Source organism: Myxosarcina sp. GI1(2024) (assembly GCF_053543375.1).
The window spans coordinates 1,537,197-1,652,539 of the sequence record NZ_JBKGTY010000001.1; the positions used below are offsets into that span (position 1 = coordinate 1,537,197).

Annotated in this window: 105 protein-coding genes, 1 tRNA gene and 12 pseudogenes (2 of these 118 cut by a window edge); 61 read left to right on the forward strand and 57 right to left on the reverse strand. The window is 42.6% G+C overall.

Translation table 11 applies throughout. The features are described 5' to 3' along the window. Together tnpC (ACLFKQ_RS07350) and ACLFKQ_RS07355 are read right to left on the reverse strand one after the other, a co-directional pair. Positions 1-488 (reverse strand): annotated as a pseudogene (gene tnpC / locus ACLFKQ_RS07350) (IS66 family transposase) (it extends 971 nt beyond the left edge of the window). Between the two features lie 126 nt (positions 489-614). Beyond that, positions 615-824, reverse strand: a complete 210-nt coding sequence (locus ACLFKQ_RS07355) for a hypothetical protein (protein ID WP_448999161.1) — start codon at positions 822-824, stop codon at positions 615-617. Positions 825-846: 22 nt separating this feature from the next. Between ACLFKQ_RS07355 and ACLFKQ_RS07360 the strand changes: the two genes are divergently transcribed. Then, positions 847-1,553, forward strand: a protein-coding gene (locus tag ACLFKQ_RS07360) for an IS1 family transposase (RefSeq protein WP_448999162.1) whose coding sequence is annotated in 2 segments (ribosomal slippage) — positions 847-1,120 and positions 1,120-1,553 — 708 coding nt in all. Because the reading frame shifts where the segments join, the coding sequence is not laid out codon by codon here. Positions 1,554-2,311: 758 nt separating this feature from the next. Here the strand turns inward: ACLFKQ_RS07360 and ACLFKQ_RS07365 are convergent. The 3 genes and pseudogenes from ACLFKQ_RS07365 to ACLFKQ_RS07375 form a co-directional block, all read right to left on the reverse strand. Further along, positions 2,312-2,560, reverse strand: a complete 249-nt coding sequence (locus ACLFKQ_RS07365; protein WP_448999163.1) for a DUF4926 domain-containing protein — start codon at positions 2,558-2,560, stop codon at positions 2,312-2,314. 20 nt (positions 2,561-2,580) lie between these two features. Further along, positions 2,581-2,954: pseudogene (locus ACLFKQ_RS07370) on the reverse strand (DUF6883 domain-containing protein). Between the two features lie 18 nt (positions 2,955-2,972). Next, the gene (locus ACLFKQ_RS07375) at positions 2,973-3,680 is read right to left on the reverse strand and encodes a tyrosine-type recombinase/integrase (protein WP_448999164.1); all 708 of its coding nucleotides are present in this window, start codon (positions 3,678-3,680) and stop codon (positions 2,973-2,975) included. A 26-nt stretch (positions 3,681-3,706) separates the two neighbouring features. Here ACLFKQ_RS07375 and ACLFKQ_RS07380 point away from each other — a divergent pair, with 26 nt between their 5' ends. Beyond that, positions 3,707-3,802: a transposase gene (locus ACLFKQ_RS07380; protein WP_448999165.1), complete on the forward strand. Its 96-nt coding sequence runs from the start codon at positions 3,707-3,709 to the stop codon at positions 3,800-3,802. A 42-nt stretch (positions 3,803-3,844) separates the two neighbouring features. After that, complete coding sequence (locus tag ACLFKQ_RS07385; RefSeq protein ID WP_448999166.1) at positions 3,845-3,973, forward strand: hypothetical protein; 129 nt, start codon at positions 3,845-3,847, stop codon at positions 3,971-3,973. A 57-nt stretch (positions 3,974-4,030) separates the two neighbouring features. Here the strand turns inward: ACLFKQ_RS07385 and ACLFKQ_RS07390 are convergent, their stop codons facing one another. Further along, the gene (locus ACLFKQ_RS07390) at positions 4,031-5,002 is read right to left on the reverse strand and encodes a DMT family transporter (RefSeq protein WP_448999167.1); all 972 of its coding nucleotides are present in this window, start codon (positions 5,000-5,002) and stop codon (positions 4,031-4,033) included. A gap of 215 nt (positions 5,003-5,217) precedes the next feature. Here ACLFKQ_RS07390 and ACLFKQ_RS07395 point away from each other — a divergent pair, with 215 nt between their 5' ends. Beyond that, on the forward strand, positions 5,218-6,216 hold the full coding sequence (locus ACLFKQ_RS07395) for an adenosine kinase (protein WP_448999168.1): 999 nt from the start codon (positions 5,218-5,220) through the stop codon (positions 6,214-6,216). Positions 6,217-6,259: 43 nt separating this feature from the next. Here the strand turns inward: ACLFKQ_RS07395 and ACLFKQ_RS07400 are convergent, their stop codons facing one another. Together ACLFKQ_RS07400 and ACLFKQ_RS07405 are read right to left on the reverse strand one after the other, a co-directional pair. Further along, on the reverse strand, positions 6,260-7,117 hold the full coding sequence (locus ACLFKQ_RS07400) for a universal stress protein (RefSeq protein ID WP_448999169.1): 858 nt from the start codon (positions 7,115-7,117) through the stop codon (positions 6,260-6,262). 14 nt (positions 7,118-7,131) lie between these two features. Next, on the reverse strand, positions 7,132-8,625 hold the full coding sequence (locus ACLFKQ_RS07405) for a SulP family inorganic anion transporter (protein ID WP_448999170.1): 1,494 nt from the start codon (positions 8,623-8,625) through the stop codon (positions 7,132-7,134). A gap of 125 nt (positions 8,626-8,750) precedes the next feature. Here ACLFKQ_RS07405 and ACLFKQ_RS07410 point away from each other — a divergent pair, with 125 nt between their 5' ends. After that, the gene (locus ACLFKQ_RS07410; protein WP_448999171.1) at positions 8,751-9,611 is read left to right on the forward strand and encodes a sugar kinase; all 861 of its coding nucleotides are present in this window, start codon (positions 8,751-8,753) and stop codon (positions 9,609-9,611) included. Between the two features lie 36 nt (positions 9,612-9,647). Here ACLFKQ_RS07410 and ACLFKQ_RS07415 read toward each other — a convergent pair whose 3' ends face one another. Further along, on the reverse strand, positions 9,648-10,541 hold the full coding sequence (locus tag ACLFKQ_RS07415) for a mechanosensitive ion channel family protein (protein WP_448999172.1): 894 nt from the start codon (positions 10,539-10,541) through the stop codon (positions 9,648-9,650). Positions 10,542-10,777: 236 nt separating this feature from the next. Next, a complete protein-coding gene (locus ACLFKQ_RS07420; protein WP_448999173.1) occupies positions 10,778-11,728 on the reverse strand; it encodes an AEC family transporter in 951 nt (316 codons plus the stop codon). 166 nt (positions 11,729-11,894) lie between these two features. On the opposite strand from ACLFKQ_RS07420, the gene gcvH reads away from it, so the two are divergent. The 3 genes from gcvH to ACLFKQ_RS07435 all read left to right on the forward strand — a co-directional run bounded on the left by gcvH (position 11,895) and on the right by ACLFKQ_RS07435 (position 17,512). Next, positions 11,895-12,293, forward strand: a complete 399-nt coding sequence (gcvH, locus tag ACLFKQ_RS07425; RefSeq protein WP_448999174.1) for a glycine cleavage system protein GcvH — start codon at positions 11,895-11,897, stop codon at positions 12,291-12,293. 126 nt (positions 12,294-12,419) lie between these two features. Further along, complete coding sequence (gene gcvP, locus ACLFKQ_RS07430) at positions 12,420-15,350, forward strand: aminomethyl-transferring glycine dehydrogenase (protein WP_448999175.1); 2,931 nt, start codon at positions 12,420-12,422, stop codon at positions 15,348-15,350. A 776-nt stretch (positions 15,351-16,126) separates the two neighbouring features. Beyond that, complete coding sequence (locus ACLFKQ_RS07435) at positions 16,127-17,512, forward strand: hypothetical protein (protein WP_448999176.1); 1,386 nt, start codon at positions 16,127-16,129, stop codon at positions 17,510-17,512. A 166-nt stretch (positions 17,513-17,678) separates the two neighbouring features. Here the strand turns inward: ACLFKQ_RS07435 and ACLFKQ_RS07440 are convergent, their stop codons facing one another. The 7 genes from ACLFKQ_RS07440 to ACLFKQ_RS07470 all read right to left on the reverse strand — a co-directional run bounded on the left by ACLFKQ_RS07440 (position 17,679) and on the right by ACLFKQ_RS07470 (position 25,234). Beyond that, on the reverse strand, positions 17,679-19,148 hold the full coding sequence (locus ACLFKQ_RS07440; RefSeq protein WP_448999177.1) for a sulfotransferase: 1,470 nt from the start codon (positions 19,146-19,148) through the stop codon (positions 17,679-17,681). Continuing rightward, positions 19,145-19,387, reverse strand: coding sequence for a hypothetical protein (locus tag ACLFKQ_RS07445; protein ID WP_448999178.1), 243 nt, complete (start codon positions 19,385-19,387; stop codon positions 19,145-19,147). Before ACLFKQ_RS07445 ends, ACLFKQ_RS07440 begins: the two co-directional genes overlap by 4 nt. Next, positions 19,384-20,760, reverse strand: a complete 1,377-nt coding sequence (locus ACLFKQ_RS07450; protein WP_448999179.1) for an arylsulfotransferase family protein — start codon at positions 20,758-20,760, stop codon at positions 19,384-19,386. The genes ACLFKQ_RS07445 and ACLFKQ_RS07450 overlap by 4 nt, the downstream gene beginning before the upstream one ends. A 252-nt stretch (positions 20,761-21,012) precedes the next feature. Continuing rightward, entirely contained in the window at positions 21,013-21,792 is a 780-nt protein-coding gene (locus ACLFKQ_RS07455) for an MOSC domain-containing protein (RefSeq protein WP_448999180.1), read from the reverse strand. A gap of 254 nt (positions 21,793-22,046) precedes the next feature. Next, complete coding sequence (aroH, locus tag ACLFKQ_RS07460; RefSeq protein WP_448999477.1) at positions 22,047-22,439, reverse strand: chorismate mutase; 393 nt, start codon at positions 22,437-22,439, stop codon at positions 22,047-22,049. Positions 22,440-22,517: 78 nt separating this feature from the next. Then, positions 22,518-23,429, reverse strand: coding sequence for a branched-chain amino acid transaminase (locus ACLFKQ_RS07465; protein WP_448999181.1), 912 nt, complete (start codon positions 23,427-23,429; stop codon positions 22,518-22,520). Positions 23,430-23,464: 35 nt separating this feature from the next. Beyond that, positions 23,465-25,234 carry a M61 family metallopeptidase gene (locus ACLFKQ_RS07470; RefSeq protein ID WP_448999182.1) on the reverse strand — a complete coding sequence of 590 codons (1,770 nt, stop codon included), beginning with the start codon at positions 25,232-25,234 and terminating at the stop codon, positions 23,465-23,467. A 290-nt stretch (positions 25,235-25,524) separates the two neighbouring features. Between ACLFKQ_RS07470 and ACLFKQ_RS07475 the strand changes: the two genes are divergently transcribed. The 6 genes and pseudogenes from ACLFKQ_RS07475 to ACLFKQ_RS07500 all read left to right on the forward strand — a co-directional run bounded on the left by ACLFKQ_RS07475 (position 25,525) and on the right by ACLFKQ_RS07500 (position 30,035). Next, entirely contained in the window at positions 25,525-25,812 is a 288-nt protein-coding gene (locus ACLFKQ_RS07475; protein WP_448999183.1) for a type II toxin-antitoxin system HigB family toxin, read from the forward strand. Positions 25,813-25,815: 3 nt separating this feature from the next. Continuing rightward, positions 25,816-26,040 (forward strand): hypothetical protein, encoded by a 225-nt coding sequence (locus ACLFKQ_RS07480; RefSeq protein WP_448999184.1) that lies wholly within the window; start codon positions 25,816-25,818, stop codon positions 26,038-26,040. Positions 26,041-26,087: 47 nt separating this feature from the next. Next, entirely contained in the window at positions 26,088-26,807 is a 720-nt protein-coding gene (locus tag ACLFKQ_RS07485) for a 2-phosphosulfolactate phosphatase (RefSeq protein WP_448999185.1), read from the forward strand. Positions 26,808-27,093: 286 nt separating this feature from the next. Next, positions 27,094-27,534, forward strand: a complete 441-nt coding sequence (locus ACLFKQ_RS07490) for a GNAT family N-acetyltransferase (protein ID WP_448999186.1) — start codon at positions 27,094-27,096, stop codon at positions 27,532-27,534. Between the two features lie 61 nt (positions 27,535-27,595). Then, a pseudogene (gene tnpC / locus ACLFKQ_RS07495) lies at positions 27,596-29,054 on the forward strand (IS66 family transposase). 24 nt (positions 29,055-29,078) lie between these two features. Next, positions 29,079-30,035, forward strand: coding sequence for an ABC transporter permease (locus ACLFKQ_RS07500; RefSeq protein WP_448999187.1), 957 nt, complete (start codon positions 29,079-29,081; stop codon positions 30,033-30,035). Between the two features lie 17 nt (positions 30,036-30,052). Here the strand turns inward: ACLFKQ_RS07500 and ACLFKQ_RS07505 are convergent, their stop codons facing one another. The 4 genes from ACLFKQ_RS07505 to ACLFKQ_RS07520 form a co-directional block, all read right to left on the reverse strand. Next, entirely contained in the window at positions 30,053-30,766 is a 714-nt protein-coding gene (locus ACLFKQ_RS07505) for a DevA family ABC transporter ATP-binding protein (RefSeq protein ID WP_448999188.1), read from the reverse strand. Between the two features lie 264 nt (positions 30,767-31,030). Beyond that, the gene (locus ACLFKQ_RS07510; RefSeq protein ID WP_448999189.1) at positions 31,031-32,602 is read right to left on the reverse strand and encodes an FAD-dependent monooxygenase; all 1,572 of its coding nucleotides are present in this window, start codon (positions 32,600-32,602) and stop codon (positions 31,031-31,033) included. Positions 32,603-32,627: 25 nt separating this feature from the next. Next, entirely contained in the window at positions 32,628-33,794 is a 1,167-nt protein-coding gene (gene devC / locus ACLFKQ_RS07515) for an ABC transporter permease DevC (RefSeq protein ID WP_448999190.1), read from the reverse strand. An 86-nt stretch (positions 33,795-33,880) separates the two neighbouring features. After that, on the reverse strand, positions 33,881-35,080 hold the full coding sequence (locus tag ACLFKQ_RS07520; protein WP_448999191.1) for an ABC exporter membrane fusion protein: 1,200 nt from the start codon (positions 35,078-35,080) through the stop codon (positions 33,881-33,883). Positions 35,081-35,194: 114 nt separating this feature from the next. Between ACLFKQ_RS07520 and ACLFKQ_RS07525 the strand changes: the two genes are divergently transcribed. Beyond that, positions 35,195-35,818 carry a TetR/AcrR family transcriptional regulator gene (locus ACLFKQ_RS07525; RefSeq protein ID WP_448999192.1) on the forward strand — a complete coding sequence of 208 codons (624 nt, stop codon included), beginning with the start codon at positions 35,195-35,197 and terminating at the stop codon, positions 35,816-35,818. Here ACLFKQ_RS07525 and ACLFKQ_RS07530 read toward each other — a convergent pair whose 3' ends face one another. From ACLFKQ_RS07530 to ACLFKQ_RS07545, 4 genes are all read right to left on the reverse strand, one after another. Then, positions 35,819-36,907 carry a TIGR03032 family protein gene (locus ACLFKQ_RS07530; protein ID WP_448999193.1) on the reverse strand — a complete coding sequence of 363 codons (1,089 nt, stop codon included), beginning with the start codon at positions 36,905-36,907 and terminating at the stop codon, positions 35,819-35,821. It lies immediately after the preceding gene. A 268-nt stretch (positions 36,908-37,175) separates the two neighbouring features. Next, positions 37,176-37,352 (reverse strand): 30S ribosomal protein S21, encoded by a 177-nt coding sequence (rpsU, locus tag ACLFKQ_RS07535; RefSeq protein ID WP_006507325.1) that lies wholly within the window; start codon positions 37,350-37,352, stop codon positions 37,176-37,178. A gap of 151 nt (positions 37,353-37,503) precedes the next feature. Further along, positions 37,504-39,045: a bifunctional phosphoribosylaminoimidazolecarboxamide formyltransferase/IMP cyclohydrolase gene (gene purH, locus ACLFKQ_RS07540; RefSeq protein ID WP_448999194.1), complete on the reverse strand. Its 1,542-nt coding sequence runs from the start codon at positions 39,043-39,045 to the stop codon at positions 37,504-37,506. 136 nt (positions 39,046-39,181) lie between these two features. Beyond that, positions 39,182-39,391 carry an NblA/ycf18 family protein gene (locus ACLFKQ_RS07545; protein ID WP_448999195.1) on the reverse strand — a complete coding sequence of 70 codons (210 nt, stop codon included), beginning with the start codon at positions 39,389-39,391 and terminating at the stop codon, positions 39,182-39,184. Between the two features lie 284 nt (positions 39,392-39,675). Between ACLFKQ_RS07545 and ACLFKQ_RS07550 the strand changes: the two are divergent. From ACLFKQ_RS07550 to ACLFKQ_RS07570, 5 genes and pseudogenes are all read left to right on the forward strand, one after another. Beyond that, positions 39,676-39,978 (forward strand): annotated as a pseudogene (locus ACLFKQ_RS07550) (hypothetical protein); the annotation flags it as partial. A gap of 155 nt (positions 39,979-40,133) precedes the next feature. Beyond that, positions 40,134-40,325: a hypothetical protein gene (locus ACLFKQ_RS07555; protein WP_448999196.1), complete on the forward strand. Its 192-nt coding sequence runs from the start codon at positions 40,134-40,136 to the stop codon at positions 40,323-40,325. A gap of 154 nt (positions 40,326-40,479) precedes the next feature. Then, on the forward strand, positions 40,480-41,751 hold the full coding sequence (locus ACLFKQ_RS07560; protein WP_448999197.1) for a flippase: 1,272 nt from the start codon (positions 40,480-40,482) through the stop codon (positions 41,749-41,751). Positions 41,752-41,881: 130 nt separating this feature from the next. Next, a pseudogene (locus ACLFKQ_RS07565) lies at positions 41,882-42,844 on the forward strand (IS701 family transposase). An 8-nt stretch (positions 42,845-42,852) separates the two neighbouring features. After that, a pseudogene (locus ACLFKQ_RS07570) lies at positions 42,853-43,041 on the forward strand (transposase); the annotation flags it as partial. A 6-nt stretch (positions 43,042-43,047) separates the two neighbouring features. Here the strand turns inward: ACLFKQ_RS07570 and ACLFKQ_RS07575 are convergent. From ACLFKQ_RS07575 to ACLFKQ_RS07585, 3 genes and pseudogenes are all read right to left on the reverse strand, one after another. Beyond that, positions 43,048-43,781, reverse strand: a pseudogene (locus ACLFKQ_RS07575) (IS1 family transposase). A 91-nt stretch (positions 43,782-43,872) separates the two neighbouring features. Next, positions 43,873-44,480 (reverse strand): annotated as a pseudogene (locus tag ACLFKQ_RS07580) (ISAs1 family transposase); the annotation flags it as partial. A gap of 227 nt (positions 44,481-44,707) precedes the next feature. Beyond that, entirely contained in the window at positions 44,708-45,919 is a 1,212-nt protein-coding gene (locus tag ACLFKQ_RS07585; protein ID WP_448998010.1) for an IS256 family transposase, read from the reverse strand. A 48-nt stretch (positions 45,920-45,967) separates the two neighbouring features. On the opposite strand from ACLFKQ_RS07585, the gene ACLFKQ_RS07590 reads away from it, so the two are divergent. The 6 genes and pseudogenes from ACLFKQ_RS07590 to ACLFKQ_RS07615 all read left to right on the forward strand — a co-directional run bounded on the left by ACLFKQ_RS07590 (position 45,968) and on the right by ACLFKQ_RS07615 (position 48,491). Beyond that, positions 45,968-46,417, forward strand: a complete 450-nt coding sequence (locus ACLFKQ_RS07590; protein WP_448999198.1) for a winged helix-turn-helix domain-containing protein — start codon at positions 45,968-45,970, stop codon at positions 46,415-46,417. Next, positions 46,387-46,782, forward strand: coding sequence for a transposase (locus tag ACLFKQ_RS07595; protein ID WP_448999478.1), 396 nt, complete (start codon positions 46,387-46,389; stop codon positions 46,780-46,782). The genes ACLFKQ_RS07590 and ACLFKQ_RS07595 overlap by 31 nt, the downstream gene beginning before the upstream one ends. A gap of 625 nt (positions 46,783-47,407) precedes the next feature. Next, positions 47,408-47,542 (forward strand): hypothetical protein, encoded by a 135-nt coding sequence (locus ACLFKQ_RS07600; protein WP_448999199.1) that lies wholly within the window; start codon positions 47,408-47,410, stop codon positions 47,540-47,542. A gap of 114 nt (positions 47,543-47,656) precedes the next feature. Continuing rightward, positions 47,657-47,839: pseudogene (locus tag ACLFKQ_RS07605) on the forward strand (hypothetical protein); the annotation flags it as partial. A gap of 5 nt (positions 47,840-47,844) precedes the next feature. Continuing rightward, the gene (locus ACLFKQ_RS07610; RefSeq protein ID WP_448999200.1) at positions 47,845-48,159 is read left to right on the forward strand and encodes a hypothetical protein; all 315 of its coding nucleotides are present in this window, start codon (positions 47,845-47,847) and stop codon (positions 48,157-48,159) included. A 140-nt stretch (positions 48,160-48,299) separates the two neighbouring features. Further along, positions 48,300-48,491, forward strand: a complete 192-nt coding sequence (locus tag ACLFKQ_RS07615; protein ID WP_448999201.1) for a hypothetical protein — start codon at positions 48,300-48,302, stop codon at positions 48,489-48,491. Positions 48,492-48,782: 291 nt separating this feature from the next. Here ACLFKQ_RS07615 and ACLFKQ_RS07620 read toward each other — a convergent pair. Continuing rightward, positions 48,783-48,890 (reverse strand): annotated as a pseudogene (locus ACLFKQ_RS07620) (transposase); the annotation flags it as partial. Positions 48,891-48,950: 60 nt separating this feature from the next. Here ACLFKQ_RS07620 and ACLFKQ_RS07625 point away from each other — a divergent pair. From ACLFKQ_RS07625 to ACLFKQ_RS07640, 4 genes are all read left to right on the forward strand, one after another. Then, entirely contained in the window at positions 48,951-49,853 is a 903-nt protein-coding gene (locus ACLFKQ_RS07625) for an alpha/beta fold hydrolase (RefSeq protein WP_448999202.1), read from the forward strand. Between the two features lie 72 nt (positions 49,854-49,925). Further along, positions 49,926-50,159 carry a peroxide stress protein YaaA gene (gene yaaA / locus ACLFKQ_RS07630; protein ID WP_448999203.1) on the forward strand — a complete coding sequence of 78 codons (234 nt, stop codon included), beginning with the start codon at positions 49,926-49,928 and terminating at the stop codon, positions 50,157-50,159. Next, on the forward strand, positions 50,159-50,287 hold the full coding sequence (locus ACLFKQ_RS07635) for a hypothetical protein (RefSeq protein ID WP_448999479.1): 129 nt from the start codon (positions 50,159-50,161) through the stop codon (positions 50,285-50,287). Before yaaA ends, ACLFKQ_RS07635 begins: the two co-directional genes overlap by 1 nt. Before the next feature lie 17 nt (positions 50,288-50,304). Further along, positions 50,305-50,865, forward strand: coding sequence for a 5-formyltetrahydrofolate cyclo-ligase (locus ACLFKQ_RS07640; protein ID WP_448999204.1), 561 nt, complete (start codon positions 50,305-50,307; stop codon positions 50,863-50,865). Here the strand turns inward: ACLFKQ_RS07640 and ACLFKQ_RS07645 are convergent. From ACLFKQ_RS07645 to ACLFKQ_RS07655, 3 genes are all read right to left on the reverse strand, one after another. Next, entirely contained in the window at positions 50,846-52,147 is a 1,302-nt protein-coding gene (locus ACLFKQ_RS07645; RefSeq protein WP_448999205.1) for an O-antigen ligase family protein, read from the reverse strand. The two genes, ACLFKQ_RS07640 and ACLFKQ_RS07645, sit on opposite strands and share 20 nt — an antisense overlap. Before the next feature lie 147 nt (positions 52,148-52,294). Further along, on the reverse strand, positions 52,295-53,137 hold the full coding sequence (locus tag ACLFKQ_RS07650; protein WP_448999206.1) for a YaaW family protein: 843 nt from the start codon (positions 53,135-53,137) through the stop codon (positions 52,295-52,297). A 113-nt stretch (positions 53,138-53,250) separates the two neighbouring features. Next, a complete protein-coding gene (locus ACLFKQ_RS07655; RefSeq protein WP_448999207.1) occupies positions 53,251-54,582 on the reverse strand; it encodes a serine/threonine protein kinase in 1,332 nt (443 codons plus the stop codon). Positions 54,583-54,853: 271 nt separating this feature from the next. On the opposite strand from ACLFKQ_RS07655, the gene ACLFKQ_RS07660 reads away from it, so the two are divergent. The 7 genes from ACLFKQ_RS07660 to gltD all read left to right on the forward strand — a co-directional run bounded on the left by ACLFKQ_RS07660 (position 54,854) and on the right by gltD (position 66,026). Beyond that, positions 54,854-55,933, forward strand: coding sequence for an amino acid ABC transporter substrate-binding protein (locus ACLFKQ_RS07660; protein ID WP_448999208.1), 1,080 nt, complete (start codon positions 54,854-54,856; stop codon positions 55,931-55,933). Positions 55,934-55,945: 12 nt separating this feature from the next. Beyond that, positions 55,946-57,097, forward strand: a complete 1,152-nt coding sequence (locus ACLFKQ_RS07665) for an amino acid ABC transporter permease (protein WP_448999209.1) — start codon at positions 55,946-55,948, stop codon at positions 57,095-57,097. Further along, positions 57,094-57,813 (forward strand): Type 1 glutamine amidotransferase-like domain-containing protein, encoded by a 720-nt coding sequence (locus tag ACLFKQ_RS07670; RefSeq protein ID WP_448999210.1) that lies wholly within the window; start codon positions 57,094-57,096, stop codon positions 57,811-57,813. Before ACLFKQ_RS07665 ends, ACLFKQ_RS07670 begins: the two co-directional genes overlap by 4 nt. Before the next feature lie 130 nt (positions 57,814-57,943). Beyond that, positions 57,944-59,128, forward strand: coding sequence for an amino acid ABC transporter permease (locus ACLFKQ_RS07675; RefSeq protein ID WP_448999211.1), 1,185 nt, complete (start codon positions 57,944-57,946; stop codon positions 59,126-59,128). 150 nt (positions 59,129-59,278) lie between these two features. Further along, positions 59,279-59,533 carry a hypothetical protein gene (locus tag ACLFKQ_RS07680; protein ID WP_448999212.1) on the forward strand — a complete coding sequence of 85 codons (255 nt, stop codon included), beginning with the start codon at positions 59,279-59,281 and terminating at the stop codon, positions 59,531-59,533. A gap of 279 nt (positions 59,534-59,812) precedes the next feature. Continuing rightward, entirely contained in the window at positions 59,813-64,411 is a 4,599-nt protein-coding gene (gene gltB / locus ACLFKQ_RS07685) for a glutamate synthase large subunit (RefSeq protein WP_448999213.1), read from the forward strand. A gap of 136 nt (positions 64,412-64,547) precedes the next feature. Continuing rightward, a complete protein-coding gene (gltD, locus tag ACLFKQ_RS07690) occupies positions 64,548-66,026 on the forward strand; it encodes a glutamate synthase small subunit (RefSeq protein WP_448999214.1) in 1,479 nt (492 codons plus the stop codon). A gap of 35 nt (positions 66,027-66,061) precedes the next feature. Here the strand turns inward: gltD and ACLFKQ_RS07695 are convergent, their stop codons facing one another. After that, on the reverse strand, positions 66,062-66,943 hold the full coding sequence (locus ACLFKQ_RS07695) for a 4-hydroxybenzoate solanesyltransferase (protein WP_448999215.1): 882 nt from the start codon (positions 66,941-66,943) through the stop codon (positions 66,062-66,064). Between the two features lie 147 nt (positions 66,944-67,090). Between ACLFKQ_RS07695 and ACLFKQ_RS07700 the strand changes: the two genes are divergently transcribed. Beyond that, positions 67,091-68,719, forward strand: coding sequence for a Ppx/GppA phosphatase family protein (locus tag ACLFKQ_RS07700; protein WP_448999216.1), 1,629 nt, complete (start codon positions 67,091-67,093; stop codon positions 68,717-68,719). 32 nt (positions 68,720-68,751) lie between these two features. On the opposite strand, the gene ACLFKQ_RS07705 is transcribed toward ACLFKQ_RS07700, so the two are convergent. Next, positions 68,752-70,482, reverse strand: coding sequence for a ShlB/FhaC/HecB family hemolysin secretion/activation protein (locus tag ACLFKQ_RS07705; RefSeq protein ID WP_448999217.1), 1,731 nt, complete (start codon positions 70,480-70,482; stop codon positions 68,752-68,754). A 242-nt stretch (positions 70,483-70,724) separates the two neighbouring features. Between ACLFKQ_RS07705 and ACLFKQ_RS07710 the strand changes: the two genes are divergently transcribed. The 4 genes and pseudogenes from ACLFKQ_RS07710 to ACLFKQ_RS07725 all read left to right on the forward strand — a co-directional run. Further along, complete coding sequence (locus ACLFKQ_RS07710) at positions 70,725-71,201, forward strand: YbjN domain-containing protein (RefSeq protein WP_448999218.1); 477 nt, start codon at positions 70,725-70,727, stop codon at positions 71,199-71,201. Between the two features lie 29 nt (positions 71,202-71,230). Beyond that, positions 71,231-72,001, forward strand: a complete 771-nt coding sequence (locus ACLFKQ_RS07715; protein WP_448999219.1) for a lipoate--protein ligase family protein — start codon at positions 71,231-71,233, stop codon at positions 71,999-72,001. Positions 72,002-72,108: 107 nt separating this feature from the next. Then, a tRNA-Ser gene (locus ACLFKQ_RS07720) sits at positions 72,109-72,193 on the forward strand. Positions 72,194-72,738: 545 nt separating this feature from the next. Beyond that, positions 72,739-72,947 (forward strand): annotated as a pseudogene (locus tag ACLFKQ_RS07725) (SAM-dependent DNA methyltransferase); the annotation flags it as partial. A gap of 118 nt (positions 72,948-73,065) precedes the next feature. On the opposite strand, the gene ftsH3 reads toward ACLFKQ_RS07725, so the two are convergent. The 3 genes from ftsH3 to ACLFKQ_RS07740 all read right to left on the reverse strand — a co-directional run bounded on the left by ftsH3 (position 73,066) and on the right by ACLFKQ_RS07740 (position 76,243). Next, complete coding sequence (gene ftsH3, locus ACLFKQ_RS07730) at positions 73,066-74,919, reverse strand: ATP-dependent zinc metalloprotease FtsH3 (RefSeq protein WP_448999220.1); 1,854 nt, start codon at positions 74,917-74,919, stop codon at positions 73,066-73,068. Positions 74,920-75,283: 364 nt separating this feature from the next. After that, a complete protein-coding gene (locus tag ACLFKQ_RS07735) occupies positions 75,284-75,733 on the reverse strand; it encodes a VOC family protein (RefSeq protein ID WP_448999221.1) in 450 nt (149 codons plus the stop codon). A gap of 3 nt (positions 75,734-75,736) precedes the next feature. Then, complete coding sequence (locus ACLFKQ_RS07740; RefSeq protein WP_448999222.1) at positions 75,737-76,243, reverse strand: TIGR02652 family protein; 507 nt, start codon at positions 76,241-76,243, stop codon at positions 75,737-75,739. Between the two features lie 108 nt (positions 76,244-76,351). Between ACLFKQ_RS07740 and ACLFKQ_RS07745 the strand changes: the two genes are divergently transcribed. From ACLFKQ_RS07745 to ACLFKQ_RS07765, 5 genes are all read left to right on the forward strand, one after another. Continuing rightward, complete coding sequence (locus ACLFKQ_RS07745) at positions 76,352-76,882, forward strand: gamma carbonic anhydrase family protein (protein ID WP_448999223.1); 531 nt, start codon at positions 76,352-76,354, stop codon at positions 76,880-76,882. 146 nt (positions 76,883-77,028) lie between these two features. Beyond that, entirely contained in the window at positions 77,029-77,148 is a 120-nt protein-coding gene (locus ACLFKQ_RS07750; RefSeq protein ID WP_448999224.1) for a photosystem II protein Y, read from the forward strand. A 217-nt stretch (positions 77,149-77,365) separates the two neighbouring features. Then, positions 77,366-78,280: an aspartoacylase gene (locus ACLFKQ_RS07755; RefSeq protein WP_448999225.1), complete on the forward strand. Its 915-nt coding sequence runs from the start codon at positions 77,366-77,368 to the stop codon at positions 78,278-78,280. Positions 78,281-78,466: 186 nt separating this feature from the next. Next, positions 78,467-79,345 carry a glycosyltransferase family 2 protein gene (locus ACLFKQ_RS07760; protein WP_448999226.1) on the forward strand — a complete coding sequence of 293 codons (879 nt, stop codon included), beginning with the start codon at positions 78,467-78,469 and terminating at the stop codon, positions 79,343-79,345. A gap of 263 nt (positions 79,346-79,608) precedes the next feature. Then, positions 79,609-80,703 (forward strand): sensor histidine kinase, encoded by a 1,095-nt coding sequence (locus tag ACLFKQ_RS07765; protein ID WP_448999227.1) that lies wholly within the window; start codon positions 79,609-79,611, stop codon positions 80,701-80,703. Between the two features lie 40 nt (positions 80,704-80,743). Here the strand turns inward: ACLFKQ_RS07765 and trmD are convergent, their stop codons facing one another. Continuing rightward, on the reverse strand, positions 80,744-81,466 hold the full coding sequence (gene trmD / locus ACLFKQ_RS07770) for a tRNA (guanosine(37)-N1)-methyltransferase TrmD (RefSeq protein WP_448999228.1): 723 nt from the start codon (positions 81,464-81,466) through the stop codon (positions 80,744-80,746). Positions 81,467-81,785: 319 nt separating this feature from the next. On the opposite strand from trmD, the gene ACLFKQ_RS07775 reads away from it, so the two are divergent. Together ACLFKQ_RS07775 and cphA are read left to right on the forward strand one after the other, a co-directional pair. After that, positions 81,786-82,634, forward strand: a complete 849-nt coding sequence (locus ACLFKQ_RS07775) for a cyanophycinase (RefSeq protein WP_448999229.1) — start codon at positions 81,786-81,788, stop codon at positions 82,632-82,634. A gap of 151 nt (positions 82,635-82,785) precedes the next feature. After that, the gene (gene cphA, locus ACLFKQ_RS07780; RefSeq protein WP_448999230.1) at positions 82,786-85,401 is read left to right on the forward strand and encodes a cyanophycin synthetase; all 2,616 of its coding nucleotides are present in this window, start codon (positions 82,786-82,788) and stop codon (positions 85,399-85,401) included. A 10-nt stretch (positions 85,402-85,411) separates the two neighbouring features. Here cphA and ACLFKQ_RS07785 read toward each other — a convergent pair whose 3' ends face one another. From ACLFKQ_RS07785 to ACLFKQ_RS07835, 11 genes are all read right to left on the reverse strand, one after another. After that, complete coding sequence (locus tag ACLFKQ_RS07785) at positions 85,412-86,281, reverse strand: phosphodiester glycosidase family protein (RefSeq protein ID WP_448999231.1); 870 nt, start codon at positions 86,279-86,281, stop codon at positions 85,412-85,414. Further along, entirely contained in the window at positions 86,278-86,556 is a 279-nt protein-coding gene (locus ACLFKQ_RS07790; RefSeq protein ID WP_448999232.1) for a winged helix-turn-helix domain-containing protein, read from the reverse strand. The genes ACLFKQ_RS07785 and ACLFKQ_RS07790 overlap by 4 nt, the downstream gene beginning before the upstream one ends. Continuing rightward, positions 86,543-86,731 (reverse strand): hypothetical protein, encoded by a 189-nt coding sequence (locus ACLFKQ_RS07795; RefSeq protein ID WP_448999233.1) that lies wholly within the window; start codon positions 86,729-86,731, stop codon positions 86,543-86,545. The genes ACLFKQ_RS07790 and ACLFKQ_RS07795 overlap by 14 nt, the downstream gene beginning before the upstream one ends. A 67-nt stretch (positions 86,732-86,798) precedes the next feature. Further along, positions 86,799-87,446, reverse strand: coding sequence for a tRNA (guanosine(18)-2'-O)-methyltransferase TrmH (gene trmH, locus ACLFKQ_RS07800; RefSeq protein WP_448999480.1), 648 nt, complete (start codon positions 87,444-87,446; stop codon positions 86,799-86,801). A 108-nt stretch (positions 87,447-87,554) separates the two neighbouring features. After that, entirely contained in the window at positions 87,555-88,511 is a 957-nt protein-coding gene (locus ACLFKQ_RS07805; protein WP_448999234.1) for a DnaJ C-terminal domain-containing protein, read from the reverse strand. Positions 88,512-88,565: 54 nt separating this feature from the next. After that, entirely contained in the window at positions 88,566-90,896 is a 2,331-nt protein-coding gene (gene dnaK, locus ACLFKQ_RS07810) for a molecular chaperone DnaK (RefSeq protein ID WP_448999235.1), read from the reverse strand. 239 nt (positions 90,897-91,135) lie between these two features. Then, a complete protein-coding gene (locus ACLFKQ_RS07815) occupies positions 91,136-91,735 on the reverse strand; it encodes a TerD family protein (RefSeq protein ID WP_448999236.1) in 600 nt (199 codons plus the stop codon). Positions 91,736-91,758: 23 nt separating this feature from the next. Further along, positions 91,759-92,337, reverse strand: coding sequence for a TerD family protein (locus ACLFKQ_RS07820; protein ID WP_448999237.1), 579 nt, complete (start codon positions 92,335-92,337; stop codon positions 91,759-91,761). Between the two features lie 205 nt (positions 92,338-92,542). After that, on the reverse strand, positions 92,543-93,046 hold the full coding sequence (locus ACLFKQ_RS07825) for a hypothetical protein (protein WP_448999238.1): 504 nt from the start codon (positions 93,044-93,046) through the stop codon (positions 92,543-92,545). A gap of 168 nt (positions 93,047-93,214) precedes the next feature. Next, the gene (locus ACLFKQ_RS07830) at positions 93,215-93,436 is read right to left on the reverse strand and encodes a hypothetical protein (protein WP_448999239.1); all 222 of its coding nucleotides are present in this window, start codon (positions 93,434-93,436) and stop codon (positions 93,215-93,217) included. A gap of 63 nt (positions 93,437-93,499) precedes the next feature. Further along, positions 93,500-93,709 carry a hypothetical protein gene (locus ACLFKQ_RS07835; RefSeq protein WP_448999240.1) on the reverse strand — a complete coding sequence of 70 codons (210 nt, stop codon included), beginning with the start codon at positions 93,707-93,709 and terminating at the stop codon, positions 93,500-93,502. A gap of 129 nt (positions 93,710-93,838) precedes the next feature. Here ACLFKQ_RS07835 and ldpA point away from each other — a divergent pair, with 129 nt between their 5' ends. The 3 genes from ldpA (at position 93,839) to ACLFKQ_RS07850 (ending at position 98,110) form a co-directional block, all read left to right on the forward strand. Next, complete coding sequence (gene ldpA / locus ACLFKQ_RS07840) at positions 93,839-94,972, forward strand: circadian clock protein LdpA (protein WP_448999241.1); 1,134 nt, start codon at positions 93,839-93,841, stop codon at positions 94,970-94,972. A 77-nt stretch (positions 94,973-95,049) separates the two neighbouring features. Beyond that, a complete protein-coding gene (locus tag ACLFKQ_RS07845) occupies positions 95,050-96,804 on the forward strand; it encodes a R3H domain-containing nucleic acid-binding protein (RefSeq protein WP_448999242.1) in 1,755 nt (584 codons plus the stop codon). A 142-nt stretch (positions 96,805-96,946) separates the two neighbouring features. After that, on the forward strand, positions 96,947-98,110 hold the full coding sequence (locus ACLFKQ_RS07850) for a GuaB3 family IMP dehydrogenase-related protein (RefSeq protein ID WP_448999243.1): 1,164 nt from the start codon (positions 96,947-96,949) through the stop codon (positions 98,108-98,110). Between the two features lie 248 nt (positions 98,111-98,358). On the opposite strand, the gene ACLFKQ_RS07855 is transcribed toward ACLFKQ_RS07850, so the two are convergent. Continuing rightward, entirely contained in the window at positions 98,359-99,780 is a 1,422-nt protein-coding gene (locus tag ACLFKQ_RS07855) for a protein adenylyltransferase SelO (RefSeq protein ID WP_448999244.1), read from the reverse strand. A gap of 166 nt (positions 99,781-99,946) precedes the next feature. Here ACLFKQ_RS07855 and infC point away from each other — a divergent pair, with 166 nt between their 5' ends. Then, the gene (infC, locus tag ACLFKQ_RS07860) at positions 99,947-100,507 is read left to right on the forward strand and encodes a translation initiation factor IF-3 (protein WP_448999245.1); all 561 of its coding nucleotides are present in this window, start codon (positions 99,947-99,949) and stop codon (positions 100,505-100,507) included. A gap of 226 nt (positions 100,508-100,733) precedes the next feature. Continuing rightward, positions 100,734-101,057, forward strand: a complete 324-nt coding sequence (locus ACLFKQ_RS07865; protein ID WP_448999246.1) for a hypothetical protein — start codon at positions 100,734-100,736, stop codon at positions 101,055-101,057. Between the two features lie 192 nt (positions 101,058-101,249). On the opposite strand, the gene ACLFKQ_RS07870 is transcribed toward ACLFKQ_RS07865, so the two are convergent. Both ACLFKQ_RS07870 and sppA read right to left on the reverse strand, forming a co-directional pair. Next, positions 101,250-102,152, reverse strand: a complete 903-nt coding sequence (locus ACLFKQ_RS07870; protein ID WP_448999247.1) for an FkbM family methyltransferase — start codon at positions 102,150-102,152, stop codon at positions 101,250-101,252. A 656-nt stretch (positions 102,153-102,808) separates the two neighbouring features. After that, a complete protein-coding gene (sppA, locus tag ACLFKQ_RS07875; RefSeq protein ID WP_448999248.1) occupies positions 102,809-104,605 on the reverse strand; it encodes a signal peptide peptidase SppA in 1,797 nt (598 codons plus the stop codon). A 489-nt stretch (positions 104,606-105,094) separates the two neighbouring features. On the opposite strand from sppA, the gene ACLFKQ_RS07880 reads away from it, so the two are divergent. After that, positions 105,095-106,390, forward strand: coding sequence for an HhoA/HhoB/HtrA family serine endopeptidase (locus ACLFKQ_RS07880; RefSeq protein ID WP_448999249.1), 1,296 nt, complete (start codon positions 105,095-105,097; stop codon positions 106,388-106,390). Between the two features lie 103 nt (positions 106,391-106,493). Here the strand turns inward: ACLFKQ_RS07880 and ACLFKQ_RS07885 are convergent, their stop codons facing one another. After that, positions 106,494-106,994 carry a MogA/MoaB family molybdenum cofactor biosynthesis protein gene (locus ACLFKQ_RS07885; protein WP_448999250.1) on the reverse strand — a complete coding sequence of 167 codons (501 nt, stop codon included), beginning with the start codon at positions 106,992-106,994 and terminating at the stop codon, positions 106,494-106,496. A gap of 47 nt (positions 106,995-107,041) precedes the next feature. Next, positions 107,042-107,377 (reverse strand): photosystem II reaction center protein Psb28, encoded by a 336-nt coding sequence (psb28, locus tag ACLFKQ_RS07890; protein WP_448999251.1) that lies wholly within the window; start codon positions 107,375-107,377, stop codon positions 107,042-107,044. Positions 107,378-107,535: 158 nt separating this feature from the next. Here psb28 and ACLFKQ_RS07895 point away from each other — a divergent pair, with 158 nt between their 5' ends. After that, a complete protein-coding gene (locus tag ACLFKQ_RS07895; RefSeq protein WP_448999252.1) occupies positions 107,536-108,684 on the forward strand; it encodes a D-alanine--D-alanine ligase family protein in 1,149 nt (382 codons plus the stop codon). A gap of 19 nt (positions 108,685-108,703) precedes the next feature. Here ACLFKQ_RS07895 and ACLFKQ_RS07900 read toward each other — a convergent pair whose 3' ends face one another. Beyond that, positions 108,704-109,582: a universal stress protein gene (locus tag ACLFKQ_RS07900; protein ID WP_448999253.1), complete on the reverse strand. Its 879-nt coding sequence runs from the start codon at positions 109,580-109,582 to the stop codon at positions 108,704-108,706. A gap of 853 nt (positions 109,583-110,435) precedes the next feature. Here ACLFKQ_RS07900 and ACLFKQ_RS07905 point away from each other — a divergent pair. Together ACLFKQ_RS07905 and rpiA are read left to right on the forward strand one after the other, a co-directional pair. Next, the gene (locus tag ACLFKQ_RS07905; RefSeq protein WP_448999254.1) at positions 110,436-110,888 is read left to right on the forward strand and encodes an RNA recognition motif domain-containing protein; all 453 of its coding nucleotides are present in this window, start codon (positions 110,436-110,438) and stop codon (positions 110,886-110,888) included. A gap of 159 nt (positions 110,889-111,047) precedes the next feature. Continuing rightward, positions 111,048-111,758, forward strand: a complete 711-nt coding sequence (rpiA, locus tag ACLFKQ_RS07910; RefSeq protein WP_448999255.1) for a ribose-5-phosphate isomerase RpiA — start codon at positions 111,048-111,050, stop codon at positions 111,756-111,758. A 40-nt stretch (positions 111,759-111,798) separates the two neighbouring features. Here the strand turns inward: rpiA and ACLFKQ_RS07915 are convergent, their stop codons facing one another. Then, the gene (locus tag ACLFKQ_RS07915; RefSeq protein WP_448999256.1) at positions 111,799-112,551 is read right to left on the reverse strand and encodes an RNA-guided endonuclease InsQ/TnpB family protein; all 753 of its coding nucleotides are present in this window, start codon (positions 112,549-112,551) and stop codon (positions 111,799-111,801) included. 8 nt (positions 112,552-112,559) lie between these two features. On the opposite strand from ACLFKQ_RS07915, the pseudogene tnpA reads away from it, so the two are divergent. From tnpA to ACLFKQ_RS07930, 3 genes and pseudogenes are all read left to right on the forward strand, one after another. After that, positions 112,560-112,805, forward strand: a pseudogene (gene tnpA, locus ACLFKQ_RS07920) (IS200/IS605 family transposase); the annotation flags it as partial. A 404-nt stretch (positions 112,806-113,209) separates the two neighbouring features. Further along, a complete protein-coding gene (locus tag ACLFKQ_RS07925; protein ID WP_448999257.1) occupies positions 113,210-114,163 on the forward strand; it encodes a glycosyltransferase family 2 protein in 954 nt (317 codons plus the stop codon). Positions 114,164-114,195: 32 nt separating this feature from the next. Then, entirely contained in the window at positions 114,196-114,465 is a 270-nt protein-coding gene (locus ACLFKQ_RS07930; protein ID WP_448999258.1) for a YciI family protein, read from the forward strand. A 4-nt stretch (positions 114,466-114,469) separates the two neighbouring features. Here ACLFKQ_RS07930 and ACLFKQ_RS07935 read toward each other — a convergent pair whose 3' ends face one another. Then, positions 114,470-115,343 carry the 3' portion of an ABC transporter ATP-binding protein gene (locus ACLFKQ_RS07935; RefSeq protein ID WP_448999259.1) on the reverse strand. The gene runs 782 nt beyond the window's last position, so the window shows 874 of its 1,656 coding nt (coding positions 783-1,656); its start codon lies beyond the right edge, outside the window — the gene reads right to left on this strand; it ends in the stop codon at positions 114,470-114,472.

A 115,343-nucleotide genomic window follows, 5' to 3' on the forward strand; every position in this document is an offset into this window, starting at 1 on the left:
CGTCGAGCTGCCTCTATTGCTCCACACTTGCCGCATTGACAGTGATGACGTTGGTACTCTACGACTTGTATCGGTTTTGCCACCAACTGGGCTACCTGTTGAGTATCTACTCGTACCCCCTTAGTCTTCCATTGTTGATTTCCACAGTTGGAGCAGATGGTCGGTTTCAATACTTCGTAGCGGTCTACACGCCCAAATCCTTTTCTCGTCTTCCCTTGATGTCCTGGTTGTCCTCCTGGTTTTCTTTTTGTCTCTTTTTTGGCTTCTTCCAACCCTACTTCTGGTTTTCTCTCGCTTTTTTTCAGCAAGTCAGTTGAAGGGGGTTTCGATGAGGTTTGGCTGTCGAGGTTGAGGCTCTGTTCCAGTTGTTCTATTCTTTTTTCTAGCTTCTCAATCAGCTTTTGTTGGGTAGTCACGATTTCTGCCAGTTTCTCATTGGACAACTGGCGCAGTTCTTCGGCTTTGAAGGGGTGATTAGCTTCGCTCATTATTGGCTACTTTAATCTCTTTTTCCTTTTTGTCAACCCTGATACCTGAATCCTTACCTTGACACCAACAACGAACTGTTTCATATTTGTTTAATAGTTCTCGATTCTGTTCTACAAGACTTTCAATTAGTTCTGGCAGTTTTTTTTAAAGTTTTCTACTGCTCCTGGTTCTTGTTTAAGATTAATTGGACGAGGTACTTTTAATTTCGACTTAAGTTGATAACGAACTGTTTTATGTACTGTCCAATAAGACGCTTCAACATCATGGACGCTCCAGAGCCATTGTTGAATTTCTGGTAGTAATGCATTGTAATGGTAATCTAAAAGTCGAAACATTTTAGGAATTATAGCCGAGCTAATGAACTGCCCCAAATGCCAATCAGCTCGAATCATCAAATACGGTTCTACCCATTACGGTAAACCAAGATTCCGCGGTCAAGAATGTGGACGACAATTTGTCGAGAATGCTAGCCGTCAACCGATTGAGGAGGCAACTCGCCAGTTGATTGACAAGCTGCTACTCGAACGCCTATCGTTGGCAGCGATCGCCAGAGTCTCAGGTGTTGCTCAACGTTGGTTACAAATGTACGTCAATCAGAAATTTTATCAAATCCCTAGGACTGTTAACGTTACCCAAAAAAAAGAGGTAGGCTGACGATTCAATTAGACGAGATGTGGTCATTTCTGGGTTCCAAGAAGAACAAGCAATGGATCTGGTTGGCTATTGATGCCGAGAGCCGCGAAATTGTCGGGGTATTTGTTGGCGAGCGCTCTCGGCAGTCAGCGCCGCCGCTTTGGCAATCTTTGGGGGTGATTTATCCTCAGTGTGCGGTCTGTTACACCGACTTTTGGGAGGCTTACGAACAGGTGCTACCAAGTAAGCCTCATCGGGCTGTTGGTAAAAACACAGGTAAAACCAATTACGTTGAGCGATTTAACAATACCTTGCGGCAACGAGTGGGTCCCTTAGTTCGCAAGACCTTATCCTTCTCGAAAAAGTTGAGCAATCACATCGGCGCAATCTGGTACTTCGTTCATCATTACAATAGTCTTCTTCGAGCTTAACCATTACTATTCACCACTACCCAAAAATAAAGTCGCCTGCTGCCAGTCATCAAAATATTCTGGTATACAGGATTGGCAGTCAATATAAGTTACTGCCCAAAGTCTATCACTTCTCTGTTCGATACGTCCCAGGAAATGAAATTCACTATCTTTACTCGGCGACGATAGATCGTAAATATGGCTGGCAATTCGAGTAAAAATAATTACCCCAAGCTCAAGACTGAGACGATGTGGAGGGTTTGCTGTTGTGGGAACTGCACGGTCAATTGCAACTCTGAGTAAATCTGGTCGTGCTTGTCGTTACACTGAAGTAAATGAGGGGAATTTCTCTTCATTACAACAACACCCAAGCTAGACTCACTGAGAGCTTTCCTCTGTTAATCAATTTAATTTAGAGTTTTACTGTTTAATATTATTCAGTAAATTAACTCCCTGTTTTCTACTTGAGGCAAAGATCGGCTTTTTAGATGGGTGTTAGCGTTGTTATTTAACGAGACAGCTCTTCGATAAAACAGATTTTTTAACCTCCTCAATCGAATGTGAACTAAACTGTAATCTCTGTCAGGGAAGCTTTTTAAACTTCAATTATTGATTTATCACTTTCTCTTTTAAGGATTTAAAAAAGATACATAAGTTTACTTGTCATCTCAATAATTGAATCTCAATTTTTAAGCCAAAAAATCTCTGTAATTGTCTGTTAATAGACTTTGATGAAGGTTGCTTATTAGTCATTCAAATAACTAACTCTATAACTAGCTTTATGCTGTAATCATCTCAGGTTGAGAATCAGGACTAGCTGGCTCGAAACGTAATACCATAAACTGTTCGGGTCGTAAGCCGAGAGATTCATAGGTGCGTCCTTGCCCATCGCTAAACTCGACTTCAAACGCCGCACCGTCAGCTAAAATTTCTACTACAGTTCCTACTTGACCCCGCCAGAGATTTTCTTCGGGGAGATCGACTGTTAAAGCAACTACATCGAGAAGTTTAATATTATTGGTTGTCATTTTAGGTTGACCTCCAAAGCTCATCTGAGAGGATAGCAACTGGTCAATCGGGGAATTTCCCAACCAGTCTCAATAATCCAGCCACTACGAATGACCGCACTTCTATTTTGCCATTTCAAGGTAAAATTTAGAGTTTAACGTTGTCCAAAGGAGTCTTTCCGCCCTAACTTAGCTGGATGACTAACTTAGCTGGATGAGTTTTAATTACCTCCAGCAATATTTGTCGTAAATCATCTGCATCCACTGCCGTCATCCCCAGTAGAGAGCAAAACAGTCGTGCTTTATGTTTTCCTGTCTTATGTTCTGAATTAAGACAGTAATCACGTAATTTGCGAAGCTCGACAACTGCATTTTCGGCGTTGGGGATGAGCTTGGTTGAATTAGATTCTTCCATGTAATTAAATTCTCCATACTACTCCAAATCGATAAACTTACTGGTACACTCACTCGGCTGAACGTGCAGGTATCTCGAAGTAACCGCCAGGGAACTATGCCCCAGAGACTTCATCAACAAATCTATCCCTGCACCATTATTTAATAAACTATGGCAAGCATGAGCATGACGCAGCCAGTGAGCCCAAGTGTGGGGATTAATCCCTGCTTTCTCTACCGCTTTCTTAATCAACCGATGAATGGCATGACGGTCTAAGCGATTGCCAAAGCGAGATAAAAATACCGCTTCGGTTTTATCACTCCTGGGAAGCCGCTTTAATTCTGACCATAGCTGATGAGTTATTAATAATGTCCTGGTTTTATGATCCTTGCCGAATATAGTTACAGTCACGCTTTCCTCTGTTGACTGAAAGTCCGACCAGTTCAAACCGACTAATTCAGATATCCTCAAACCCAGGATATATAGAAGAATGAGGATCGAGCGATTACGCTCCGCGTACCTGCAAGGCAGATCGCGTTGGTTGTCAGCCGCATTAATTAACTCTTTAATCTCTTCCCCTTGCAGTATCCTTTCATTGAGAGTATCTCTAGCTTTAATCGTCTTAATCATCGAGGCGGGATTAGTCGCTAGATAACCCGTCTTTACCCCAAAGCTAAACAGAGACTTAATTGCTGCTAGTTTATTATTATGACTCTTCCCCCGCAGTTGAAACGATTCTAGCCACAACAGAATATCTTAAAGCCATTGAATCTGTGGGAGCTAGGGTCGTATTTTTGTCTCCCTATTCTCCTGATTTTAATCCGATTGAGAACTGTTGGCGCGGAATGCGCCGCTCCGCAAGCACTTGAATTGAATTTAAGTGAACGGAGCGGTCAAAACTGAAACAATATTTGAGAAGTGTAGAATTTTGCACCTATGAAGAACTCGATCGCGCTATATCCTTCGCGATCGATTTAGTGAGCGACCGAGACATCATTGGTTGGTTTACTCACTGCTGCTACTATGTTCCATCCAACTGAAAACCGCTATTACGCCGCCACCCCAACCAACTGCACCAAAGATACTAGTTCTTTCTTTTATTCCAGTTTTTCCTTGGCAGAAGCAAATAAACTGGCAACATTTTCGCGCTGGTTGATTAAAAAGATACTAATTAAAGTCAGACAAACCCCAACAGTCTGAATTGAGCTTAAGACTTCTCCTAATAAGAGATTGCCAAACAACAAAGCGAATACGGGAGTCAGAAAAGTTAGAGCACTCAGACTAGTTAAATTTCCCTTAGATGCCAAGTAAAAGAAAACTCCATAGGAAATCGCGCTACCGAAAACCGTAGCGTAAACCAAAGCCAGCCAGCCAGAAAGGTCGAGATTTTGCCATTGTTCGGTTTCTTGCCAAAAAGACCAAATAAATAGGGGAATACCGCCAATAATCATGTGCCAACCAGTAGCTACCACGGGATCGCTAGCTCGGCTGACATAGGGAACTAATACCGTACCCACTGCCATCGACAAAGCAGCTAATAGCATCAGCCATTCACCGTTATCGAACAAGCCTAGAAAATCGAAGTTAACTACCGTAAAATTCCCTTGAAAGACACTGTAGATCAGGCGATCGCTAAATCCGATTAAACTAATGCCTGAAATGCCGATAGCTAATCCCAACCAGCCCCACAGCCCAATTATTTCCCCAAAAAGCCATCTGGATAATAGAGTTACCGCCAATGGTTGTGAGTCGATAGTCACAGAACCCAAGCCCGCTCCAGTTCTCATCAATCCCTCAGCTAAGAACCCTTGAAACATTGCCCCATCAACTAAAGCAAACAGCGCGATCCACAGCCAGGCTTTAGCGGTTTTAGGTTGGGGAAGTTTTAAAATTGCCGCTGCAATCAACACTAAAATTCCGGCAGGTAACAAGCGCACTCCAGCTAAGAAGAAAGGAGTGGTGTTGGGAATAACACCTTTCATCGCGACCATTGCCGTACCCCAGAAGAAAAAAGGAGAAATTATTAGTAGGGATTTGAAAATAGAAGTGTTATTTCGCTCGAGTTGCATTAAGTTGGATCGGTTCAGTGTAATATAAGTTTACATAATTTGAGTTAAAAAAGATGGGCACCATACCTAACTTCTGAGGCGATCGCCCTATTCGGTTCGTCTTTGGCTGTTTTTTGTAGAGGCAAGCTAATAATGATATCTTGCTTAAGGCTCGACATTTTTGAAGCAAACTAGTTTTAAAAAACTAATGTAAATTACTTTATGGGATGAGTTTTATGAAATACGACGTATATGGGATGGGCAATGCTTTATTGGACATTGAATTTGAAGTTTCTCCAGAGGTTCTCCAAGACTTAAGTATAGATAAAGGTGTCATGACTTTACTGGATGAACCCAGTCAAAATAAGATTTTAAGTCACCTAAATGGCTCTTCTACCAAACGCTCCTGTGGTGGTTCTGCAGCTAATACTTTAATTGCCATCAGTCAGTTTGGCGGTAAGGCTTTTTACTCTTGTAAGGTTGCCGATGACGAACCAGGGCAGTTCTATACTCAGGATCTCTTAGATTGTGGCGTAGCTACCAATCTAGCCCATCGCCCTGCCAAACCAGGAATAACTGGTAAATGTTTGGTGTTTGTCACTCCCGATGCCGATCGCACTATGAATACTTTTTTGGGAATTTCTAGCACCTTTTCTGATGCAGAACTAGTTCCAGAAGCGATCGCCGATGCTAAATATACTTATATTGAAGGTTATCTCGTCAGTGGCGAAAACAGCAAACAGGCTGCAATTCAAGCCAGGAAAATCGCTCGGGAGACTGGGAATAAAGTAGCCTTTAGCCTTGCCGATCTTAATATGGTGAAATTTTTTAAACCAGGATTATTAGAAATAATTGGTTCCGGTGTAGATTTTCTCTTTGCCAATGAAAGTGAAGCCTTGCTAATGGCGGATACCGATAATCTCGATGTCGCTCTCAACCATCTCAAAACTCTAGCTAAAGGATTTGCCGTTACCCGTGGTGCAAAAGGCTCGATTGTCTTCGATGGAGAAAATCTAATTAACATCGATCCGGTTCCCGTCAAAGCGATCGATACACTAGGAGCTGGAGATATGTATGCCGGAGCTTTTCTCTATGGTATTACCAACGATCTGACTTTTGCCGAGGCAGGACGTTTGGGTTCGCTGGCTTCGGCAACCTTAATAACTAGCTTGGGGGCACGTTTACCAACTTCAGAAACTCGCGCGCTTCTAGAACGATTTGCCACTTTAAATTAAGCTTATCCCTGGTATTAATGAGTGGGATAAGCTTAGTATTTATCTATCTAAACATGAGAATGGGCAGATGAGAGCGACGTAACATCTGGGCAGTAGTGCTGCCGATAATTAGATGGCGGATACGATTGTGTCCGTATGCACCCATGATCAAAAAATCGATCTTGTTAGCAGCAATATATTTTTCTATTTCTGGTTCTGGTTCGCCATGTAATAGTTGGCATATAGGCTCGAAACTATTTTTTACTACTGCTTCGGCTGAAGTGAGATGTTCGAGCGCTTTTTCATCGTTGCGAGTGGCAACGGTAACGATATGTAATTCTAAATCTTGGAATGCTGTTAACTCGGCTAAATATTTAACTGCTTTTTGACAGCTTTTACCACCATCGTATGCTAGTAAAACGCACTTTATCGGTCGAAATTCTCGAGGAGTAACCAAACAAGGTTTATGACTCGATCGCACGATTCGTTCCATATTTGCCCCTAGGTGTTCGCTAGCAAAGTCGGCAGTTTCGCCCCGTTTGCCCAAGACTACTAAATCACAGTCAGCTTCAAATTCATGAAACAGATCGACTAAAAATCCAGTTTCATGAGTTAGTTTTACTGAGTCGATGGCGCGATCGCCAAAAAACTGTTCTGCTGTCTCTAAGATAATTTTGGCGCGTTGGTGATTGATTTTGGCTCTTTCTGCCTCTACTTCTACCAGTTGTGCTAAAAGATTCTGATAGGAATCGATACCGATACTACCGCTAAAATCGGGATGTTGTATCGCTTGCTTTTTGCGAATATCGGTAACGTAGAGTACTTCAATTTCTACATCCATTTTGGTAGCCCACCAAGCTACATATTCATAGCTTACTCGTGCATATGCAGAACCATCGGTACATAAAAGAATTTTTCTCATTGATAATTCGTTACTTAATGGCTGGTTAAATCTTGCAGTGCTTCTGGTTTGTCGTGTACCGCTAGTTTATCGACTAAGGTGGCACTGGCTTCATTTAAGCCGACGATATCGACTTCTACTCCATGACGGCGGAAGTTAATTACTACTTTATCGAGAGCGGCGATCGCCGATTGATCCCAGAGATGAGCGTGAGTCAGATCGATTTTGACCAGTTCCAAATCTTCCTTGGAATCGAAAGCGGCAAGAAAATCATTGACCGAAACAAAGAAAATTTGACCCGCAACGTTGTAAACACGCTTACTGCCATCCGGACTGAGGGTAGTATCGACAAATACCAGTTGGGCAATTTTACGAGAGAAAAGCAGTGAATTGAGAGCTACCCCACTGAGAACTCCCACCGCCAAGTTATGAGTGATTACGGTGATGACTACAGTAGTGACCATAACGGCAGTTTCGCTGCGGGGTATTTTGCGAATGTTGCGCAGCGAAGACCAATTAAAGGTACCGATAGAAACCATGATCATTACCGCGACCAAAGCCGCCATGGGTATTCTCTCTACCCAAGCACCGACCACCAGCATAAAGAATAGTAAAAAAACTCCCGCACTCAAAGTGGAGAGGCGAGTCCGTCCTCCAGACTTGATATTGATTACCGACTGTCCGATCATGGCACAGCCAGCCATGCCGCCAAAAAAACCGGTGACAAAATTAGCAATTCCCTGACCTAGTGCTTCTTGGTTTTTATTGCTGGGAGTATCGGTTAATTCGTCTACTACATTGGCAGTCAGGAAAGACTCTAACAAACCCACCAGAGCGATAGCGATCGCATAGGGAAAGATAATATTCAAAGTTTCCAGATTTGGAGGAACTTGGGGCAGACTAAAAATGGGTAAAGTTGCAGGTAATTCTCCCTTATCCCCAACCGTAGGCACGTCAGTTTCGAATGCTAGGGATATAACCGTAATGACGATAATTGCTACCAACGGAGAAGGAACAGCGCTCGTCAACCGAGGCAAGAGATAAATAATTGCCAGTGCCCCAATGGTCATGGCGTATACTATCCAGGAAGCACCGGTTAATTCTGGTAGCTGCGCGGTAAAAATTAAAATCGCTAAAGCGTTAACAAATCCAATCATCACCGCTCGCGAGACATATTTAAGCTGGTTGGCAATTTTAATTACGCCAAACAACAGTTGCAAAATGCCCGCTAAAATCGTGGCAGCAAATAGATACTGCAAACCGTTGTCATAATTGGCAATCAGACCGGTCATCAACAAAGCAGTAGCAGCAGTCGCCGCCGAAATCATCCCGGGACGACCGCCAAAAATAGCAGTAAGTATAGCAATAATAAACGATGCGTATAGCCCTACTTTGGGATCGACCCCTGCAATCAAAGAAAAAGCGATAGCCTCGGGAATCAATGCCAGAGCAACTACCACACCAGCTAATAAATCTGGCTTAACGTTACTAAACCATTCATGTTGTTTAAATATTTGCTGCAATATCATTCTCCTTTCGAAATAGAAATAGCTCGGGCGTAAAAATTTTAATATTTGCTTTTAGTTTATAGTGATTCTCAGTTCGCTAAAGTAAATGTCTTCTTAATGAATTGACTTAAGTTAAATAACTGACGATGGAATATCGAGGATTATTTATCGGTTTAACCACTCTAGATTTTATTTATGCGATCGAGCATTATCCCCAGGCAGATCGAAAAGTAGTAGCTGAGAATTATCTTACTGCAGCAGGAGGACCAGCTACTAATGCGGGAGTTGCCTTTAGTTATTTTGGCAACCGAGGACTGTTGTTAACTGTCTTGGGGCAACATCCGATCGGTCAGTTAATCAGAGACGATCTCCAGGATTATCCCCTAGAAATAGTAGATTTAATCCCAGAAAAAACCGATAGTCCCCCGGTTTCATCGATTATCGTAACTACTACTACGGGAGAGCGATCGGTCATTTCTATTAATGCGGTTAAATCTCAGGCTAGCAAAGCTCAAATACCCGAAGCTATATTGTCTGAGATCGATATTATTCTCATCGACGGACATCAAATGGAATTAAGCTGGGTTCTAGCTGAAGCAGCAAAAAGCCAACAGATCCCCGTAGTAATTGATGGTGGTAGCTGGAAACCGAATTTCGAACGAGTACTTCCCTTTGTCGATTATGCTATTTGTTCGGCTAATTTTTATCCCCCTCAGTGCCGTAACTCTCGAGATGTGTTCGAATTTCTACACGATTTGGGGATTCCTCACGTGGCAATTACCCAAGGAGGACGAGCAATTCAGTATAGCGATCGCGGAAAAATTGCTACTATACCCATACCTGCGATTCAAGCAGTAGATACCCTAGGCGCAGGAGATATTTTTCACGGTGCTTTTTGCAACTATATCCTCCAAGAAAATTTTGCCACTGCTCTAGCTCGCTCGGCTCAAATAGCGAGTAAATCCTGTCAATTTTTCGGTACTAGAAGCTGGTATCACAATTCCTAACGGGCGACTTACAGCAGTTTTTGTTTGAGCAAAAATTTAAACTTCAGAGGTAGATGACGAGTCTTCTTGGGGCAGATAGTCATTATATTTTTCCTGGTCGTAATAGTAAAGAGTGCGAATGGGGTAGGGAATATTAATATCTGCTTCATCAAACGCCTTTTTAATCGCCACAATTGCCCTAGTTTGGACGTGGCGCACCAGTTTTTGTTGGGGATGAGTCCAATAGCGCACCACAAAATCAATCGAGCTATCGTTAAAGTTCACCAGATCGATTTCTGGAGGGGGATCGTTTAGTACTCCTTCTACTCGAACGATTAGATTGGCTAAAAGCTGACTGGCTTCTGTCAGAGGAGTATTATAATCTACTCCCACTGCCAAGTCGGTTCTTCTAGCCGGATAAGCGGTTACAACTTGTACTGCGTCGGCAAATACAGTCGAGTTGGGTAATAAAACTTTTTGACCTTGATAAGTGCGGATTTGAGTGGTGCGAATGCTAATATTTTCGACCTTGCCTTGATAGTCTCCTATTTCTATTTCGTCACCAATACTAAAAGGCTCTTCGACTAACAAAATGATTCCCGCGAGAAAATTTTTAAAAATATCTTGGAAAGCAAAACCAACTGCCACAGAACCCAAGCCTAGAGTAGCAATAACATCTCCTAACTTGAAACCAGGAAAAGCAACTACGCAAGCCAAGACAATGCCTATTACCCATATTGCCACTCTGGTGGTTTTTTTGAGCAGCAGTTGTAAAGATAAACTGCGTATAGCCCGACTGCCTGCTTTCTCGACTAAATTTTGAACTAGTTGAACTGCATATTTAGTCAAAAATAGAATAATAATACCGGCAAGCAAATTAGGTATAGCTTTGACTGCTACGCCCAATAAATCTCGTAAGCTACTAACTATAGTTTCAATTATGATACTCACCTTTTAACTCCAAAACTTATTATAAATAAATAACTGTTCTAACATTTTTGGAAAAGCTGATTGAATTTAAATTTAGGCAGAAGAGTAAAAAGGTACTCCCCAAAATCGAGGAAGATGAGTAAGAAGATGAGATAGGAGTCGCTACAACCCATCCATGAGAACTTTGTTTCTCTCATGGCAATGCCCTTTTTCCAGTCTCCTCAGCCATACATAGCAGATTTAAGCTCGATCTTTAGTTAGGATAAAGATAATACCATCGCCAGAGCAACCGCCGAACACAAAGTACTCAAAACGATCGCGCTGCTAGTTAAAGCTTCGTCTCCTCCTAGTTGTCCCGCCATGATATAAGAAGCGATCGCTGTAGGACAAGCTAAATATAATAGAGCGATAGTGCGTTCGGGTGAGGAGAGATTTAACCAATTCGCTAAAAATACGCCTAGTAGAGGTGCGGCAATAACTTTAAGTACCGTTGCTAACGCCGAAAGTCCAATGCTACCCTGAATTTTGGTATTGGCGAGAGAAACACCAATACCTAATAAGGCTAGAGGTAACGACATTTGCCCGATGGTTTGAGAGGTTTTATCCAACCACAGCGGCAGAGAAATGCCCAGAATTGCCAAGATTAAACCCAAACCACAGGCAATTAATAAGGGATTGGTGATGGTCGAACGCAAGATCGTACGCCAAGAATCATTTCCCCTACTGTTACCTTCGATCAATACGAAAACAGCCGTAGCGTTGTAGAGAGGAACTAATGGAGCAAAAGAGAGTACCGCCAGAGATTGAAGCTGTTCGCCATTCATTGCAGCTACTGCCGAATTCCCACCAAAGCGATCGAGTGCATAACTAACTACCGGTAAACCGATATATGCTAAGTTCCCCCGAAAAGCAGCCTGAATAAAAGCTCCTTTTGTCCTCTTAGAAATACGCAACAACCAAGTCAATAAATACGCCAGAAGTACGCATCCGACTCCCCCTCCGGTAATTACCAGGGCAATTTTTAACGCCGAATCTCCAGCTATGGTTGCGGTTGCAGTTTTGTTAAACAACAAACAGGGTAAGCCTATCCAATAAACTAAACGATTATTTTCACGGGCTAATTGAAAATTGAGAAATTTAGTTTTTGCTAAAACCGTACCGAGAAAAATTACCAGAAATACTGGAGCTAGGGTATTAAGAACATACATACCAAGTTAATACTCGTATTGTAGCAATTGCCGATTACTTTTATGACTATACAAACTAAAATTAACGACTCGTTCGAATTAAAGCTTTTCAAAATTGCCAAACTCCTATAGTAATAAAACAATTGATAATTAATAATCGATCTATACGAAAACTAGAGAGTATGAAATGGAACTAACCTATCCTGAAGATTTGCAGTATCTAGACAGCCACGAATATGTCCGTGTCGAAGGAGAAATTGCCACCATTGGCGTAAGTGCCTTTGCTATCGACCAATTAGGAGACATAGTATTTCTCGAATTACCTGAAATTGGCGATGCGGTGGAAGTCGGAGACAGCTTTGGCACTATCGAATCCGTTAAAGCCGTAGAAGATCTTTATCCCCCCGTTTCTGGTAAGGTAATCGAACGTAATGAAGCGTTAATCGAATCTCCTGAAGTGATCGCCGAAGATCCCTACGGTGAAGGGTGGTTACTCAAAGTAAGAATCGATAATCCCGATGAAGAATTAATCGATGTGCTTTCGGCTGCTGAGTATCGCGCTCGAGTTGAAGGAGAAGAAGATTAGAGCCAAAAAGTGTTTATCTCCAACTAGAGAAATTTGCTAAGGTTTGTTACAACAAAGTTAATAAGTACGTGGTAAGGTCGTCATACTCATGCGATCTGCCACTATCTTTCTAGTTAGTAACATCATATGGTAAATTTAGATATTAACTACGAGCGCCAAACTACGAAGCCTCAAAGCAACAAGTCCTCAGAAGAAGTTATTTTCGCTACTACCGATACTTTTGCCGCCAGACACATCGGCTTGGAGCGACAGCAAATACAGCAAATGCTTGGCGTTCTCGGTCTAGATTCCATAGATGAATTAATTGCTAAAACCGTACCGCCAGCGATTCGCCTCAATAAGTCCTTACAGCTACCAGAAGCTCTCAGTGAGTCGGATGCTTTAGCTAAAATTAGAGCGATAGCTCAGCAAAATCGGGTATTCCGCTCTTTTATCGGTATGGGCTACCATAACTGCATTACTCCGGCGGTAATTCTACGCAACGTTCTAGAAAATCCCGGTTGGTATACGGCTTATACCCCCTATCAAGCTGAAATCGCTCAAGGCAGACTAGAAGCGATGCTCAATTTTCAGACGATGGTTATCGAACTAACTGGTTTGGAAATTGCTAACTCTTCATTATTAGACGAAGGCACGGCTGCTGCTGAAGCTATGAGTATGAGCTACGGTGTATGTAAAACCAAAGCCAATGCTTTTTTTGTCGATGCTGGCTGTCATCCCCAAACCATAGAAGTAATTAAAACTCGCGCTACTCCTTTGGATATTGAAATAATTATTGGCGTAACCCGCGATTTTGACTTCTCTACACCGATTTTTGGTGCCTTATTACAATATCCAACTACAGAAGGAACTATTAACGATTATCGAGAATTTATCGCTCGCGTCCACGAAGCTAAAGCTCTAGCTACCGTCGCTGCCGATATTCTCAGTTTGGCTATCTTAACTCCCCCCGGAGAATTGGGAGCAGATATTGCCGTGGGCAGCACTCAGAGATTTGGGGTACCTTTAGGCTATGGCGGACCTCATGCAGCTTATTTTGCCACCAAAGAACAGTACAAGCGACAAGTACCTGGAAGAATTGTCGGCGTATCTAAAGATGCCAGCGGTAAACCTGCTTTACGTCTGGCACTGCAAACTAGAGAACAACACATCCGCAGGGAAAAAGCTACCAGTAATATCTGTACGGCTCAGGTTTTACTCGCGGTAGTCGCTTCGATGTACGGAGTCTATCACGGTGCGGCAGGAATTAAGCGCATTGCCCAACGAGTGCATCAATTGACTTTATTTCTGGCAGCAGGATTGAAACAGTTAGGATACGAGCTGGCTTCCGAATCTTTCTTCGATACTGTCAAAGTAAATACAGAGAATGCTGTAGAGCTAGTTAACGCGGCAGAGGATAGAGAGATTAATTTTCGTTTGTTTGACGATGGTGCCATCGGAATTTCTCTAGATGAAACCACTACAGAAGCAGATTTAATAGACATCTGGTGTATTTTTGCCAAAACTGATGAATTGCCTTTTAGGTTGGCATCTTTGACAGAACCAGCAGAAAACATTCCCCCATCCCTACAGCGTACTAGTAAATATCTCACCGAACCAGTTTTTAATCGCTATCATTCCGAAACCGAACTACTGCGCTACCTCCATCAGTTGGAAACCAAAGATTTGTCCCTGACTACCTCGATGATTCCCTTGGGTTCGTGTACGATGAAGCTCAACGCCACAGCCGAGATGCTGCCCCTAACCTGGGCGGAGTTTGGTAACATTCATCCTTTCGTACCTCAATCTCAAACTCAAGGCTATCAGCAATTATTTCGGGATTTAGAAACCTGGTTGGCAGAAATTACTGGCTTTGCAGGAATCTCTTTACAGCCCAACGCTGGTTCCCAAGGGGAGTACGCCGGACTGCAGGTAATCCGCAAGTATCATCAAGAGCGGGGAGAAGGACATCGTCGTATTTGTCTAATTCCCGAGTCGGCACACGGTACTAACCCTGCCAGTGCGGTAATGTGCGGGATGAAGGTAGTAGTAGTTAAATGCGATCGCGATGGTAATATCGATCTCAAAGACCTACAAACTAAAGCCGAGAAGCACCAAGATAATCTAGCCGCCTTGATGGTAACTTATCCTTCGACTCACGGCGTATTTGAAACCGAAATCAAAGATATTTGCGCGATCGTCCATCGCTTTGGCGGACAGGTATACATGGACGGAGCCAATATGAACGCTCAGCTAGGCTTGTGTCGTCCCGGAGATTATGGTGCGGATGTGTGTCACCTCAACCTACACAAAACTTTCTGTATTCCCCACGGTGGTGGGGGACCTGGTGTAGGTCCTATCGGCGTGATGTCCCATCTGGTACCCTTTTTACCCGCTACACCTGCAAATAATAATTCCCAATCCATTGGAGCGATTTCTGCCGCACCCTGGGGTAGTGCGAGTATTTTAACTATTTCTTGGATGTATATCGCCATGATGGGGGCAGAGGGTTTAACCCAGGCGAGTAAAGTAGCAATTCTCAACGCCAACTACATGGCAAAACGTCTCGCTCCTTATTATCCAGTTCTGTATAAAGGCAAGTCTGGTTTAGTCGCCCATGAATGTATTATCGATCTGCGTCCCTTAAAAAAACGAGCCGGAGTAGAAGTAGATGATATTGCCAAACGCTTAATGGACTTTGGTTTCCACGCTCCTACCATTTCTTGGCCTGTAGTTGGTACGATGATGATCGAACCGACTGAAAGCGAATCTCAAGAGGAACTAGATCGCTACTGTGATGCTGCGATCGCCATCTATCACGAAGCAGAAGCGATCGCCAACGGACAAATCGACCCCGATAACAATCCCCTTAAAAATGCGCCTCACACCGCAGAATCTCTAATTTGTGGCGAATGGGATCGCCCCTATACTCGCGAACAGGCAGCTTATCCCGCTCCCTGGACGAGAGAACAAAAGTTCTGGACTCCTGTAGGCAGAATCGATAACGTCTATGGCGATCGCAATTTAGTTTGTTCCTGTGAAGGGATGGAGGCTTATAAGAGTAGCGGTCGGGCGTAGTGTATTTGCTGTCCCAGATAACCGAGCAACAAAAATTTAGATTGAGCTAGGTAGGCGCGCGGTGCGTTTCTATCTTGCTTTCCCTTGATTCCCCCTCTCGCCAACTGCGTAATTTCTGAAGGGGTTGAGGTGCAAATAAATTAGTAATTAGCGATTGCCTAGGTTAGCCAGATTATTTGACTAATCTAATCGAAGAAATTGAAAACCACGGCAGCAATGAGAAAAAAACGGAAACTGTTTGATTTTGAAAAACTTTGCAGAAACGCTCTCTTTTTATGCCTAAAGAAACATTAAATTCAGACTGTATTATAGATTAAATAATAAAAAGTTAATTTAATTATTCTAAAGATATCTACTTGCGGTAGATCCTTGAAAGATAAAATTAAAATTAAATAAAGATGATAAGAATTCAGGTGCTAACTTGAGGAAAAAGAAAGGATTAGCTTCGCTCATTATTGGCTACTCTACTCTCTTCTGCCTTTTTGTCAACCCCTTCGCCTGAATCTTTACATAAAGATAAATACAATAAATACAAGTTTAGGGTTTATTTGCAAAGCCAATCTTGTGATACTTAAATAAATAATTAATATTTATTTTGGGAGATAGAAAGAGATCCTACTAAGACAACAAGTTGCGGCTCAAGTTTATCGTTTTTGTAGTTCGTAGTTTAATGAAGTTAATCATTGCAGACAAATAAGTTTATAGGCACTTCGATTAATTCAAACGTGTCAAGAGCAGTCTAAATACTTGCAGGAATCCTTGTAGGAGGTGTAACTATGGCAGATTGTGGTCTTCTTCTTCCTTGCGAAAGCACAGTTTCGAGTGATAGCGATGCGCTAACAATTACTAACAGTGGCGGGGGTGCTGCCATCGCAGCCATTGCTACTGGGAGCTTCGCTACTGCCTTAAAAGCTGAGGGAACCAGCGGTCCTGGTATGGTAGCCACCAGCGAAGACGATAGCGGCATTACTGCTGTGAGTAACAGTAACCATGGAGTAAGAGCTCTAAGCACTAGTGGCTATGCTGTCTTTGCTTCCGTCATGGGTACAAGCGGATTTTCTCCCCCACCTTCGGGGGTGTTTGGAGATTCCAACACTAGCTACGGGGTGGTTGGCAGTAGTGCCAACAGCATCGGCGTGTTGGGAAAGAGCGACACTGATGATGGAGTGGTTGGTATAAGCACAACAGACGTTGGCGTAATTGGAAGCTCCGACGGCGGCGACAACAGCTTTGCACCATTTGGTGTGGTTGGTAACTGTGGTCCAGGCACTGGCGTCTGGGGATTTAGTAACAGCGTAAGAGGTGTGACTGGGGTAGTAGACTCAGGTACTGGCGTGCTTGGTACAGCATTAGCAGAAGGCACTGGCGTAGCTGGTAGAAGCCCTTCTGGTACTGGTGTAAATGGCACTAGTAGCGGTGGGATTGTAAGCGCTGGTGTATTTGGTACTAGCAGCGGTGGTTTTATTAGCATCGGTACGGCTGGTATAAGCGACTCTTCTACAGGAATCGGTATATATGGCAGAGGAGGTGAAGATGGATTAGCTGGACTTTTCGATGGATCTGTTACTGTTAATGGTTTTTTAACCAAGTCTGGTGGTGGCTTCAAGATTGATCATCCCCTCGATCCAGAAAACAAATATCTCTACCATTCCTTTGTCGAGCCGCCTGAGATGAAGAATGTTTATGACGGGGTTGTGGTTCTTGATAATAATGGAGAGTATTCTGTAGAGCTTTCTGAATGGTTTGAACCTCTTAATTGCAACTTCCGCTATCAGCTCACCTCAATTGGCGAGCCTGCTCCCAATCTTCATGTCGCGCAAGAGATTGCCAACAATCGCTTCAGAATTGCCGGAGGAAAGCCAGGATTAAAGGTTTCCTGGCAAGTGACAGGAATCCGTAAAGATCTTTGGGCACAAGCACATCCTTTGACCGTAGAGGAGGAAAAGCTGGTAGAAGAGCGGGGCTACTATCAATCCCCCGAATTTTACAATCAGCCCGCAGAGAATAGCACATTTTGGAAGGGAAACTCCGAATTGTTACGCTTCCTGGAACAACAAGACTTATCCGATACACAGATAAGCCAGGTTAGAGAGCAAAGGCACTATCTTGAGGCAAAGATTCGCAGGCATAATGAAGAGCAGCAAGACTCATCGAGTACTTGACCATCTCAAGAATTCCGGCTCGAAACCACAGCTTTCTTAGATAATATTTTCCAGGTTATTTCGGTAAGAACGTAAGCAATAAGCATATTAACGACGGCGATCGCAATTTGGTTTGTTCGTGTGAAGGGATGGAAGCCTATCAAGATTGATAATTGCCTTAGACGATTTAATGATTGGTTGCTGTTTCTCTCAACCGGTCGTAAACCGAGTTTGCTTCCCTCTTAAGCCAGGTAGGCAAAGCATCGGTATCGATCTTCTTCGCTCGCGGCTGGCGTATTCTAGTCGCCCTTGATATTAATGCCTCGGGGTTACAACTTTGCACTACCTCTGCCAAAGTTCTGAGTCCTCGTTCGGGAGCTTCACAGAGCGTATCATAGTCAATAAAGTTAAGATGGGCACTTTCTGATAATAGGTGTTGGTAACTGGCTAGCCAATATTCGAGCCAGAACCCTAGTTCACTAGGGTTCTCTGACTTTCTGCGATCGAGCCAGCTATTAAAATCTAGAGGACGGAGATTCTGTCCGAAATCGTAATGACCGATCGCTTCCATATATTCTGAGGCAAACGCATCCGTTTGATGAAGTTGTAAAAAGTTGCAGTGCTGCTGGAGTAGAGAGGCAGCATGGTCTAGGGGATGACGAAAGGGAACGATAATAATCGAATCTGGAAAGAGTTTGTTTAATATTTGGATACGGGCGATATTGGCGTTGTTCTTGGAGACATAGCGAGGACAGCCTGTAGAATCCTGTTGGCGCAAGAAAATAATCTTACGCAGATGAGAGCGGAAAAACTCCTCAAATTCCTCATTCACTTCATAGTCCCAGGGAATGATGCGATCGCGATGGTAGTGGCGTTGCCAAAAAGTTTTCCAGACTACTTCTTCTAAAGCTTCGGGACTATCGGGGCTAATTTTCATCCCGTCGCCGTGAGCGCGTTCGCGATCTTCAACCTGCTGCTGAAAGACTTTAGAAAAACGCTGCCAGAAACAGGGAATCAGCACAAACGGCAGATCGCGGTAGCAATGAGAGGCAAATTCGGGCGAACTAGCGCAACATTCTAATAATAATGTGGTTCCCGCTCGCGGTAAGGCGGTAATAAACACGGGGCGATCGATTTTTAACTTAGCAAGCTGTTTGGCAAAAATTGCGTCTTCAGCATCGGCAAGTCCGATCTGAGCGGTATAGGTTTTAAACGCCACTTGATGCAGAGTGCGATCTAATGGGGAATAGCTACTGGCTGGCGATGTATTTGAAGAACGCTGCTTACTTGGTTTTAGGCATAGGGCAGCAATAACTACAATGCTGCTGGCGATAAGAAACCAAGGAGAAAAGGTAGTATCGATAGTTGCAGCCAGCGATAGCCAGCCTAAAAGCTCCCCGATCCAAATTACTCCTAAAGGCAAACCAACAGCGATCGCGCCACCGCCAGCAAGGATAAAAAATGCTCCAAACAATTTTAGTGAATTTTGCTGAAGCTCCGACTCTTTTTGCTCGTCGCTCAGACTGGGAGAACCAATGATATTCAAAGAATCAGTGGCAATACTGACGACATCCTTGCTTTTTTCTACTAATCCTAAAAGCTGAAATAAACAGACAAAGCCTATAACCAGGATTGCCGCACCGAGCCACTGGCTCATGCCTTCTCTCCTTCTTGGCTTCTATCGCTTTTGGCTTTTTTGCGCTTCCCTAAAATTCGCTTGATGGGAAACCATAAAAAGCCAAAAATGGCGGCAACTACAGCCGCGACTATAGCCAGAAACGCACCCAGAGCGGCGATTCCCGCTCCAGGTCCTACATATGCCATCGCAGGCTGCTGGATAAAGACAACTAATAAAAAGGTGAAAATCAAGGTGCCGATGAACGATAGCTGCTTCATGGATTTTGCCTCACAGAACTAGATTTTGACGATTTTTTATTGCTAGCGGTTATGTCTTCTTCGTCGAGAAATAGGGAAGTATACTCTGGTGACAGACGCTGAAATTCAGCAACTGCACCGACAATGCCGTGATCGACATAGTTGTAGTATTCCCAGACGATCTTTCCCTGGCGATCGACTTCGAACCCTCTTCCTGACTTGGATTCGGTAATTAGTAAATTGCCATTAGGCAGCCACTGATGTTTACCCATGACGTTTGTAAAGAAAGGCTGTTCGGGAGTGCCTTCAAAATAAGTCTCGACCGTATTGTCTGTTGCCGAGACGATCGCAATTCTACTTTTATGCTCTTCTACCGTAACGGCATTATTATTATTGTTGTCAAAAACTGAGATCGTATTGCCGTCGATAAAATCTGGGTCGTGCTGGCGTACAAATTTACCAATAGAAATAAACTTAATTTCTTCGCTCTCGGTGTTAAACACGAACACGGTGTTAATATTACGCAAGGAAACCATCACATCACCAGGCTCAAACAACCCCGACTCCATTTGAGCGGAGAAAGGTTCGACATCATTTAAATGTAGGATGTCATCGGCACCCAATAATTTACCCTCTCCCCTGATTCTGGTAGATTCGTTGTTAAGAGTACCGAGATAGAGAAGTCCAGTGTAGCCATTCTTGCGTAAGATATCCGCCACGGAATACTCTCTGAGAATTTTACCTTCGGGGGAAACTTCCAAAAGCGTATCTTCATAATATGGCGGTAAAAGATTGGGCAAACGAGAGTTTCTTTCAGTTTGAAACTTCTTGCCACCTACCCAAAGATTACCGTTGTCGTCTTTGTGAACTGAATGATGAGTTTGATAGGGCAAACGCCAGACAACTTCCCCACTGCGATCGAGCCGAATTAAACCCTGACTTTCAAAGTTAAAGATCAAGTCGCCGTCGTCCATAATCACAGCCCCGTGAATATTAGTCCCTGGCTTCTCCTTGGGAATATCATTTTCGGGAATATGCTGGGGATTGGGCCACATTTCAAACCAGTCGATATACCATTTGTGGACTGTGTTACCTTCTAGATCGACAATTTCTGCTGCTAGATTGCGCTCTGCTGCGATTTTGGTAACTAGGGTCAAACCTTGGTATGGCTCACCAGTTTTACTAACCTCCTTGGGATATGGTTGCTTCAAGCGTACATAATACCAAGGCAGCTGTTTGGAATTGCGGGGGCGAATTTTTTCCCAACCTTTAGCCGCCTCAGCATAAAATTGATAGGGAAAAAACTGAAGTTCTCTGACGAAATAGCCTAAATTAAAACTAATAAACACGCCAGAAATCAAAAACCAGATCAAGCTGAATCTTTGTGAAGTCATCTAAGCTAAAGCGTGGGATTTTTGTTTGGGACACTCAGGTTTTGCTTTGTATATTTAAGTAGGAAATTGCAAAAAAAAAGATAAGGTAAACCAATTTTGTCGATCGAAAGCGAGCAGATAATTTCTGAGCGAGGGTGCAAGGGTGCAGGGGGACAAGAGAAAGTAGGTGACTGAATAACTGTTGAGGTGGGGACTAGAAGAGTTTGATACTAAGCAAACTTCTTTCCAATCCCTAAAGCCAAATTTCTATAATTATATGGTGAAAATGCGATCGCCAATAGCGATTGCTTTTCCCGCTTCGGTTGGCAGCACTTTAGTATTGACGCTGAGACGATAAAAATGATTGAAGCGATCGCGCCTCGTCCAACTGGGTAGGGTTTCGCGACGTTTGGCGATAAATCTCTTGGTAAATTTAGGATCTCCTTTTCCGGTTAAGGTATCTCTGGTAGGAACTACACAACGCTGACAGGGATTGATACCAGAAAATAAGACATTGCCAATTTGAAAGGGTACACTATTATCTTCTCGGTCGAATAGACGATCTTCCCAAAAAGCAGGTACGCCGCCAACTTCCAAATTAGCCCGCAGGCGCGATCGCATTTCTGCTACGCTAACATCGGGAAACCATGATGCCACCGTTTCGATAGTGGCAGTGCTAATTAGGGTAGGACCATTGGCGTTAAGATCGTCGGGATAACCGGTTTGAGTATTTTGATATAAATTAACGGGAAAGCCAAAGTAATCCTGAAACCAAGCTTCTATTGCCCCTCGTTCTTCATCTAGATCGAAAACGTCTGTCTGTCCCTTAGGATAAACTTGCAGCGAGACAGTTTTAAAGTCTGTATCGAACCCCGTCCTAATCAAATGTACTTTAGGGTTATTTTTACCGTTAACATACTTGCCTTGTTCGTCGAACAAAGCCCACTGGCGATCGTGTTGTAAGGCACCGCTAGACAACAAAGTTGCATTGGAACGAGCAACTCCGTCCAAAGCTTTGATTGGATAAATATAAATACCAGCAAGATAAGCCATAGGCTATTATATCTATATATATCTGAAGAATGAGCATGGTAAACAGAGACTAGTCAAAAGTTACAGCAGTTTTCTATGGAGTAGACCATATCTTGGTATTAGCCAGGAGTCAGGAGGCAGTCAGGAGTCAGAAGAAAAAAGTCGATCGGTGGTTTTCTATTCAACTTAAAAGTGCAGTAAAAGTCAAAAGCTTTTTTATTAGGTAATGAGGTTAATTACTCGTTACTTTTTACTTTCTACTTGCTACTTATTCTCTAATGATTAATCGTTACGGCTAGATCCCAGTCGGGGCGTAAACTTCTAGCCTGACGTAAATAACAGTGGACGATCTCCGATTGCGGCACGATAGTATTTACCTGAATTAAAATTCTAATGCAGCGTGGTAAGTCGTTCTTTGCCTTCATTTGTTGCAAATCTAATAGGGGAACGTTGTTCCAACCTGGACGCTCTCTAGTAGCGGCAGCGGGAAACATAGCGTCGAGGTCTGGTGTGGCGGTAAAGAAAACGCAGACTATATCTTTGGGATTGAAACTATTGTATGCTTCAATTTCGTCTAGTAATTCTGCTACGGCTTCGGTAATTGCTTTCGCCGTATTTTCCTCGACCGTAATCGCCCCACGAATTCCTCGCACTCTTGAGTCCACTATTCATTCCTCCTTAGCTTAGTTTCAGTCCATTGCCTATTTTTCATTTTCTGCTATTTTTTAATTATCTCCGATCGGTCGCTAACAATTAACAATATGTACCCAATCTTGATATTTAGGATCGCGATTTTCAGTAATTGCAGTTAATTTTTCCCTGAGTTTGTCGGTTATCGGTCTTGTTGTCGGCAAATGATAGCTTTCAACTCTTTTAACTGGGGTAATTTTAGCTGCAGTACCGCTTAAGAAAACTTCATCGGCAATTAACAGTTCGGTTTTGTCTACGGGTCTTTCTACGGTGTCGATGCCTAAATCTCTAGCTATGGTCAAGATACTATCTCTGGTGATTCCTTCCAAAATATCCTGCTCGAATCCAGGGGTAATTAACTTACCGTTCCTGACCACAAAAATATTCATTCCCGAAGCCTCGCATACCTTACCTTGGGAGTTCATCAAGATCGCTTCGTCAAAACCAGATTCAACGGCTTCGGTTTTAGCTAGAGAAGAAGTGATATAGGCACCGCTAATTTTACCTCTTAAGGGCAAACTGCGATCTTCCTGACGATGCCACGAACTAATTCGACAGCTAATTCCTTCGGGAGGCAAATAATCTCCTAACTCGATGCCGTAGATAAAAAAGTCTTTTTCAATCTTATGGAGACGCGGTGCGATCCCAAGATCGGATGTATAGACGAAAGGACGAATGTAAAACGGCTTGATAGGCTGATTCTTTTTGACAAAATCAATGACGATTTGCTGGATTTTATCGGTGGGCAAATCGTAATTTAAAAACTTGGCACTATTGCTCAGCCTTTGGCAATGGCGATCTAACCTAAATAGTAAGATTCGTTGGTGATGTTGGGGATCGGGCAACCCTCTCATGCCACCAAAGGCACCCGTACCGTAGTGGAGAGCGTGGGTGGCAATAGAAATATTGGCTCGTTCGAATGGAACGAATTGATGCTTAAAGTAGGCAAAAGTTAAAAAGGTGTGCATTGCTTTCAGTTCGATTTATTTCGCTAATTTCGTTTTTAACTCAGCCATCCAGATAGATTTTGCTCCTGCAAGTCGGAAATTTTATCCAAACGAGCAATTTCATAGCGATTGGGTTGCGGCTTGGCGAGAGTTACGGGTAAAATTTTTAATTGGTCTTGATGAAAAATAGTAACTCGAATTGTATCCTCTGCTCGATAGTCTTTGAGGCGATCGCTCAAAAACTGAGAGGTAACGCGAATATCTTCGATCGCCAGTAATTCATCTTCGGCATCAATTCCGGCTCTAGCTGCAGGAGAATCGGCTTCGACAAATTTAATTATTTCTCTGCCGTTTTCTGAAACTACTTTCATACCCGTATGGGGTACTGGCTCGCTATCTTTGACGGTTTTGAGATACAAGCCAAAAGGTTCGAAATATTCATTAAAGGGCAATTCTACGGTAGTGTCAATATAGCGATTGAAAAAGTCATCTAAGTTGGTTTGAGCTACTTCGGCGATCGCATCGCGTAATTGTTTTTCGGTAAAGCCAATCTCTTTTTTCCCGAAACGTTCCCACATCAACCGCATTACATCATCTAGCGATCGCTGGTTGCGATGTTTGGCTCTAATCAATAAATCTAGCAGCAGCGACACCATTTCTCCTTTAAGATAATAGGAAATTTGGCTGTTATCGCTGTTAGCATCGCGGCGATAGAGCTTGATCCAGGCATCATAGCTAGATTCTCCCAAGGGCTGTACGTTACGCCCCGGTATGGTGAGATATCTGGTAATGTCTTTACTAAGATTTTCTAAATAGGTTTTGCGCTGATAAATCCCTGCCCGTAGGGGAATAAGATTATCGTAGTAGCTAGTGGTTCCTTCACAGAACCACAAAGAGGTAGTGTAGCTTTCAGCTTCGTAATCAAACTTTTCTAAAACGTGGGGGCGAATTCTTTTAACGTTCCAAAGATGAAAAAATTCGTGTGCCACAAGCTGCAAGAAACGATTGTATTTAGAGCGATCGCGAAAGCCCAAGCGGGGATAATTTAAACTACAAGAATTTTTGTGTTCCAAACCGCCATAGCCGCTACCAGAAAGATGGAGTAAAAATAAATAGCGATCGTAAGGTACTCCCTCAAAGATTTGGGCTTCAGCTTCGATAATTTTTTGGGTATCTTTAATAATCTTTTGCGGTTTGGCATTGCCCTTGCCCCAAATTGCTAGCTGATGGGGTTTATCAATCGCTTCAAACTCATAAACCTGCTGCGTTCCAATTTCGACGGGACTATCTACCAAAGTGTCAAAATCTGCCGCTTCAAAGATATTGGCTTGGCGATCATCGACTACAGATAAAGCAGTACTAACTCGCCAGTCAGAATAAGGCGGAATAATATTAACTCGAATTGGCTGTCGTTCCCAACCTGGAATAAACAAGAACAAAGCCGCACCGTTAAAATATCCGTGAGTAGTATCTAAGTGATTGGTTCGTACCGTTAGATCGTTGGCATAAACACGATAGCGCACCGTAATTTCAGAGCAGTTTTCTGTTGCTACCTGCCAGCGATTTTTACTAACTTTTTTACTGGCTAAGAGTTGTTGGCTGTTGCTATCTTCAGCCTCAAAATCTTGTACGTGCTTGGCATACTCTCTAACTAAGTAGGATCCAGGAGTCCAAACTGGCATTTTCAAATCTAATGTCGATGCTTCCCAGTTGTCTATCTGCAAACTCACTTCGAATAAATGAGAAGCTGGTTGCGGCATTGCCACTTGATAGACGATGCTTGTGGTTGTTGGTTTGAGTGGAAGAGTAGCGGTAGCTTCTGTCATGTATATTTCTTGTCTGGGAAATGATTAAATTGCAAATTAAGCATCGAGTCGATCGCTTAAGTCTATATTTTATCTGTATTAGAAAGATTGCCCAAATCAATGAAGCCGAATCTACTGGAAAATAGCGTCGACAATGGAAGGAGAGAGCGCGATCGATGGCGAGTTGGCGAGTAGCTTCTGTCGCGAATTTGGCAAACTGTTGCGAAATTGTAAGTAAAGCGATCGCCCGAATGCCTGTAGAATCGAAGCAATAGAAGCTTTAATCGAGTTATTGGAAACAGAAAATTAGAATGCACGTTATTAGCCGTAAGCGTCTCAATGAGTTTGCTGCTAAATATCCCGAAACAAAGACAGCTTTAGTCCAATGGTATAAATTGATGAAGCAGTATGATTTTAATTCTATTGCTGAGTTGAGAGAGATTTTCCCAAGTGCGGATAAGGTTGGTAAACTGACTGTTTTTAATATTGGTGGCAACAAAGTTCGCCTAATTGCAGCGATACACTATAACCGAAGCAAAGTTTATATCCGTGCTGTTTTAACTCATAGTGAATATGATTTAGGTAAATGGAAAGAATAAAATATGCCGACTATAAATATTGATAAAACTATTCAAGCTTGGACGAATTTAAACGATACTCTTTTTGTTCCTCATACAGAAACAGAATATCAAAAACTAGTTAGTTTACTCGACGATTTGATTGATGAAGTGGGAGAAGACGAATCACATCCATTAGCTTCTTTAATGGAAATTATTGGTTTGTTAATTGAAAGCTACGAATCGAAGAATGTACCTGAATTGAATTAAAGATTTTGAATTGAATACCGAACATCTAAATTATGTAGAGATGAAAGATGAACTTTGACCAAGCTGATTTTGAAGTGGGGTGTGAGTGGGGCAAACAAGGAGTTTTGCAGTTAGCTCCTGTTAGTGACGTGGTTATTATTGTCGATGTTCTCTCGTTCTCCACTTGTGTTGACATTGCCAACACAAGTGGAGCAATTATTTATCCCTACCAATGGCGAGATGGAACTGCAAAAATATTTGCTGAGTCAGTTAACGCGGAATTAGCAGACAAGCGTGGCGGCAGTAGTCGTTACTCGCTATCTCCAGCATCGTTAATTACAATCGACAAAAAGATACGGTTAGTGCTTCCTTCTCCTAACGGTTCATCTTTGAGCTTGGCAGCAAAAACAACTCTCACTTTAACTGGATGTTTGAGAAATTGTCGTGCCGTTGCCTTGGCAGCCATGAGCTATGGACGGCAAATTGCTGTCGTGCCAGCAGGAGAGAAATGGAGCGATGGTAGCCTGCGCCCCTCCTTTGAAGACTGGATGGGAGCAGGGGCAATTATCAATTATCTTAACGGAAGTATGTCACCAGAGGCGCAAGCAGCGGCTAAAGTATATCAAAACTTTCAACACAGCTTAAAGTATCTAATTAAGCAGTGTGGCTCTGGTAAGGAATTAATCGAACTAGGTTTTGAGGAAGATGTTCGATTAGCAACAGAGTTAAATGTCAGCAATTGCGTTCCTACCTTAGTTAACAGAGCCTATATCAATCTCGCAAGCTAATTATGAACCTCACAAATTCGATTTTCCAACTGTAAAAAAGATCCAAAAAGAAGAGCTAAATAGCGTATTTATGACCAAAAAATTGTGAGTTATTGATGCGAGCAGAAGCTTCAAACCTATTTGTCAGGGCAAAATATTTAAGTTTTTGGTAATATTGGCAAAAACGATTTTAAAATCAGTAAAGTTAGTTAATTTCTGAAACGACTCACAAATTCAGTTTGGAGAAGTAAATTTGCAATTTTCTACACTTGAGTTCAAATCTATAAATATAGAACAGGAGCAAGATTTGTGCGTTCAATTCAAAGCTGACTCCCTTATTTGTAGCTTTGGTTCTGCTGCTCTGCTTTATCAAAAAGATGGAAGCAGAGTTGAAGAATATTTCCAATGGCTGAGGCAGCGAATGACAGAAATTCCAAACAGTTGCGTACACGTTTGGCAAGAAGAGCAAATTATTGGACAAATAGAGATAAGTCGTTGGAAACACGATTCAAGTGTTGGCTACGTGAATTTGTTTTACCTAATTCCAGAGTTTCGGGGTCGGGGTTTTGGTCGGCAATTAGAGCGATATGCAGCTAATTTTCTCAAACAACTTGGTTGTAAATTAGCTCGATTGAGTGTTAGTTCTACGAATATAGCTGCAATGAAATTTTATCTCAAACACGGATGGATCGATCTAGGGCAACGTGAAGATCTTCCTGAAGTTCATTATTTTACCAAGAGCTTGTAAAAAAGTAAGGATTCAGGTATCAGGGTTGACAAAAAGGAAAAAGAGATTAAAGTAGCCAATAATGAGCGAAGCTAATCACCCCTTCAAAGCCGAAGAACTGCGCCAGTTGTCCAATGAGAAACTGGCAGAAATCGTGACTACCCAACAAAAGCTGATTGAGAAGCTAGAAAAAAGAATAGAACAACTGGAACAGAGCCTCAACCTCGACAGCCAAACCTCATCGAAACCCCCTTCAACTGACTTGCTGAAAAAAAGCGAGAGAAAACCAGAAGTAGGGTTGGAAGAAGCCAAAAAAGAGACAAAAAGAAAACCAGGAGGACAACCAGGACATCAAGGGAAGACGAGAAAAGGATTTGGGCGTGTAGACCGCTACGAAGTATTGAAACCGACCATCTGCTCCAACTGTGGAAATCAACAATGGAAGACTAAGGGGGTACGAGTAGATACTCAACAGGTAGCCCAGTTGGTGGCAAAACCGATACAAGTCGTAGAGTACCAACGTCATCACTGTCAATGCGGCAAGTGTGGAGCAATAGAGGCAGCTCGACGGTCTCCCACAATGATTCCAGGTCAAGACTTGGGAGTCAGACTACAGGGGTTACTTTCCTGGCTGGGAAACTATGCTCATATGTCCTATGCTAAACAGCAAGAACTGTTGTGGGAACTGGGAGCAATAGAAATTAGTAGGGGAACTTTAGTTGCCACCAATGAACGAACGAGTACAACAAGCGAGTATCAACAGTGTTGAAGGGTTGAAAAAGTCGATTAATTCAGAGCATCCTCCTCTACATTGTGACGAAACCCCCTGCTCAGTTAAAGGAGTCAAAGAATGGCTCTGGGTTTTAGCTGGGTCAGAGTTCTGCCTGTTTCATGCCGGCGATACTAGAAAACGCAGAGAATTGGAAGCTGTATTAGGAGTATTCTATGATGGAGTTTTGATTAGCGACGATTTTAGTGTCTACAACGGCTATTCAGTAGCAGGACAACAAAAGTGTTTGGCTCATCTACGTCGTCATTTTCAAAAACTGTTAAAGACTAAAGGGGTAGATAACCAAGAAATTGCTACCACCTTTCTGTCTCTAATTGATGAGGCATTTAAGCAACATCGGGTTTGGCGACAGACCCATCAGGAAAGCCACTATCGAGATTGGGCAGAGGATTTCCGAAGGCGAGTGACTAGCGCAATTAAGACTTGGCTCAAGAATGCTGGTCATGAAGCTGGAAAACTGCTACGTTCGCTGCGTGATAAGGCGGAGCAATGGTGGTATTTTCTGACACATCCTCAGATACCCCCCGACAATAATCTAGCTGAACGATGTTTGAGAACTGCTGTAACCAAGCGGAAAGTTTGTGGTGGCTCTCGTTCCATCGAACGGTTTCAACATACAGCCAACCTGCTGAGTGCAATTCAATCTTGTCGTTTGCAAGGACGTTCGGTGATTACTTTTTTTCAACAGACTTTACAAGCTACAGTTGGACATTGTTCTTATCCTTCTCTTATTCCTCATGCTTGCACCTGAATCCTTACGTAAAAACTAAATTTAATGAGCCAATATTTTATTAAACGTTTACTAATTTCAATTCCTACTTTAATAGCAATTAGTATAATTATTTTTGCAATTTTGGCACTGGCTCCAGGCGATCCGTTGGGAGAGTTTGCTTCTAACCCCGCAATAACTGCTGAAGTCAGGGAAAATATTCGTAAATCTCTGGGACTAGATCAGCCAATTCATATTCGTTATTTTAAATGGTTTGGAGCCTTTATTCGCGGCGATATGGGCTATTCTTTTAATAGCCGCAGTCCCGTATTTGAGTTATTGATTCAGCGTTTGCCCGCGACGCTTTGGGTAGTTGGTTTTGGTTATATTTTTGGGGTGTTAATTGCTTTTCCTTTAGGAATTATTTCGGCTCTCAGACGTTATTCTTTCACCGACCAAATTATTACCACTTTTGCTTTTTTAGGATTTTCTATTCCGCCGTTTTTTACTGGTTTGCTATTTATAATTATTTTTAGCGTTTGGTTAAACTGGTTTCCGTTTATTTACAATAGCACTTTAATAGTTTCCGATTTTGCAAGTTTTATTGCCCTGGTAAAACAATCAATTATGCCGATTTCCGTATTGGCTTTGTATCAGTCGGCAATTTTAATGAGATTTATTCGAGCTGCGATTTTAGAAGAATTAAATCAAGAATACGTGCGGACAGCTATGGCTAAAGGATTGAGTCAATGGGCAATTATTAAAAATCATATTTTACGCAATGCCATGATTCCAGTGGTTACTCTAATTGCTTTAGACGTACCGGCTATTTTTACAGGTGCATTAGTAACCGAACAGGTGTTTCGGGTTCCTGGAATTGGCGCGTTATTAATTGAATCGATTTATCGAAGCGATACCCCAGTAGTGATGGCGATTACTTTTATTTACGGTATTTTAATTGTGTTATTCAATTTAATTGCCGATCTTTTATACGCCGTTCTCGATCCGCGAGTTAAATATTAAATAGATATTTATCTCTACTAAGCTGCTGTTTTCTTAATCGAATTGTTTACTAACCTACCGTCTTCCATGTGGATGATGCGATCGGCAACATCTAAAATACGATTGTCGTGGGTGACTAGTAAAATAGTGCTGCCTTGTTCTCTAGCTAGCTTTTGCATCAAGTTGACTACGTCTCGTCCAGATTTACTGTCCAAAGCCGCTGTCGGTTCGTCGGCTAAGACGATCGCTGGATGTGCCACTAATGCACGAGCGATCGCAACACGTTGTTTTTGTCCACCAGAGAGGTTATCGGGATAGTAATCTAATCTATCTGCCAAGCCTACGTGTTCTAGCATTGCCGCAGCGCGAGCGCGCATTTCTGTTTGAGAGTATTTACCATGAACTTCCAAACCCATCCGCACGTTTTGCAAGGCAGTGAGACTTTTATGCAGGTTATGCGCCTGGAAGATATAACCGTTGTTGCGTCTGGCTTGGACTAACTCTTTGTTACTAGCACCACAAAGCTCTTTACCAAGTATCTTACAGCTTCCCGTCTGGGGCGATCGCAAACCACTAACTAAAGTTAATAAGGTAGTTTTACCCGAACCAGAAGGACCCGTCATTAAGACAATTTCGCCGCGATCTATTTCTAGATTAATATCAAATAAAACCTGTTTGCGGAGTTGACCCGTACCGAAATAATGGTCGAGGTTGTGGATAGAGATTACTGGTTGTTTGTTATTGCTATTCATAATGATTGCTTTCTAATCAACCCGAGTTTGGAACAAGCTGAAACTCCGATTCTATCGAGCTTTGGCTGCATTTCCCATTCTGTTATAAAATGAGTGGCAAAATAGTTTCAACCTAAACTCACGTTAATTTAAATTTAATAATCAATTCTGCAAATGGAAACGCCTGCTTTAAATAGGCGATATTGCATTAGAGAATTATAGTTTTATAGCTGCCGATTTGATAATATTTTGTTTTGCGATCGCAGCTTGAGATAAATTTGACTTTTAAGTTTTCCAGTTTCGTAATTGTCGTTCAAAAACATCGGCATCAATAGTAGATAGATCGAAAGCAACATGAGCGTCTGGACGCAGTAAGATCGTCCGGCCTGTTTTTGCTCCGAGTTGAGTTTCAAAGTCGCCGCGATAGTCTACTAGTGTGCTGGCTTTAAAGTCGTGTAGTTCTGGTAAACCATTGTTTAAAATAATATGAGGTTTTAGCATATCGCCTGCATGAGAGAGGATGCGATCGATCCGTTCCCTTTTGGGATCTAATATATTAGGAGCGACAAACAGTAACAGAGTATAACCAGGAAAGCGCAGAAGTTCGTAAAGTCGAACTGTTTTATGATTGGCAGTCATTAACTCCATATCGGGAATACGCTTTCCAGCTAGTTCTCCCTTCCCCGTATCGTATGTGATTCCTAGTCCTGAAAGGTTTTGCGCTAGCTTACGTTGTATGAATGGTAAGGGAATAAAAAGGCGAAAAAGTGCTTCGCTCAGTTTACGCAATAAAGGCTGACGTAAAAGTAGACTACGCAACAAAAGATCGCTCGTAAGCAAAACTTTTTTGCCGATGGCGTGACGTTCTAAATTATAAGTATTTATTAGTTTTTCTGGTGCTTCATTTTTGACAATAGAAGCCAGCTTCCAACCGAGATTAAAAGCATCTTGAATCCCCGTATTCATACCTTGACCGCCAGCAGGACTATGGGTATGTGCGGCATCGCCCGCTAAAAAGACGCCATCGACCTGGTATTGTGGCACTAACCTCAACTCAGAACTCCAACGCGACAGCCACTTTGGTTTGCTTAATGTAATGGGTTTTTCTAAAATCGCACTAATAGACTCTTCTAACTCATCTAGATTTAGTTCTCGTTTGGATTGGTTTTGATATTTTCTATCGATCGTAACGATACGGTGCGATCCATCATCAAAAGGTACGATAAAAGCCAAGCCGCGGTCGTTAGAATGTTGTTCTGTACCTCCCTCAGCATGATGCCCCGCTAAAAAAACGTCTCCTAGAAATGCCGTCCAGGAGTAAGGGGAACCCTCAAAAGGAAGACCGAGGCTTTCCCGTACTTTACTGTGTGCGCCGTCAGCACCAACGAGATAATCGGCTTCTATCTCAACTTCGTCTGAATTTCCACAATTAATAGTGGCATGGATACCTGTTTCGAAGCTTTTAAAATCGATTAAAGTGCGATCGCGTTCGATTTCAATACCCAGTTCGTTAAGATGACGTTCCAAAATCGTTTCAGTCTCAGCCTGTGGCAAAATCAAAATATAGGGAAAGTGCGTATCGAGTCCATACATATTAGCCCGCAGTGGATTTTTAGCATTAGCACTAAAGTCAATTCCTGGGGATGTATAGCCCTGCCGAACTAACTTATCGGCGACACCCAAAATATCCATAAATTCGAGAGTGCGAGCATGTACTACTAAGGCTTTACTTCTTGTCGAGGGGTGGGTACGCTTTTCGATAATTCGCACATTTACGTTACGTCTGGCTAGTTCGATCGCGGTAGTCATGCCAGTAGGACCAGCACCAACGATTAGAACTTCTGTCTTGTTACTCATGGTAACGAACCTCCTTTTTTGTCGATCAAAATATATCGGCAGGATCGGCTGCCTGAAGTTTGCGGGTGGCGATCGCGCCAGAAATACTGCACATAATAATAGTTAGGATTAATACGGTAACAGCTCTGGTTAGAGGCAAAACTATCGGTAAAGCGGTTGCCATTGCGGTTAAACGATATAAGCCTGCGGCGATCGCTACACTAGGTACAAAACCGATAAAGGATAGAATTAAGGCTTCTTCAAAGACTACACCCAGTAAATAAGTATTGCGATACCCCATAGCCTTAAAGGTGGCGTATTCTGCCATATGATCGTTAACATCGGTAGAAAGAACTTGATAGACGATGACGATACCGACAATGAAACCCATCATCGTACCCAAAGTAAAGACAAAGCCAATGGCGGTACTAGATTTGATGTATTCTAGTTCGGCATCGACATATTCTTCATAGGTGTAAGCTTTAACATCTTGAGGGAGATAGGCATTTAATGCAGCTCTAATATTTTCTGGATCGCGCTTCGCATCTAAGTTTATTACCCCCAAACTAACCGTTCCAGGCTGTTTTTTGGGAAATAAACGCATAAAGTTTTGGCTGCTGGTAATTAGTGCGCCATCGTCGGCAAAAGATGCCCCTACTTCAAACAAACCGCCAATAGTTACAGTAGTGCGATCGATTTCTGTAGTAATGGTTTTGCCTGTTTCAATTTGAGCGATAATTTGGTCATATTCTCCCCGAGAAGCTTTATCGAATAGCACCGTGTCGGGAATTTTAATTTTATCTAATTGGCTGTTTACCTCTGGTAGATCGAAAGCGGATTTGTCTGGATCTAATCCAATTACCATCATCGAGGTTTTTTCGCGATTTTGGGGGTTGCGCCAACTAAGAGAACCAATATACACGGGTTCTGCTGAGTCCACTCCCGGTACATCCATTGCCTGATAGAGTCGTCGGCGTGGAAAGGAGTACAGTTCATTGAAGTTAGTTGCTTGGGTACTAGTTAGAACGATATCTCCCTTAATTTTGCGGGGATACTGGGTGTTGGTAGTATACAGTGCATTCATAAAACCCAACTGCATAAAAATTAAAATATCTGCAAAAGCAATCCCCGATAATGCAGTCAGTAGTCTGAATTTATCGTGTTTGAGTTGCAACCAACCTAAAGGAGTTCGGTTTTTTAAAAATTTAAGCATTTTTGTTGGTGGTTAGTAGTTGGTAGTTTTTAGGGAAATTTTGGATTTAATAAAATTTACTGGGCAGTAGTAGCATAAATTGAAAATTAACTAACTCCTAAATCGATTTTGACGTTCACCAATAGATTGCTCAAACCTGTTACTTTCTGACTAGATTCCTCATCAAGCCTTACTTTGACTTCCACTACTTTGGCATCTACATTGGCTGTAGGATCGGTGTTGACTACTTCTTGCCGTTCTACTTCTAAACCAATATGCTCTACCGTTCCGGTTAGTTCTCCCGAGATGGCACTACTGGTAATAGTGGCTTGTTGCCCTAACTGCACTTTGCCGATATCACTTTCATAAACTTCGGCAACGGCATACATTTGTTCGATCTGACCGATTCTGGCTGTCCCTTCATTGCTGGAAATTGTTTCACCAGGGCGAGTGAGAATTTTAATTACCGTTCCCGCTTGGGGCGATCTGATATAGGCGCGATCGAGTTCAGCTTGGGCTGTAGCTACTGCAGCTCGAGCTTCACTGACTTCAGCGGCAGCTACTTCTACATCTACTGGTCGTACTTCAGCAATTCGATCTAAAGTAGCTTTAGCTTCTAAAATTTGTTCTTGCTTGGCCTTCTCGATCCGTTGCAGATTTGCCTTGGCTTCTTCTAACCGTCTTTGTGCCGTATCGAAGGCAAGCTGTTTACTGTCTCTTTCGGATGCTGAGATCGCACCTTGGTTAAATAACTGCTGATAGCGTTGGTATTCAACTTCGGCGTTTTTCAGTTCCGCCACCAATCTGGCTATAGTGGCTTGCTGCGCGGCAATATCGTTATCTCGTTCGGCTTGCAGGCGTGCGATCGCAGCTTGTTGAGCCTTAATTTCTCCAGTTTTTGCTCCTGCTTTTACCTGCGCTAAATTAGCTTGGGCTACTCTGACTCGTTCTTCTGCTTGTTTTAATGCTGCTTCTAGGCGATCGCGATTATCTAAAACTGCAATGACCTGACCCTTAGTTATTTTATCTCCTTGTTGGACTAACAATTCCTCTACCCGGCTGCCATTAGACCCAGAAGGCGCGGAAACTTGCACAAGTTCGCCACTTGGTTCCAAACGACCTAAAGCTGTCACTGTCTTAACTTGGGGTATTGTAGTTTCGACAGTCTCTTGAGGAGGAGAACTAGAAAATTGGCGCAATCCGTAAATCGCGATTCCTCCTGCTGCTAAGATCGCTGCAATGATTAATCCTGTCGATCGCCCGATGGGAGGATTTGGCGATCTAGGTTTTTTTGTTGTAGCATCCATTTTTAACCACCATTTAAAACTAAACAGTTTAGTCTACTTTTATCTATAATAAAACTAAACCGATTAGTTTAGCAAGCCGAAATAATAAAATAAAAGAAGTCAGATCGAGGGAACATGACGAACACTAAAACCAATTTCGAACGCACTAGATCGGAAGCTAAAGCTGAAGCTATATTGAAAGGCGCGATGGAGGAGTTCCTAGCCAATGGTTACGCTGCTACTAGTATGGATAAGGTAGCCAAAGCCGCAGGAGTTTCTAAAGCTACTGTTTACAGTCACTTTGGCGATAAAGAAGGCTTATTTAATGCTTTGATTCACGATTTAGCCCAAGATAAGTTTCAAACAGTAATGGGTTTACACCAGCCTCAGTCTTTAGAACAGAACCCTAAAATTGTCTTATCGGCAATGGCAAAAAAAATGTTAGAGAATTCTAAAAGTGATCGCGCCTTTCAAGACTTTATTCGCATTATTATCGGCGAGTCGGGACGTTTCCCAGAATTAGCCAAAGCTTATGTTAACAATCTTGCCAAACCGGCTATTGAAACCTTAACCCAATACTTTAAATCCCATCCCCAACTAAAGCTAGAAGATCCAGAAGCTGCAGTTAGAGTAATGATGGGAACATTAATTTATTTTGTAATGTTGCAAGAAATGATGCACGGTAAAGATATCCTACCCTTGGCAGGCGATCGCGTAATTGATACCTTGACCGATTTAATTACAGGCGATCGCGATTAGTTACTCTGCGATCGTAATAATGCGGCGAATTTCATCGGATTTCAAGCCAATTGCCATTGGTCGTCTAACTCCAGGCAGTACTGCGACATCGTAAAGTTCTCTAACTATACCTTCGATACGCAACCAGTGGACGATATCGCCACTTCGCAGATCGATTACCATTAGTCCGCAACGCGGTTCTACCAGTTGCTGTCGCAGTTTTTCATCTAATGCCAAACCCGAAAAAGTCTTATTTTCTCTAGATTTAGAAAGTCCGACTACAGCATAGTCGCCATAAAAAGCGCAACCTCTTAAATAGCCAGGGCAAAAAGTAACGGGTTGGAAAGTTCCTCGTTTTAAATCGACATAGCCAAACTCTCCCGTACCAGAATTTAACAGCCAGAGTTTACCGCGATAGTAGCGAGGAGAGTGGGGCATAGATAAACCTTCGGCAACTATATCCCTAGTCTTAACATCAATAGCACAACCTCCATTATGACGGCGATCGCGCCAACCATCAGTAATATCGGTTTGTCCCACTGAGGTAACAAAACCCGGTTCGCCATCTTTGAGAGCAACACCGTTAAGATGGCAGCGATCTTCTGCTGCTAATTTGGTAATGTAGGGAGGCTGCCACAGAGGTTGAAAACTGTGGGTAGTGCTGATGGTTGCCAAGCAGCTAAATAAAGTGTTGGCAAAAATTAGTTGGTCCGATTTGTCTAAAATTAAATCGTGTACGTCTAGATCGCCAGTAACGTAGCTAGCTTGGGGAACGTAAAGGCAATCGTAACCCTGATAAACTTGTCCCGATTCGAGAGCATTTTGAAAATGCCAAATTTGATATAGAGAACTGAGGTAAAGGGTTTGACCTGAAATCCACAAACCCATGCAGCGATCGAAGGTGCGTTCGAAAATAGAGAGTTTGCCGTTGGGCTGCAAACCAATAAAAAAGATTTTGCCTGCTTGATAGGTGGTAAAAGCAAGACTTAGATTCTGTTCTCTCAGCCAACCGATAAACTGGCGAGAGCTCGATATTTCTAATGAAGGAGAATTATTACTATTGCGATCGTCTGCCGATCGAGCATTATTGAAATTACTAGCTTTAACCATCAATCTCTTGAAAAAGCATTTTAAACTCGGCTCGTATTCTAATTATCTGCACTTTCTGTAATTTCTCTACTGTTGACAAGTAACCTCGAGCATAACCTTAACGTTTCGGATGAGTAGGTAAAATAGAGCAGAGAGGCGACCAGATTTTATCGTTTTTTGTACCTATTGACTAGAAAGCGATCGCCATTTTAAGCGATCGCTTTAATATTGTATTTGCTTTGTAACTTTATCTAGAAGCCTTGAGTTAACCTGTAACAGTGAAGTGCGTTTAACGATAACGTTTTTTGCGACGAGCAATTGCTTTGCGTTTGCGCTTCTCAATTGGGGTTTCGTAGTGGCGACGACGTTTAATATCGGCAAAGATCCCTGCTTTAGATACTTGGCGTTTAAATCGACGTAGTGCAGATTCTATATTTTCGTTTTGTCCAACAACCACTTGGGTCATTAAAAATCATCCTCCAAATAATTTCAATAATTACTTTTGTCTATACGAAATCAAATCAATCGTTTTTAGACACAAGTGCCCTCATATTTTATAGTAGCAGCTTTAAAAAAGAATGCAAATTTCTAGGGCGATCGCCTCGATTAGTAACTACTTAATGTAAAAAATGACGAGTTCCAGTAATTACCATAACCATACCCAACTCGTTAGCGGCGGCGATCGAATCTTTATCTCTAATCGAACCTCCAGGCTGAATTACCGCAGCTATTCCGGCTCGTGCGGCAGTACGTACTGAATCATCAAAAGGAAAGAAACCATCGCTGGCTAGAATACCTCCTCGAGCTCGTTCTCCAGCTTGTTTGAGAGCCAGATCTACCGACCCGACGCGATTCATTTGTCCTGCTCCAATACCCAAAGTAGTGCGATTTTTAGTAACGACGATCGCGTTAGATTTGACGTGTTTGACTATTTTTTGAGCGAAGAGCATTTCGGCGATTTGTTCGGCAGTAGGCTGTTTGGTAGTGACAATTTGCCAATTCTCGGGATTTTCGATTAAATCGTCGCTGGCTTGGACTAAAAAACCACCTGCGATTGCTTTGACAGTTTGTTTGTTACCCGTAACCAAATCTGGTAGCAACAAGATTCGCAGTTTGGATTTGGTTTGAAGAATCTCTTTTGCCTCAGTATTGCAGTCAGGAGCAACGACGCATTCTAAGAATGTTTGAGTTAATACCTCTGCCGTAGCTTTATCAATGGATCGATTGAGTGCTACGATACCGCCAAAAGCAGAGACGGAATCGGCATTAAAGGCTTTTTCATAAGCTGCTACCAAAGTATCGCCGACTGCCGCACCACAAGGATTGGTGTGTTTGAGAATGGCAGCCGCAGGTTCTGTATCGGGAAATTCGGCAATAATTCGCCTTGCTGCTTCTAAATCGACTAAATTATTGTAACTTAATTCTTTACCCTGTAATTTTTCTGCTGCTGCCCAACCTGTAGTTGAGTTACCATCTCGATACCAAGCAGCGCTTTGATGAGAATTTTCTCCGTAGCGTAAAGTCTGTATTTTCGTACCAACTAGACTATAAGTATTTGGTGATTCGGAATTATTCAAACTGGCAAAATAAGCTAAAATGGCGCGATCGTATCTAAAAGTATGAACAAAGGCTCGTTCTGCCATTTTTTGCCGAAATTTTAAAGTTATTTCGCCATTAGCGTTGGTAAGTTCGGTTAAATATTCTGAATATTGGTTGGGATTACATAAAACCGTTACATGAGCAAAATTTTTCGCTGCTGCTCTCAAGAGAGTCGGTCCCCCAATATCAATTTGTTCGATCGCCTCAGCAACCGAAACATAGGCTTTAGCGATAGTTTTTTCAAAGGGATATAGGTTTACCGCTACCAGATCGAAAGGACGAATATCATTCTCCTCCATTTCCGCCGCATCTTCTGGCAAACTTCTTCTACCTAAAATACCGCCATGAATGCGAGGATGAAGTGTTTTCACTCTCCCCCCTAAAATTTCTGGCGATCTGGTAAAATCACTTACTTTAGTAACCTCAATTCCCGATGCTTGTAAAGTTTTTGCCGTACCGCCACTACTAATAATTTCAAACTCAAATTTTTCTACTAGCTGGCGGGCAAAATCTACGATACCTGTTTTATCGGAGACGCTAAGTAGGGCAAGGCGACTCATAACTTTATTTTTACCTCATCGAACGAGCATTATTTACCTTATGATATTTCCGGTATTTTTGCTCCGACTCATGAGGGTCGCCCTCGATACGACCCTACCAATGAACTTTAGTTGCATCTTACGATATTGCTGTCGCTTATTTTCTCGCTCCGAATAGAGAATCGACGATGTCTTTTTCTTGACTGAGGAATAATTCTCTATAGATATTTTCTTTGATCAGCATCTGCTCGTGCATCTGAATTAACAATTCATGTGCTTCTTCTTTAGACAGATGTCGAACGCTATCGCCAAATAGCCTATGGTTGAACTGCTGTTCCATAGTTAGTTGAGATTCTTGTCTATCCATATCCGTCAATCTTCTCCCGATCTGTTTTTGTCTATAACGAATAGCCTTACTCTAAGGATTATTCGATTTACTTTCTGTTACATTGTAAACAATTATTTATATAGATTGACAAAATACAGGGTGTTAATAAGGGTGTTAATATCCGTAAAGAAGAGCTGCTCGAGCGATTTCCTCAATCTCCCAAAGCTTGGAAAAAATTTATCTGTCTGGGGCGATCGCTTGCTTAATGGAAGACTTGGAGGAAAACTTTCAGTACTGAGATCTTAGATTGTGGTATAAGAAAGCCCTTTAATTATGTCGAAGTGCCTAGCGATATTCTCTTTCAGATTTTGCTGTGCCCCATCTGCTACAAGTTAAGCTAGCCAGATGTAGCTGAGTTCTTGTTGATGAGAGGTTTTGAGTTTACCCACGAAGCGGTGCGAGATTGGGCAATTACAGAAACTTGAGGAGAAGAGGTCGAGCATCAAGTCAGAGGTTGTCAAGCTAATCCGATTGAGCAGAGCCATCGAAGAGTGAAGTGACGCTACTATCCGACGCTGGGTTTCCGAGAGTTGGAGGCTGCCCAGAGTTTTGGTCAAACCCTTGATGGCACGACTTGGAAGGTTAAACAGAATTTCTTTATGAATTGTCGACAGCGATCGTTTCTAAACTGATTAAAGCGATCGTTAATGTCAAGCAGGCATAAGCACCTCCAAAACTTGTTCCCACCATTGACCTTTTTCAGCGAATAACCTTCCCACTCATGTCAATAAACAGCTTGGTAGCTCCAGATTCCGGTAGAGTCACTACTTTGAGGAGGAGCGGCAATCGTCCACGGTTGATTGACAAAAGTTACTCTCACTTAGATATTTTGTTCTACGGTTGGAATATTTTACTCAATATTTATTTACTGAATAAAATTACTTTATATGGTTATCCAGGTAGTTTTACTTAAATACGGTTGATTATAAATAGCTCGAGCGATATATTGACAAGTACACACGACGGCTAATTATATACTTGGAATACTTATCGTGACCGAAGTTTTTATTTAAAAAACAGATATTACAGATATTATATTTTATTTATATTTTACCGAGTTAATTGTCTTGAAGAAACTCACTCAAAAACTAAAAAGTATATCACAAAAGTCTTTAGTTAGAAATAGCCTCTGGCAACTGTTAGCTAAAGTTGTTAATATTGTCTGCCAGGCAATGTATTTTACTGTCATCGTGCGCGTTCTCGGCACAGAAAACTATGGATCGTTTGTCGGTATTACTTCTCTAGCTGCTTTAATTTTTCCTTTTGCCCATTTAGGAAGTGGCGATATTTTAATGCAGCAAGTATCCAGACAAAAAAAGAAGTTTTTCACCTCTTGGGGCAATAGTTTATTAATTGTTATCAGCGCGAGTTTATTGTTAACAACGACTGCCTATTTTATTTGTTTTTCTATTTTCTCTCAAAATATCGATCCCAAAGCAATACTAGCGATTTTATTAGCTGATTTGTTTGGTTTGGCAATATTTGACGTTAGTGCCAAAGCATTCATGTCTCACAATCTGTTTAAAAAAACGTCTTTATTACAAATTATTGGCACGGTCAATAAACTGTTAGCAGCAATACTGTTAGCAACTGGTTACAAACAACCAAATTTGTGGCACTGGTCTTATTTATATTTAGCAAGTACGATAACTACATCAACTCTAGGAATGATTTGGGTAAATCAAACCTTAGGTAAACCGCAATTAGCTCCGAAGATTGTATCATCAAAGATCTCTCAAGGAATCTACTTTTCGATCGGACAATCTGCCTACAATATTAATTCTCATATTGATAAGACAATGCTGGCAAGCATGGCTTCTTTAGAAGCCACCGGCATTTATGGTGCAGCTTATCGTTTGGTAGAAGTTGGTAGTATTCCCATTTATTCGGTACTCACAGCTTGTTATCCTAGATTTTTCCAAGAAGGGGCAACTGGTATTAGTGGTTGTCTGCGTTTGGTCAAGCGTCTCCTGCCTTTTGCCGTCATCTTCAGTATTTTCGCTTTAATAGGTTTTTTAATTTTTGCACCTTGGATTACATATATCTTGGGAGAAGAGTACCGAAATGCGATCGCTGCCGTACGTTGGCTGGCTTTTATACCGATTGTCGGTTCGTTTCAGCTATTGCTGGGAGATTCTTTAACCGGAGCGGGTTTTCAAAAAATCCGCAGCGCAATTCAAGTAACAACTGCTCTGGGCAATGTGGGCTTGAATTTTTGGTTGATTCCTTTATACTCCTGGCGGGGTGCGGCTTGGGCGACGCTAGGTTCTGATAGTTTTCGGGTGATTTGTTTGGCAATAGCTGTAGGGTGGTTTTATTATCAACAAAGAGAAATTTAGTTTCTGACGACAAAGTTACTAAAACTACTGCCGGTATCATCTCCCCATTCCCAGCAGGAGTTACGCAGTTGAAGAAGAAATGCGATAAAAAGGAGGCAAGAACCCACCAAAATACACAGCTACTGAATATATCAACTTCCTGATTGCTACTCAGAAAGCTTACAGTTGTAGAGAAGCTGAGCGAGTGCAACCAAAACAGCCAGAACCACCAGCTCATGATGCTATTACTCGCTTACTACATCGCGTGGAACCAAACGTAGAGGAGCTATGGGATGAAGCGAGAGGATTGGTCAAGCTCAAAGAAGGTATTTTGGTTGTAGACGATTCAGTGTTGAACAAGCTGTATGCCCAAAAAATGGAATTGGTTAGCTGGCAGTGGTCGGGCAAACACGGACGAGTAGTCAAAGGCATCAATCTGACAACCATGCTCTGGACAAATGGGGATAAACACATTCCCTGCGACTACCGACTTTATGAGAAAGCAGTTGATGGTGCTACAAAAAACGACCACTTCCGCGCCATGCTACAAACGGTACGAGAGCGAGACTTTATACTGCGCTGTGTGGCGTTTGATAGCTGGTTCAGTGCCTTAGATAATCTGAAGCTAATTCGTAGTTATGGTTGGACTTGGCTGACTCGACTGAAGCGTAATCGGTTGGTCAATCCCGAGCGCCTTGGCAATCGTCGGGTGGATGAAGTTGATTTAAGTGAAACAGGGACGATCGTTCATCTCAAAGGTTATGGCTGAATCAAAGTCTTCAAGATAGTTGCTACAGACGGTGACATTGATTACTGGGCTACCAACGACCTTCAGATGACTCCTCTTCGTCGACTACAGTATGCTGAGTTTGAGTGGGCGATCGAGGAATATCACCGAGGGCTAAAACAATGTTGTGGCGTTGAGCGGGCACAAGTTCGTTCCGCTCGTGCACAGCGCAACCATATTGGTTTAGCTATTCGCGCCTTCCTACGCCTAGAAATCCAATGGTTCAACACGGGCATCAGTTGGTATGAAGCTAAAACTAGCATTATACGTGAGGCAGTGCGTTCCTATTTGTCCTCTCCTTGGTTAACTCTCCCACCAACTGCGTAACTCCTGTTGGTAAAATTTTTGCCGATAGAGGTTATGTCTCTCAAAAGCTTGCTAATCAACTCCTGGAAGAGTTGGGGATTCAGTTTTTTGCCAAGCCTCATCGTAATATAAAAAATCAGCTAATGTGTCTTCATGACAAGCTTTTGTCCCGCCAACGCTCGATTATTGAAACGATTAATGACCAACTAAAAAATATGGTAGTGCTAAAGATGTAATGAAGCATTATAGTAATACACGAAGTGCCAGATAGCACCTAGATGATTCTCTAATGATTTGGAAAATGATAGGGTTTTTCCCACTAATCGAGATACTCTTTGTCTAAGAGTATTGTTAAACCGTTCAATATAACTTGTTCTTCCTGTTTCTTTTCCCACTGCTTGATGGGGTTGTTGAGGAAATACCGTCTCATAAGCTGCCCAAAAATCAGACGATAGACAGGAGGTAGCGAATTCCACAGTTCTGGCGCTGCTTGTTCGCTGCGATTGCGCTCCGCGCAGTGGCAAAGCCAATCGCCAATTGTTACCCCAACGATTTCACGAGTTTTGGAATCCAAAGCTAACCAGACCCATTGTTTATTTCCTTGATGGTCTACAAATGACACGGGGCTTTCAAGGTGCGGAACCTGTGTCCGCACACAGCCCCTCCACATTGCATCACACTGCTTCGTCAATTTCCCCTTTTTTTGGGTGTGACTTTTATTTCTCTGGGAACTAGAGCATATTTATTTATGGTTAACATAGGTTTGAAGCCACTTTTCTGACACTTCAACTGCTCGTGCAATACCTGCCAAAGAAATTCTTTCTAATCAGAGCCTGTCAATCAACTCCCGTTTCTCTTGATTAACGACGATTTTTTGCGGTTTCTCTACAAATTGACGATGACATTGATTACATCTAAACCTTTGTTTTCCGTTGTGAATCCGACCATTTTTGACAATTTTCTCAGAATGGCAGCTTGGACAAGTAGGCTTTGCTCTCGAGTTATTTAAGCTCGACGTTTATTTTAGATCGTTACTTCTACAGGACTACCCCCATGGCATCAATAGTCACAATTGCCCCGGTAACATCAATTAACTCCAATAAGGCTGGAATAGCCGTTATTTCATTAGAATGGTCTTCGACTTTAACTTGTCCTCAAATTAACTTGTGTTCCGCAGCCCATGCTGTTACTAGATGTAAGGCTTTTAGACCCCCTTCACGGTCATAAGAGCCTCTCAAACATTTACCATCAATAGGCACAATCTGTTGGTTTAAAGAAGGGATTAATTCTTCTACCCATCTGGTAAAACTAGCTTCGAGAGCTGAGGGGTCGAGCCTCTCAAAAACCCGACGAAAAGTATCGTCGCTCGGTATTCCATTAGGTAATTCTAAAAATTCTTCTAACCACTGTTGCTTGGCATAACCGTAATTTTCGATATCTTCCCAGCCTTCACCTCCAGCGATTACAGCCAAAATGGCAATGACTAAAATATCTTGTAACAAGTGTAGTGTTTTTTCGTTCGATTAACTCTCGGGTCTCGAAGTTCCTGAAAATAACTGGATAAATCAGCTTGTATTTGAGAAATTGGGGTGAGTTTTGCTCGGACTGTTGCTAGTTTTTCTGGTTTAGCTTTTACAGGTGCAAATCCTTTACCCATCAATTCTTTCCCCTAATAGTCTCAATTTACTCTAGTTAATATTAAAACTATATTATATAAGCGAAACACTATTACTTTAAAAAAGAGATTGTATAAGATTACTTTTGTCAAGTACATTTTATACCAAATAAGATGAGCTTAACCTGGGTTAGTTGACCCATTAAAGGGCCGAAGCTTTTTCTATGAATTCTCACATGGATCTGTCAATAAGTTTGTGTCAAAGAAAGTTAAAGTGGAAGCCGTCCTTCAAACTCGATGGCAAATCGATTTAAAGCAGCTTTCCAATCCCGTAAAGGTCTAGTCCATCTCTGAGATAAGTTATTAATCGCAAGATAAATAACTTTGAGCGCAGCTTCATCTGTTGGAAAAATCCGATGATTCTTCAACACTTTTCTAAGAGTCATATTCATCGACTCGATCGCATTAGTGGTGTAAATAATGCGACGGATTTCTGGAGGAAACTGGAAAAACGGAATCACGTGCTGCCAGTGAGCCAGCCAAGACCTACTAATTGGGGCATAAGTGGAGTCCCACTTGTCAGCAAAAGTTATTAGTGCCTGTTCGGCTTCAGCTTCAGTAGCGGCAGTGTACACTCGTTTGAGGTCAGCGGCAACAGCTTTACGGTGTTTGTAGGAGACATAGCGTAGGGAGTTCCTGACCATGTGTACCATACATAACTGTACGCGGGTTTGCGTAAATACCGTTTCAATCGCTTCGGCGAAGCCCGTCAGACCATCGATACAAGCAATAAAGATATCCTTGACTCCACGATTCTTTAACTCAGTTAACACCGACAGCCAGAATTTTGCCGTTTCTGTCTGGGTCATCCACAGCCCCAATAACTCCTTATCGCCTTCGATGTTGATTCCCAGAGCTAGATGGACGGCTTTGTTGATGACTCTTCCCTCCTGTCTGACTTTGACGACCAAAGCATCAAAAAAGATAATTGGATACACTGCCTCTAGGCTGCGATTTTGCCACTGGAGTCGCTCTTCATGAACCGCATTGGTTACTTGAGATACCAGGGCTGGCGATACTTCTACTCCATAAAGGTCTTGTAGTTGGGCTTGGATATCACGAGTGGTCATTCCTCTCGCATACAGGGCGAGAATCTTGTCATCGAAGCCTGTAAAACGAGTTTGTCCTTTTTTGACCATCTGAGGCTCGAATTGGCGATCGCGATCGCGAGGCACGGCAAGTTCCGCTTCGCCAAACTCCCCCTTAATGGTTTTACGGCTGTGTCCGTTGCGTCGATTTTGTCGCTCTTTTTTGCCCCGCTCTGCCTTCTGAGTCTCTAGATGTACGTCTATTTCAGCTTCTAAACAACGCTCTACGAGTTTTTTGGTCAGTTGTTTGAGGATTCCTCCTTCTCCAATAAGGTCTTCTGGTTTTTCATAGTCTTTGAGCAGTTCATCAATTAACTCTGGTCGAAAGGTCATAGTCTCATTCCTCACATTAATTCTATTTATTAGAGTGTGTTTTGACCTTTGACACAATTTATTTTACATACCCGTAGCTGGATTGACGAACTTGTCTGGGGTGACAATCGCCTTGGAATAGAAAGTTTGGGGGATCAAAGAAAAGAGAACAAGGGAGCTAAGCCACTATTAAACGAGCAACAAAAAGCTTTATTGTGGCCAACTCTTCAAGCACCACCAGTCGATGGCGGATTATGGACGGGAACCAAAGTAGCAGCTTGGATGAGTGACTTATTGGACATAGAGATCGCACCTCAAAGAGGATGGGATTATCTTCGAGGATTAGAATATGTCCGTCGAAGACCAAGACCTGCTCATCTCGAAAGCGATCTACAAGAGCAACAACGCTGGAAAAAAGCGCACCGCCTGCGCCGAGGTTTCCTCGGCGTAAAGACGGAGCAAGCAAACTGGCGCAGACTGCCGCAGAAATTAAACGGCAACATCCCGAATCAACGGTAGAAACTTGGGCTGAAGATGAGCATCGAATCGGATTACAGCCAGTGAATCGAATCATTGGGATAGAAAAAGGTCAGCAACCTATAGCGAAAGTTAATTGGCAATTCCAATGGTTGTGGTTAGCAGGATTGGTACATCCGAATTCAGGAGAAACTTATTGGTGGATTGTACCCAAGCTGAACAATAAAGTGTTTCGTCTTTTGTTAGAAGATTTTGCTCGGCATTTTGAGCTAGGTAAAAAAAAGCGAGTCATTTTAGCACTAGCTCGAGCCTCTTTTCATATTACTGAAAAGCTAAAAGTTCCCACAGGACTACATTTAGTCTGGATGCCCCCTAAATCACCAGAATTACAACCTGCTGAAAGATGATGGCCTCTAACTAATGAAGCGAGCGCTAACCAAACTTTTGACGCTCTTGACCAATTAGAGGAAATTCTGGTTCAAAGATGCCGTAGTTTACTTCGACAACCACAATTGATTCAAGGATTAACCAACTATCATTGGTGGCCTGAAGACTTAATTTGATCCTGAAGACTTAATTTGATTATGGGTATTCAAACGGATTTGATATGAGTCCGAGATATACTAAGTAAATGGACTAAATTAAAGTTAACTGTGAAAATTAGGAGACAGGAGACAGGAGTAATAAAGGTTTTGGGCGAACTACTAACTCTTGTTATTTTGCATTTAATTCTGTTTACCTACATACCTGTTGGGCAGAATTGCCGATAGTTAAAGCAGCTTTTCAGCAGCAGGATTACCGATAAAATTGGTTAAGACTCATTACTATTTACATGCAAGAGCGAGAAGCTTGATGCACAATCTAGATATAAGTCGTTATTAGAGGTCTGTTGATGACTTTCGTGGTGTGGTAGTCCTCAGCAATGGTTATTTACAAACTGAATTACAGTCGCTAACTTTTCAGTAGATTAAATTTGAAACTCAGACTAGATAATGACTTAGTTGACATTTAATAGTTTGGAGCATGATAGAAATGACTATTTATCAAAGAGGCAAACGTTTATTTGAGCGAATCACATCGGATTCAGTAAGTTGTGGAACCCTGGCAATTTGGGCTGTGGCAGTGGGGTTGTTAGTTGTCATGATGCAGTTTTTTTCCAGAAGTTAGGTACTATAGTGCTTTGCTCTTGGCTCTTTGACCGGAGGAAGAGTAACACTAGATGAAAATCCCCGACTGCAATCGCTGCTTTCTCTACGCCCACAGTCTCCACCTAGTCTGTGTCAGAATAAATTTGCCAAAGCCTGGGAGTGGGAGCAGACAGAAACCATGGTGCGATTAGTAGTCAGCTATTTCAACTGGATTTGGGTTCATAGTCGAAAGGAAAATACTGCTACGATGAGAGCAAGGCTAGCGAATTATAATGGCACGCTCTTATTGGCTTTCATAAGCGATCGCAGGGGTTGAAACCAATGACACTATTAGACAAACAAAAACAGCAAGCTATCGAGCTGAACTTTTCTTCGGTAGTTAATTTTTTAGACCGCAAATTCCGTAAAACCCAGTTATACCTTCGGGAAGTACCAAGCTATCTGTATAAAGGAAACGAGTCAAAACTAGAAATAACCGTATTTTCTAATCCTAAAATTGCCAAAATAGATGTCAGAGTAATTAACTTAAAAAATTACGATAGAGAGCCTTCGTTTGAATGTAGTTACGACCTAGAGGGGCTGTCGATAACTACGTTTCAAAGAGCAATTGATGATTTAATCGCTACGATAAACTAACAGGTGAAATTAAATAGAGCTTGCACGACACCGATTGGCTTCGCCAGTGCCCTTTAGGCGCTCGCTTCTTAGATTAAAGGTAACTCGCTCTTTATCTGCTATAGTATTTTTGTACTAAAAAACAGAAAAAATCACCCGTGATGGAAAACGGCAAACTAGCGAAATCTCTGGACGAGGAGCTTAGAACCCGTCAAGCTCTAACCGAGCGCAATACCACACAAGCAGCTATCGAAAGAGTGATTCTCAACCGCGACTTGCGATCGCTGACTAAAGTTGAGAGGGTACATTACAATTTTGCACTGTGCAAGAGCTCGATCCGATTGATTACCTAGTCAATAACGGGAAAATGTCACCCTATAAGTAGGTAGACAGAATTAAATGCAAAATAACAAGAGTTAGTAGTTCGCCCAAAACCTTTATTACTCCTGTCTCCTGTCTCCTAACCTTCACAGTTAACTTTAATTTAGTCCATTTACTTATCAATGCTGTTGGTGTAGAGGGATTGAGAAAAATTCACGGTATCAGTACGAAGGTAACGAGTAGAACTACCGATGCTCAACATATGTGCTACGTAACGGCGATCGCTGTAGATGCCAATGGTAGAAGTGTTGAGTAGCCAGTTACTGAGAGACATAACCTCGGTCGGCAAAGATTTTGCCAAAAAGACCTCGAAGTAGTTCTGACACAGGTTGACGCCGATCGACGTTGCCAGGAGTGAGATTAACATTTAGTCGTTTTATGAATTAGATAAAATCGAATATGTAGGACTATAAATCTCATTCAAGCTCGACATGACTTCAACTTCATCTTCCGTCGCTACCTCTGATGCTGGTATTGGTGGTAAAGTCGAACGATATACCTGGAACTGGCAGGGAAAAGCATATCAAGTCGTCTATGAAACTATCGGACAAGGCAACTCAATTTTACTGCTGCCTGCTTTTAGTACCGTGTCTAGTCGCAGCGAGATGAAAGCAATTGCTCGAATACTGTCCTCTCAATATCGAGTTACAGCTTTAGACTGGTTGGGATTTGGAGAGTCCGATCGCCCTGCGGTATACTATAAACCCGATCTATTTAGTAAATTATTACAAGATTTCGTAGCAGCGGTCTTTCAGGAAGAGATAACCACAATCGCCTCTGGTCATGCCGCCGGATATGCTTTGCAATTAGCTAAGAAACAACCCGAAGCCGTAGCCAAACTGATTCTCATCGCTCCTACTTGGCAAGGTCCTCTACGAGTCATGGGATTACCTAACGCCATCAGAAGCGGTGTTAAAAACTTAGTGCGATCGCCTATTTTGGGACAAATTCTCTATTATTTTAATACTACTCCTTCATTTTTACGTTTGATGTACAAACGGCACGTCTATGTAGATGAAACCAAGTTAACTCCAGAATTTATCGCTAAAAAACACCAAATTACCCAAAAACCTGGAGCCAGATACGCCCCTGCCGCTTTTGTCACCGGCAAACTCGATCCTGTTTCTAGTAGAGAAGAACTGCTTGATTATTTTCAATCGCTCTCTATTCCCGTAGCAATAGTCTTAGCTGAAGATGCACCGCCATATTCGAAGGCAGAAATGGAAGCAATGGCAGATTTAGAAGGAGTACAAGCAGTCAGACTGCCAGGAACTTTAGGAATTTATGAAGAATATTCCCAGTCAATTATGGTTTCTATCCAAGATTGGCTTTAGAGGTCGTTTGACTTTTGACTATTTACCCAAACAAGTTACTTTAAATAATACGCAAACAAACTGTAGGCAATCGTGCTTCTAATTATTTCTCCTGCTAAAACACTAGATTTTGAAACGCCTTCTCCTGCTGCGGCTACCAGCAATCTCATGTTTAACAGCCAAACCGAGAAGTTAGTAGAGGCTTTAGAGAAGCTTTCTAGTGAAGAACTCTCAAACCTTATGGGCATCAGTGCCAAGTTGGGAAAACTCAATGCTAATCGCTATCAAAATTTTGCTCGAGCTATGCTAAAAAAGCCAGAGGTATGATGGCTTACTATGTAATTAAACACCAAATTAGCGAGCTTGCCGATATTAAAGAATTTACCGATGACGGGTACGCCTATAACGCTGAGGTTTCAACTGAGAAAAAGCCAGTATTTACTCGGAAGCTATAAACGGTTTCTCAAATTAGATGAGGCAATTAGATAAAGTTCAACTAAGACGCAGTATTTTAAACCAAAGAAGGGCTCTCTCTGTGGCGGAATGGCAACAAAAAAATCGGGCTATTTGCGATCGCCTGCAAGCTTTTTCTTTATATCAGGAAGCTAAAACTATTTTGGCGTACTTTAGCTTTCGGCAAGAACCAAATCTAGAATTATTATTTACTCCCGCTAAAAGATGGGGTTTTCCGCGCTGCGAACGGACTTCCTTAATTTGGCACTGGTGGCAACCTGGAGAAACTCTAGCTAAGGGTAAGTATGGTATTCAAGAACCTTTAATTAATGCGCCTCTGGTAGAACCAGCTACCGTAGATTTGATTCTAGTTCCTACCGTAGCTTGCGATCGCCAAGGATATCGTTTGGGTTATGGCGGCGGCTTTTACGATCGCTTGTTAAGTTCTCCTCAATGGTCGCAGATACCCACTATCGGAATTGTTTTCGATTTCGCTTATTTAGCCGAGTTACCGAGAGAACCCTGGGATATCAAGCTAGATTATGTTTGCACCGAGAGGATTATGGAATCTTATCCCTAAATTGCCCTTTCGAGTGAAAAACTACACCGCTAATAGCGGAAAAGATTATCCAACCGATCGTATTGACTCTGAGGTCGAAGAGCGTGACATCGAACGAGTTAAATAAAATAACACCTGCGAATGTTACCACATAAGTAAATAACATCAGCTCGTCACGATTGCCAACAGCAAAAGATTTTATCGACCGATTTAACAACCATACTGCTCGTGCCATTACCCAACCGACAATAGCCAATAACAACAAAGTTCCCACTATTCCCGTCTCTGCTGTCAGCATCAACCACAAACTGTGAGGATGCCCCAACCAAATCTGCCATCGAGCTTGATAAAGTGGCGTAAAGTTACGCAACCCCCAACCGATAACCGGACGTTGTTTAATTAAATTCCAGCAAAATTGCCACTGTGTCAGGCGTAAGGTTTCTATAGGGCGATCTGCGTACATTTGGTCGGAGAGTCTCGCCCAAATAAAAACAGGTACGATCTTACGCCACCATACTCCACCCCAATGGGGGGCAAAAGATGCCCACAGAATCACAGTTGCTCCACCAGCTATTGCCCAAACTAACCAACGCCAACCAAGATAAACTGCAAACGCAACCAAGCTAAAAAAAGCGACGATCCAAGCATTGCGAGAACTAGTCAGCATCAAGCCAACACTATCAATTAGCAAAATTACCGTCAGTCCTAATAAATTCCAGCTCGCACTTGGCGTTGTTTTGTATCGCCAAGCCTGCCAAGTTTCCAGCCACAATCCCAAACCTAAAGTAAAGGCGATCGCCAGATAAACTGCCAAAAAATTGGCGTAAATAAATACCGATGACATTCTTCCTGCCGGTTCTCCTCTAGCAACTAATGTCCAGCCAGCAATAGCGTGCCAACATTGGGGAGTCTGCCAGTCGAGATATAGTTGACCCAAGCCTAACATGACTACCGCTACAGAAGGAAAAACTAATAACCTCGCTAATTGTCTTAACTGTTGCGAGCACCTAATTAACTGATTCAAAGCTGCAAATAAGCCAAAAAAAGGTAGAAAATTTGCCAAACCCAACCAAGATTCTGGCGGTCGATAAGCAAAAACCGAACAGATAATCAACCAAATGCTCAAAATCGCCAATGCCCAATTGAGTGAAAAATTAACGATCTGACCATAACGCCGTCGCCAAACATCAATTAAAACCAGCAGCAATCCTAGTTCTCCTAAAGCAGGAAACAAAGGCAAAACTACTACGCTAAGCTGAACCCATTGCCAAGCCCAATTTAAATCTAACTGTTTGTGGTTCACTAATAAAAAGCGATCGCTTACTTAGTCAATAATAAACTCGGTTCAAACCTTTACCGATGAGTGTCGACAAAGGACAAATGACGATCTTCGCCAGTCAGCTTGATTCGTACCGTTTAAGAAAATTAAAAATTAAATTACTAAATCTAGCTAAGCCGTTGCCCAAGATTCGCCTCGAGTCAATCGGATTTGCGCCAGGGTAAAAATTATTGGAATAATCCGACTATAGTTAGTCGCGATCGCTTTCCAACCCAATTCAGCAACGAAGTAGCTCCACATAATCGGTCCGAGGGTGTAGAATACGCTTCTCGTCAAACCGTATCGTGCTGCATTGACCGCCATACCTCGTTTTGCTGCTTGTAGAGCTAGGTGATTTTGCCAAGTTGCAACTGCCATCGTTCCTCCTCTAAGTAAAGCGGTTTTGGCTGTTTGATAGGCAGCAAAATGGATGGCAAACTGCTGGGCGAGGTGCTTTAATAGCCAAGACTTAAGTAAGGAATTGACGGCAAAAATACTACTGCCTTTGAGTAAAATTTTTAGGGGATCGTGCTGGAGATGAACGGGCAAAGCTTCTGGTGGATTGGCTGTTGCTAAAGATTTACTAATTTTTTGTTGTAGACAGTATCGTTCTTGAGTAGGTAGTCTGTCCCAAGCTTTGCCTACCAAATGAAGAAAGATCTCCGCTTCAAGATTGGTAGTATTCATCTGTTGCGAGTAAGGAATTTTTAAATAATGACAGACTTGAATGAGGATTTTTCGATAAGATACTTCTTGAGTTCTGTTGCGCAGTACGGTCAAACCGTCAGCAGCGAGATAGCGAAATCTACGGTCTAAAGAATCGAGCCAAGAATCCCACTCTAAACTCTGAATATATAGAGGTTCGGGAGTTTGCCAGTAGTCTAAAGGATTAAAGCGGCGACGAAACAGAATCTGGGTTATCTGCTGCAATTCTTCTTCAGTAGCCAATTCTAGTGCTGAATTTAATTCGTCCAATGTTGTTCCTCCACAACATCACGTTTTATGCTACACAGTTTTTTCAACGTGACAATATTCTATGATAAATCTTTTAAAAGAATTTGAAAAAGTTCGCGATCGGCTAACAAAACTTATAAAATTAGTTTCAATCCCAAACTCGTTCCTAACAAAATCGTACCGAAAAGATAAATCGAGCCAAGGGTGCCGTTCTGTTTGAATAAAGGTCGTTGCAGTAAACAGTAACTTAAATTAAAGATTTCCGCTATGGTAATTGCTGCAGCGATCGCGATCGCTGCTTGTCTGCCTAACATGGCACTGGCAATTACCACTAACACTAGTGGAATAACCAGGGCGATAGTTATAGCTGGTTTACTTCCCTTTTCTTCCGTATTAGCAATAGTTACGGCGGCTGACTCGGTTACGGCAACTACTAGCGCGGCAATTATAGCGATCGCCAAGTTAACGGTAGTGCGATCGAGACGAGCTAGGGCATAATTAACCGAGACGACGGCAGTGGTACTCAAACCAGCAAGAGCAATCGTGCCGATAAGTATCGGTTTCGATGGGCGGAGTAGTGCGATCGAGCCAAGTTTAAGGGCTACGGGCAACAGGCGCTCTAAATTTACCTTAACAAGATTGTTATTGACTGGCTCCAGCGCGATCGCTTCTAAAGCTGCTTTGGCTGCTGCGGCATTGGGAAACCTTTTGCTAGCTTGCGGTCTAACCATTTTCTCGAGCCAGTTGACGAATTGACGGCTTAATGGAGGTAAATGAGATTTAAATTCAAGCTGATAGGGATTATCTTCACTGGCTAGTTCGCTAATTTGCCAACTCTTTTTTTGAGTCAGCAAACAAATGGCAGTGACTCCCAAACTGTAAAGGTCTGAAGCGGTAGTAGGGGTAGCTATTTGCTCTGGAGGCATAAATCCAGGGGTACCTTTAAAAATACTACTGACAGAAGCTTCTTTGCTACCCAAACTAGCAAAACCAAAATCGACTAAATATACTTGCAGGCGATCGCCGATTAAAATATTTTCTGGTTTGAGATCGCGATGAAATATCGGTGGGGTTTGCTCTTGGAGGTAAATCAGAATATCTAATACTTGCAATAAAACTTGTTCGATCTCCTCCAAGTTTAGCTGTCGAAAGTCACTTAGTTTGGGCGCGTCTTTATATTCTTGAATCAGACAAAAACCCCGCTCGGTTTCCAGACTTTCGATAAACTCAGGAATACCAGGATGTTGTAACTTTGATAATAGTTCTATTTCTCGTTCGTAGGCTTGATACCCCGACCAAGAAGAATCAGTCGTGGCAAAGCAAAACTGTTTGATTGCTACCGTTCGTCGGTCGGCTAATTTGGTAGCTTTCCAAGTGATGCGTCCTCCCTCTCGATTATGTCCCAATTCTCCTTCAATGCAATATCCATATGTAGTTAAATCGGGAAAATTAGTTATGTTACTCATCACGCTCGATTTTGTTGAGGAAACGCTAAATCGTTAGAGATTGGTTTTCACAAAGCGTTCCCATAGCCTTTATCTATCTAAATTATATTTCTTTTAGTATTTCTTAATCGAAAGTCGCTCGACCCTCGACAGCCAATGCTCAACACGAAATCCCAGAGCGTTATAGGTGAAATGAGTTTAATGCATAGTTTGTTGGTTTTATTAATGTCCAATCGATATATACTTACTAGCAACCTTAATATCGACGAGTTAAATCCGAGCTTAATAAATAATGGCAAGTATACAATTTTTCAAACAAAAATTTAGTTCTTGCTTGTTGACAGGAGCTTTACTGATTACTTTAAGTGCCTGTGGTGGTGTAGAAAAGACTGCTACCAACGGTGAGGGTGAAATTGTTGCCGGTGGTAATAGCCGCTTGTCTACAGTTACCGAACGAGGTAATTTAGTCTGTGGTGTAAACGGTCAGCTACCAGGCTTTAGCTTTGTCAATGAAAATGGCGAATATTCTGGACTAGATGTCGATGTCTGTCGGGCAGTGGCAGCAGCTTTATTTGACGATCCGACCAAAGTTGAATTTCGCGATCTCAGTGCTCAAGAGCGTTTTACTGCAGTACAGACTGGTGAAGTGGACTTGCTCAACCGCAATACAACTTGGACGATTAGCCGCGATACTTCGGTAGGAATGGAATTTGCCCCCACTACTTTCTATGACGGTCAGGGATTACTAGTCCCCACGAATAGTCAAGTTCGAGAACTATCGGATCTAGAGGGTAAATCAGTTTGCGTTTTGTCGGGAACGACCAACGAACAAAATTTGGCGGATCGGATGCGCGAGTTGGTAGTAAATTACACGCCGGTAGTTTTTGAAGATGTCGATGCCCTTTATGCCGCTTACGAACAGGGACGCTGTGCGGCAGCTACGAGCGATCGCTCTCAGTTAACCGCACGCCGAGCAGTTTTAGGTAATCCCGAAGAGCACGAAGTTTTAGACGTGGTTCTATCTAAAGAACCTTTAGGTCCCGTGGTAGCTAATGGCGATACGCAATGGTCTGATGCTATTAAGTGGGTCACATTTGCTTTAATTGAAGCCGAAGAACTGGGAATTAATTCACAAAATATCGACAATTTCGCCGAAACTGAAGATCCTCAAATCAGACGCTTTCTCGGTCAAGAAGGCAATTTAGGAGGAGATATGGGACTTTCCAAGGATTTTGCCGCTAGAGCAATTAGACACGTGGGCAACTACGGGGAAATTTACGATCGCAATATCGGTCAGCCTTTCGAGCTAGAAAGAGGACTCAACGCTCTTTGGACTGAGGGAGGCTTGATGTATTCTCCTCCTTTTCGCTAGGGAAAGATTAAGATGAAGGCAACAGAAATTCCTTTTTGGCGCGATCGCCGAGTGATTCAAATTACCGGACAAGTTTTGGTTCTAGCAATTGTCATCGCTGCGATCGCTTTGCTGGGAAACAACTTAGTTAACAACTTTCGGCGATTAAATTATACTTTTGGCTTTGACTTTCTTTCCCGTGCCGCTTCGTTTGGCATCGGTAATCCGCCCATAAGTTATAGCCTTACAGATCCCTATACTCGTGCGCTGTTAATCGGACTGATTAATTCGCTGATAGTGATGTTTTTTGGCATAATTATCGCCTTGTTGTTGGGAATTACCGTAGGTATCGGCAGACTATCAGATAATTGGTTGGTACGCCAGCTAGCGACGCTTTATGTCGAAATTCTTCGCAATACACCTTTGCTACTGCAACTCTTTTTTTGGTATTTTGCTGTTTTTCTCCGACTGCCGAGAATCGAGCGACCTGTAGTATTTGGTGACATCATATTTTTGTCCAATCGAGGTCTAGATCTGCCTTGGCTGGCTGGAACTTTACAAACGTGGCTGGCAATTGCCGCGATCGCTCTGGGGATTATCTCAAGCATCCTTTTTTGGTGCAGGGGAATCGAAGCGGTAGAACGAGGAACATCTGGTACTAAGTGGTGGCAGCTAATCTGGATGGCGGCGATCGCTGTAGTTCTAATTTTTATTTTTGGGATCGACTGGTCGCTCCCGGAAGCGACAGGTAATTCAATTACTGGAGGCATCAGCCTCTCGCCAGAGTTAGCTACCCTGCTCATTGGCTTGAGTATTTACACTGCCGCTTTTATCGCCGAAGTAGTCAGAGCTGGCATTCAATCGGTTAGTAAAGGTCAGTGGGAAGCGGCTAAGGCATTGGGATTAAAACCTAACTTAGTCATGCAGTTAATCGTTTTTCCCCAGGCTTTGAGATTGATGATTCCGCCCCTAACCAGCGAATTTCTCAACTTAGCGAAAAATTCCAGTTTGGCGATCGCCATTGGCTATAACGATATCTATGCAATTTCTAACACCATCGCCAATCAAACGGGTAAAGCCGTAGAAATGCTGATAATTGTCATGTTTACTTATCTGACGATTAACCTAATTATTTCTGCGATGATGAATCGATTAAATCGTGCAGTTCAATTAAAAGAAAGATGACAGATAAATTGCCTCAAAAACACATAGTTGCAATGGGTGGAGGCGGATGGGGAATGGAACCAGATAATCCTCTGTTAGATTGGTATATTTATAGATTATCAGACAAAGAAAAACCTCGAATCTGTTTTATTCCTACTGCCAGCGGAGATTTAGAAGAATATACTGAGAGATTCTATCGGCATTTTGCTCCTAAACCCGCTCATTTATCTCATTTGTCTTTGTTTAATCCTCCTACTTCAGATTTAGAGACCTTAATTTTTAGTCAAAATATCGTTTATGTCGGTGGTGGAAATACTAAAAATTTAATAGCTTTGTGGCGAGAATGGCAACTTGACAGCATTCTCAAAAAAGCTTGGCATAGAGGAACTATACTTTGTGGTTTGAGTGCGGGTTCTATCTGTTGGTTCCAAGAGGGTGTAACAGACTCTATACCTGGAAAATTAACTACTTTAAAATGTCTTGGCTTGCTTTCGGGTAGTAATTGTCCTCACTATGACGCAGAAACTGAGAGAAGACCTGCTTATCATCAACTACTGTCTCAAAACCTAATTAGTCAGGGATACGCAACTGAAGATGGAGTTGCACTTCATTTTATTGGCGATCGCCTAGTGAATATTGTATCGTCTCGCCCAAAAGCTAAAGCTTATTATTTAGAGAGAAAGGACGGCAAAGTCATAGAAAATCCTCTCAGTCCCAAGTATTTGGGAAACAGTTAAATTGTCAAATCTCGCATCTTTCGACCGAAATATCTGTTTTTTAATGACAATTTTTATTTAGTTTGATTTTTCTAATGCTAGATGTGAGTAATTAGTATTTTTCCCGTTTACACTGCTCTTTCTACCTACCATGATCGCAACTCATTCTGCTCCACCAAAAACGCAAGTCAGTCCTGGAAAATGGCTAAAAAAAAATCTATTTAACTCCTGGTACAACGGCATTCTTACCGTTTTCAGCTTGTTACTAATTTACTGGCTGGTTTCTAATTTAATAACCTGGGCATTTAGTCAGGCGCACTGGCAAGTGATAGATGCTAACTGGCGTTTATTTTTTGTCGGACGCTACCCAGTCAGAGCTTTGTGGCGTGCCTGGACGACATTGGGCATAATTGTGGCTTTAGCGGGATTATCGTGGGGCATTCTGGCTAGAGCGGCAGCCAATTTGTTCGATCGCCGTACCCTAATTATTTTAAGTGTGGTTGCGGCGCTCTGCGTGTTAGTGGCAGTACCGGGAACCATCCAAGATAGTGCCATACTTCTGGGAATGTTAGTGTTACTAATTATTGGCGCAGTGGTCGGACAAAAACTAGGCAAGAATTTTCCCGATCTCAGCGGCTGGCTGCCCCTGATTTGGTCGTTAACCTTCTTATTCGCTCTCTGGCTGTTATTAGATATTAGTTCCTTTAATTTAGACAATCTGAGCGGCTTGCTACTAACCGTTCCCATCGCCGTAGTCAGTATCGTCCTTTGTTTTCCCTTTGGAGTGTTACTGGCGTTAGGCAGACAGAGCAAACTACCAATTATTCACTGGCTATCTGTTGCCTATATCGAAGTAGTGCGGGGATTTCCTCTAATTACCATTCTGTTTATGGCACAGGTAATGTTGCCTCTAGTATTACCTACCGATATACGCCCAGAAAGAGTCATCAGAGCGATCGCGGGTTTTACGATTTACAGTTCGGCTTATCTAGCAGAAAACGTGCGCGGTGGCTTACAATCGATTCCTCGCGGACAAACAGAAGCCGCTCAAGCTCTAGGATTAAATCCCGTCTATACTTTGGGATCGATCGTGTTGCCTCAAGCACTTAAAGCGGTTATCCCCAGTATGGTAGGTCAGTTTATCGCCTTATTTAAAGATACTTCGTTACTGGCTATCGTCGGTCTGACGGATTTACTCGGTATTTCCCAATCGATTTTGGCTAATCCCAAATATTTAGGGCGCTATGGAGAAGTATATATTTTCGTGGCAGCGATCTACTGGATATTCTGCTATTCAATGTCTCTAGCCAGTAGAAGATTAGAGCGTACGAGATAAATTGCGATTTGGTCTATTCTCGTGTCACTCCAGTAGTTTAATGCTTCTTGGTAGCGATCGATGACAGTCCGAAAAATGTTATTTACTATACTAGATTGAAAAATACGATCGCGGTTCGGCTAAACGCAACTGGTTAGAGGGTTAGAGGGATTGTCAGCTAAACCAGGTTGTTGCAGTTTGCTCTTTTCTCAGTTTGTTTGTTGGTTAGAACGAAAACAAATACCTTTGTTGCCGCGTTCTTTGGCTTTCCTGTGGTGGTTTGCTACCAATTTAGATATTTTCCCCGAACACAAAATAGGTAAAGACAATGAATGTAGCTCGACATTTGCTAACGTCATCATTGCGTTACGGTTTGTCCTCATTATACCACTCGGAGAAATTAGAATCTGCACCCGCTACTTTTAAAGCGATCGCGCCTACCCATCTTTTCTATTTTTAGAACTATCTAATTATTTTGAATTCTTAAGTTTCTTAAATTGCTTGGGCAACTGATTGTGATATTTTTCTTAAAAAATCGGCTCCTTGAGACTCTATCGGTAAAATTACATAGATATAAGTAGCCGATCTAAGTGGCTGAAAAATAACAGGATCGATCTTTACTTTATCGGCATTAGCGCAACTGTCAAATCAATTTTTTTACTTGTTTGTCTTTGCCAAATTCACAAATTTAGTTTATTAAAACGTATGAATCACCAGCAAATACCACCCAAACAGGGTCTATACGATCCTTGCTTCGAGCATGATGCCTGCGGTGTGGGCTTTATCGTCCACATGAATGGTAAAAAATCCCACGAGCTTGTAGAACAGGCTCTAACGATCTTAGGCAATCTCGAACATCGTGGTGCTTGTGGTGCTGAGACAAATACTGGTGATGGTGCTGGGATTTTGCTGCAAATACCGCACAAATTTATGAAGAAGGTTGCCGCACTAGAAAACATCACTCTGCCAGAACCTGGAGAATATGGGGTCGGAACGATTTATGCCTCTCCAGATGTTGGGATAAGACAAAAAGGCAGAGAAATTTTTGCAGCCATCGTCGCCGAAGAAGGACAAAAAGTTTTGGGCTGGCGGGATTTGCCCACCAATGACTCAACTTTAGGCAACATCGCTCGCTCGAGCGAACCGTTTATGCAGCAGGTGTTTATCCAACGCGCTGCCAATATAGACGAAGCAGCATTTGAACGCAAACTCTTCGTGATTCGCAAGCGGACTCATAAAGCAATTCGCAGAGAGATGGGGGACGCGTTTTGGTATGAGTCTAGTGTCTCCTGTCGGACGATTGTCTACAAAGGGATGCTAATGCCGATGCAGGTAGGAGAATATTATCCCGAACTTCACGATCCCGACTTGGAAAGTGCCTTAGCTTTGGTTCATTCGCGCTTCAGTACCAATACCTTCCCCAGTTGGGAAAGATCTCATCCCTATCGCTATATTGCCCACAATGGAGAAATTAATACGCTACGGGGTAACATCAACTGGATGCACGCTCGTCAATCTTTGTTTGAGTCAAAACTATTCGGCGAAGACATGAAGAAGATACAAAATTTGATTAATATCGATGGCAGCGACTCTAGTATTTTTGACAATACCTTAGAACTCTTGGTTTTGGCAGGGCGATCGCTGCCCCACGCCATGATGATGATGATTCCCGAACCTTGGGCAGCTCACGAGTCGATGAGCGATGAGAAGAAGGCGTTTTACGAATATCATTCCTGTTTGATGGAACCTTGGGACGGTCCTGCTTCCATTGCCTTTACCGATGGCACGATGGTAGGGGCGGTATTAGACCGCAATGGCTTACGTCCTTCACGCTATTACGTTACCAAAGATGGTCTGGTAATCATGGCATCAGAAGCGGGAGTGTTGCCAATTTCCCCAGAAAATGTAGCCCTGAAGGGACGCTTGGAACCAGGTAAGATGTTCTTGGTCAATATGGAAGAAGGACGGATTGTTGCCGACGAGGAGCTCAAACAGACAATCGTTACCGAACATCCCTATCGGGAGTGGTTGGATAAGTATTTGGTAGATTTGGCATCCTTACCAAAACCAAAAATAACCAAAGATTTCGTCCCTATTACTTCAGAAGAATTAATTACTACGATCCAACAACAGATAACCTTTGGTTATACTTTTGAAGAGTTGCGGATTTTATTAAAACCCATGGCTCTCAATGGGGTCGAGGCAGTAGGTTCGATGGGTTCGGATACTCCTCTAGCGGTACTATCGGATCGCCCCAAACTACTTTATGATTATTTTCAACAATTGTTTGCCCAAGTTACCAATCCTCCCATCGATTCAATTCGGGAAGAAATTGTCACCTCTCCCGTAACTACCATCGGTGCAGAAGGCAATCTACTCGCTCCTCAACCAGAAAATTGTCACCTAATTAAGCTCAAAACCCCGATAATCACTAACGAAGAATTGGCGAAACTCAAAAATCTCAACGGGGAGTTTAGCTCGATTACCCTGCCGATTGTATTTAATCCCAAGGAAGGAGTGAAAGGTATGGAAGAGGCGATTGAGTGGATTTGTACCGAAGCAGACGAAGCGATCGCCGATGGTAAAAGTATTATTGTCTTGAGCGACCGTGGGATTAACAAGGATAACGCTCCCATTCCTGCCTTGTTAGCGGTGTCGGGTTTACATCATCACCTGATTCGTCATGGCAACCGTACCAAAGTCGGACTGGTGCTAGAATCGGGCGAACCGAGAGAAGTCCATCACTTTGCTGTCTTACTCGGATATGGTTGCGGCGCGATTAATCCCTATCTAGCTTTTACTACCCTGGAGGATATGATTAGTCAGGGCATACTAGCTGATGTAGATTATCGAACTGCTTGCCAGAATTATATTAAGGCAGTAACTAAAGGAACGATCAAGATTGCCTCGAAAATTGGTATTTCCACTCTACAAAGCTATCGGGGAGCGCAAATTTTTGAAGCGATTGGTTTGAGTCACTCAGTAATAGACCGTTACTTTACCTGGACGACATCGAGAATTGAAGGGGCAGATTTAGAAGCGATCGCCAAAGAAACTATTTTACGTCACGCTCATGCATTCCCAGAGCGCGAGGTCAACGGACATACTCTCGATGCTGGCGGAGAATATCAATGGCGCAAAGACGGCGAGGCACACTTGTTTAGTCCCCAAACTATTCATATCCTTCAACAGGCAGTGAGAACGGGAGACTACCAACTTTACAAGCAGTATGCCCAATTAGTCAACGAACAGAATCAGCAGCGTTTTACCCTCAGAGGACTCTTGGAATACAAAGAGCGCGAGCCAGTTCCCCTAGAGGAAGTCGAACCGATTGAAGCGATTATGAAGCGGTTTAAGACAGGGGCAATGAGTTACGGCTCGATTTCTAAAGAAGCCCACGAGTCCCTAGCGATCGCCATGAATCGCATTGGCGGTAAATCTAACACGGGGGAAGGTGGAGAAGACCCCGAACGCTATACCTGGACGAACGAACAGGGGGACTCGAAAAATAGCGCCATCAAGCAAGTAGCATCGGGACGGTTTGGGGTTACTAGTTTGTATCTCTCCCAAGCCAAAGAAATCCAAATCAAAATGGCACAGGGAGCAAAACCAGGAGAAGGAGGACAACTACCAGGTAAAAAAGTCTATCCCTGGATCGCTAAAGTTCGCCACTCCACTCCTGGTGTAGGATTAATCTCTCCTCCACCCCACCACGACATCTACTCGATTGAAGATTTAGCAGAGTTAATTCACGACTTGAAAAATGCTAACAGAGAAGCAAGAATTAGCGTTAAATTAGTTTCAGAAGTCGGGGTGGGTACCATCGCAGCAGGTGTAGCCAAAGCCCACGCCGATGTGGTGTTGATCTCTGGTTTTGATGGCGGTACGGGAGCATCTCCCCAAACCTCAATCAAACACGCGGGATTGCCTTGGGAATTAGGTTTAGCCGAAACTCATCAAACCTTAGTTTTAAATAACCTCCGCAGCCGCATTGCAGTAGAAACCGACGGACAAATGAAAACCGGTCGCGATGTGGCGATCGCCGCCCTGTTAGGTGCTGAGGAATTTGGTTTTTCTACTGCTCCCTTAGTTACTCTGGGCTGTATTATGATGCGTGTCTGCCATATGAACACTTGTCCTGCAGGAATTGCCACTCAAAATCCCGAATTACGTAAAAACTTCATCGGCAATCCCCATTATACTGTCAACTTTATGAAGTTTATCGCCCAAGAAGTGCGGGAGATTATGGCAAATTTGGGCTTCCGTACCTTCAATGAAATGGTCGGGCGTACTGATGTGTTAGAAGCTAAAAAAGCCGTCGAACACTGGAAAGCCAAGGGACTCGATCTTTCTAAGATACTCTACCAACCTCAAGTTGCTCCCGAAGTCGGACGCTATTGCCAGATTCGGCAAGATCATGGTTTGGATAAATCTTTAGATATAAAGGTATTACTCAATCTCTGTCAGCCAGCGATCGAGCAAGGCGAACGGGTTAAAGCTACCCTACCGATAAAAAATACCAATCGGGTAGTAGGAACAATTTTGGGTAACGAAATCACCAAACGTCACTGGAATGGCTTACCAGAAGATACGGTACATCTCCACTTCCAAGGTAGTGCGGGACAGAGTTTTGGCGCGTTCGTACCCAAGGGGGTGACTTTAGAACTAGAAGGCGATGCCAACGACTATTTAGGTAAAGGCTTAAGTGGAGGCAAAATTATTGTCTATCCTCCTAGCGGTTCGACCTTCGTGCCAGAAGAAAACATTGTTATCGGCAACGTGGCATTCTACGGCGCAACCGGTGGCGAAGCCTATATCTATGGTGTCGCGGGTGAAAGATTCTGCGTGCGCAACTCTGGTGTTACTGCCGTAGTTGAAGCAGTGGGCGATCATGGTTGCGAATATATGACTGGCGGTAAAGTGGTAATTCTGGGCAAAACTGGACGGAACTTTGCTGCGGGTATGAGTGGCGGCGTAGCGTACATTCTCGACGAGCAGCGAGATTTTGCCACTCGTTGTAACACGCAAATGGCAGACATCCAACCCCTAGATGAAGAAGACAGAGAAACTGTTTGCCAAATGATTCAAAAACATCAAAATTATACTCACAGCCAAAAAGCCGCCAAAGTGCTGGCACATTGGCAAGAATTCGCCCCCAAATTCGTCAAAGTAATGCCCAGAGACTACAAACGGGTACTGCAAGCCATCAAACAGGCGATCGCCGAAGGTTTGAGCGGTGACGATGCTTTGACTGCGGCTTTTGAAGCCAACGCCCGCGATGCCGCCCGAATTAGTGGAAGCTAAATTGAGGGATTGGGACGTGCAATTACCAGGTATCAAGTAGTAAGTTTGGTTATTCTCCCCTGCACCCATACACCCCTACTTCCCACTCCCTAGACTTCACCCTCTTATACAATCATTCATCCGTTCAGAAACGACTATGGGAAAACCAACAGGCTTTATTGAATATCTCCGCGAAGAACCTTCTGAATTATCTCCTTTAGACCGCATTCGTAATTGGGACGAGTTTCATCTTCCCATGCCAGAAGACAAACTTAAAACTCAAGCTGCTAGATGCATGGATTGCGGTACGCCTTTTTGTCACACTGGCATTACCATCAGTGGGATGGCGAGTGGTTGTCCGATTTATAATTTAATCCCCGAATGGAACGACCTGATTTATCGGGGACGGTGGCGCGAAGCACTAGACCGCTTGCATAAAACCAACAATTTCCCCGAATTCACTGGTCGGGTATGTCCCGCCCCCTGCGAGGGTTCTTGTGTTCTCGGTATCCACAATCCTCCCGTTACTATTAAAAATATTGAATATTCCATTATCGAAAAAGGTTGGGAGTCGGGTTGGGTCAATCCGGAACCACCCTACAAACGCACTGGTAAAAAGGTTGCGGTAGTAGGATCGGGACCTGCGGGACTGTGTGCGGCGGCGCAACTCAATAAAGCAGGTCATTGGGTAACGGTCTTTGAACGGGCAGATCGTCCTGGGGGTCTGCTGATGTATGGCATTCCCAACATGAAACTGGATAAGCAAGAAATTGTCATGCGTCGCATCAAACTGTTGGAAGCCGAAGGAGTAACCTTTACCTGCAATACCGAAATTGGCAAAGATTTATCCGCAGAGCAATTACTCAAAGAATATGATTCTGTCATCCTCTGTACTGGTGCGACCAAACCCAGAGATTTACAAATAGAAGGTCGTTCCCTCAAAGGAATTCACTTTGCAATGGAATTTCTCACCGCCAATACCAAAGCACTTTTAAACGGCAAAGATACCAATATTTCTGCTAAAGATAAAGATGTAGTAATTATTGGTGGTGGCGATACAGGTACTGACTGCGTAGGTACATCGGTACGTCACGGTTGTCGTAGTCTGGTACAATTGGAAATCATGCCGCAACCTCCCAAAGAGCGCGCCCCTAATAATCCCTGGCCCGAATGGCCCAAAGTTTACCGCCTCGATTACGGACAGGAAGAAGCTGCTGCTAAATTCGGTGACGACCCCCGAGGCTATCTCACTACTGCCACCAAGTTTGAAGGAGACGGACGAGGACGAGTAAAAGCCGTCCATACCGTACGGATACAGTTGGAAAGAGATGCCAACGGTCGCTTTATTCCCAAACACATTCCTGGTACGGAAAAAGTTATTTCCGCTCAATTAGTTCTCCTGGCAATGGGTTTCTTAGGACCAGAACAACTGCTCCTAAAAGCTTTAGGTCTCGAACAAGATGTTCGTAGCAACATCAAAGCTGACTATAACAAATACACTACTAATATTCCTGGTGTATTTGCCGCAGGGGATTGCCGTCGCGGACAGAGTTTAGTAGTTTGGGCATTTAACGAGGGTCGCGGTGTAGCTCGTGAATGCGATCGCTATCTCATGGGGAGTACGGACTTGCCTTAAGGGCGATCGCTTCTACGTCGGCTTCCGTGCTTCACTTACCAAAAACTGCCCCAAATCATTCCTGTCAGCAAAATAAATCCCAACCAGACATTTTGCCCAAAAATTTCACCGTATGCAGTACGGGGTAAATTGGGAGCGCGTAAGCGTAAATACTGCCACAGCCAGCTCCCAGTGGCGATCGCCAAAGTAATGCCAAAAATAGGATACAAAGCCATACTGTAGCCGAGACATCCTAATAAAATTACCGTAATCGCAAAAAACAAGCCGATCGCTTCAGGAGCGTATTTACCAAAAAAAATCGCGCTAGAATTAATTCCAATTTTGAGATCGTCTTCGCGGTCTGCTAGAGCATAGACCGTATCGAAACCCATCGTCCAAGCTACAGTTGCCCCCCACAATAGCCAGGTTGCAGATTCGAGATGTGCCGTTACTGCCGTCCAGCTAATCAGCACGGCAAAACCCCACGCCACCGAAAGAACTAGCTGGGGAATGGGAAAAACTCGCTTTGCTAGAGGATAGAGAATAATCACGGGAACGGCAGCAACACAGAGATAAAAGCTAAGAGGATTGAGATAAAAAGCCAAGACTACCGCACAAGCCAGGGCGATTGCTAAAATTACAATTCCCACTCGCACCGAAAGAGCGCGAGAAGCTAGAGGACGGGTTTTAGTTCTGGCTACCTGGGGATCGATGTCGCGGTCCCAAAGATCGTTAACCACGCAACCTGCGGCACTAGTCGCCAAAGTCCCCAAAATGATTACCATTACCAAAGGTGGGGAAGGAGTACCATTAGCGGCAATAAATACTGCCCACAAAGCAGGAATCATTAGAATCAACCTACCAGCAGGTTTATCCCAACGCAATAATTTAATAATTCGTTGCCAAGTAGGTTCTATAGCTGCTCGATATTCACTCATGCTAGTAAATTTAATTTAACAAAATGACATACACTTGAAAATTTAGTATTTCACGATCGCATCAGTAAATTACATGAGACTATAAGATTATATTAATTGTCCAAACAGCCTAAGTTATCTTTTCTCTGAATTTTTGCAATCGATTTTATGCTAGAAATAGCTAATTACGCCAATTCAAGTACTATCAATAACCATACCGAAAAGCAGATGCTTGCTGCCATCGACATCGGCACTAACTCGATTCATATGGTAGTGGTAGAAATCGAACCTTCTCTGCCTGCTTTTACGATTATTGCTAAAGAAAAAGATATGGTCAGACTCGGCGATCGCGATCCGAGGACGGGAAAACTAACTCCAGAAGCGATCGACCGTGCTTTAGCCACCCTCAAACGCTGTAAAGCTCTCGCTGAGAGTCTTCAAGCCAACAATATCGTTGCTGTAGCCACCAGCGCAACGCGAGAAGCGCCCAACGGAGAAGATTTTTTGCAGCTCGTCGAGTCGGAATTGGGTATTGTCGTCAACTTGATTTCCGGACAGGAAGAAGCTCGGCGCATCTATCTAGGGGTGCTATCGGGAATGGAATTAAGCGAACGACCATACGTCATTATCGATATTGGCGGCGGTTCTACCGAACTGATTTTGGCAGACATTCAAGAACCTCGGGTATTGAGCAGTACTAAAGTAGGTGCGGTAAGACTGACTCAAAAATTTGTCAGCAGCGATCCGATGAGCGATGAAGAATTTAATTATCTGCGAGCCTACATTCGCGGTATGCTGGAACGTCCTGTAGAGCAAATTTGGTCGAAATTAGAGCTTAATGAAGTTCCTCAAGCCATCGGCACTTCTGGTACGATTGAAACCCTAGCAGAAGTTCACGCCAAGGAAGAGTTGGGTTCTGTTCCCGATCCACTTAATGGCTATAAGTTAAGTCGCGATGCTCTGGCAAAAATAGTCAAAAAACTTGCCAAGATGTCTTGTAAAGAAAGGCTAGATGTCTCAGGTATAACGGGAAAACGTGCCGAGATTATCGTTCCAGGGGCGATTATTTTGCTAGAGGCGATGACGATGTTAAAGCTCGATTCGATTACGATCTGCGAACGCGCCTTGCGAGAAGGAATCATCGTAGACTGGATGCTAAGCCGTGGCTTGATCGACAGTCGCCTACGGTATCAAGATGAAGTGAGAAAAAGAAACGTTTTAAAAATCGCTCATAAATATCAGGTAGATTTGGGCTACGCTTATAAAGTAGCTGAATTTGCTCTCAGCATTTTCGACCAAACTAGAGCCCAACTCCATGATTGGGGACAAAAGGAAAGGGAATTACTTTGGAGTGCGGCGATCTTACACAATTCCGGTATTTATATCAGTCACTCTTCCCACCACAAACATTCCTATTATTTAATTCGCAATGCCGAACTGTTGGGTTTTACAGAACTAGAATTAGAACTCATTGCCAATATTGCTCGCTATCACCGCCGCAGTAAACCCAAGAAAAAACACGAACCCTATCATAAATTAAACGATGGCGATCGCCTCAAGGTCAAACAGCTAAGCGCGATTTTACGCATCGCTACGGCATTAGACCGGCGTCAGAAAAGCGCGATCTCTAGTATTGTCTGTCACTATGAATCCGATAACCAGTCTCTACATCTTAAAATGTTACCCGCTGAAATTGGCGATGACTGTGCTTTTGAATTGTGGAGTTTAGATTATAAAAAAGATGTTTTTGAAGAAGAATATGGCATTAAACTCATACCTACCATTACTCCAAGATGAGTTTTAGTTTAAAACAATAGGACAACAAAGATTCAAAAGAAATTATAATTGACCGAAAAATAGATTCCATCTTCTTGTAAAGAATTATTTTCGGTAGCGATATCCACTAAAGGAATTCCCCAATCCAAACGAGCGTTAAAGTTTTCTCCTGCTCGAAACACCAAACCCAAGCCTACAGCACTAATAAAGTCATTGTCGATTGTTACTTCGTCGCTGTTCCAAACCTTACCCAGATCGATAAAAGGTGCCAGTTGTACTACTCCATCTAATCTATCGATCCGTAATATAGGGATTCTAAGTTCAGCACTAGCAAATAATCCATTATCTCCTAAAACTAAATCTTGGCGATAACCCCTAACGCTGTTGAAGCCACCGAGGCGAAATTGTTCTAAAGGCACTAAACTCGTCGTTGCTAGCTGCAAATCGCCTCTGAATAAAAACAAGAAATCTCGATCTAGTTGGCGCACCCATTGACTTTGACCGCGCCAAGCAAAAAAGTTACTATCGGGAGTATCTTCATTACTGGTAGCGTTGAAGGCATCGATACCGATATTAAAACTAGAACGAAAAGCCAACACCCGGTCGTCATCGCGATCGACAAATTCTTGAAATAAGCGAATGGCACTAATTTTAGTTTCACCATTCTCATCTGCACCACGAGATAATGGGAAAGGGGTGTCTAACAGTAAAGTTTCGCTTTCTTGGCGCGAAAAGCTAATTCCCAAGGCAAACTCTCGATTTGGTCGGTTAATTAGTGGCTGGCGCAGACCTAATTCAAAGTAACTAGACTCAGATTGAATGTCGAGGGCATTAAAAGGATCTTCGATCACGTCATTGGAATTAAAACCGTAAGCTAGCCTCAGCCTACCGTCCTGAGCATTAAAGGGAAAGCCATAAGCAAAATCGAAGCTATCGCTGCCGTCAGTGTTGGCGTAGCTAAAGCTAAACTCGTCGCCAAAACCAAGTAAATTGCGATGATTCAAACCGATAGAGCGTTGATTGGTACCGATGCTGGGCGATCGCGAGTTGTTAAAGCTAGTAGTAACATTAAAGGCATCTGCTTCTTCAATTTGCACCTCTAATAAACTGGTTCCCTGACGAACTCCTGCCGATAGTTCTGCCGAGACGCTAGCGATTAAGGGATCGAGCCGCAATAATTGTAGGGCTTGGAGTAATGATTCGACATTGACGGGTTTACTGGCAGCTTTTGCTAAGCGCGAGCGCACGTAATCGGGATTCAAGCGTTCGGTTCCTGTAACTTCGATTCCTTCTAGTTCCCCCTCTAACACGGCAATAGTTACCGTACTGGTATCTAGTTCCTGTGGGGGTATGTAGGCACCGGAGTTAACATAGCCTCGGTCAGTGTATAGCTTGGTAATCGTGGTTCTAGCTTGATATAGTTCAGATAAAGTTAGGGAACGATTTTGGTAGGGAGCAACCGCCTTTTCTAATTCTTCTTGGCTAAAGACACTACTACCAATTACATCAAAGTTTTTGACATAGATGCGATCGGGAATATGATTATTTTGAGCAGCAAAGACATTATTTTCACTCAATTCGTCTCTTGGCGCTCGAGATGGTGAAACGTGGAGGATTTTTGAATCGAATTGTTGAATGTTTGACTCTGGAGTTTGCTCTCGAGCTATCGTATTAGAGTTAATTTCCTCAGCCGTTACGGAACTGATTCCTACAACTGGAACTAATAAAGAGACTGATAGACTAGATACAAAATTAGCGGTGTAGAGGGATTGCCGAGGTTTCAATCTCGAACGTAATATAGTATCCAATCTATACATTAATATTACCAAATTCGCTCAAAGAGTCACCGATATATCATTCCCACAATATGTCTAAAAATTAACGCTTTCGATTAAGTTGACAACTTACGAGATTGTCGCCAGTTACACGAGAATAAAAAATTAGTGGCGGACGAGCTAATATTTGTAGATACTAAATGTTAGATTTACGATCGAATTCACTGTAAGAGTAATTAGGATAAGCTGTAATGATTAGCCAAATTTCCAATTTAGAAGTAGACACCGAACAAGCTATTGAAGAACTTATAGACGAGAATTCTAGCCATCAAGAGGTCATTGAAACAGTAATTTCTAGCCTAGATGACCGAAATACAGCCATGGTCAATCATACCAATGAAGGTAGTCTTTGGAAATTTCAATACGGAAGCGTTGAAGTTTTCGTTCAGCTTACCGGAGAAACCGATGACGATCTGTTTACTGTGTGGGCAAATGTTTTAAAACTACCAGCTAAAAACGAATCTGGATTGATGCGTCGGCTATTGGAAATGAATTGGAGGGGAACTTTTGAAACTTGCTTCAGTATTAATCAGGACACCGTACTGGTTTCGGCTCAACGTACTGTCGCCGATTTGTTTCCTGGAGAAATATCGCGCATTATTACCTTGGTTGCCAACATTGCCGATGATAATGACGAAATGCTCAAAGAAGAATTTGGCGGTGCTTGATTAGTAATTAATTATTAATTATTTATATAGTGGCTAGCGATCGCTTTTTAACTTCACCTCCAACCTGGCGTTTAATCTCTCCGATAGTAGCGTCAGGACACGCGCAAATGGCAATAGATCGCTGGTTGCTCGAAAAACATCGTCGAGGAGAACACCCTCCAACCTTACGCTTTTACACTTGGCATCCTGCGGCAATTTCTTTAGGATACCATCAAAAAGATTATCCTCTGGCTTGGCAACAACTTACCTGGCAAGGAAAACCTCTAGATCTGGTGCGTCGTCCTACAGGTGGTAAAGCAGTACTGCATCAAGGGGATCTAACTTATGCCATCGTCACCACTATCGCACCTGGCAAACGCTTGGAAATCTACAAACGGATCTGTCGATTTTTAATTGAAGGTTGGCGATCGCTTGGTGTTGAGTTAAATTACGGTAGTGCCACTAGAGAATATCTAGAAAATCTTAACTGTTTTAGTACGGCGACGGTTGCCGATTTAGTAACGACTGCGGGAGAGAAAGCGATCGGCAGCGCACAGTTACGCCGAGGTAAAGCAATTTTACAGCACGGCTCGATGCTATTGACCGGCGATCCGAGTTTGGCAAAACTAATCTTCGAGCGTCCCGTAGGTCAAAACTTGTTAGAATTAATTTCTCTTCATCGCGATCGCCAGATTAACACCATTATCCAACGTTTAATTCAAGCTGCGATTGTCTGTTGGCAAATCGATTTAGTAGAACAGCCTTTATTAGATGCGGAATGGAAGGAGATTAGAGAATTGTATCATCTGGGGAAAATCTAATTGTTTACCTGATTGAAAATATTAATCAGATTCAGCAACTTTAACAGTAATACAGAACTTTAGAGCTGGTTTGGATGATTGTTTGTTATCATAATGTAGCTAGATCGGGAGAGGTGGCAGAGTGGTCGATCGCGCTCGACTTGAAATCGAGTTTCCCGCAAGGGAACGTGGGTTCGAATCCCACCCTCTCCGTGCTTTCAGCCCTTATGTGTTCCAAATAACTAGTGTTACTATCGATTGCCAATTTAATTGTCGCCGTTGTCAAATTGATGTCGTCTTGACTAATTATTTGTCGTTGATAACAAATTAATGTCATTCAAGAAGATTAAATGGCAATAAAGGGGAATATGGGATTCGCTTTCATTTTTAGAAAATCATTCTTGCTCGAAGGTGATTCAGTAACCACTACTATAGTAAACCCATACCCTTATTGCTGTGAACGCACCTTATTCTTTCTAATCGAATTAGAAACAGCATCAGGGCAAGCAGTTACCAGGGTCACAGAAAGCAAGATTATCTTTCGACAACCAAACTAACCCACATTTTTCACAGTGCCAACCGCGAATTCGATCGCTATGGTAATGTTCGGGAAATTGCGGAAAAGTTTGGCGGAATTTCCCAACTCAAAGAAGCCGTGTATCAACTGCAAAACCTTCTCTACTCAGCATAATTAAATGGCAACTAGAAAGAAACAAACCAATAAAACAATTACTACCGCCTAAAAACTAGGAAGCGTTATTAAATCCGCACGGGACATCATACGGAAAGATAAAGGATTGAATGGAGAATTAGATCGCCTTCCCCAGTTGACTTGGATTATGTTTCTCAAGCTGTTAGCCGATGCGGGAAAGCTACGGGAAGCAGGGGAAACTTACAAACCGACGATTAAACCCCCTATCGTTGGCGTGATTGGGCTGCCAATGAAAACTTTGCTGGCGATCGCCTACATTGACTTTTGGATCGAGTGCGAAGTCCCAAGAAAAAAAACAGCATCTTAAGTTTTCAAGATGCTGTTGGTAATTAAGTTCAGTAGGATTGCATCGAGAGCGATGCAGTTATGAAAATTAAGCCAAAGCTGCCATTTTTACTTCGTTTTCGTTGAGAATTGCTTGTAATTCGTCAGCTTCGACAGTTTCTTTTTCCACCAGCATTTCTGCTAGGCGATCGAGAATGTGACGGTTTTCGTTTAAAACTTCTTTAGCACGACGATAGGCTTGGTCTACTAGGTTACGTACTTCTTCGTCAATCGCTGCTGCCGTTTCGTCGGAAAAGTCACGGTCGGAAGCAATATCCCGTCCGAGGAAGACGTTGCCGTTTTGACGACCCAAAGCCACAGGACCCAAGCGATCGCTCATACCGAAGCGAGTTACCATTTGACGTGCCACTTTAGTTACCTGCTGTAAATCGTTTGAAGCACCCGTGGTTACTTCTTCTTCACCGTAAACGATTTCTTCTGCCAAACGACCGCCTAAAGCCACCGCCATCTGATTTTGCAAGTAAGCACGGGAAAATAAACCAGACTCCATGCGGTCTTCACTAGGAGTAAACCAGGTCAAACCACCAGCACGTCCGCGAGGAATGATACTAATTTTTTGTACGGGGTCGTAGTCTGGCATTAAAGCACCGATGAGAGCGTGTCCTGCTTCGTGATAGGCAACTAATTCTTTGCGTTTTTCGCTCATCACGCGGTTTTTCTTCTCAGGACCTGCTAAAACGCGATCGATCGCGTCATTAATTTCATCCATCGAAATTTCGGTCAGATTGCGACGAGCCGCTAAAATTGCTGCTTCATTGAGCAAGTTAGCTAAGTCTGCACCGGTAAACCCAGGAGTACGACGGGCAATCTTGTCAAGATCGACATCCTTGGAAAGGGTTTTGCCGCGAGAATGCACTTTTAAGATTTCTTGACGACCGGCATAGTCGGGACGATCTACTACTACTTGGCGATCGAAACGACCGGGACGAAGTAAGGCAGCATCTAGTACGTCGGGACGGTTAGTTGCGGCAATGAGAATAATTCCGGTATTGCCCTCAAAACCATCCATTTCGGTTAGCAACTGGTTGAGAGTTTGTTCTCTTTCGTCGTTACCGCCACCGAGTCCAGCACCACGCTGACGACCGACAGCATCGATCTCATCGATAAAGACGATACAGGGTGCATTGGCTTTGGCTTGCTCGAAGAGGTCGCGGACGCGAGAAGCACCGACACCGACGAACATTTCTACGAACTCCGAACCAGAAATACTAAAGAAAGGCACCCCAGCTTCACCGGCAACGGCTTTGGCAAGTAAAGTTTTACCAGTTCCTGGAGGTCCTACTAACAAGACCCCTTTAGGAATTTTGGCACCAACGGCCGTAAAACGATCGGCATTTTTGAGAAAGTCTACTACTTCGGTAAGTTCTAGTTTAGCCTGTTCGATCCCTGCCACATCACCAAAAGTGACCTGAGTTTTTGGTTCCATTTGGACTCTGGCTTTAGACTTACCAAAGTTCATTGCTTGCGAACCAGGACCGCTTTGTGCCCTTCTTAATAAAAAAAATAGTCCCGCTAATAGCAGAATGGGGAAAAAGAGGCTGCTTAAAGCTCTAAACCAAAATCCCTCATCGCTTTGGGGTAAAACGGCAATGTCTACGCCATTTTCGCTCAAGATGTCGATAAATTCGCGGTCTTGAGGTAAGTTGACCAAAATCGGCGTACCTTCACTATCGATTACTTGAGCTTTAGTGCGATCGGCAGTAATCTTAACGGTTTCTACTCTGCCACTTTCAACTTCATTAATTAATTTACTATATGCCCAAGTTTGACGGCTTTGAGGTTCTCTGTCTAAAAAGGCAGTTCCCAAAGCTACTACAACTATGGCTAGCAGCACATATAGTCCTGCATTACGCCATTTTTTATTGTTGTCTTTATTACTCACTCTTACAGCCTCCTATAGCTGAGGATATGAAATTTATCTTTATGTATGAATCGCTATTTTTATTTTGACACTTTAAATGTTTGGCTTAAAATTTTCTGGCGATTCTAAATTGTATGGTTGATATATTTAGCTGTTGTTAATTTATGTTAACGTTTCTCAGGAAATATTGAACGAAATTTTCAAAATTTTAGAATTAATACTTTATGTTGCAACTGGCGATCGCCTTTCAGAAATTGCACTGCTAAAGGGGATCTAGTAGTAGCTGAAATTCGCCCCATTTTGAGGTATCCAATTTAGCCAATTTAGCCATTCGATTGGTGAAATTGGCTTGATTTAGCAGTTTATAGCAGTAACTAAAAGCAATTCAGTTATTTTCTACTTCTGGGATAAGGCGAATAAATTCTAGGGGCAACCCATCGGTGTCGGCAATAAAAGCCACTTCATAGAGGCGAGCGCCAATTTGCTGCTGTTGGGGTTCTAGTAAAACTTTAAATGAGTGGGCTAACTGAGGATTGGTTGCTGCAGCCTGAGTCAAATTAGCTTGAAGTGTGGTTAACCAACTAGGCAGATCGCTAGTTATTTTTGTCAGATCGAAAGAAAGATGATAGTAACCGACATAACTTTCATCATTAAAAGCATCGGGGGCTGGTTTGGGCTGAGGAATTTCTATCAGTTCGATCCTTCCCCCTAATCCTTCCATCCAGCAAGCGAGAGTATACCCTGTAGTGAAGCGATCGCAGACAGTAAAACCTAACTGTTCGTAAAAGGCGATCGCCTTACGAATATCTGCCGTACGAATTGAAACATGATGCATTACTCAATCTAGCAAAAAACGATAGGGATAATTACGGGGAACTCCTGGTTCTTTTTCGAGGGAAAAGTTAATTATTTCCCAACGGGGTTCATCTAAAGACTCAGGACTGAAAGCAACGGGAAGTCCGTACAATTTGGGAGTTTTGTGGTCGATATTTTCTCGCCAGGGATGAGCGCGTTCTAAGTAAGCACTGACCAATTCTCGGTAGCGATTGGCAATAATAACTTTGGTCGCTCGATAACCCTCCGTATAAAGCCGGTCTAAAGCTTCATGAATTTCAAAACGGATCCCGTCTGGATGAGTGTGCTGACGGTACCAACAATCTTGCCACAGTCGCCAACGCCGTCCTGAAGGTAAATGTACTAGCTCTTTGGTTTTGGGATCTGCTTCAAAAGCACCATGACGACTACAAAGATAGGTGTCAGTCAAAGTTAAAGCAGGTATGGTTTTACGACAGTGAGGACAAGAAATTTCCGAGCCGAATATGGGGTATTGTAAACTAGGATTCATCGTTTAAACACAGTTTTTTTTAGCTTAGATCGCGCTTTTATATTGATAAAAATATAAACAGTTATTCGAACAAAATAGATTTAGGTATTTATTAATCAGTATATCGCTATGAATCCCTCTTCAATTACTGCCAATGGTTTATATTCAAATCCACCGGATCTTTCAGAAGCAGCTTTTGTGGCAGTTAACGCTACGGTCATCGGCAATGTCTCTCTGGCAAAAAATTCCAGTGTTTGGTATGGGGCGACGCTCAGAGGAGATCTCGAGATCGTCACCATCGGTCAATATACTAACATCCAGGACGGAGCAATTTTACATGGAGATCCTGGCGAACCGACTATTTTGGAAGATTACGTTACCGTAGGTCATCGAGCGGTGATTCATTCAGCTCGGATCGAACGAGGCTGCTTAATTGGTATCGGTGCGATTGTTTTGAATGGAGTAACGGTGGGAGCAGAAAGTATCATTGGTGCTGGCAGCGTAGTCACTAAAGATGTTCCTCCTCGCTCTCTCGTCGTTGGAGTACCCGCTAAAAAAATTAAAGATGTTTCCGATACTCAAGCAGAAGAACTGTTAGAACACGCTCGATTCTATGCCAAGTTAGCTTTAGTTCATGCGGGCAAAAGTAAGGACTTATAGTTGAGTCGATCGCTATCTTGCCTAGCTACTTAAATGGAAAATCGGTCAAAAAAGCTGGTACATTTATATATATATGCGTGCTTACTATTCATGCATTGATAAACCTTTAATATAATCTTAAGCGTTCTCCGGAGGTAGATTTATTTATGGATTGGCGTGTTTTAATTGTCGTGGCACCAATCATCGTTGCTGCCAGTTGGGCTATTTTTAATATAGGTTCGGCTGCGCTTTCGCAAGTGCAGAAATATTTAAACAAACAATCATAGACAATCGACTAAAGTTGGCAATTTTTTTGAGCCGTCCGATTAAAGATAAATAATCGGTCGGTTTTTTATTTTTTGCCAAGTCACTAAATTACGCCGCATCTTAAGAAAACTGAGATGGCTCGTAAGCATTGGTTTGGAAATTACTCTTCTATTCCTAGCAGGGACTGTCTGAGCTCGAAATCTAGCTATTGCTATAATCAATCATTAGTGTATTAGTATGAACCAGATCCAGCGTGTCACTATAGTCGGAGGTATTCACGGCAATGAGTTATTGGGGATTTATCTAGTCAAAAAATTTAGAAAGTTTCCCCAAATTCTTCAACGATATACCGACATCGAAATTAAAACTTTACTGGCAAATCCCAAAGCGATTGCTTCGAACAAGAGATATATAGATATAGATTTAAATCGCTGTTTTGACCTCAAGGACTTAAGCGATCGCTCTTTAGTTTTATACGAACAGCTCTTAGCAAAAGCCATTTATCAGCAATTTAAAAGCGAGCGGTCTAACGACATGGCTTTGCCACCCAGCGAATTTATTATCGATATTCATACTACTACTGCTAATATGGGAATCACTTTATTATTGAGTAACGAGCTACCGTTTAATTTAAACTTAGTAGCTTATTTAGTTGCTCTAAATCCTAAAATTAAACTTGTCTGTGCTCATTCCAAACGCGAAAAGAATCGCTTGCGAAGCATTTCTCCCTATGGATTTACGTTAGAAGTAGGTTCGATACCACACGGAGTTTTAGATCCTATTTGGTTTGCTAAAACCGAAGCCTTAATTTTTAGTATTCTAGATTACATAACTAAATTTAATCGACAACAAAAAGAAAATATCTCCGATAGTCTTACTTTGTATTCAGTTTTCAAAGCAGTAAGTTTTCCTCTAGATGAAATAGGGGAAATTAATGCTATGGTTCATCCTCAGCTCCACGGTAAAGATTATTGTGCTTTGCATCCAAGACAGCCGATTTTTTTGAAATTTGATGGTTCTACTATCCTTTACAAAGGAAATGAAACTGTTTATCCCATATTTATTAATGAAAGTGCTTATGGGGAAAAAAATATTGCTATGTATTTCACGAGCCGAAAACAAGTTTTTATTCCACTAGACAAAAAAATGTAATTATTTACACATCAAAGTGGGTTGAGGTTTCAAAAAAACTTATAAGTCTAAAAGTTTACTCGGCAACTTATTTATTTATGTAATTATACCTAGAAAAAATATCAGTAATAACCCTGATATAATTTTGTTTAAATTTAATTATAATTTCACTCAAATTATCATTATAACTCGATGGAATCTTGAAACATGAGTGAAGTTGTAGCAGGATTTATCTCGGTAATTATTCCAGTTTTTAACGATCGAGAGAGATTAAAGTTATGTTTGACAGCTTTGGAAAATCAAACTTATCCACAAGAGTTATACGAACTCGTCCTCGTTGACAATGGTTCGGAAGAAAACATTGCTGAGATTGCCCATCAGTTTAAACAAGTAGTTTTAACCACAGAAAAACAGCGAGGCTCTTATGCTGCTCGCAACCGGGGAATTAAAATTGCCAAAGGAGAGCTTCTAGCTTTTACCGACTCTGATTGTATTCCTGCAAATGATTGGTTAGAGCGAGGAGTAAATTATCTCGTTTCCGTTCCAGACTGCGCTGTATTTGCTGGTAGGATAGATATTTTTTTCAAAAATAAAAATCGCCCTACAGCAGCAGAAGTTTTCGATAAAATGTCTCATTTAAAACAGCAAGACTACGTAGAAAAACATCACTACGGAGCAACTGCAAATTTATTTACCTTTAGACGGCTTTTTGAAGAAGTAGGACTATTTAATTCCCGACTTAAGTCTGGTGGAGATGTCAATTGGGGCAAGCGAGCTTTTGCCGGTGGTTACTCGATAGTTTATGCTGACGATCTTAGAGTTCTACATCCAGCCAGAAATTCTGTAGCCCAATTGGCTAAAAAAGCGATTCGTACTACTGGTGGTACTTTTGATTGGAATTCTCAGACTCGTCTTAAATTAAGCCTAAGACCGCCAATTAGGTCGGCTTTGCGCAAGAGCTTTCACAACTCAGAATTAAAAAGTATTTTGCAGAAAATTAAGCTGACCTCGATCGTTATCTACATACATTATTTGAGAGTGGGTGAAACCATTCGCTTACAAATGGGAGGAGAATCGAGATATTAAATTAACGGTTAAAGTTACACCGCCCATTTGCACTTCGTACTTCGTACGCGCTTCCTTTAACTTGGTTAAGTTCGCCTACTCTCGCCGTCAGTTAATAATGACCGCTAAGGGCGGACTAATAGTGGTTCTATCCTCTCCTAGAAAAATAAACGAAACTAATCCTTTGCTTCTGGATATTAGCCTTGGTCGAAAAACTCTTTGCTATTTAAGATGAGAGAAGTAGACCCAGATAATGTAACTCATTAAATCTAGTAAGGCGATAAATGCCAAAACTGAGCTTAGGAACGCGATTATTTTTTTCTCATCTTTTAGTGATGATGGTAGGATTAGGTAGTTTCGTGGCGATCGCCAAATTTTCTTCACCACGAATGTTTATCTTGCGCCTCGAACAACTAGAAGAAAGAGGTTTATTTACCGTCCGCTCTGCACGTACATATTTAGTAGAGGGATTTCAAAATGCTTGGAATCGTAGTGCTGTGGTTTCAGTAGTAGTAGGTGCTAGCGCAGCAGCGGGTTTGAGCTATTTACTTTCTAGAAGAATTACTCAACCCGTCAACCAGATGAAACAGATTACTCAAAAGTTTGCCGCAGGAGATTTAGACGAGCGAGTTCCAGAAAACCAAATACCAGAGCTAAATCAACTAAGTGCTAGCTTTAATTCCATGGCTAGTAGTCTGGGAAATGTCGAACAGAGACGCAGAGAATTAATTAGCGATTTGACCCACGAATTACGCACTCCTCTGACTGTAATGCGTGGTTATTTAGAGGAGTTAGCCGATGGCAAGATAGAAGCCTCTCCAGAAATGTATTTACGTTTGGTCAGAGAAACTAGACGATTAGAAAGGTTAATTCGCGACTTGCAAGAGCTTTCTAAAGCCGAAGCGGGTTACTTGTCGATTAATTTACGTCCTGTAGTCTTATATCCACTCTTGGCATCTCTAATAGAGAGATTTACCGATCAATTGCTAGAAGAAGGTCCCGTCCTACAGCTAGATTTTCCTTCGGATTTGCCGCCAGTGTTGGGAGATCTAGATCGCATCGAACAGGTATTGGTTAATTTATTGGGTAATGCAATTCGCTACACCGAAACTGGATCGATTACAGTCAAAGCTTGGCAAGAAAATCACTATATATGGATAGCGGTTATCGATACGGGTGTGGGTATTGCCCAAGAAGATTTACCATATGTTTTCGAACGCTTTTGGCGGGCCGATCGCTCTCGCAGTAGTTATTCGGGAGGAACGGGTATCGGACTGGCGATCGCGCGTCGTCTAGTGGAGTTACAGGGAGGACGCATTGAGGTAGAAAGCGAACTAGGAAAAGGTAGTATCTTTCGTTTTTGTTTGCCTGTGGCTTGAAAAAAGTAAGTAGGTAAGTAGTAGGAAGTTCGTTTCTGACTTAATAGTCTTCTTCTACTTTCCCGAGCCCTTGCTCCTTGTTTTCTTGCCATTTTTGCCACAGATCGGGACGACGTTGGATAGTGCGATCGATTTGTTCTCGTTTTCGCCATTCGGCGATCGCCTGATGATTTCCCGAACGCAAGATTGGCGGGACTTCCCAACCACGAAAATTTGCCGGTCTAGTATATTGTGGATAATCGAGGAAGTCGCTTTCGAAGCTTTCAGCTTTTAAAGATTCTTCTTTGCCAACGGTTCCAGGCAACAGGCGCACTACACCATTAATTAATGCTAGAGCGGGAATTTCGCCACAGGTAAGAACGAAATCTCCTAGAGAAATTTCTTTAGTGACTAAGTGTTGACGAACTCTTTCGTCTACTCCCTCATAGTGTCCACAAATTAAAACCAATTGTTGTTGCCGAGCGAGATCTTTGAGTAAGGGTTGCTTGAGCGGTTCCCCTTGAGGTGACATTAAAATAATTTCTGTCTGGGGTAAGATTTCTAAAGATTCAACAGCGGCAAATATTGGTTCTGGTTTGAGCAGCATTCCTACGCCACCACCATAAGGTTCATCATCAACTCGGCGATGTTTGTCGGTGGTAAAATTGCGCGGATCGATTAGGTTGACCCGAGCAATTCGCGAGGCGATCGCCCGACCGAGCAGACTAGACTGCAAGGGAGATCTAAAGAATTCAGGAAATAAAGTAATGACCTCAAAGCGCACGGCGTTTAGTTAGAGATAATCAGCAGTAAAATGTCAGGAAACAAAGGAGTAAAGTTGTGGTGAATCGAATTTATTGAAAGTCTTTAGTTGGGTTTTTCGGACGAAAAAGTAATGCAAAAATTTCATAAATCCTATAAAATAAGCGAACTTAGAAAAAATCGCCATAAACATTTTTACTGTTTAACTTTATAATGTTCGGTGATAATTACCATAATTTATTTTCAACTTAACAGTAAACTAAGTTTGTAAAAAACTAGCTAGATTAACATAGTTATTGCTATTAGCCAATACAGAATGTTTTTCTTTCGTAAGCACAATCATGTTCAATACAGAAATAAAAACTCAGGTAACCGCTTTCGCTCAATCGACCAAAAACGCCATTCTAGTAATTGGTGGTGCTGAAGATAAAATACATGGGCGAGAAATACTGCAAACTTTTTTAAATCGATCGGGTGGTTCGGAAGCGGTTATTGGTATTGTTCCCTGTGCGTCGAGAGAGCCCACCTTAATTGGCGATCGCTACCAACGGATCTTTAGCGACATGGGAGCCAAAGAGGTCAGAATATTAGATGTGCGCGAGCGTTCTGGAGGAGAAGATTCGGGCTATCTTAGTTTTTTAGAACAGTGTACGGGAATTTTTTTGACTGGTGGCGATCAGTTACGTCTTTGTGGCTTGCTGGCAGAAACTCCTCTAATGAACCGCATCGTTACTAGAGCACAGAAACAAGAGATCAGTCTGGCAGGCACTAGTGCGGGGGCAGCAGTAATGGGACAACACATGATTGCCGGAGGCAGTAGTGGAGAGTTTCCCAATCGCGCCCTAGTCGATTTAGCAATCGGGTTGAATATTATTCCTGAAATTTTAGTCGATCAACATTTCTACGCTCGTAATCGTTTGGCGAGACTGTTAAGCGCGATCGCCTCTCACCCCGGTCTCTTGGGTATTGGCATTGATGAAGATACCTGCGCCATGTTTGAATCGGATAATACCATTCAAGTTATCGGTAGGGGAACGGTTACGATTATCGATGCTCGTCAATTATCCTACACCAATCAAGCTCAAGCTTTGGGCAGCGAACCATTGAGCATTCACAACTTGAAACTACACATTTTGGCTCATGGCGATCGCTACGATCTGCAAAAGCATCAGCCCTTTACTAGCTTTTAGAATTAGAACGGTTTTAATTTATGATAAAAAACTGCCAAATTGTTCGTAGAGAACAGTTTAGCGGTTTCAAGAAAAGAGAAACTCAAGAAAAGAAAGAGCATTTAAGTTAAGATACCTGCTTCGTGCCTCCGAATCGAGCGAGAAAATAATCATGAAAATCCTCAAAACTCAGACACTACGCGGACCAAACTACTGGAGCATTCGGCGACACAAGCTAATTTTAATGCTGCTCGATTTAGAGGAGCTTACCGAAAAACCCTCTAATGAAATTCCCGGGTTTTATGACGGTTTGGTGCAGATTTTGCCTAGTTTAATCGAGCACTACTGCTCTCGTGGCTATCGGGGCGGTTTCTTAGAAAGAGTTCGAGAAGGGACATTGATGGGTCACATCGTCGAACACGTAGCATTAGAATTACAGGAATTAGCGGGAATGCCCGTAGGCTTCGGTCGTACTAGAGAAACCTCGCAACAAGGAGTTTTCAACGTAGTATTTGAGTACGTCGAAGAACAGTCGGGTCGCTATGCGGGTCGAGCCGCAGTGAGACTTTGTAGGTCGATCGTCGAAACGGGAACTTATCCCACAGCAGAATTAGAACAAGATTTAGCCGACCTGAGAGATTTAAAAGCAAATACCGCCTTGGGACCTTCTACAGAAGCAATTGTCAAAGAAGCCGAGGCGAGAAAAATCCCCTGGATGTGGTTGAGTGCCAGAGCGATGCTTCAGTTGGGCTATGGTGCCAATCAAAAGCGGATTCAGGCAACCTTGAGTCAAAATACCGGAATATTAGCCGTTGAATTGGCTTGCGATAAAGAAGGAACCAAAACCATATTAGGCGATGCTGGAATTCCCGTACCAAAAGGCACGGTGATTCAATATTTAGACGAACTAGAAACAGCAATCGCCGACGTGGGAGGTTATCCCATCGTCATCAAACCCCTCGATGGCAATCACGGGCGCGGCATTACGATTGAGATCGATAGCTGGGAAGAAGCAGAAGCAGCTTACGACCGAGCTAGTGCAGCTTCAAAAACGCGCTCGGTAATTGTCGAACGTTACTATCGAGGTAGCGATCATCGAGTTTTAGTAGTTGATGGCAAGGTAATCGCAGTGGCTGAAAGAATTCCCGCTCACGTAGTTGGGGATGGAGATTCTACCATTGAAGAATTAATCGAAATTACCAATCGCGATCCCAATCGAGGAGAAGGACACGACAATGTTCTGACCAAAATTTTAGTCGATACGACCTCAGAGCGGTTATTAGCCAAGCAAGGTTACAACCTAGGTAGCATTTTACCGCTAGGGGAAACAGTATATTTGCGAGCCACTGCCAATCTCAGTACGGGTGGAATTGCCATCGACCGTACCGATGAAATACATCCCGAAAACGTCTGGCTCGCTCAAAGAGTAGCGAAAATAATTGGTTTGGATATTGCCGGCATCGACATGGTTACTCCCGACATTAGCAAACCACTGCGTGAGGTCGACGGAGTTATCGTCGAAGTAAACGCCGCTCCAGGTTTTAGAATGCACGCCGCACCCAGTCGGGGCTTGCCACGTAACGTAGGTGCTTCAGTATTGGATATGCTGTTTCCCCGCCATACTCCCAGCAGAATTCCCATTATCGCCATTACGGGAACTAATGGCAAAACAACCACTACTCGTTTGACCGCTCATATTTACCGTCAGACAGGCAAAATTACTGGTTATACCACTACAGATGGGATTTATATTCAGGAATATTTAGTAGAAAAAGGAGACAATACGGGTCCTTATAGTGCCGGAATGATTTTAAAAGATCCTACCGTTGAGGTGGCGGTACTAGAAACTGCTCGAGGAGGTATATTGCGCTCTGGTTTGGCTTACGATCGCTGTGATATAGGAATCGTACTCAACGTAGCAGCAGACCATTTGGGACTTGGGGGCATCGATACTATAGAACAGATGGCTAGGGTTAAAAGTGTGGTTCCCGAAACTGTCAAACCAGATGGTTATGCTATTCTCAACGCCGACGATCCCCTAGTAGCGGCTATGGCACAGCAGGTCAAGTCTAAGGTGACTTACTTTTCTATGAATCCCGACAACCCAATTATCCTGGAAAGTGTTCGTCGCAACGGTTTGGCAGCAGTATATGAAAACGGATATCTCTCTATTCTCGAAGGTAACTGGACTTTAAGAATCGAAAAAGCGGCAAAAATTCCGATGACTATGGGTGGTATGGCACCATTTATGATTGCCAATGCTTTGGCGGGCTGTTTGGCAGCTTTTGCTCAAGGAGTAGACATTGAAACCATTCGTCGAGGAGTCCGTAGTTTTAGACCCTCATCCGACCAAACTCCAGGGAGAATGAATCTATTTGACGTGAGAGACTATCATGTTTTAGTAGACTATGCACACAACCCCCACGGATATAAAGCAGTAGGGGATTTCGTTCGTAACTGGGAAGGAGCGAGAATCGGCGTAATTGGTGGACCTGGCGATCGTCGTGATGAAGACTTAATCCTACTGGGTAGAATCTCGGCGCAAATTTTCAATCGCATTATTATCAAAGAAGATGACGATCCTCGAGGTAGGCGAGTAGGAGAAGTAGCCGATTTAATTGCTAAAGGAATTTATCAAGAAAACCCCAACGCAACTTACGACACCATACTTGATGAGGTTGAAGCAATTAATCTCGGCTTAGATCGGGCAGATAGAGATAATTTGGTGGTAATTTTCCCCGAACAGGTCAATCGGGCAATCGACCTGATTAAACGGCGCATGTATTAGGTAGAGGTGGCTACCGTACCAATAAAACCGATTTAATTTTACGCTCGACTCTGTTGCCTTCGGAGTCTACTCTGCCATAAAAAGTTTGTCCGCGATAATATAGGGCAGAAGAACTACCGCCATCGAGATTCATCGCTTGAGATACACCTAAAGTAGCTAAAAATTGAGCCAAATCGGGTAGAGATATACCAGAGTTACGAGGCAATTGGGATCGCTGCGCTACCATCACTAAAACAAGATCGCCGTTTGGGGTAATTCCCACCGCACTTCTAGCATTAGGATTATTACTACCGATGACATCGCGAATTATTTTTCCATCTTGGAAAGCAATAAATCCTTCAGCTACAGAAGTATCTTGAGGTAACAAACCCGGACCTCCTCCCAAAGAATCCTGTAAAGTACAATCATCGGGAACGGTAGCAGAATGCAAAACGATATCGTAACGAGTCCGTTGTTGGCAAAGGTAGCGACGCAACTCAATCCGATTTAAGATTTTACCCAAGTATGGCTGCAGATCGGGATTGTCGATTAGTCTTTCATTAGTGCGGGGATCGGCGACTAATTTTCCCTCCCGAACGATATAAGAAGTAGTCTTTTGATTTATGGGATCGAAGTATCCGCCATTAATAGCAGCGATCGCATCGTGAAGTTTGACAAATTCACCAATGCTGGTCAAGTCTGTTGCTACGGCAGGTACTAAACGATAATCGCCGTCCTGGGGAATGGTAACAGTGTGAATTACTTGTTGCGGTCGCTCGTAAACATCGTAGCGAATAGCCGATTTTGACTGAGAAAATGTTGTTTGCGTTAAATCGATACTAAAAGTCAATACAATTGCTAAAGCGATCGCTAATAAAAATCTTTTCTGACCATAGTTCATTTTGTCTTTCGAGCTTGTCTTGGTTGATTGCTGCCAGTTAAATTTATTTCACGGGGATAATAAATCGAGCCTACTCCCATTTTGTTCTGACGAGCGTAAATTTGTTTGCTAGAAATTAATTGTTTTAAACAAACCTGAATCATTGATACAGGTCGTTGAATGCGATCGCTAATTTGTTTTATAGTAATACCAGTACTTTGTTCTCGAACTATTTCTAAAACTCTTTCGGTAGTGTTCGGTCCTGGAGTAGGACTGATAATTTTAATCGCTATCACTAAAAGTAGTCCCTCGATCGCCTCGATAATTGGTTAACAGTGGCTTTCGTTCCACGGCAAATCTGTCGGCGCGAACGAACCAACTCAACCAATACCAGTTGTTTCTGCTGTTATACTCGCGATTTGGAAAAGTGGCAACAATAAGCGCTAAATTTTTCCTGAGAGACTCTGCCACTCACTCGACTTGAAAAAGGTAGAAGCGACTCGGGTCGAATTAGAGCTAATTTAAGCGCAAAATTAGATTATTTCACGATTTCTCCTTCTTCTCCCAGTTCCGGATAGGGTTGTCCCTGTTGACGATATATTGCTGCCAACTCTGGATAACCCCATTCAAATATTGTCTGCTGGTAAGTTTGGCGATCAAGTCGCACTCGCTCGTAACAACCTGCTGCTAATCTTTGGCGTTGGGCTTCAAACAAAATCACGGCGGCGGCAACCGATACATTGAGGGACTGTACCATGCCCAACATGGGAATTACTATGTGTCCGTCGGCTAACTCGGCAGCAGTTTCGGTTACGCCCCATCTTTCCGTACCCATTAGAATTGCCGTAGGTTTAGTGTAATCAACTTGGCGATAGTCGATCGCGCCCTCGCTAAAGTGAGCGGCATAAACCCCATGTCCAGACTGTTGTAACCAAGCGATCGCTGTTTTAATATCGGGATGAACCTGTAGCCGAACCCATTTTTCGCTGCCCTGGGCAACTTGAGAATAGGTAGGCATTTCGCTATGACGATTGACGGCATGAACGGCATAAACCCCTACTGCATCGCAAGTACGAATAATTGCCGAAAAGTTATGCGGCTTATGAACGTCTTCAGTCAAAATCGTTAAGTCTGGCTGTCGGCGATCTAAAACTTGTTTGATTCTTTGATAACGTCTGGGAGTCATGATACTTAGTAGCAAGTAGAAAGTAAACAGTTTTTTGGGCACCAAGTATTTCCTCCTCCGCTGCCCCTGCTGCCTCGACTTTCTCCGCCACCACCCCTATTTTCTACTTCAAAAACGCAAATTTTTAATTATATTTTGACGGGGATAAAACTGTTCTAACTCTTTTAACTTTTCGTAAAGGTCCCGCTCGGCTTGGCTAATTTCTCTGGGAGTAACAATTTGCAGTTCGACTAGCTGATCGCCACGTTCGCTGCCATTAAGTGATTCGACGCGATCGCCCGACCGTAGAGGATAACCTTTATTCGCCAAACGCAGTCTTTGACCAGAACGTACTCCTTGGGGTACGGTTACTTTAACCAAACCGTCGAGCGTCGGCACTTCGATGGCACTACCTAAAACTGCTTCTGTAGGTGTAATGGGAACTTTACAGTAAATATCGGCTCCCTGAATTTCAAAAAAAGGATGACGGGCAACAGTAATTTTGAGATAGAGATTGCCGCCATCAATGCCCAAGCCTTTAAGTCTAATTCTTTGACCGTCTACCATCCCAGGAGGCATTGCTACCTCCAGCGAACGCCCATCTTCTAAACGAATCTTTTCTTTACCGCCACGATAGGCACGGTCTAGTGGTAAGGTCAGTTTGGCTTCAATGTCGCGACGCGTGGGGGTAACCACTCTTTCTCTTCTAGTGGTTCCAGGACGGTAGAAATCATCCTCTACTCTAACGCGAGAACGCGGCTCGGCAGTGGCAGTCCTCGTCCCAGAGCGATTGTTGCGAGTGAAGTTATTGACGAAATTAGCATTGTTATTTCTGTTAGTTCTACTACCGACACCGCCGACACCTTTTTTAATTCGTTCGCGGTCGTATTGAACCCTTCTGGTTTGGTCGGAAAGAATTTCGTAAGCTTCATTAATATCTTTGAATCTTTCTTCTGCCGTTTTGTTTCCTGGATTGGCATCGGGATGATAGCGTCTGGCTAGGGTACGATAAGCCTTTTTAATCTCTGTGCTCGAAGCATTTTTGCTAACGCCCAAAATTTCATAGTAGTTCCGCACGTTTGGCATCTGTTAGTTATCAATTATTTTTACAATGAGCAATTATCGATTATCGTTCGTCGTTTAGAACCATTCATCATCATCTTCATCCCAATCATTTTCATAGGGAAGGTTTGATGGGCGATTGCGATTGTAGTAATGGTCTACCGGAGGACTTTCCCCGGGAGCATTTCTCGAACTCCGTGTATTGCGGCGACCGTAATTAGAAGTATTGCCGCTGTAACCACTCGAGCTAGGTGGTGCACTGCGGCGATCGCGTTCTGGCGGCAGGTCGTCATAACCTCTAGCAGGACGGCGAGGTTCGCCCCGATAGCTATCGTAACCGCGGCGCGGTTCGTTACTAGGAATATCGTCCCACTCATCATAATCTCCCCGACTAGGACGGTAACTAGGAGGATTTTCCCGATAGTCATCATAAGCAGGGTAGCGGCGATCGCTAATTTCTGGAGGATAACCATAGCCATTGCGATAGTCGGGGCGACGAGGATCGTAACCAAAGTCCTCATCTAGTTTGTCATCATCTCCTAAAAAGGTTTTGCGAATCGAGCCAAAGAAATCTTCGTCTTCTTCATCTTCGTACTGTAGTCTGATTTCACGATTCAGTTCGTAAAGCACGTCTTGCAAATCCGCTTGAGAGCGGTCTAAGCTGCGTTCGTCATTTTGTTCGAGACTTTGCAGAATTTCTTCGCACAATACATCGATGCGCCGGCGGTAGTAGCCAGCAAACTGACTGCCAAAATCGAGAGTAACTTCTTTAAGTTTGCGTTGGGCGCGATCGGTTAAAGCCCTAGCGCGATTGCGTTTTTCTACTCGTTCTCGTCGAGCTCGGTCTTCTTCGGCAAACTGTTCGGCTTCGCCAATCATGCGATTGATTTCTGCTTCGCTAAGAGTCGAAGCCCCCGAAACCGTAATTCCCTGTTCTCTTCCCGTGGTTTTGTCTCTAGCGGTTACTTGTAAGATTCCGTTAGCGTCGATATCAAAAGATACTTGAATTTGGGGTATACCTCTAGGAGCAGGAGGAATTCCCGTGAGTTTAAACCGTCCCAAAGATTTATTCCCCGCCGCCATTTCACGTTCTCCCTGAAGAACGTGGATTTCTACCATAGTTTGATTGTTTTCCCCGGTCGAAAAAACATCGCCCCGTCGTACGGGAATGGTAGTGTTGCGGGGTAAGAGTTTTTTCATCACGCCGCCAATAGTTTCTAATCCTAGAGAGAGGGGAGTAACGTCTAACAACAGGATATCTTTGACCTCATTGGTAATAATACCCGACTGAATTGCCGACCCAATCGCCACTACTTCATCGGGATTGACATTTTGATTGGGTTCGAGGTCGATGTAGCTGCGGACTAAATCCTGCACCATGGGAATGCGAGTCGAACCACCTACTAAAACTACTTCATCGATCTGCATGGGGCTGATGCCCGCATCAGAAATGGCACGTTTGAGGGGACGACGTAGGCGACTGACCAGATCGCCGCAAAGTTCTTCAAATTTGGCGCGAGTCAATCTGGTTTCGATGTGTTTGGGTCCTGCTTCAGTGGCGGTGATAAACGGCAAATTGATATCAGTCTCCGCTACTCCTGAAAGTTCGATTTTGGCTTTCTCTGCGGCTTCAGTAAGCCTTTGTAGTGCTTGGCGATCGCTTTTACGCAAATCTACTCCTTCTTGTTGCTCGAACTCTTCTGCCAACCAATTGACGATCCGGCGATCGAAGTCATTACCCCCTAGTTGAGTGTCCCCACTAGTAGCTTTGACTTCAAATACTCCGTCCCCAATATCCAAAATAGTGACATCAAAAGTTCCCCCTCCCAGATCGAAGACCATAATCGTTTGAGCGCGTCTTTGGTCTAAACCATAAGCTAGAGCTGCCGCCGTCGGTTCGTTGATGATACGTAATACTTCTAATCCAGCGATTCTACCCGCATCTCTGGTTGCCTGTCGTTGAGAATCATTAAAATAGGCAGGTACGGTAATTACTGCCCCCGTAACTGCTTCTCCCAGATAACGTTCTGCTTCTTCGGCTAACTTGCGTAAAATCATTGCCGAAATTTCTTCTGGGGCGAATTCTTTTTTGAGACGGGGACAGCGAATTTTGATATTGCCCAGTTCGTCGGGACGAATTGTATAGGGGACCTGCTTCGATTCTGGCTGCAGTTCGCTATACTGACGACCCATAAATCTTTTCACGGCATAAAAAGTATTCTGCGGATTTAATACCGCTTGTCGTCTGGCTAACTGTCCAACTACCAATTCTCCATTTTTATTAAAACCAATCGTCGAAGGAGTAGTTCGCATTCCTTCTAAATTGGCAATTACTACTGGCTTTCCGCCCTCCATTACGGCAACTACGGAGTTGGTTGTTCCCAAATCTATGCCGACTACTTTTCCCATGCGTGCAATGGTCTCCTAGAATCGTTCCCCAAGCTTTTTTGCTACTGTAAACTATACAATTTATATAATCTAAGGACAAAAGGCTGTCTGTGTAAAATACACGCATTTGACCTTAATATATTTGCTCTGTTTATTCTCTCTAGTTTATCTTATGGAATGGGAAGCACGTCGTTAGATTGAAGCGATCGCTAACAGCGTTAGCTGACTGCTGCTTTGAAAGTTTTAAAAGCAATACTAAGTTAAGTATAGAATTTAGCTACTTCCTGTAACCCCTCTACTCTAAAACCGTCACCGATCGCTGCCATTTTCCACTCGTTATTATGACGATAGACTTCCGCTAAAATCATACCGGTCATGCCAGTATATTCGCTGCCCGATAAATTGTAACGAGCGAGTTCTCGATTATTAGCGCGATCGACTAAGCGCACGAATGCATTATCGACCTGACTAAAGTCTTGTTTTCGCTGAATGCACTTATAGATATTAATAACAAAAACCAAGTAAGCAATGTCACTAGGAATTAAGGGCAAATTTAAGTTAATGATTTCATCGTCACCTTCTCCTGCCCCAGTTAAATTATCTCCCTGATGGGCGATCGCGTCGCTATAATGACGCAGGTTGCCAAAGTAAATGACATTTTTGATATCGGTCAGTTTTTTATCGGCATTGAGACAGATAACTGACGAATCGAGATCGAAATCGCGATCGCCGCGCAAGCTACCTAAGATACCGCCAGATTTGGAGGCGACATCCCAACCCAAACCACACATAATTTGTTTTAAACCAGGTGCTTCTTTCGTCAGAGAAATGCGTTGTCCTTTTTTTAAAGAAATTGCCATAGTTAATAAATAATTTTCGCGGTTTAATTTTGATAACGATCTAACAGAGCCTGTAAACCTCCTTGATATCCGGCACCGACAGCATTCATTCGCCATTCACCATCTTTACGATATAGTTCTGCCATAATTAAAGCTGTCTCGGTAGAAAAATCCTCTGTCAAGTCGTAGCGAATAATTTCCTTTTCATCCGCACCATTAACAATACGCACGAAAGCATTCTGCACCTGACCGAAGTTTTGCTTGCGCTTGTCTGCCTCATGAATGGTAACGGCAATCACCATTTTGGCTACGTGGTCAGGAACAGTTTTGAGATTGATATCGATAATTTCATCATCACCTTCACCAGCACCAGTAAGATTATCGCCTCGTTGCTGTACCGACTGTTCTGGATCTGGGCTATTGCGATTGTTGTAAAAAATAAAATGTTCGTCAGAGATTAATTTTTCATTACTGCCGAGCATAAACACTGAGGCATCAATATCAAAATCAGCACCAGTATCGGTGGCATTGATATCCCATCCCAAGCCCACAAACACTTCAATTAGCCCTGGCGCAACTTTTTCTAACGAAATCCGCTGTCCTTTAGTTAAATTAACGGTCATAGTTTTTGCATCTTCCCTGAGATTTCTGCTGCCAGTCTAGCTTAAAAGTCATCCAGGCTGAGAGAGCAAGGGAAGCAAAGGGAGCAGAAAAGAGTTTTTAGGGTTTAAAGGTTAAAGGAAAGAATTAAAAAAAGTAATGTTTACCTTTTACCCTTTCCCTAATTAGTTAGGGCTAGCGGACCTAATAAAATAACATTCTACTTTTTTAACCTTCATAACCCTGAAGATATTCTGGTTTAAACTGCCTTAATATTGTAGTGGCTCTGGCTCTCGAATCTTCAAAGCCTTTAACTACTACTAGATATTTACCTTCATCGAGCAAATTGCGATAGGATAGGGCATCGCCACTGCCGAAAGATAAGCCGACACCACCTCCGACAAAAACGCTGCCCATCGCACCGCCGATCGCGCCTAAAATACCGCCAACGATGTGATTTCCGGGTTCTCCTGCCCAATCTAAAGTATTCAAACCAGTAATTAGGTTGAATAAATACCCTCCCACAAAACCAAAGGGAACGAGCCAATATGCCATATAAAGAGCGCGTTTTTTTGCCTGCACGTTGGGATCGATTAAGCCAAATTCGTCTGCAGTTTGATAACCTTTGCCTAAGATACTAATTTGAGTTTGAGCGATTCCCGCCTTTTCTAAAGCCGTATATGCTGCTTCAGCTTTGAAGCGATCGCTCATTACGGCAATTAAATAATTCATGTTCGTTTTTAATCACAATTGTTACATTGCTCAGACAAATTTTATCGCGAACCGAATCGCTAAATGTCTTTCCTAAATCGGCAATAGTTGATTGTAGGGATTGCTATTGCCAATTAGCAAAGATAATTTTAAATTCAGCAATAAAACTTAAAATTATTTAAATTATTTTTAGCGCAGAAAAATTTGATAGGTTCTAATTACCATGCCGGCTGAGATTTTATGAGAAAACTCCTCAACTTTTTCTAATTCTGAAGAGCGTCTGGGACTATGGTAAACATTACCCATACAAAGACAGCAGACCAGGGCAACTAAATTGGTCATGACTAGATTACGAACAAACGCACTATCTCGTTTGAGTTTGAGAATTTCTTGTAATACTTCGTAAATCATGGAGATGACTAAAAGTATTTACCTTATCGTTATACCATTAAAACAGTAGATTGGCTCTACTATCTAACGCAAAAAAGAATTGGTCTCGACTGCGACGCGAGTAGAAGCAAGCGCAGGATTTGAGTCGCGTTCGCTCGTGCTAGTAGAGTTGGCCTGCAGCTCGGCAATAGTCAAAGAACAGGCGATCGCCACGAGTATCGTCCAAGCTAAATTAGAGATAAAACAACGGTCTTGTTTGAGTTGTGATATTTCTCGGCGAAGTTGCAAGTACATCTTGAGTTTCCCGATTTCATCGAAGTTCCAAGTTCGAATACGACAGAATTTTAAAAATATGCAGAAAATTTTTTTCGCTTCCCTAAAAATTTTTACCACTAATGACAAACAAAGGATTAGGATGTAAGAGTGGTTAGATCCTATCATCCCTTGCATTCACTAACAGCGGGTAGCTGGTTCAAGTTAATTTGCGGAGCTAGTTACCAACACTTACCTGCGGTTCGCAATTTGGCTTTGGCTTATAGTTTGGCTGGTGCTGACTGCATCGATGTGGCTGCCGATGGTGCGGTAATTGCGGCGGCACGAGAAGGAATAGCTGCAGCAGCTAAATTATCTCAACCAGAAAACAATCCTTGGTTGATGGTCAGTATTAATGATGGTGAAGATCCTCATTTTCGTAAAGCGCAGTTCGATCCGGCAGAATGCCCTAGTGACTGCACCCGACCTTGTGTGACCGTTTGTCCCGCCGAAGCGATCGCCTTCGAATCAGAGTATTCTGGGGTTATCGACCGTCTGTGTTATGGTTGCGGTCGCTGTTTGCCTATATGTCCTTCTAATTTAATTACCACTCGCAAGCGAGTATCTACCTTAGAAACTATTATGCCTTGGATCGACGAAATGGCGGTCGAGGCGATTGAAATCCATACTCAGGTAGGTCATTATGACAACTTTAGGCGAGTGTGGCAAAAAATCCTTCCCCAAGTGTCGAGTCTCAAACTAATTGCCATTAGCTGTACCGATGCTCCCTATGTTCTAGAATATCTTCGTTCTTTGTATCGACTGATAAGTCCCCTCCCAATTCCCTTGATTTGGCAAACTGACGGACGTTCGATGAGCGGCGATATTGGCAAGGGAACCACTCATGCGGCAGTTGCTTTTGCGCGCAAAATTCTGGTAGCTAATTTACCCGGATACGTTCAACTAGCGGGTGGTACTAATGATTACACTGTAGTTAAACTAAAAAGAGAGGGATTGTTAGACCAAACTCAGCAAAATCACAGTAATTCTTCAACGGTAAATTCCTTTATTGCTGGTGTTGGTTATGGCAGTTATGCCCGTTCCTTATTGTCACCAATCTTAAAAAGATTAGAAACTCCGGATCTTCACGATTTAGAAAACATATCGTATCGAGCAATGAAGCATTCTGTCAAACTAGAACAAAATCCGCAATTATTAGAGCGAGCAGTATTTTTAGCTAAAAGCTTAATTGGGCAAATTAAATCTAGAAGCGAGCGGAAACCATTGAGTTTATCCCAGAAGTAAGTTGGCTCGGACTGATTAACCGTGAAGATTTGGCGAACAAAAATCAACCAGTATAATTTTTTAATCATTTATTTTTAATGCGATCGGAAAATATATCCTCTCAACGGATGCAAATAACTGATAATTTAGACAAACTACTGGCAATTTTTCCAGATTCGATTCGCTCGAAAATAGAACGGCATCCTCAAAAAGACAGTTTAATCGAGGTAGTCATGGATTTGGGTAGACGACCTGAAGTTCGTTTTACCAATGATGTGGCTTATTTAAGAGAAGAACCAGTATCTGAAGCGGAAATTCAACACTGTATCGACAGAGTCGGTATGTTTAGTGCTGACAATCGAGCGGGAATCGAACGAACTCTGCATCGAATTAGTGCTATCCGCAACCGTACTGGAGACATTATTGGTTTGACCTGTCGTATCGGTCGTGCCGTATTGGGTACGATTGTCATGATTCGCGATTTGGTCGAGACTGGACAATCGATTTTACTTTTAGGTCGTCCTGGAGTCGGTAAAACTACTGCTTTAAGAGAGATTGCTAGAGTACTAGCCGATGATTTCAATAAACGAGTCGTAATTATCGATACCTCTAATGAAATCGCCGGGGATGGCGATGTACCCCACCCAGCCATTGGTCGCGCCCGTCGGATGCAGGTAGCCCGCCCCGAATTACAGCATCAGGTAATGATTGAAGCCGTAGAAAATCATATGCCTGAAGTGATTGTAATTGATGAAATCGGTACGGAATTAGAAGCAATAGCAGCAAGAACCATTGCCGAAAGGGGAGTGCAACTAGTAGGTACGGCACACGGCAACAGTATCGAGAATTTAATCAAGAACCCTACACTATCAGATTTAGTCGGTGGGATCCAAGCCGTAACTTTAGGAGACGAGGAAGCTAGACGCAGGCGATCGCAGAAAACCGTACTAGAACGTAAAGCTCCGCCCACCTTTGCTATCGCTGTTGAAATGCTAGCCAGACAGCGTTGGGTAGTTCACGAAGACGTAGCGGCAACGGTAGACCTGTTTCTCAGAGGAGTCGATCCCATGGCTCAAGTTAGAACGGTCGGTGAGGATGGAAAAGTAAATATAGTTCAAGAACAATCACAGACAAAACAATCTCTAGATGGCGCGTTGACGCAAAATACTACCGTGGTTACGCCCCTGCGTCCTCAAGGTTTGCGTGCCTCGGGTAAGATGGCTCCCGTCAGGGCACTGACTAAATCGCCACCGGTCAATCCAGAATTTGATACCATGCTGGAACGCTCGTGGCAGGTAAAAGAGCCAGACAGTCAAAAAGTTCGTTCTTCGGGTCCTAATGGAGAAGATTGGCCTGTATATGTCTATCCCTACGGTATCGGTCGCTCTCAGCTAGAGCAAGCGATCGAAGTTTTGGATTTACCCATCGTCCTGACTAAAGATTTAGATAATGCTGATGCCGTGATTGCCTTGCGATCGCAGGTCAAGCATCATTCTAAATTAAAACAGCTAGCAAAACAAAAGCATCTGCCGATCTATACAGTTAAATCTAATACTATCCCCCAAATTACTCGTTCTTTAAGGCAGCTAATCGATCTAGACGATTTCAATCTTCCCGAACCCACCGATCTGCGTTTGTTTACTCAGGCAGGAAGCGATGACGAAATTGAAGCCTTGGAAGAAGCCAGATTGGCAGTAGAACAAATCGTCATTCCCAAAGGACAGCCAGTAGAGTTATTACCGCGATCGGCAAAAGTTAGAAAAATGCAGCACGAACTAATCGAACACTATCGATTGCACTCTAATAGCTTTGGCGAAGAACCCAATCGTCGTCTGAGAATTTATCCGGCTTAAAGCAGAGATGGTAAATTGCCAAACTTGCGGCAAGATCGAATTAACTTGCCATAATTAGAACATATTTGTAAAATGCACTCGATCGATTGCTATAAAATTTGATAGGCTAGGCAAATAGCTTTGGGAAGGGAACAATAAAGGCGTGGATATATCAATTGGTTGCGGAAAAAAGGCTCGCAGAGCCTACGGATTTGATGAAATTGCACTTTCTCCCGGAGGGTGCACATTAGACCCTAGTTTGGCAGATACTACTTGGGAAATCGGCGGTATTAATCGAGAGATTCCCATCATTGCCAGTGCCATGGACAGCGTGGTCGATGTACGGATGGCGGTACTATTGTCAGAGTTGGGTTCGATGGGAGTTTTGAATCTTGAAGGAATTCAAACTCGTTATCCAGATCCCGAACCAGTTCTCAACCGCATCGCTGCTGTTGGTAAAGAAGAGTTTGTCGGTTTAATGCAAGAACTATATTCAGAACCAATTCAACCACGTCTGATCGAGCAAAGAATCACAGAAATAAAACAGCAAGGTGGTATTGCCGCAGTTAGTCTGACTCCTGCAGGAGCGAGTAAATATGGTGAGATAGTAGCTAGAGCGGGTGCCGATCTGCTGTTCGTACAGGCTACGGTAGTTTCTACGGCTCATCTGGCTCCTGAAAGTATAGCTCCTCTAGATTTAGCTAACTTTTGCCAGACAATGTCGATACCTGTAGTTTTAGGTAACTGCGTTACTTATGAAGTAGCGATGAATCTAATTAAAGCTGGTGCGGCAGCTGTATTGGTGGGTATTGGACCTGGTGCCGCCTGTACCTCTCGTGGCGTGTTGGGGGTAGGCGTACCTCAAGCTACAGCAACTGCAGACTGTGCGGCTGCTAGAGACGACTACTATGCTGAAACCGGAAGATACGTCCCCGTAATTGCCGATGGCGGAATTATTACGGGAGGCGATATTTGTAAATGTTTGGCTTGTGGAGCAGATGCGGTAATGATTGGTTCTCCGATTGCTAGGGCTGCCGAGGCTCCTGGAGGAGATTATCACTGGGGTATGGCAACACCAAGTCCCGTATTACCTCGTGGTACCCGAATTAAAGTAGGAACCACCGGTACGATCGCCGAAATTCTCGTCGGTCCTGCCAAACTCGATGACGGCACTCACAATCTCTTGGGTGCGATTAAAACCAGTATGGGAACTTTGGGAGCCAAAAATCTCCGAGAAATGCAGCAGGTAGATGTAGTAATTGCTCCGTCACTGCTGACTGAAGGCAAAGTTTATCAAAAAGCTCAACAGTTGGGTATGGGAAAATAATATCAATTCTCGTACATTTATTAGAGTTAGAAACTTAGAATCAGGTGGTATAAGAGACACAATATAAAGATTTACAGGGATATCTAGAGATATTAGGCACAGTAAAAACTCGATCTGTTCGGAAATAGAAGGTTGCAACTGTACTTAATTAGGTCGCACATCCGCACATCCCTGTAAGTTTTTTATTAAAAAAAATATCTTTTTACCTCTCCAGACATTTTCAAGAACTGGTACGAGAAACTCTCTATCTAATCTTTAGTTTGAATTTTCGACAATAAATTGTAAAAAGGTTGCCAGTCATCTGCTTCGGTAATTGGTTGCCAAACTGATTCAATTACAGGACGTAGTAAAGCCGTTTGAGCATTGGCTTGGCTCAGGCGATCGCCTACGGCTTTGATTTCCGCTTCGGGTAATTTATTCAAGCAGAGTTGATACAAATTGCGCCAGCGACCGCCAATCTCTTTAGTAAAGACAGCATTTTCTAAAATTAACTGGCTTTCTTGTTGCCAACCATAATTAAAGCCTTGCGCTAGTTCGGCAAAAAACTGATGATAGCCAATATTTGTCTGGCGTAATAACTTAATAGTTTCAGTAAGTAACTCTTCAGCCAAAGAAATGGGTAATTCTATAAAACCTAACTTCTGTAGCATTAATTTTTGATATTCAGACTCATAGCGAGCGTCAAACTGTGCCAGACCAGCTTCTAGATCGGGTTGAGAAATTACCGCACTCAACGGTACTTGCAGCATCTCTAAATTTAGCTTGCAAATTAGGGGTTGATTGCCATAGCTATAGCGTCTGCCATAATCGAAGTAAGCAGCTGTAAACTGGGGATCGTAGCTGGGAATAAAAGCATAGGGACCATAATCAAAACTCTCTCCTGTTATAGACATATTGTCAGTATTCAATACTCCATGACAAAAACCAGCCGCCATCCACTGTGCGGCTAACTGTGCCGTTCTCTCTACCAATTCGACATAAAATTTACTATATTTTTCTTCACTATCTGCTAGATGAGAATAATAAATATCGATAACGCTGTTTAATAACTTTTCAATTAAATCTGGGCGTTGAATGTAGTGTAATCTTTCAAAAGTTCCAAAACGAATATGAGAGCGGCTAAATCTAACTATTACCGATGAACGAGTTGGGGAAGGTTCGTCACCACGCCATAAAGATTCACCTGTTTCAATTAAACTCAAACAGCGAGAAGTTTTTACTCCTAATTGAACTAAAGCTTCTGCTGCTAAGACTTCTCTGACTCCGCCTTTTAGAGTCAATCTACCATCAGCCGTACGAGAATAGGGGGTTCTTCCCGAACCCTTCGTTCCTAAATCGTATAATTTACCATCGGTACCTCGAACTTGCCCGTAGATAAAACCCCTACCGTCACCCAAATAAGGATTATAGGCTCCAAATTGATAGCCATGATATCGCAAAGCTAAAAAAGGGCGCACTCCACGAAACTTACCAAATGCCTCGACAAAATCTGCATCACTAACAGCTTCAGAATCTAGACCTAATAAAGATAACAGAGAATCATTGCGAAAACGCAATATATGCCGGGGAAATTCTGCTGGTGGAACTAGATCGTAGTAATCATTCCCAAGAGTTTCGATCGCAGTTTCGTAGTTGAGATTTAATATTGGGTTGGAGTTAGCTTCAGTCATATTTATTTATTATTTACAGTAACTAAATCTAAGCAAAAGTTTGCGATCGCTCTACCGTTTTACTACTTCCGCTCAAACTGAATCTAGCTTAACTATTAGAAATTTCATACTTTAGAAATATAGCGCGATTACTAAAAATAATGATAAGCTAAATATGTAGTATTGCATGGGAAATCTTTTGAGAAGACTGAGAAGAACTAAATTTATTAAACCACCTCAAAAAACCGAAAAATATAAAATCAACGACAAAATCACAGCCGACCGAGTTAGAGTAGTAACCAGCGACGGAGATCAGGTTGGCATCAAACCGCTATCAGACGCATTAATGCTAGCGGCAGAGAAGAAACTAGATTTAGTAGAAATAGCACCAAAAGCTTCTCCACCAGTATGTAAGCTGATTGACTACGGTAAGTTTAAGTATCGCTTGCAGAAGAAGAAAGCAGAAGCCAAGAAAAATCAAGCAGAAAATAGTCTCAAGGAATTAAAAGTTAGATACTGTACTGATAGCGGCGATTTAGATACCAAACTTCGACACGCTCGTAAATTTCTTTCTAAAGGAAGTAAAGTCAAATTTTCGATGAGATTTAGAGGAAGAGAAAAAGCGTTTGTCGATAAAGGTAAAGAAAAGTTAGAAGATATAGTTGAACGCCTTTCTGACATAGCCGATGTCGACGAACTAAACTCTAGAAGTAAGAGTTTGATGTACCTTACCTTAGCTCCAAACTAATATTATTCTCATTTGAGGTTTTCGAACGTGTAAAGAACCGCTGAGTCTTGTAAAGATTACAAGACTTTTTTTTACGATTTCGAGAGTAAACTCGGCTGTGAAATCAGTCCAAAGATATATTTTGTCAAAAATATCTCGATCTATGATTGAAGTATAGGACGAGCGTAAAATATTTTAGTTTCTCCTCTCGTTCGATCGAGATAAAATTCGTTTGTATAGATCGAAGATGAATCATCGCCAACTTCTTGTCAAATCTTTATTATTAGCTCTGGGAATGGGAATAGCTTTATCTGACAGACAGGCAACTGCTGATGAAACTAATCTTCCTTTGAATGACCAAGTTCGTTTTATCGGAGAATTAGAGTCGAGAAGCTACGATGATTGGAATTTTAGCTCTGACGAGAATATCTTTAGCGAAGAAACTTATCAGCTTCAAATGTCTCAACCCGATATTAGACTGATCGAGCAAGACCTTTCAACCTGGGGTAATGATGGTAGCGGACGTGATTATGCCATCCTAGTAGAGGTTTACGATAGTAACGAAGAATGAGCGCTCGATAAAATATGTAGAAACAATTTGGGATCTGTTTAAAACTTAGCTATTTTTCACTCGTTCATCCCTATCTGATTCAAGTCGAAGCAATTAAAAAAGCCGCCGAGATCTATCGACGTACTTTTTTGATTCATTTCATAAGGCTAAAATTTTTTTAAGATAGCCAAACAGGCATATGACAAAGATTCATTAGATAGATGCTTTAACTAGTTTTGCAATGTTCTCATAGCATTCCCCTTCAGGTACTGCTAAAAAGTCATGTCCTATCAGTTGACAACTATCTGGGTCAAACCGCTCTAAGTGCATCTGAAAGAAACACTTTGGAATAGAGAAGAATCCATATCCAAAATCACGTAGTATTTTGATAACAGGTTGGTCACGAACTAATACTTCCAATCTTTCATTAAGTTCAAAAAGAATCGCTTCAGGGCGAATTGACTCTAGTACTTCTTTTCCACCCTTAAATACTTCTGCTTCAAAACCCTCAACATCGATTTTAATTAGCCGTATGGACTTTATATTTTCCTCAGCTACAATCTTGGAAAGAGTTTTTACAGGCACCTCGATCGCATCACAGTCACTTAGGTTTTGATTGCGAGTTAGTGAAGCCGCCCCTGCATTAGCTCGAGGAATTCTCAATTCTAGTGAACTGTATTCTGAACCTAAAGCTACAGGATGCAAACAGACATTAGCAACATAATTGCGGTCAAGCGTTTCCTGAAGCATCTTCTGCAAATTAGGATTAGGCTCAAATGCATGAACCTTACCACTTTTGCCAACTAGTTCAGAGAGCCAAAGCGTAACCATACCAATGTTCGCACCAATATCCAAGACGGTATCACCGGGTCTCACAATTTGATTACATATCCACGTGATCTTTCGATCGAGATCCCCAACATAAAATGCTGCGCGTCCGACATAATCATTTAACGGGGCTAGAACCTCACCCCCAGGAACCTTTGACCACATATGTTCAGAACTAGAGCCGGCTAGCTTTTGGATAAATGGCTGATTGGCAAAAGTTCCACATCCGCTATAGAGAGGGTAAAGCTTTGTAAAATTTGCTACTAATGACTGTCGAAAAGTAGGCATCTTTCATTTCCCGTACAATTCAGATTCTTTATAACAGAAAGTCTATATAACTATTTATTATACAGATCGTTTCCGTATAACCACCCTTTTTAGGGGAAATATACAGAATTTTTCAGTGTATCCCTTAGTGTTAACTGGAGATTTTTCTGCATAATATTCTTATTTAGAGTATTAAACAGAATTTTTCCGTTTCTTTCAAAGATAAACAGAACTAAATCATCAATGAGCGATTTACTTATATTTCTTAAGATTAACTCAGCTTATATTTCCATCAATCCTAATTCCATAACCTCGCAACTGGGAAATTGTCAGCATGGCTGAATCAGGGTTTTAGCCTTCAAGTGAGAACAGTTAGAATAGGAGGAGTAGTTGAGAATAATCTCCTGCTTGTTGCGAATATTGAATAATTTTTCCTTATTGTTAGACTTCTACATAACTCGTATCTGTTGGGTATATTTTTCAAACTCCAAACCCTAATTACTAATGAGAGCGGGAAATGGTTAACACCTTAAATTTGCTAAAATACTTGCCATTAAGGCATCCTGCCTAGACAACAACTGTTCACTATAATGTGCTCTCATTAGTAACAGAGACTTTAAGGGAGATATGACCCTTTGATTATGTAATCGTTATCATACCCCAAACACTGCTGGCGATCATTCAAAATCTAAGTTAAACGGTAGACGAGCATAGATTCCTCGGGGATCGTCAAAGCTTTGGAAAGTTGCCAGTTCTCGTTGAATTTTGAGTAATTCCGTCGTGATGGGATCGCTCTTGCCTGAAGATTGGAGAGCCTCGGTAGCCAACAGTCGTTCCACGATTTCGATTTCCAATCGGTTTTGTTGGGGATATTCTTCCAATTGCCAATCAGTTCCTAATTTTGCTCGTTCGGCAGCATAAATCGTCGCTGCTTTTAATCCGCCAATACTATCTACCAGTCCAATATCCGCTGCTTCTTGACCAGACCAAATTCTGCCCTGGGCAATTTCTCTGACTCGAGCTTGAGTGAGATGGCGATATTGAGCGACTTTTTCTAGAAAAAGCTCGTAAACTTGGTTGACTGACTCTTGATAAATAGCTAATTCCGCCTCCGTTTTAGGGCGTAAGTTCGTATCTATATCGGCGAAACGCCCAGTTTTGACCACATCCCAGGTAATACCGTTATTTTGACTAATTTCGCCAATATTGGGTAACAAACCAAAGACACCGATCGAACCCGTGATCGTGTTTTCTTGAGCGAAAATGCGATCGGCACCAGCGGCAATCCAGTAACCGCCAGAAGCTGCTACGTTACCCATCGAGACGACTACGGGTTTTTCTTCCCGAGTGAGTAAAATTTCTCGCAGAATTACTTCCGAAGCCGTAGCACTACCTCCGGGGCTATTAATTCTTAAGACGATCGCCTTAATCTCTTCATTTTCTCTTAGCTGGCGCAGTTCCTCAGTAATGCGATCACTGCCAATCGAGTCCAAACTGCCTTTACCTCCGACGATCGCCCCTTCGGCATATAGGATTGCTACTTTGTTATTAGAAGCACGTTCTCGACCCAACAACACCCGATCGGCGTAGGTTTCTAAGTTTATCTGTCTGAAGCTTTCGGCAGCTTGCGATTCTCCAGTCAACTGTCGCAACTGACTTACGACATTGTCGTAGTAGCCGATGCGGTCGATGAGTCCGATTTCCTCGGCTTGTTGGGGATAGACCAAACCGCGATCGTCAGCAAGCTGCTGTAAATTTGCTGCTGATAAATTGCGACTTTCTCCTACGGTAGTTAGAAATTTACCCCATAAATCTGAAAGTAAGACTTGAGTTTGCTGACGATTTTCGGGACTGTAATTATCACGAGTAAACGGTTCGACCGCAGACTTATAGTTGCCAACGCGAATTATCTGTATGCCGACACCATATTTTTCTAAGGCACCCTTGAAAAAAATTTGTTGGGAATTCAAACCGTTAAATTCTACGATGCCCATTGGATTTAAAACCACCTCATCGGCAACGGAGGTAAGATAGTATTCCCGTTCGCTAGAATTGACATCGTAGGCAATAATTTTTTTACCCGCAGCACGAAACTTTTCTAGAGCTTTTCTAACCTCAGCCAAATTAGCGTAGCCATTGCCCACACCTTCTTTTCTGCCATCGAGAAACAAACCCACGATGCGATCGTCTTCGGTTGCTTTGTCAATTGACTGCAATACTCGACGCAAAGTCATAGTTTCCTGGTTACTACCAGAAATTGCCTGTCCTAAATTGGCAGGAGATTCAGAATCCTTAATTTGTGTTGCCAGATCGATAACCAAAATCGATTTATCTTCGATAACTGGTTGTTTGGTTACAGAGACGGCATTTAAAAACAAGAAAACTAATCCACTTGCGCCAAGACCGAGAAATATTAACAGTCCCGCCAAACTGCCGATCGCACTGGCAAAAGTTTGTTTTAAAAATTGATTCATTACTTTACTGATATTAAGAAGTCAACCAAAATAAAATTTTATTGGTTCTGATAGTTCCCGCTAATTTTGGCGATAAGATCTTTAACTACCAAAATTTTCTGGCTGTCATATATCTAATCTAAACTGCGATAAGTACTTTTTAGATAGCATAGTGGTAAGACTCGAATTGAGGCTCGCGCCTACTAGTTCACTAAAAAAGTTTTGACGGGCAATAAAATCATCATAAGAGTTTAGGAATACGGGAATTTAAGCACAATTCCTAAGTGTCAAAATTAAGTGGTTTAGTTTTAGTCATCAAAAATTCATCGAGTTGTCATAAAAAAGTCATAATCTCCATCTATATTAAAAGTGTCGGCTCTAGATTCTACTTCACCCAAGCTCCTTCAGGCTTTTTAGAGTCGACTTTCTCTAACTTATAAATTATAAATTTTTTTATACTTACATACACATTCAATAATAAGACAAATATCTAAGATAATACTATAGACAATGAAACCAAGTTTCTCTTCACCATCATCTCAAAATAGCGGTGACACTCCAGTGAAGTTTTCTTCCTCGGGGAAGCCATCCCCAAACAAGATCTCGTCTCCGTGGCGAAAAGCGACGAAAACGATTTCTTTAATCTTATTAGGAGGCGGCATTGCTTTGGGCGGTAATTATCTAATTACAAGTCCGCAGCTTGAAGCTAGTCCCTTAAATACTTCAGAATCCTCTAGTGAAAAACCAGTTTCAACGGAAACGCCCCTCGCCCAAGCCCAACCTGGAATCGTACCGGAGAATTTTGTTACTAAGGTAGTCGGTCAGGTAGGTAATTCAGTAGTACGGATTAATGCTTCTCGGACTGTAGAAACCCAGTTGCCAGAAATTTTTAACGATCCTTATTTTCGTCGCTTCTTTGGTTCGCAACTGCCTAATATTCCCGATACCCAAATACAAAGAGGTACTGGTTCTGGATTTATCGTCAGTTCCGACGGTTTGGTTCTAACTAACGCTCACGTGATCGACAGTGCCGACCGAGTAACCGTTACCCTCAAAGACGGACGCACTATGGAAGGACAAGTAATGGGAACCGATAGGGTTACCGATATGGCGGTGGTTAAGATTGAGGCTGCGGATCTGCCTGCAGTAGAATTTGGCGACTCAGACAATTTACAAATTGGTGAATGGGCGATCGCCATTGGCAATCCTTTAGGTCTGGACAATACCGTAACTACCGGAATTGTCAGTGCTACAGGACGTAGCAGTTCTCAAGTTGGTGTCGGCGACAAACGCATTGACTTTATTCAAACCGATGCGGCGATCAATCCAGGTAACTCTGGCGGTCCTTTACTCAACTCTCAAGGTCAAGTAATCGGCATCAATACCGCAATTATTCAAAACGCTCAAGGTTTGGGTTTTGCCATTCCCATCAATACTGCCAGAAATATTGCCGAACAGCTAATTGCCAATGGTAAGGTAGACCATCCTTTCATCGGTATTCGCATGACATCTTTGACCCCAGAAATTAAAGCCGAACTAGAAACCAGACAAAATTTTACTCTAGATACCGATAGTGGAGTGGTAATCGTTGAAGTAATGCCTGGTTCTCCTGCCGCTAGAGCTGGTTTGCGTGCTGGAGATGTCATTGAGGCGATCGACGGTCGAGAAATTACTAGTGCAGAGGAAGTGCAAAGTGCTGTAGAGCAAGTCGCAGTTGGGCAACGGATGCCTATAGAGTTAAACCGTCAGGGTAGAAACCTCGCTCTAGATGTCGAAGTAGGAATTTTACCCACTGAGTCCTCGTAATCCCAGCATTACACTCGAAGTTAAAAATTTAACCCCTAGATAACAAGTTCCTCCTAACAGAGGAACTTTTTTTGGCAATAATAATCATAACTCAACTTGTAACTCAACTTCGCAGTTGTCGAACTAAATGATTGAGTTCGGGCAGAATGAGCTGAGTCATTGCCAAGCGAACTGCATTTGAGGAACCAGGAAGGGCAAAGATTAACTGACGCTGTTTGACCCCGGCAATGGCTCTAGAGGCGATCGCGCGAGAACCGATCTCTTGATAACTCAACCAGCGAAACAGTTCTCCAAATCCTGGTAAAGTTGTTTCCAACCAATCAGAAACAACCTCATAAGTTAAATCTCTAGGGGCAATTCCCGTACCGCCATTGAGAATAATCGTATCTAAACCTGCATCTGAATCTACTTTAGATAACCAGGCTTTAATCTGTTGCGCTTCGTCTTTGACAATAGTGTATGCTACTATCTGATGACCAGCATCAATTAGTAACTGTTGAATAATTCTACCGCTGTTATCGGTTTCAACACTACGAGTATCGCTAACGGTAATTACAGCGCAGTTAAGAGATATTGCCGATTTAACTGGATGGGGTACGGTCATATTCCTGCTCGTTTCTCGCTCCTGGTTGCCAGCGAAAGGAGATAAGCTTAAGACTTATTGAGTCCTAAACCATGGGCTTCAGCATATCGATCCATGAAGCGGATAAAACGTTCCCATTCTGCTGCAGAGCGCATAATTAGAGTAGCTTCAATTGCTTTAGGCTCGCCATTAACAAACTTACCCTTTACCTCTCTAGTAACGATTTCTCCTTCTTGGTCTACTAAATACATTCCCGTAACTTCATCAGTGCTCTCTTTATTGAGAATTTGCGGCTCGTCAAAATAAAAGGTAGCCGTACCGCTATCACCTGTTTTAGAACGAGTAACTTTAATATCGGGCACTACTTCTTCAGTTACTCCTCTGGAAAATTGAATTTCTGCCATGATAATCTTTTAAGCTCATTAATTAATTTATCTTAGTTGTTTAATCTTCTCATAGGATTGAATTTTCATTGCGCTAAGAGAATATTTTGTTTTCTTAACCTCATTGAGGAAAATCGCGACAGACCATACTGTTTTTTTGTTCGAACTGTCTAATCGATATGGATTTTAACTATAGCTTTAACTCTTTTCCCCAGTACCTAGACAAGCTAACTAAAAAATTGCGCCTAGCTGTAATTTACGGCGGCGATAAACAACGAGAAGGAGCAGTAATCTACAAAACTCACAATCCGCGATCGACCAAAACCTATAAAGCAGTAGCTAGAGATATCGCTCTTGCTTTGAAAAACCTCGGCTTTGAAAATGTCTGGTTATTGCCTGACGACATGAGTTTAGCAGGACAACTTCAAGCCAACCAGATTCATCTAGCTTGGTTAAACACCGGAGGAGTACAGGGGTACAATCCCGTTTGCCATACCCCAGCGCTGTTAGAAATGTTAGGAGTTCCCTATATCGGTCACAGTTCGATAAATAGCACGATTCTGGATAATAAACATCTATTTAAACGAGAACTACAGGGTTTAGGATTTCCTACTTCACCCTTTATGGTTTGGCATCCCCATCAAGAGAATTTTCAGCCAGAGACTAACCTTCAGTTTCAAAGTCTATTTGGGGATTATACGGGTGAATTTTTGGTCAAGCCAGTGTCGGGAAGAGCCTCGTTAAATATTCATTATGTCGATCGCGCCGAGGATTTAGCTGCGGCGATCGCCACCGTTAATCGAGTCACTCACAATACCGCTCTGATTGAGGCTTATTTACCAGGGAGAGAATTTTGTATTTCGGTTTGTGGTGATGTAATTCAGGTAAATGGTCGATTGCAAAAAAACGATTTGCCTTTTGCTTTTAGCGCGATCGAACGACTTTTAGCAAAAGAAGAAAAAATTTTTACTTCGATGGACAAAAAAGCGATTACTAGCGATCGCCTGCGTTTATTATCCCCTAAAGAACCATTTAAGCAGCAACTCGAGCAGATAGCACGAGCGGTGTATCGTAGTTTTAATTTAACTGCACTAATCCGTCTCGATCTCAGAACCGACCTTGCCGGCAAACTTTACATTCTCGAAGCCAATCCCAAACCAGACCTCAAACGTCCCTCAAAAAACGCTACTAGTTTAGTAGCGCAAGGACTCAATGAATGTGGCATGAGTTATGAAGATTTAATTCTAAGTTTACTCTGCGATCGCTTGGACTATCTGTTGGGTTACTATCCCCAAATTATCGCTCACATAATTGAATTGCTCGATTAACTCAAGAGAATTTGCCAAGTTACTTTTTCGGTGAGAACAATAAAAGGGGAAACCAGCTACTGCGGATAAGATCGCGAGCGAAACAGCGAACTGTCCATTGTAACAGGCTGTTGCTATAATCATCGGCAATGGCGATCGCGCTAATATCGAAGTCTAAAGCGGCAGCGGCAATTTCCTGGAGGGGATTCCCCTGTGTTACCAGGGTATTTACTTTTATATCTAACTCTTCTAGCTCCTGTTTGACCGACTCTAACTGAGCTCGAGCTTCTTTCATGCGTTCTTCTACGATCAGAGACTGTCTACCGACATTTTCAATTACCCTAATTAACATACACTGCTGGAGAGAATCTTGCGGTCGCTCTCGAGCATAGGCTTTAATCTGGTCGATGGCATAACGAGCAGTTTCGCTACCGTTATAAGGAATTAACAAGTATCGCCATAAGTGCCGACAGCGCAATGCTAATTCTTCGCGAGTATAGGTAGTTATTAGTTCGGGACGAATTATGGTCAAAGGCAGTTCGGTTTGCTTGGCGAGTCCCATACTAGTACTGCCGAAAAATTTTTCTTCCAATAAGCTTCGTATGGGAGTTCCAATGAGAATTACCTCTACGGGATACTCGTTTAACACCCTGGGTATAGTGTCTAGAGGTTTTCCCGAAGCGACTTTTACTTTTACTTCAACTCCTTCAGGCACATTTTCTGAAGCTTTAGCCAAACGTTCCTTAGCTGCGGCGATCGCTTCTTCGTCAACTCTTGGAACTTCTCCTTCTTGCCATATAGGCACGCTATGAAAGAAGACAATTTTTTTCAAGCCGCATTGAGCCAGATTGGGAATACAATCTACGAGGCGATATAGACCATCGGTAAAATCGGTGCAAATTAAGCAACTTTGAAACATATTTGTCAAGACAAATTTATTTTGCTTTAACCCTAGCAAAAAAAAGGATTTTTCTAGTCAAAAACTTTGGTTTTGATGACTTTAATTAATTTAAGTTTAAATTGAAAAATTAGCTTTTATTTGGTTGCGTGGGGCACAAATCGCACTAAAATTAAATTAATGCTATGGTATTTCGCGTTTAAGGCAACCTAGAGTTGGAAGTTTTTTCGAACTTTGACCGGTTTTGAACCTGTTACTTGAAGCTATAGTTGGCTGCAGATGACATCGTTCGAGAGCTGGCGCGAGCGAAGTCCCACCAAAATCGCCGATCTATAAATGGAGCATTTCTTAAGTCTCTCAAATCTCTAGCTTTTAACCGATGCGATCGAATATAACAATAATTTGACAATTTTTAGCTTTAGTTATAGCGCTCGAGATGTTAAAGTATTTTAAGAGTAAACACTGTGTTTATTAATGGTCAGATCGAGTTGAGTCAATTTTAAATCGGCAGGATTATTCGAGCGGCTTTAAGTAGAGTTGGTAGATCGCTTACTCTCTCTAGCTAGTGGGGTCGCCAGCAGCCAGTAACAGACGACAACCGCCAGTGAATTGCTCGATAGTAATCCTCCGCAATCATTAATTCAATTAGAGCTAAAACTTGGAGAGCGAACGTTACTCTAACCATTAATTTGCCCAGAATCGATCTCGAACTAAATCTAACTAACTAGCAATGTTGGAAATCGAAATTAATTGAAGCAATACCAAATATAGAATTTTTAGCAATCTAATTGAATTTAAAGCGGTTATAGATAAAAATTAAAAAGTGTTTATTTTGTTACATCATATCTAGTTTAGCTTGGGAGATATATCTTTTATGTCTGTTCGTTTATACGTAGGTAATTTACCGAAAGAAAATGTCGAGCGCGACCAGTTAGCAGAAGTATTTGCTGAAGAAGGTCAGCAAGTTTCCACCAAAGTGATTAAAAATCGCAAAACTGGAAAATGCCGGGGTTTTGCCTTTGTTACGGTTCCTAACGATGAAGTAGCCGACCAATTTATTGAAAAATACAACGGTCAGTCCTTTATGGAAAATCCGTTAAAAATAGAAAAAGCTCTACCCCGCAACAAGAAAAGTGGCGATGAAGCGGGAACTGCTTCGACTACAGAAGCAAGTAATAATCCCCCAACCAAAAAAAGCAAAGGCAGCAGCAACAAACGCTCCAAGAAATCAAGCGGCACTCAGCAGCAAGGAAGCGTCCAACCCGATCCTCGCTGGGCAGATGAGTTAGCCAAACTCAAAGAAATGCTAGCTTCTGCCGATCGATAATCGATAGTGGTGGTTATTCCTAACCCAAAAACTTCGATCGCTCGTAGTAAGTCTCAAAGTTACTCCTGTTTTTAAAAGCCTAGTTAGGAAAGATTTTGGGTCGAATAGCTAGTAAAATCGATCGAGAGCGAATAGAGTAAACATGAGGAGCTATAAACCATGCCGGCAAACAACGACCCAGTAAAAACCATGAAGCAAGAGGTAGGTAAAACTGCTGCCGCTCGCGTCAAGTCAGATTCGATTGTGGGATTGGGAACTGGGTCAACCACAGCTTTTGCAATCGAATATTTAGGCGATCGCCTGGCAAAAGGAGAACTAAAGAATATCGTTGGAGTGCCTACTTCTTTTCAAGCAGAAGTATTAGCCAAAAAATACGGTATTCCTCTAACTACTCTCGATGCCATCGACCATATCGATATTGCGATCGATGGTGCCGATGAAGTCGATCCTCAGAAAAATTTAATTAAAGGCGGTGGTGCGGCTCATACTCGTGAAAAAGTCGTAGACTCATTAGCAAATGAATTTATCGTTGTCGTCGATAGCGGAAAATTGGTAGAAAAGCTAGGCTCTAGTTTTCTCTTGCCAGTAGAAGTAATTCCCATGGCGGTTACACCAGTGATGAATGGTTTGTCAAAGCTAGGGGGCAAACCAGAGTTACGCATGGGCGTTAAAAAAGCAGGTCCAGTGGTAACCGACCAAGGTAATCTAGTAATTGATGTCAAATTTGAGAATATCGACAATCCAGCCGAACTGGAAAAGACGATTAACAACATTCCAGGGGTTTTGGAAAATGGATTATTCGTTGGTGTAGCCGATGTAGTTTTGGTAGGAGAAATTAAAGACGGCAAGCCAGAAATTAGAGAACTTTGACCAACTCCCACGCATAGAATAATGCGATGGGATTCAAGGCTCAAACGGCAATTGCTGTCTCAGACAGACTTACATCACCTAACCTCAAGGTTGTAGCCCCAACCTTTAAAATTACTCGGCTAGCGTTATCATCGCGTCCGTGTTTGGCAGAGCAACTCGGACAAACCCAATACCGCTCGTTTAAGCCAAGTTTGTCAATAACAAAATCGCATTCGGAACAAGTTTTAGTAGAAGGATACCAACGGTCAATATAGCTAACTATTTTGCCTTTCTTCTCGGCGACAAATTCTAGGATTTTGAGAAACTCAGCTAGTGCTAAATCCCCAATCTTTCTGCCCCAAAGTCGCTGCATTCCTTTAAGGTTGAGAGTCTCAAAAAACAGATAGTCAAGCCGATCTGTTAGCTGATGTGCCAGCTTCCAAAACCAGTCAGAGCGACAATTGACTACCTTTTTATGTACTCGCACTAAATTTTGTCTAGCTTTCTCACTGCTCTTAGAACCTCGTTTCTTAGTAGAATGATTGCGACTAGCTCGCCGTAGCTGTTTCAGAGATTGTTTGAGAAATAATGGTGATTTAATTTCCGTACCGTCCGAGCAACTGAGAAAAACTCTAAGTCCAAAATCAAAACCCGCACTTTTACCTGTCGTGGTTAAGATTTGACGCTCGACAAAATCCGTCACCACATAAACAAACAGTTCGCCTAGGGGATTGCGTTTGATAGTGACAGTTTTAATTTTTCCTTCTATTTCTCGGCTTTTCCAGAACTTAAAAATACGCTTCCCGATTCTCAATCGATCTTGAAGTTGTGGCTCTCGAAGTGATGCCCGATCATATTCACGCTTTTCTCAACTGCCCTCCTACAATTGCTCCATCACAAGTGATGCACCGAATCAAAGGCTATACTGCTCGATATCTCAGACAAGAATTTTCAGAGCTGATGAAATTACCTTCGATGTGGACAAGAAGCTATTTCTGTTCTACTGCTGGCAATGTTTCGTCCTCTACCATCGAAAAGTACATTGCTCAACAGAAAACTCGTGGCTGATTCATCCATACGCTTGGAAAGCGTGGGCTTTCATTTGCTGTAATTTCGCACCTCCTTCGGTTTAAATTAAATCTAGTTGGCGATCGCATCTTAGAGATTTCCGATCTAAGATAATCCACCAGGAGCTGGTAAAGGCTTAAAATTTTATCAACGGTCAGAGGAGGACGCGTCATCTGAGGTTTCCTCAGATGTTTATGCCGCCCGTCAGGCTGCGGGTTGCGTTTGCCGAGAGGACAGCTGGGGGGCTAACGCCCCGCGCCCCTTCATTATTGAATTTAGAAGAAGGGGCGCACTCGCGGATGCGAGTAGAACTCGCTTGTCCCCCCAGTAATCTCTGACTTGTCCGAACTTTCGCTAATCCGAAGCCGCGTTGACAACCGAGGTAAATAAACACGAGTAATGTAATGTATATTAGTGTCGTCATTCCTACCTACAACCGACTGCCCATACTTAAAAAATGCCTGTTAGCCTTGGAAAATCAGGAGATCGATCGCCATCGAATTAGAGACTACGAAGTAATTTTGGTAGATGATGGTTCGACAGACAACACTCTTGAATGGATTTGCCAACATAAAGAACAACTGTCTCATGTCAAGGTTTATCGGCAACAGCATCAAGGTGCGGCAGCGGCGAGAAACTTGGGGGTAAAACAGACAGTAGGAGATACGATTGTTTTTATCGATAGCGATCTCATTGTCACCGAAAAATTTTTACAGGCACACGTAGATGCTCTCACGGCAGGTAAACAAAAACTTGGAAGTGATCGCCTTTTTACCTATGGTTGGGTAATTAATACGAATAATTTCGAGAATCCTACTTCCGAACCCTACAAAATCACCGATTTCTCTGCAGCTTATTTTGCTACTGGTAATGTAGCGATCGCCAAAAAATGGTTGGAAAAGGCGGGACTTTTCGATACTAGTTTTCAGCTTTACGGTTGGGAAGATTTAGAATTAGGGGTGCGTCTCAAAAAGCTCGATCTCAAACTAATTAAATGTCCGGCAGCAGTAGGATATCATTGGCATCCTGCTTTTAGTTTGGAGGAAGTTCCTCAGTTAATCGAAAAAGAAATTCACCGAGGCAGAATGGGAGTTTTGTTCTATCAGAAACATCCTACTTTTGCCGTAAAAATGATGATTCAAATGACTCTGCTACATCGTATTTTGTGGGGAATACTATCATTGGAAGGTAAACTTAACGAAAGAACCCTACAGCCTCTACTACAGTGGTTAATCGATCGCAACTCGCCTCAGTTAGCCGAACAGATAGCGCGAATCTTTCTTAATTGGTATAACGTAAAAAGCGTTTATGCCGCACGAGGCGAAAGCCTAAGCAACTCGAAAACAGGAACCATTTAAATCGACAAAGATTTTCGATCGGAGCGACTACCATGCCAAAATATGTTATGTGGGGTAGCTACTGCGAAAACGCTCTAGAAAAAAGAGCACCATACCGTCAAGCACATCTAGCAGGACTTGCCGCTCAAAAAGAAACAGGTCAACTGATTACTATAGGTCCGACTAAGGATAATACCAAAGTTTTTGCTATCTACGAAGCCGAAGATCGAGCAACAGTCAGTCAGCTAGTAGAATCCGATCACTACTGGCAAAATGGAATTTGGATAGAGTATGAAATTAAGGAATGGATTCAGGCTTTTTAGGATTTTATGATGCTAACAAAGGTGCGGCAGAGAGTAGCTTTTGGGTGTAAAGATGTTGTGGTCGAGTAAAAATCTTGTCGGTAGAGCCAATTTCGACAATTTTACCTGCATTCATCACCGCAATGCGATCGCAGAAAAATCTAGCTACCCATAAATCGTGAGTGATAAATAAATAAGTCAGGTTAAATTCTGCTTTTAAAGCCAACATCAACTCTAATACCTGAGTTTGCACTGTCGCATCTAGCATACTTACTGGTTCGTCACAGATAACTAATTGAGGATTGGTAATTAAAGCACGGGCGATCGCCACTCGTTGTTGTTGTCCCCCCGATAGTTCTTGAGGATAGCGACGATAATAATCGTCAGTGGGAGTCAAACCTACTTTAGTCAGCATTTTAGCTACTTGTTGTCTGGCTACATTGGGAGTGGCTAAGTTATGAATCAATAGTGGATCGGCGATGCTGTCACCTACCGTCATTAGAGGATTTAGACAGGCGTGGGGATCTTGAAACACCATCTGTAGCTGACGGCGTTTTTCCCGCATTTGTTTGAAGCTAAGCTGAGTTAAATCTTCTCCCAAAAACTCTACTTTGCCTGCCGTTGGCTTGAGTAATTGTAAAATCGTGCGGGATAGAGTACTTTTACCACAGCCAGATTCTCCTACCAATCCTAAAATTTCTCCTGGATAGAGATCGAAACTAACCTCATCTACTGCTTTGATGACTTTTTTTTCGCCAGAAAATAGCTGCTGCAACAGATTGCTCTCTAAAGTGAAATGTTGTTTGAGTTGTTTGACTCGCAAAATTGGCGATCGCGTCATATCTTTTACCGAGACATCGATCGATGCTGTTGGTTGTTGAATGTGTAATGCTGCTTCT

Coding starts and splice junctions, on each gene's coding strand:
- ACLFKQ_RS07865 (WP_448999246.1), top strand. CDS start 100,734: ATGAATCATCGCCAACTTCTTGTCAAATCTTTATTATTAGCTCTGGGA.
- ACLFKQ_RS07805 (WP_448999234.1), bottom strand. CDS start 88,511: ATGCCAAACGTGCGGAACTACTATGAAATTTTGGGCGTTAGCAAAAAT.
- ACLFKQ_RS07835 (WP_448999240.1), bottom strand. CDS start 93,709: ATGTACTTGCAACTTCGCCGAGAAATATCACAACTCAAACAAGACCGT.
- ACLFKQ_RS07610 (WP_448999200.1), top strand. CDS start 47,845: ATGACACTATTAGACAAACAAAAACAGCAAGCTATCGAGCTGAACTTT.
- ACLFKQ_RS07525 (WP_448999192.1), top strand. CDS start 35,195: ATGACGAACACTAAAACCAATTTCGAACGCACTAGATCGGAAGCTAAA.
- ACLFKQ_RS07480 (WP_448999184.1), top strand. CDS start 25,816: ATGCCGACTATAAATATTGATAAAACTATTCAAGCTTGGACGAATTTA.
- ACLFKQ_RS07655 (WP_448999207.1), bottom strand. CDS start 54,582: ATGAGTAACATAACTAATTTTCCCGATTTAACTACATATGGATATTGC.
- ACLFKQ_RS07555 (WP_448999196.1), top strand. CDS start 40,134: ATGTCAATAAACAGCTTGGTAGCTCCAGATTCCGGTAGAGTCACTACT.
- ACLFKQ_RS07395 (WP_448999168.1), top strand. CDS start 5,218: ATGAAATACGACGTATATGGGATGGGCAATGCTTTATTGGACATTGAA.
- rpiA (WP_448999255.1), top strand. CDS start 111,048: ATGCCGGCAAACAACGACCCAGTAAAAACCATGAAGCAAGAGGTAGGT.
- psb28 (WP_448999251.1), bottom strand. CDS start 107,377: ATGGCAGAAATTCAATTTTCCAGAGGAGTAACTGAAGAAGTAGTGCCC.
- ACLFKQ_RS07640 (WP_448999204.1), top strand. CDS start 50,305: ATGAGGCAATTAGATAAAGTTCAACTAAGACGCAGTATTTTAAACCAA.
- ACLFKQ_RS07475 (WP_448999183.1), top strand. CDS start 25,525: ATGCACGTTATTAGCCGTAAGCGTCTCAATGAGTTTGCTGCTAAATAT.
- ACLFKQ_RS07635 (WP_448999479.1), top strand. CDS start 50,159: ATGGCTTACTATGTAATTAAACACCAAATTAGCGAGCTTGCCGATATT.
- ACLFKQ_RS07485 (WP_448999185.1), top strand. CDS start 26,088: ATGAACTTTGACCAAGCTGATTTTGAAGTGGGGTGTGAGTGGGGCAAA.
- ACLFKQ_RS07825 (WP_448999238.1), bottom strand. CDS start 93,046: ATGAATTATTTAATTGCCGTAATGAGCGATCGCTTCAAAGCTGAAGCA.
- ACLFKQ_RS07900 (WP_448999253.1), bottom strand. CDS start 109,582: ATGTTTCAAAGTTGCTTAATTTGCACCGATTTTACCGATGGTCTATAT.
- ACLFKQ_RS07740 (WP_448999222.1), bottom strand. CDS start 76,243: ATGAATCCTAGTTTACAATACCCCATATTCGGCTCGGAAATTTCTTGT.
- ACLFKQ_RS07470 (WP_448999182.1), bottom strand. CDS start 25,234: ATGACAGAAGCTACCGCTACTCTTCCACTCAAACCAACAACCACAAGC.
- ACLFKQ_RS07435 (WP_448999176.1), top strand. CDS start 16,127: ATGGCAGATTGTGGTCTTCTTCTTCCTTGCGAAAGCACAGTTTCGAGT.
- ACLFKQ_RS07355 (WP_448999161.1), bottom strand. CDS start 824: ATGTTTCGACTTTTAGATTACCATTACAATGCATTACTACCAGAAATT.
- ACLFKQ_RS07450 (WP_448999179.1), bottom strand. CDS start 20,760: ATGACTTCACAAAGATTCAGCTTGATCTGGTTTTTGATTTCTGGCGTG.
- ACLFKQ_RS07820 (WP_448999237.1), bottom strand. CDS start 92,337: ATGACCGTTAATTTAACTAAAGGACAGCGGATTTCGTTAGAAAAAGTT.
- cphA (WP_448999230.1), top strand. CDS start 82,786: ATGAAAATCCTCAAAACTCAGACACTACGCGGACCAAACTACTGGAGC.
- purH (WP_448999194.1), bottom strand. CDS start 39,045: ATGAGTCGCCTTGCCCTACTTAGCGTCTCCGATAAAACAGGTATCGTA.
- ACLFKQ_RS07785 (WP_448999231.1), bottom strand. CDS start 86,281: ATGAACTATGGTCAGAAAAGATTTTTATTAGCGATCGCTTTAGCAATT.
- ACLFKQ_RS07670 (WP_448999210.1), top strand. CDS start 57,094: ATGACAGATAAATTGCCTCAAAAACACATAGTTGCAATGGGTGGAGGC.
- ACLFKQ_RS07445 (WP_448999178.1), bottom strand. CDS start 19,387: ATGAAGCAGCTATCGTTCATCGGCACCTTGATTTTCACCTTTTTATTA.
- ACLFKQ_RS07855 (WP_448999244.1), bottom strand. CDS start 99,780: ATGACTGAAGCTAACTCCAACCCAATATTAAATCTCAACTACGAAACT.
- ACLFKQ_RS07775 (WP_448999229.1), top strand. CDS start 81,786: ATGTTCAATACAGAAATAAAAACTCAGGTAACCGCTTTCGCTCAATCG.
- ACLFKQ_RS07390 (WP_448999167.1), bottom strand. CDS start 5,002: ATGCAACTCGAGCGAAATAACACTTCTATTTTCAAATCCCTACTAATA.
- ACLFKQ_RS07660 (WP_448999208.1), top strand. CDS start 54,854: ATGGCAAGTATACAATTTTTCAAACAAAAATTTAGTTCTTGCTTGTTG.
- gcvP (WP_448999175.1), top strand. CDS start 12,420: ATGGTAAATTTAGATATTAACTACGAGCGCCAAACTACGAAGCCTCAA.
- ACLFKQ_RS07365 (WP_448999163.1), bottom strand. CDS start 2,560: ATGACAACCAATAATATTAAACTTCTCGATGTAGTTGCTTTAACAGTC.
- ACLFKQ_RS07815 (WP_448999236.1), bottom strand. CDS start 91,735: ATGGCAATTTCTTTAAAAAAAGGACAACGCATTTCTCTGACGAAAGAA.
- infC (WP_448999245.1), top strand. CDS start 99,947: ATGGGAAATCTTTTGAGAAGACTGAGAAGAACTAAATTTATTAAACCA.
- gcvH (WP_448999174.1), top strand. CDS start 11,895: ATGGAACTAACCTATCCTGAAGATTTGCAGTATCTAGACAGCCACGAA.
- ACLFKQ_RS07455 (WP_448999180.1), bottom strand. CDS start 21,792: ATGGCTTATCTTGCTGGTATTTATATTTATCCAATCAAAGCTTTGGAC.
- sppA (WP_448999248.1), bottom strand. CDS start 104,605: ATGAATCAATTTTTAAAACAAACTTTTGCCAGTGCGATCGGCAGTTTG.
- gltD (WP_448999214.1), top strand. CDS start 64,548: ATGGGAAAACCAACAGGCTTTATTGAATATCTCCGCGAAGAACCTTCT.
- ACLFKQ_RS07530 (WP_448999193.1), bottom strand. CDS start 36,907: ATGGTTAAAGCTAGTAATTTCAATAATGCTCGATCGGCAGACGATCGC.
- devC (WP_448999190.1), bottom strand. CDS start 33,794: ATGCTTAAATTTTTAAAAAACCGAACTCCTTTAGGTTGGTTGCAACTC.
- ACLFKQ_RS07505 (WP_448999188.1), bottom strand. CDS start 30,766: ATGAATAGCAATAACAAACAACCAGTAATCTCTATCCACAACCTCGAC.
- ACLFKQ_RS07400 (WP_448999169.1), bottom strand. CDS start 7,117: ATGAGAAAAATTCTTTTATGTACCGATGGTTCTGCATATGCACGAGTA.
- ACLFKQ_RS07520 (WP_448999191.1), bottom strand. CDS start 35,080: ATGGATGCTACAACAAAAAAACCTAGATCGCCAAATCCTCCCATCGGG.
- ACLFKQ_RS07465 (WP_448999181.1), bottom strand. CDS start 23,429: ATGCACACCTTTTTAACTTTTGCCTACTTTAAGCATCAATTCGTTCCA.
- ACLFKQ_RS07665 (WP_448999209.1), top strand. CDS start 55,946: ATGAAGGCAACAGAAATTCCTTTTTGGCGCGATCGCCGAGTGATTCAA.
- ACLFKQ_RS07405 (WP_448999170.1), bottom strand. CDS start 8,625: ATGATATTGCAGCAAATATTTAAACAACATGAATGGTTTAGTAACGTT.
- ACLFKQ_RS07600 (WP_448999199.1), top strand. CDS start 47,408: ATGACTATTTATCAAAGAGGCAAACGTTTATTTGAGCGAATCACATCG.
- trmH (WP_448999480.1), bottom strand. CDS start 87,446: ATGACTCCCAGACGTTATCAAAGAATCAAACAAGTTTTAGATCGCCGA.
- ACLFKQ_RS07675 (WP_448999211.1), top strand. CDS start 57,944: ATGATCGCAACTCATTCTGCTCCACCAAAAACGCAAGTCAGTCCTGGA.
- ACLFKQ_RS07885 (WP_448999250.1), bottom strand. CDS start 106,994: ATGACCGTACCCCATCCAGTTAAATCGGCAATATCTCTTAACTGCGCT.
- ACLFKQ_RS07745 (WP_448999223.1), top strand. CDS start 76,352: ATGAATCCCTCTTCAATTACTGCCAATGGTTTATATTCAAATCCACCG.
- ACLFKQ_RS07545 (WP_448999195.1), bottom strand. CDS start 39,391: ATGGATAGACAAGAATCTCAACTAACTATGGAACAGCAGTTCAACCAT.
- ACLFKQ_RS07585 (WP_448998010.1), bottom strand. CDS start 45,919: ATGACCTTTCGACCAGAGTTAATTGATGAACTGCTCAAAGACTATGAA.
- ACLFKQ_RS07625 (WP_448999202.1), top strand. CDS start 48,951: ATGACTTCAACTTCATCTTCCGTCGCTACCTCTGATGCTGGTATTGGT.
- ACLFKQ_RS07750 (WP_448999224.1), top strand. CDS start 77,029: ATGGATTGGCGTGTTTTAATTGTCGTGGCACCAATCATCGTTGCTGCC.
- ACLFKQ_RS07830 (WP_448999239.1), bottom strand. CDS start 93,436: ATGATTTACGAAGTATTACAAGAAATTCTCAAACTCAAACGAGATAGT.
- ACLFKQ_RS07695 (WP_448999215.1), bottom strand. CDS start 66,943: ATGAGTGAATATCGAGCAGCTATAGAACCTACTTGGCAACGAATTATT.
- ACLFKQ_RS07760 (WP_448999226.1), top strand. CDS start 78,467: ATGAGTGAAGTTGTAGCAGGATTTATCTCGGTAATTATTCCAGTTTTT.
- rpsU (WP_006507325.1), bottom strand. CDS start 37,352: ATGACCCAAGTGGTTGTTGGACAAAACGAAAATATAGAATCTGCACTA.
- ACLFKQ_RS07870 (WP_448999247.1), bottom strand. CDS start 102,152: ATGCCTACTTTTCGACAGTCATTAGTAGCAAATTTTACAAAGCTTTAC.
- ACLFKQ_RS07615 (WP_448999201.1), top strand. CDS start 48,300: ATGGAAAACGGCAAACTAGCGAAATCTCTGGACGAGGAGCTTAGAACC.
- ACLFKQ_RS07930 (WP_448999258.1), top strand. CDS start 114,196: ATGCCAAAATATGTTATGTGGGGTAGCTACTGCGAAAACGCTCTAGAA.
- ACLFKQ_RS07710 (WP_448999218.1), top strand. CDS start 70,725: ATGATTAGCCAAATTTCCAATTTAGAAGTAGACACCGAACAAGCTATT.
- ACLFKQ_RS07765 (WP_448999227.1), top strand. CDS start 79,609: ATGCCAAAACTGAGCTTAGGAACGCGATTATTTTTTTCTCATCTTTTA.
- ACLFKQ_RS07880 (WP_448999249.1), top strand. CDS start 105,095: ATGAAACCAAGTTTCTCTTCACCATCATCTCAAAATAGCGGTGACACT.
- ACLFKQ_RS07755 (WP_448999225.1), top strand. CDS start 77,366: ATGAACCAGATCCAGCGTGTCACTATAGTCGGAGGTATTCACGGCAAT.
- ACLFKQ_RS07420 (WP_448999173.1), bottom strand. CDS start 11,728: ATGTATGTTCTTAATACCCTAGCTCCAGTATTTCTGGTAATTTTTCTC.
- ACLFKQ_RS07905 (WP_448999254.1), top strand. CDS start 110,436: ATGTCTGTTCGTTTATACGTAGGTAATTTACCGAAAGAAAATGTCGAG.
- ACLFKQ_RS07925 (WP_448999257.1), top strand. CDS start 113,210: ATGTATATTAGTGTCGTCATTCCTACCTACAACCGACTGCCCATACTT.
- dnaK (WP_448999235.1), bottom strand. CDS start 90,896: ATGGGAAAAGTAGTCGGCATAGATTTGGGAACAACCAACTCCGTAGTT.
- ACLFKQ_RS07500 (WP_448999187.1), top strand. CDS start 29,079: ATGAGCCAATATTTTATTAAACGTTTACTAATTTCAATTCCTACTTTA.
- gltB (WP_448999213.1), top strand. CDS start 59,813: ATGAATCACCAGCAAATACCACCCAAACAGGGTCTATACGATCCTTGC.
- ACLFKQ_RS07735 (WP_448999221.1), bottom strand. CDS start 75,733: ATGCATCATGTTTCAATTCGTACGGCAGATATTCGTAAGGCGATCGCC.
- ACLFKQ_RS07440 (WP_448999177.1), bottom strand. CDS start 19,148: ATGAGCCAGTGGCTCGGTGCGGCAATCCTGGTTATAGGCTTTGTCTGT.
- ACLFKQ_RS07845 (WP_448999242.1), top strand. CDS start 95,050: ATGCGATCGGAAAATATATCCTCTCAACGGATGCAAATAACTGATAAT.
- ACLFKQ_RS07410 (WP_448999171.1), top strand. CDS start 8,751: ATGGAATATCGAGGATTATTTATCGGTTTAACCACTCTAGATTTTATT.
- ACLFKQ_RS07700 (WP_448999216.1), top strand. CDS start 67,091: ATGCTAGAAATAGCTAATTACGCCAATTCAAGTACTATCAATAACCAT.
- ACLFKQ_RS07895 (WP_448999252.1), top strand. CDS start 107,536: ATGGATTTTAACTATAGCTTTAACTCTTTTCCCCAGTACCTAGACAAG.
- ACLFKQ_RS07510 (WP_448999189.1), bottom strand. CDS start 32,602: ATGAGTAACAAGACAGAAGTTCTAATCGTTGGTGCTGGTCCTACTGGC.